Below are 112,599 nucleotides of genomic sequence, written 5' to 3'. Positions count from 1 at the left end.
TTGAATGCCACGGCCAGTCGCTTCGACCCTACCTGCGATACCCCCAGCGTTCAGCGGTTTACCCGTCACACAGGCGCGCGCGTTGATATCTGTCGTGTTCATTCGGGCATACTGGTCGGCCATCCACGCCATTTCGCGTTCGCCTGTCCCCATGTCGGGCGCGGGGACGTTCTGAGACGGGTTGATCAGATCGCGTTTAGCCAATTCATAGGCGAAACGGCGGGTGATCTGCTCTAGCTCGTGTTCTTCATATTGGCGCGGATCGATACACAACCCGCCTTTAGACCCCCCAAATGGCGCTTCGACCAGAGCGCATTTGTAGGTCATCAGAGCCGCGAGCGCCTCGACCTCGTCTTGGTTCACCGCGAGGGCATAGCGAATACCACCTTTGACGGGCTCCATATGTTCTGAATGAACCGAGCGGTATCCGGTGAATGTGTGAATCTGCCCTCTCAGCCGAACTCCGAACCTGACTGTGTAGGTGGCGTTACATACCCTGATCTTTTCTTCCAGTCCGGGCGGCAGGTCCATCAGAGACGCAGCTCTGTTGAACATCAGATCAACACTCTCACGAAAGCTGGGTTCTATAATGCCGGTCATACAATCCTCCGTACTGGCAAATGACAAACGTCATGACGTTTTGTCGCACTGCTTGTAATTTACCGCAATCAGTAACTGCACTTATTTTAAGCAATTTGCGAAAGGCCAATTGGCGTGTTCGAAGTGAGTCGACCATCGATCACCTGCGCGCGATTGTCCCGAGGCGGGAAACAAAGACAGCAAAAACGCCACGAATAAAGTTGAAAACCGTTAAAAACGAGCAGCATAGTGACGATCACGCCTAATTCTCGCCACGATCCCTGTATAATTAATTAGCGCTGCAAACCGCTGGCATTGGTGCGCCCTGTCGACAGAGGAATTCACTATGCGCAATTATGATTTAAAAGAATTGTTTAACTTTTTGTGCCGAGAAAACAGGTGCGTCCGACGTTTGCGGCAATTTGCATCTGAAACAGAAGGCACGATGACGATCCTTGCGCTCTTCTTGGTAATGATTGTCTTCACCGTTGCCGGATTTGCCGTCGATATCATGCGTTACGATCGGGAAAGGGTGCGACTGCAATATGCCCTTGATCGCGCCGTTTTGGCAGCAGCGGACCTGGATCAGGAGCTTTGCCCCCGTGTTGTCGTCAACGATTACATTACCAAGGAAGGCTTCAACTCTGATATTATCAGTAATATCGAAGTCGAACCCGAGACATGTAAGACAAATGCGGATGGCTCTGTTGAACAGATCGCCGAGCTTGAAGGCAAGCGCAAGGTTGTAGCCAGTGCTGACATGAGCATCGAGACCCACTTTATGAAGTGGAGTGGTGTCGATCATATCGATTCAACCGCGACCAGCGTTGCCGAAGAATCGATTGGTAACGTTGAAATCTCGTTGGTTTTGGATGTGTCAGGCTCAATGCGCGGAACAAAGCTGACCAACCTTCAGAAGGCCGCGAACGACTTTATTGATGAAATGGTTCTTAAGTCAGAAGAAGGTAGATTGTCAATTTCGATCGTACCCTATTCCGAACAGGTCTCGGTGCCTGACTATCTTATGGATGCATTGAATACGATCGGTGCCAACGAAGTTGCAAATTGCATCGACTTCCAAGCCTCGGACTTCACGACAACCAATTTCAACTATTACGATATCGTCGATGATGGCGGGAATATCATTAGGAAAGGGGATTACATTCCTCAGACCTTACACTTCAAGGACAGCGGCACAAACGACAGAAGATTCAGTGATACTTTGGTATCCAGTAACATCTGCCGGCTTGAATCCGCGACCGACCAACGGGAAATGACCGTTATCCAGAATGACCCGGATATTTTGAAGGACCAGATTGATAATCTGGTCGCAAGTGGCTGGACTTCGATCGATCTTGGATTGAAGTGGGGCTTGACCTTGCTTGATGACAGTATTCAGCCATTGATTGCCCAGATTGCAGACAGCTCTGAAATCCCAGACTCGTTCGCCATTCGGCCCGCACCGAACACCACGACAGACACCCTTAAGGTTCTCGTGCTGATGACGGATGGGGAAAACACCTATCAGCACAAGGTAAACTCACCTTATAACGAGGGTGGCTCCAATATTTATTGGAACGAAAGTGCACAGACTTATTCCATCTATGATGATCAAAATGGGCGTTGGGCTTGGCCAAATGTAAATACCACCATATGGGATAATAGTACCGGCGGATACTGGACACGTGACAAGTTCCAGGATCATGCGCACGGAAATGGTACCTACAAACGATATCGTTGCCGGGATTACTACAATGGCACCTGTTACGATATCGACAGATCGAATGATCGCGATTTCAACGAAAGCGGTTCGTCGCCAGCAGAACTAGAATGGCCTGATGTCTGGGCACATACGGAGAAAAACGCGATCCGGAATATGTTCCGCCATGCCTACGGCTGGACCCGTGGCAATGAATTCGCGGCTGCGTCGACCACCGAAATCGGCCCTTCAACCAAAAATCCACGGGTTGTCGATCTTTGCGTAGAAGCTGAGAAAGAAAAGGTCATAATTTTCTCGATCGCTTTCGAAGCCCCCTACGGCGTCAAGCAGATGCTGAAAGACTGCGCGATCAAACCTGCCCGCTACTACGAAGCAACTGGCACCCAGATCGAGCGCGTCTTCGATTCAATCAGCACATCGATTCAAAACCTGAGGCTGACCCAATGATCATGTCGTTTCGGAAACGGGCGCAAAGGTTCTGGCGCAATGAGGATGGTGCATCCTCGAGCATCGAATTCATGTTCTGGTTCCCTTTCTTTTTCTATGTTGGCTATTCTGGCATGGACCTAGGATTGATCTCATTCCGGCACGCCGACCTTGAGCGGTCATTGGACATGACGATCAGGGAAGTTCGACTGAATCGGCTACCGCCTGGGGAAGACGAGTGGGATCACGCCCTTCTGAAGAAAATGGTATGCGAGAACGCGATCATTTCCGACTGTTCTGAAAATCTCGCACTCGAAATGAAATCCATCGACCCGCGCGTTGGTAACGAATTGGATCCGAGACCTTATTGCGTCGATACACCGGCGACGGTCAGAAAGCCTGAAGATGTAGCGTTTGAATTGGGAACCTCGAATGAAATGATGATTATTCGGGCTTGCCTCGAAGTCTCTCCTACCTTTGGCTTTTCCATGATGAACGACCTGGTAAGGCAAGACAATGACGGGCAATGGGAGGTACATGCCACTTCTGTGTTTGTTCATGAACCATTTGGAGGCTCATCAAGTACTCCCGCTGGAGGTGGCACTTCTGAACCGGAGGACGTAGCAGATGCCGGCGGCTAATTTCTCAATCAAAGGCGCAATTGCAAGAGCCGTTCGTCGCTTCCGGCACCGGGAAGACGGCATCATGTCGGTTGAAGCCATGCTAATACTGCCGTTGCTTTATTGGTCGATGCTCGCATCATATACCTACTATGATGCCTATCGCCAAAGCTCTCGCAACATCAAAGGTGCCTATGCGGTCGCCGACGTGGTTTCACGCGAAGACGGCAATGTGACTGAAGCCTATGTAAACACGATGTATGATCTTTTGGAGACCTTGGTCGATACACGCGCACCAGTGACGTTGCGGATGACCTATCTTACATTTGATGCCGAGAACGACATCCATAATGTACTGTGGTCCTGCGTTCGTGGCACAGGCCTGCCGAAATGGTCAAACGCAGACATTGACGACATTAAGCCTCGGCTACCCGCGATGCCTGACAATGGATCGATGATCGTGGTCGAAACCCGGAACACATATCGGCCGCCATTCTATATCGCATTCGAATTCGCCGAATTTGACATGAACAACCTTGTGTTCACTCATCCGCGCGTATTCGACAATATCGTCAATACTGATCCATCCTGCGTCGTCTAGCTACGACCTTTCGGCAAGCAGTCCGGTCAGTATCTCGGACATGAACTTGGTTTCGGCGGCGGCCGTCATTCCGCCGATACCAATGCGGCGCCCGACACGCCACCAAAGGCCTGGAAACCAGTCAAACGATCCTGCCGTGCGGGTTTTGATAATAAATCCATTCGATGGTTTGAACGCAAATACACCTCGGTCGACGGTTTCGACTTCTTCCACTTTGCAAATCACCTGCCCCGAGCTGGTGCGTAAATCGGTAGAGGTCAGTTCGATCCTGTCCTGAGTCGAATGCCACATGTGATGCGACAGCCAGAAAGCCCCAATTCCCACAACAAACAGGAATATCTGCCAACCAAGATCCGGAGGCGATGCTATCGCGACATAAATCACCAGCGCTCCGACCGTGGCCAACATCCCTACTCCGGTCCATCGGCGCGCGGATGAGGCCTGAATAGAGGCCAGAACTTCGTCTTGCATGTCACTCTCCCCGTTACTCGTCTGCTCTAGCTGGTTTGATATGCAAAGAACAACACCCATGTCGCTGGTCTGAGCGTGATCGCACAGACCGCGTGTTCCTGCGCAAATTGATTACGCCGGGACTGGCCATAAATTGCGGCTAAGCAATCAGGAGGCTAAAATGTCCCTCAGACCGATCCTTGAGACGCGCACTTCGGTTCCAACAATGGAAGGCGCAGGTGTCAAACTTCATCGCGCATTCGGGTTTCAAGACCCGTCGGAACTGGACCCTTATCTGTTGTTTGATGACTTTCGGAACGACAACCCGCAAGATTTTGTGGCCGGTTTTCCATGGCATCCACATCGCGGCATCGAAACGATCACCTATGTCCTGTCCGGTTCAGTTGAACACAGTGACTCGCTGGGTAATAGCGGCACTTTGGGTGCAGGAGACGTTCAATGGATGACGGCCGGGTCTGGTATTCTGCATCAGGAAATGCCCAAAGGCTCGGACAGCGGCCAGATGCATGGTTTTCAACTATGGGGCAATCTTCCATCGGATCAAAAGATGACTGCCCCGCGCTATCAGGACGTCCAAAGTACCGATATTCCCGAGATTATCGAAGACGATGGTACGGCGGTCCGGGTAATAGTCGGCACATTCTGGGGCCGTACGGGTCCTGTCGACGGGATCGCTGCAGATCCGCAATATCTGGATATCAGTATACCGGCGGGCGTGAAAAAGACCTTTCCAATAGATACCTATCGTCGTGCCTTCGCCTATATCTTTGAAGGGAGCGCTGCCTTCGCGGATGCCTCCCGCCCCTCCGGAGTGCTTTTGGAAAAGGAAATCGCCGGGCAAGAGGTCAATATCCGCGACATGTCTGGAGACCGGACATTGGTTCGGTTTGGAACAGGGGATGAAATCACCGTTCAGGCCGGGCCCGATGGTGTGCGATTTCTTCTGATCTCTGGGGCTCCGATTAATGAACCTGTCGCATGGCATGGACCGATCGTCATGAACACGCAGGCCGAATTGCAGCAGGCCTTTCGTGAATTGCGCAACGGCACATTCATCCGCCCGGCACATTGAGGGCCGGTCAGGCGGTGACGGCCTTGCGCACCATATCCCAATAGACCTGTTCAACCTCATCCAACGACAATCGCCCGCCGCTGCGGTACCAGGTGATCACGCCGTTGAGCATGGCGATCACCGCCAAAGTGGCGATTTTGGTATCGGTAACCGAGAATTGGTCCGATTGCTGTCCTATGCGCAAGATACTCTCCAGCGAGTCTTCGTAGCGGCGGCGCAGCGCTTCAATTTCGGTGAAATTTTCGGGCGTCAGATTGCGCAGTTCCATATAGGCGATAAATACTTCATCCGGGCGCTGAAGGTGAAAACGGATGTGGAACCCGACAAACTGGTGCAGCGCATCTTGTGGGTCGTCAAACTGCTCAAGCTCTTCATATGCAGCCAACAAATCCTGCATATGATCGCGCATAAGACGGAACAACAGGCTTTGTTTATCAGGGGTATAATTATACAGGGCTCCGGCCTGCACCCCCACCTCTCCCGCGATCTGTCGCATCGATACAGCGGCATAGCCGTGGCGGGCAAACAACCCCAACGCTGCCTCGCGAATGCGAGGGCCGGTGATGTCTGAATGAGAGCCTTGTGTACGTGCCATGACCTTATCCTATATGAACGGTTGTTCAGATAGAACCCCGCTTGAACCAGCGCGGTAAAAGGTGCATCACATGAAAAACTCTGCAACCCAAAGGTCTGCGATGAAGCTTTTGCCGTCGATATTTCTTGTGCTCGCCACTGCGAGTTGCGCGAATATCCCCGAGTTGGAAGGCAGCGAAACCGCCGCATTGCGCAAGGCCCCCTATCCCAAACTCATTGCATTGGATACGGCCCTCGGTGCCCCCACCGATCCCGTCAGCGAAGCGGAAGAGGTTGAAGAGGATCTGTCGACGCGCGGCGAAGCCTTGGCGAAAAAAGCCGAGGCGTTGCAAAATGCCGAGATTAACTAGGATTTTGGCTGCGCCTAAGCCTCCGAAAGATTAGACGGATTGCACCCTTGCCCTTAACCCGCTAAGGCAGCCCGCAAAGGACACTTCGCCATCGCGGGCGGCATTGCGAGCAGAAAGGACCCAAGGGAATGACACAGGCGCTGAGGCTTGGAATTGCCGGTCTGGGAACTGTCGGAGTGGGAGTGGTCAAAATCGTACGCCGGCATGCCGATCTTTTGCAAACGCGCACCGGGCGCCCCGTTCAGATCACCGCAGTTTCGGCGCGCGATACCAAAAAGGATCGCGGCGTAAACCTATCCGACTACGCGTGGGAGACCGATCCGGTTTCCTTGGCAAAACGTGACGACGTCGATGTTTTTGTTGAACTGATGGGCGGTGAGAACGGTCCCGCAAAAGCCTCTGTCGAGGCGGCATTGGCCAGTGGAAAAGATGTTGTCACTGCCAACAAGGCGCTGCTGGCCATCCATGGACAGGACTTGGCGGAAAAGGCCGAAGCTGCAGGCCGCGTCATTCGGTTCGAGGCAGCCGTCGCGGGTGGTATCCCGGTGATCAAGTCTCTGACCGAAGGGCTGGCTGGTAATGAGATCACACGCGTCATGGGTGTGATGAACGGCACCTGCAACTACATCCTGACCCGGATGCAATCGCAGGAGTTGGGCTACAACGCTCTTTTCGAGGAATGCGCGCAGCTTGGGTATCTAGAAGCCGATCCCAATCTGGACGTTGGTGGCATCGATGCGGCGCATAAATTGGCGCTGCTGTCATCGATTGCCTTCGGCACCAAGCCGAATTTCGTCGGGATTGAGATTGAAGGCATTCAACAGATCAGCCTGGATGACATCCATCAGGCTCACGACATGGGATACCGGATCAAGCTGTTGGGTGTGGCTCAGCGCACTGCCCGGGGACTAGAGCAGCGTATGCAACCCTGTCTGGTGCCGAGTGACTCTCCGTTGGGTCAGCTGGAAGGTGGAACCAACATGGTCGTGCTGGATGGCGATGCGGTTGAGCAGATTGTTCTGCGTGGCCCGGGTGCGGGCGAAGGGCCCACCGCAAGCGCTGTGATGGGCGATGTCTGCGATCTTGCACGCGGATTGCACATCCCGACATTTGGCCGCCCTGCCGCATCGCTGCAAGAGGCAAAGCCTGCCGTTACTGGCCTGCCTGCGCCCTACTATCTGCGGCTGGGCCTGCAGGATAAACCAGGCGCGCTGGCCAAGGTTGCCTCTATTCTGGGCGATGCTGGCGTCTCGATTGACCGGATGCGCCAGTATGGGCATGCCGAAAGCACCGCGCCCGTGTTGATCGTCACCCATAAGACGACACGCGCAACCCTTGACGTCGCGCTTGAAGGCTTGCGCGAAACGGATGTTATCGCGGGTGAGCCTGTCGCCTTGCGCATTGAAGAGGTTTGAGCTTGCGACCTGCATGAAACGCAAGCTATGCCGGTAATTACGGCTTTATTGACCTGAGGATACGAACATATGAGTGCTGCCAAGATCGATTTTAACGACCGCCTTCTGTCTCTGGGCCTTGCGCGGGTGGCGGAACAGGCCGCGCTTGCATCCGCCTCGTTGGTCGGACGTGGAGACGAAAAAGCCGCCGATCAGGCCGCGGTAAACGCGATGCGTGAGCAATTGAACCTTCTGGACATCGAGGGTGTCGTCGTCATTGGTGAGGGCGAGCGCGATGAAGCACCGATGCTGTATATCGGCGAAGAGGTTGGTACTGGCAATGGGCCGGGCGTGGACATTGCGCTGGACCCGCTGGAAGGCACCACGCTGACAGCCAAGGATATGCCAAACGCCTTGACGGTGATCGCCATGGGACCGCGCGGCTCGATGCTGCACGCGCCTGATGTGTATATGGACAAACTGGCCGTTGGTCCCGGCTATCCTGAAGGCGTTGTCAATCTGGACATGAGCCCGCGTGAGCGTGTTGAGGCTCTGGCCAAAGCCAAAGGGTGTGAGCCTGCAGATATCACCGTGTGCATCTTGGAGCGCCCTCGTCACGAAGCAATGATTGCTGAAGTGCGCGATACCGGTGCCTCTATCCGCCTGATCACCGATGGTGACGTCGCTGGCGTCATGCACTGCGCCGAAAGCGAAGTGACCGGGATCGACATGTATATGGGCCAAGGCGGCGCGCCCGAAGGTGTTCTGGCTGCTGCTGCGCTGAAATGCATGGGGGGTCAGATTTTTGGCCGCCTGTTGTTCCGCAACGATGACGAACGCGGCCGCGCCGCCAAGGCAGGCATCACCGATCTGGACCGCGTGTATGCCCGCGACGAGATGGTGACCGCAGATGTCATCTTCGCTGCCACTGGCGTGACCGGGGGCTCTCTGCTGCCACGCATCAAGCGGGAACCGGGCTGGGTTGAGACAACGACGCTGCTGATGCGGTCAAAGACCGGTTCTGTTCGGCGCATGTCTTATCGTACGCCTATGTGGCCACATACCGGCGCTTAGCGGCTTGCGCCGCTGCCTTCGGCGAGAGTATCAAAAGGATGAAGAGGCCGGGTCCGAAGGGGTCCGGCCTTGGCGCATGAGGTGAGATGTGGCGTTTCTGGGTGTAGAGCAATCGTTGACCGGTCGGCGTTGGGTTGGACCTGGGATAGAGGTCGAGCGGTCGGCTGAGATGATGGCGCAGCAAACCGAATTGCCACGTGCCGTTTGTCAGGTGCTGGCGCGACGCGGTGTTCCGGTGATGGAGGCCTCGGGCTTTCTGGAGCCAAAGCTGAAAGAACTGCTGCCTGATCCGCGTTCGATAAAGGACATGGAGCTTGCCGCTTCGCGGTTTCTTGAAGCGGTGCGCAATCGTCAAAAAATCGCAGTGTTTGCCGATTATGATGTGGATGGGGGCAGTTCGGCTGCACTACTGCTGGTGTGGCTGCGCCAGATGGGAATAGCCGCAACGCTCTATGTGCCCGACCGGATTGATGAGGGCTATGGACCAAATGTGCCGGCGATGCAGGAATTGGCAGTTAGCCATGATCTGATCATTTGCGTGGATTGCGGAACACTTAGCCATGAACCTATCGCGGCGGCAAAGGGTGCTGATGTAATTGTTCTGGATCATCATTTGGGTGGAGAAACCCTGCCGGATTGCGTCGCAGTGGTGAACCCGAACCGGCAGGATGAAAGCGGTGATCTGGGCTATTTCTGCGCGGCTGCGGTGGTGTTTCTGATGCTGGTCGAGGCGGGCCGCCAACTCCGCGAGGCCGGCGTCAAAGGGCCGGATCTGATGGCCATGCTGGATCTTGTGGCGCTGGCTACGGTGGCCGATGTCGCGCCACTGATTGAGGCCAACCGGGCCTTGGTGCGGCAAGGGCTGAAGGTGATGGCCCAGCGGCAACGGCCAGGGCTGGTGGCGTTGTCGGACGTGGCCCGCATGGATACTGCGCCCAACAGCTATCACCTAGGGTTTTTGCTAGGGCCGCGTGTGAATGCAGGTGGGCGCATCGGTCAGGCCGATTTGGGCGCGCGATTGCTGAGCACCGACTCGGTGACCGAGGCCAAAGCCCTATCCGAGCGACTGAATGCCCTGAACTCGGAGCGGCGTGAGATCGAGAACGCAGTGCGCGCTGCAGCACTGGCGCAGGCGGAAGAACGCGGGCTTGATGCGCCGTTGGTGTGGGCTGCTGGTGAGGGATGGCATCCCGGTGTCGTAGGCATCGTTGCATCGCGGCTGAAAGAGGCCGCAAACCGGCCCGCGATCGTGATCGGGTTTGATGGAGATGAGGGCAAAGGGTCGGGCCGTTCCGTCTCGGGCGTTGACCTGGGCGCGTCGATCCAGCGTCTGGCAGCCGAAGGGTTGCTGGTCAAAGGTGGTGGACACAAGATGGCGGCAGGTCTGACGGTGATGCGGGATCAGTTAGAGCCCGCCATGGCGCGCCTGTCGGAACTGCTGGCCAAGCAGGGTGCGGGGCAAGCAGGCCCTGCCGATCTGAAACTGGACGGGGCACTGATGCCTGGCGCCGCAACAGTCGACCTGATCGAGCAGATCGAAAAGGCAGGCCCGTTCGGAGCCGGTGCCCCTGCCCCACGCTATGCTCTGCCCGATCTGCAGGTGCGATTTGCCAAGCGTGTGGGCGAAACACATCTGAAACTGTCACTATCGGATGGCATGTCCGGCGGACTGGATGCCATCGCCTTTGGTGCGTTCGATGGTCCGCTGGGGGATCGCCTGTCAAATCATGGCGGTGCCCGCTTCCATTTCGCAGGTCGGCTTGAGGTCAATTCCTGGGGCGGTCGGCAGAGCGTGCAACTGCGACTGGAGGATGCGGCAGAAGCCGTCTGACACCTTTTTCAACACGCCCTGCAACCAGTCAAAAAAGTTTCGTAGCCTTGCGTTTTTCGTCTTGCGGGGGGGGAAGGTAAACCGTAAAAGGCCCTCCACAAGCCAACGTGGCCCGTTCGTCTATCGGTTAGGACGCCAGGTTTTCAACCTGGAAAGAGGGGTTCGATTCCCCTACGGGCTACCATTTCGTTTGTTTGGTCTAAATGGCCCGTTCGTCTATCGGTTAGGACGCCAGGTTTTCAACCTGGAAAGAGGGGTTCGATTCCCCTACGGGCTACCATTTCCATACACTTTCAATGCTTTAGGAAGCCGGATCCGGACAACCCACGCGCACTATCGCTATTCGCGCAGACCGACATCGTCCAATGTCGTCAGCCCAGTCTGCGCCATAGCAATGCTCAATTCGTCGCTGAGAACATCCCAAAGTTGTTCTAGACCCGGCTCTCCGGCAGCGGCGATGGCATATTGCAGTATTCGTCCCACAAAGACAAAATCCGCTCCGACTGTCAGAGCCTTGAGGATATCTTCGCCGGATCTGATGCCGCTATCATAAAAAATCGGGAAGTCCGGCCCAAGCGCATCACGGATTTCTGGCAGCTTTTCGATGGGTGCAGGTGCAGAGTCCAGCTGCCTTGCGCCATGGCTGGAGACCTGAATTGCATCCACCCCTGCCGACACAAGTGTTCGGGCATCCTCGACATCCAATACGCCTTTTATCACCAGTTTTCCCGGCCAGGCATCGCGTAACCGGCTCAGCGTATCCCAATCGGAACGCGCGCGGCTTTCAGTTCGGTCAAAATCGTAACCTTCCGCATCGAAATTCGCCATCACAGGGCGACCCTTGAACAAGGTGGTCAACGACCACCGAGGGTGCAGAGCAAAGTCGAGGAACTGGCGCGGTCCGATACGAAACGGCATCTTGAACCCATGGCGCAATTCGCGTGGACGCCGACCAACCTCGGGCACATCTACGGTCAGAACCAGAACGTCATAACCTGCGAATTTCGCCCGCTCGACCAGTTTGAACGTGCCTGAGCCGTCTCCACTGAAATAAAGCTGAAACCAGGCATTGCCTTCGGCTTCGGCAATGATCTCTTCCATTGAGGTAGACGCAACTGTGGATACGACATGAGGCACACGGTTGTGTGCTGCCAAACGCGCCAGCATCAGATCAGCGCCAGGAGCTGAAAGGTTGCACATCCCCATCGGGGCAATCCCAAAAGGCCGATCTGATTGTTGTTCTAAAATCTGCGCCGACAGCGATCGCTGGCTCACATCCTTCAAGATACGCGGACGCAGAGTAATGGCATCCAAGGCAGCACGGTTTCGTGCCGCCCCGGATTCCTGTCCGGCAGCGCCGTCGATATAGTCAAACACCATCCAAGGCAGCCTGCGACGCGCCAGGCGTCGCGCGTCCTCGGCCGAATGAATGGTGCTGGCGGCCATCAGGCCTGAACGGCCTTCATAAAGCGGTCACGAATGACCACCGGGTCCATTGTAATCGGTGGCATCTTGGCATTGCCGCTTTCGCACTTGCTGACAATGATGGTCATCTGCTTCGCATCTAGGGCCTCTTGCAGGACACGACCTGTTTCTTCGGCCGCGCACTCAATCACACGTTCACATCCCGCGGCCTCGGCCATCTTCGTAAGCGAGGTTTTTTGACCCGCATACGTCGGCTGGTCCCCCGTCGACCCGTAGGAACCGTTGTCCACAATCAACAGGATGTAGTTGTCCGCCACATTATTCGCGATGGTTGGCAAAGTACCCAGATTGGTCAGGATCGAGCCATCACCATCAATCACGATCACCGGTTTGGGTTGAGACAACGCTAATCCCAACCCGATTGAAGAGGCCAATCCCATGGTTCCCAGCATATAAAAATTTGACGGTTGGTCGTCGATGGCGTGCAGTTCCTGACTGGGAATGCCGATGTTGCAGACAACCAGTTGATCACGCAGGATCGGAGCGATTTCCTTGAGAATTTCAGAACGGATCATTGGTCGCCATAGCCTCCCCAGAAGTTGGCATCGGTCAAGATCGCGACCGGCTTATTGCACATGAACGTATATTTCAGGATCGCGTCCAGTTCTTCGACATCGGACTGATGGTGGAAATGATAAGTCGGTATGTTGAGCTGAGCCAAAAGGGCCTTGCTATGGACGGCCATTTCGACTTGACAGGCAATCGGTTCACGCAGCTCTCCGCGATATGAAATCAGTATAGGCAGTGGCATCCGATAATACTGAATCAAAGTCGCCAGCGTGTTGATGGTTACACCGATGGCCGTGTTTTGCATGATGATCGCCGGGCGTTTTCCACCCATCCATGCTCCGGCACACAGGCCCATGCCCTCGTCTTCTTTGTTCGACGGGATATGGAAAATCCCATCTCGCGCATCGATATGTTCGATTACGCCTGCAAGTTGCTTGCATGGAACGGTGGTCACAAACGAGATATCGTTCGCAACCAGGTCGTCTGTTATCTTTTTGTCTATGTCCATATCCGGAGTATCTGTCCTGTTTAGGGCGCATTGCGCGATTTGGCGTGTCAGTTTCTAAAGCTAGGATGTGCGACAGACATGAACCGCACAAGGTGCGTGTCGGATCACGCGCGCAGCGGTGCTGCCAAGGAAAAAGTCGCTGAGGCCCGGTTTGTGCGAGCCGACAACGATACAGTCCACATCATGTTTTTCAGCGAATTCAAGAATGGCGCGATAGGAACGTCCCTTGACCATTTCGGTTGTCACATCACCATGGCTGGCCGTTTTCTCTGCCAACCTCTGCTGGGCTTTATCCCAAGCGCTGCGCACGGCCTCTTCATCGAGATACGCGCTGACAGAACTGTGTGGCGCCTCATAGACATGCAGCGCGGTGATCTGTCCGCCCGGATTGCATAAGGTTTTGGCGGCGGTGAGGGTTGTGCCGGAAACGCCGTGATCCAGCGCCATGGGGACTAGAACTCTGTCGTACATGTGTGCTCTCCTTATTCTTGGGCAGGTGTCTTATACCCAGGGATCGAGGATTATCTTGGGCGCAGCCACCAAACCAGAACGCAGGTCCTGAAAGGCGGTAGCACCGTCAGATAAAGGGCGCAACTCGGGCCAATCCAGCGGGCCGAGGCAACCATCGAAGATCGCGCGTGCAGTATCTCGGAAATCCTGTGCAGTGTAGGTATAGGTGCCGATGAACGTGATTTCCTGCAGCGTCATGCGGCGGATATCCAGACCTCCAGCATCCTCGCCCAGCCCAACATGTGCAATCACCCCCCCAGGCAATGCAACTGCAGAGGCCGTTGCGCGTGTAGCTGCAATTCCGACCGCATCTACAACCAGTGGCACAGTGCCTTGAAACACATCGACGGTCTGCTGGCCGCAACGCTCGGACAGATAAGCCCGACGCTCGGGGTTGGGTTCCTGAACGATCACGTCAGTCAAACCCATTGCGCGCAAGGCAAGAGCCGCCGCAAGTCCGATGGCCCCTCCACCAATGACCAGGGCGCGACGGTCCATTCCCGGGCTCAACGTTTGCAGCGCAAGACGCACAGCATGCCAACTGACCGCCAAAGGTTCCGTCAACGCAGCCTTTTCCAAGGGCACGTCATCCGGCACCGGAACCAAATTGCGATCCGGGATGGCCACAAATTGAGCAAACGCGCCTTCGCGCGGGGGCATCGAGATGATCTGGCGGTTGGGACAGAGGTTTTCCCGACCTGACGCGCAAGCAGAGCAAGAACCACAGTTGACCAGAGGATTTATGGTCACACGCTGGCCATCGCGGGGCCCACCAGTAACAACACCGGCCGCTTCATGTCCCAGGATAAGGGGCGCAGGGCGGCGTGCGTCATGCCCCAGATAGGCATGCATGTCGGATCCGCAGATGCCAGAGGCTTGGATGCGGATCAGATGCTCTCCTGCCTGAGCGACCGGCATGGGCACATCATGGAAACCGAGCGTTTCATTACCTTCGTAAACCAGGGCTTTCATTTCGCCGTAAATCCCCCGTCAACCATCAGGATTTGACCCGTGACATAGGCAGATGCCTCGGAACACAGAAACAGCAGCGGCCCGTCGATGTCTTCAAGCCGACCATTGCGGCCAATGCAGGTTTGCGCCGCATTGCCCGCTGCACGATGCTCGTCGCTGAACACAGCTTGTGTGAGCTCGGTTGGAAAGAACCCCGGCCCAATCGCGTTTGCGGTGATCCCGAAGCCAGACCAAGCCTCTGCCATCGCGCGGGTCAGCTGACCGACCCCACCCTTGCTTGCCCCATAGGCGATGCCACCGGGGAAAGCGCGGAAGGATTGCAGCGAGGCGAAGTTAACAATTCGTCCCCAACCTCGCTGCCTCATTGCCGGTACGATTGCCTGACTCAGAAAAAACGGCGCAGATAGGTTCAGCGCCAGAGTTCTATCCCATTCGGCAACCGTGACCTCATCTGCTGGCTGCCGGGTGTTTATCCCGGCGGCATGTACTAGAATATCCGGGGCGCCGAAGGGCCGCGAAATCTCTGCGACCAATGCCTTTGTCTGACTTTTGTTTGCCACATCCGACTGCACATAGGCAGCGTCCGCACCAATTTCCGCACAGAGGCTCTGCAAAGCTTCTGCCCTGCGTGCCACGGCCACAACCCGCGCCCCCGCCGCCGCAAGCGTAGTGGCCGCCTGTCTTCCCAGCCCTGAACTGGCACCGGTGACGCAAACGGTTCGTCCGGTTAGGTCAAACAATGCGCGTGGGTCAGCCATTCGCGGTCAGGTCAAAGGTTTCATCCGGGAAATACTTCGCCAATCTAACGTCAGCGGCACGCGCATGGCCCTCCATGCCCTCAAGTCGCGCAATTCGGGCGGTGGCTTCAGCGACCGGCTTTGAGCCGTCCCGTGTGGATCGCTGCCAAGTCACGATCTTCATGTATTTATGAACCGACAAGCCGCCAGTGTAGCTTGCCGCTCGTGAAGTCGGAAGCACGTGGTTGGTGCCCGCCGCTTTGTCACCGTAGGAAACCGTAGTTTCCTCGCCCAGAAACAACGAACCGTAGCAAGTCAGCCGATCCAGCCACCAGTCCAGATCATCAGCCTGAACCGTCAAATGCTCGGGCGCATATTCGTCGGAACAGGCTGCCATTTCCTCCCGATCCGCACACAGAATGACCTCGGCATAATCGCGCCAGGCTGCGGCTGCATTCTCACGATTCACCTCTGGCAAGTCGTTGATATAGGCTGGCACCAATCGCATGACCTCTTCCGCCAATGAACGGTTGTCGGTCACCAGCCAGACCGGAGAATTGTAACCGTGTTCGGCCTGACTCACCAAGTCGGTGGCCACAATTTGTGCGTCCGCCGTGGAATCGGCGAGGATCAGGCTGTCGGTCGGTCCGGCGATCATATCGATACCGACGCGACCAAACAGTATCCGTTTGGCTTCGGCAACAAACTGGTTGCCAGGGCCAACAAGAATGTTTGCCTTTGGCAGCCCAAACAGGCCAAAGGTCATTGCCGCAACCCCCTGAACGCCCCCCATCGCCATGATTTTATCTGCACCGCAAATGTGGGCCGCATAGATGATAGCAGGCGCAACCCCTACCCCAGGGTGCGGTGGTGAGCAGGCCGTAATGTGCTTACAACCCGCCACCTTGGCCGTTGTCACGGTCATGATGGCGCTGGCGATATGACTATAACGGCCACCCGGCACATAGCAGCCGGCAGCATCCACCGGGATCGCCTTTTGACCCGTAATAAAACCCGGTGATATTTCGATCTGCACATCATGCACTGTGCTTTTCTGCAGCTCGGCGAACCGGCGCACATTGTTGTGTGAAAAGCGGATATCAGCCTTGAGCTTTTCCGGTACAAGTGCGCAAGCCGCCTCGATCTCTTCCGGGGTCAAAAGTACATTGCCCTCGTAATTGTCGAACTTTGCGGCATATTCCAGTGCTTTGGCGTCACCCCCACTCTCGATATCGTTCAGGATGTCCTGCACGATTTTGTGGGTCTCAGACGCGTCTGATTTTGGGGTCAGATCAGCCTTTTTCAGATATTCGCGAGTCATTACCGGGTAGTCCTATTTATAGATATCGGGAAGCAGCGTGGTCGAGATCGGTGGGAAATATGCAATCAACAGCACCACAATCAACATTGTCAGCACAAACGGCACAGCGCGCGCGGCAATCTTGAGTATGGACTCGCCCGTGATGCCCGAGACAACAAAGAGGTTCAATCCCAACGGAGGTGTGATGAATCCCACACCCAGCGCGGTGATCATCATGATGCAGAACTGAATCTCATTCATTCCGATATTGTCGGCCAGTGGCTTCAGGATTGGTGCCAGGATCACAATATTGGGCGTTGTTTCCATGACGCAGCCTGCGGCGATCAGAATACAGATCATCAGCAGGATCAACAGCATCGGATCATCAGTCAAACCAGTCACCGCCGTCACGAACCCCTGAGGGACTCCCATGATTGCCAGCGCTTCGGCCAGCGGGGCCGAGAACGCGATGATTGGCAGGATTACCCCGTTCACTTTGGCAGAACTGACCAGCATCGCAGGAAAGTCGGATAGCTTCAGAGTTCCCAAAATGAAGCCCATCACGATGGTGACGACAACCGCGGTCGCACCGGCCTCTGTCGGGGTCAGGCGGCCAGAGAAAATTCCGTAGAAGATAATCCCGGGCACGATGAAGGCGTACCAACCGGATTTTAGCGAATGACCAAGGTTACCGAGCCATTCGCTCAGTCCCATATTGCCCCCGGTTTCATAGGTATAGATCCGGTTCATGATAATATTGGTAATCAGGATCGAAACCAAAATCGCTAGGCCGGGGATTAACGCCGCAAGAAATAGGGTCGAGGCTGAAATGCCCAACACGAGGCCGATGATGATGTAGGCGATCGAAGGTGGAATCAGGATGCCGGTACAGGCGCCCGCAGCCACCAGCGCACAGGCATAAGGTCGCGGGTAACCGCTTTCGACGAGGCGTGCGATGGTCATCCGCCCCACCGCAGCAGCGCCCGCCGCATCAGAGCCCGAAATCGCGGCAAACATCCCGCAAACCAGCACCGTGGCCGAACCGAAACCTCCGCGCGTCCAACAGGTCAGCGCCTCGGCGACATCAAGGAATTTCTTACTAAGCCCAGTCCTTACAAGAACATCCCCGGTCAGGATGAAAAGGGGGACAGCTGTTAAGGCAAAGGCGTCTATTCCGGTGAACAGGCTTTCACCAACCGCGCTCAGCGGCAGATCCCCTGACATGACCAACATGACAATCGCGGCGGTGCCGATCGCCGCCCATACCGGTACGGCCAATGCGATCAGGCCAACGAACAGAATGACGGGCAAATAAAAATCCCAGCCGAGCTCGACCGTTTGATTGAGGGAATTCCAAAGCATTCGAGTTCTCCTCAGTCAAACAGTTTGTCACCTTCGAAGACGGGTGTGCCGTCTCGAAGAGATTTGAAGTCGCGCATCAAGGATTGAATGAGGCGCCAAATCATCAGCGCAAACCCGGTGGGGACTGCCATCAGAAACCAAACCTTGGACACCCGCAGCCCATCCGTGACCGAACCAAATTTGGCGGAGACATGGACGGCTTCATAGGACCAGTAGAGTGCGATGACTGCCACACCCAGCATCACCAGATCGCCGAATATATACAGAACCGCCTTTGGACGCTGACCCATGTAGTGCATGAGCACGTCGATACGGATATGAGCACGTTCCTTGACCGCTGCCGCCGCGCCGATCCAGGCGAGATAGATGAAAGAGTAGCGAACGATTTCCTCGCCCCAGATCGAGGAAAAGGCAAATACCTCGCGCCGCAGCACCTCGATCGCCATGGTAACGACAAGCATCACGTAGAACACCAGTAGCAACCAGCGTTCGGCGTCGCGGTTGATCTTTTGCAATAAGGTCATTTCCAGCCCCGATCCCTGGCAGCGCTCAATTTTGCCGGTCCAAAGGGACCGCTGCCATCTGGTTGAATGGGAAAAAGTGGGCGAAAGGCTTTTGCCCCTCGCCCAACTAAATTACGCGTCGTGGACGTAGTATTTACCCTGCGTACCAGCCGCTTCGACCAGTTTCTCGAAATTCTCCATCGAGCCTGCCAGTTCGGTCTTGAAAGGATCCCATTCCGAACGCTGGTAGCCACCGGCATCTTGCCACTCGGCCAATTGATCGTCAGACAGCGAATGGAATTGCACGCCCGCCTTGTTGAGTTCGGCCATTGCAAAGGCCCTTGCCGAGGGAACCTTGGACAGATTCTGATGACTGGTCATTTCAGAACCCCACATGATCCCTTCCTGCACGTCGGCTGGCATGGAATTGAACCACTCAAGGTTACAGGAATAGACCTGACTGTCAGGCACCGCCTGCGTGAAGGTGACATTGCTGAGGATATCTTTGAATCCAAAGACATACAGTGCTCCAACCGATGGGTCGAGCGCATCCGCAACACCCTGTTTGATCGCCGATGGCGTCTCACCCCAGGCAACCGGTGTCGGATTCGCACCGACCATCCGATAATATTGCTGCAACATTTTTGATCCCGGTACGCGGAATTTTACACCGCTCATATCAGACGGTGTCATGATCGCGTTCCCGCCCTGCCGCACAGCGACAACACGCGGATCGATGACAACGTAGAACAGGGCCTTGAACCCAGCAGCTTCGACCTTGGGGTGAACTTCATTGGTCCAAGTGTCCGAATGTACCAGATTTGTGAACCGCTGGTTCGAGCCGCAGAGATACGGCATGTTGATAAGGTCAACGGTTGACGCAAAGGGCGCAAAGTTTGACAGCGAATGCTGGGCCGCCTGAATTGTTCCACCCTGAACTTTCTGGACCAGTGCGCCGCCTGCACCCAATTGGCCACCTGGGGCAAGCTTGACATATACCTTGCCGTTGGTGGCGTTCTGGATGTTCTCTTTCAGATCCAATTGCATAATCGGATAGCTGCGCGAAGCGCCCAAAACATAAGCTGTGGCGACAGTCATTACGTGATCAGCCGCTTTTTCGCGTTCTTTTTCTTCTTTGGCGGTCTGCGCCGCCGCCTCTGATGACCACAATACGCCACCCGCACCAGCCACAAGCGCCGCTGTGAACGAGCCGGTTGAGGCCAGTTTCAGAAAATTCCGGCGCTCAGCAGATTTGAGGCCATCCTTGCCATTCGTCATTGTCTTCCTCCCATGAAATCCGTCAGCTGCCGTTTTTGTTTTTATGGTCAGCCTCTTGCTTGAGAATGGCCACCACGAACAAAATCGAGGCGGCAAACAAAACCAGCATTTCCCCGACATCCCCCAGAAACGCACCACCGCCAAAGGCGCCCAAGGCCACATTGGCAAAGAACACGATAAACACAGCGGCAGCAGCCCAGAGGAACATCACGGAATCCCAGTTCGTTATCTCAAATACATTTGTAAGCGCTTACATTGATAATGCAAGCGCTTACACGAATAGATGGCAAATGGGCATTTTTGTGATAAGACGGGCGTCAGATCAGATGCAGGCACAGTATGGGAAAAACCCGTTCAGCTCCGACACTTAACGACGTCGCAAAGGCGGCGGGCGTATCGACCGCCACAGTCTCGCGATGCCTGAACTCACCGGAAAAAGTAGTCGAATCCACGCGCAAGCGTGTGATGCAAGCAGTCGAATCGCTGGGCTACACACCGAATTTCGCGGCCCGCGTGATGGCAGCGAATCGCAGCTTTACGATCGGTGCGATAATCCCGACAATGGACAACGCGATCTTCGCCCGCGGGCTGCAGGAATTTCAGGACCAGCTTCGCGAAAACGGATATACGCTTTTGGTCTCCAGCTCTGCCTACGATCCCGAAGTCGAGCGAGAACAAATTCGCACTCTCGTCGCGCGCGGTGCAGACGGGTTGCTGCTGATTGGATATGCACGAGATGCAGAGATCTACAATTATCTCGAACAGCACCAGATTCCGTCATTGGTTGCCTGGTCTTACGATCCAATGGTGCAGCGCCCTTCGGTCGGTTTCAGTAACACCGCAGCAATGGGAGAACTGGCCCGAAAGGTGATTTTGGCCGGTCACCGACAGATCGCAATGATTTCGGGGAAAACGAAAGGCAATGACCGAGCTCAAAGTCGGGTTGAGGGTGTCAGACATGCCATGACGGAAAACAGCCTCGACCCTGACACCTTAACTCTGATCGAAACCACATACGAAATTGAAAAGGGTGCCGAGGCCCTTCGTAAACTCATGAACCTGAGCCCAAGGCCGACGGTGGTGATTTGTGGCAACGACGTCCTTGCCGCCGGGGCCCTGCGCGAAGCACGTAATCTTGGCATTCAGGTTCCAGAGCAGCTTTCGATAACTGGATTTGATGACATTGAGTTGGCCGAAATTGTAAGCCCGTCCCTGACGACAGTTCACGTCCCTCATCGCGAAATGGGGCGCAAGGCTGCACAGGTACTTGTAGAAATGGTTGAAGGTAGGTCAGAAGGCCGATCAGTCTGCATAGATACTAGGATGGTCGTTCGTCACTCGTTGGCTGGGCCGCCTGATTTGCTCTAGAGATCGCGCCAAAGCGCGTCCGGAATATTCAAGACCATGGGATGACTGTTGAGCGCCCTGATCTTCAATTGAGTTGCTGTCCAACGCTACCGGGTCACAGGTGCGAAAGACAGCGACATCAATTCATCAGAATCAAATCGATACGGGGCTTCCAAGGTGACAACATCAGCCGGATCGATGTCTTTCGGTGCTTTTCGACCTGCAACCCAAACACGGAGCGACGGAGCAGATACACTCACGCGACGTTCGCCGTGAATTGATCGATCCGGGGCCAGATAGGCCATGTTGCCAGCCAGCCAGTTATGGGCAACGATCGCGATATCAGGCGGGGTCTGATCCAGTATCTGAGGGGTAAGCGCAGCAAACGGAGCCGCACGCTTTGCGTTTCCGGCAAGATTATGATGCAGCATGGCCACGACGATCAGCACAGCTAGCCCGGCCGAGATCTGGCAGAAGCGCCGGGTTCCAGCTCGACCAATCATGGGTAGAAGCCACAGCATAATGGCTGGACCTGCAAATATCAGGATGGGTTGCAGCCAGCGATCCTTAATATTGGTACTGCCACTGATGATCACGATCAACGCCATCAGGACCAAAGCCCAAATCACCGTCCGCAGCATAAAACGCAATAGGTCATCCGCGACACCGGGCGCCCCTTGCCGCCGGTAGATCAACCAGAGAATGCTAATAATCAGGGATAACAGCGCCACAAAACCCAGCGCCGCCATCGACAACTCGGCTGCGCCGCGCAAGGCCGCCGAATAGGTGGGCCCATCGCTAGACATGTCGAGTTTGCGCGCGCTGTCAAAGGCAAGGGCCGAATGGTTCAGAATCCACACCATCGGAGCAGCAATCAGAGCCGCAGCGATACCGGCCGACGACAACAACCTCACCGATAAGAAAGGTTTACGCGTCTGTCGCGCACTGAGCGCCGCCAGAAACATAGCCAGGAGCGCAATAGCGTAATTGTACTTGGACAGCCCACCCGCCGCCATCACCACGCCTAGCAGGACATAGCCTTTGGTCGTGGGATTGCGGATCAAGCCCCAGATCACCGCGAAACTCAGCGCGGAACAGAGATTGGCGAGAACTGTGTGCGTCAGCGCGCGCTGCGCTTCCCAACTGAATTGATAAAGCATCAACAAAGACAGCACCGACACCCCTGCGACTACGGGATTTTGTCGGGTCCGAATAGTCATATAAAGAGTGACGACGGTCGCCAACAGCAACCCGTTCTTCAGCAGCGACAGCCCAAGTATGCTTGGGCTGGTGATCTGGAAAACGGCCCATTGCAACCATGCATACAGTGGTAGTTGGGGGCCGTAACCCCATTGAAGTTCGCGGGCATCCAGCAAAATCTCGGCCTCGTCCAGACCAAGCGCACCACCCGTTGCAAGCCGGACGACAACGTGCAGCAAGAAGTAACCGCAAAATAACCAAAGCCAAAATCTGTCAGTTCCAGCCAACTGCTGAATCCGCCCGGGATTGGTGGATAGCTGGCAAGGATCCGTCTGGGATTGGCTCATGATACGCCCCGATTCCACCGGTGCGTCCCTATCCTGTCGGACTACCGGATTGCTTCCTCGCCGAAGCTAGACCCGATGCAGTCAGACATGTCCAGTTTTTTCACATTCTCGTGTCGAATGCGGCTTAACGACCGCCCATGATGGACAGTCAGGCTGTGCGCTGCGTTTCAGGCTGGTTCAGACCGTCAAGCCAATCAGTCAGGCGACCGAGGTCCGGTTCGAGCGCTTCGGCCATCCCGCCCGCGAACTCCTGAAACCGTTCTATATTCAGTTTGTTGAGCCCTACCAGGACCGGTATCCCACGTCCCAACGCGTCCGCTATGAGAGGGCGAAAGCCGCGCCCGTCGGCCTCATGCTTGCCGAACTTGTTGATAATCAGCAACTGAGGAGCGTTATCCAGAGATTGCGTCACCAATCCGACAGCGCGTTCCAACTCGGCCGGGTCCAGACGACACCCACGCGCATTTTTACCCAGCGATTGCGAGATGCGAATGGTTTCTCCGGTCGGCAACACCTTAAGGTCCATATCGCATTTGTAACCTTCGGCGCATTCGGTGTTGGTTTGCACCACACCCGACAACGCGGTGCCCGCATCTGTCAGCGCCTCGGCAAAAGTGCTGAGCAGGCGATCGGTGGCACCGCGATCGGTGGTTGTGACATAGGCGAGATGCATTTGGAGACCTCAAGACTTCGAATGGTGACAGATCAGATAGCACGAGCCGGGCGGTTCGGCCACTCCTCTGTTTTACGGCATCGGCGAGAGCCCGATCACAGCTTCGTGCAGATGGAAGATAACTGCGTACGCAGCGAAAGCGGCAAGCCAGACCCAAAAGCGTGGCCATGGACGAGGCACGCGCAAGGAGATACGCGCGGTATTTCGAGATAGGCGATGCCAATCCGACCCCATGTAACGGGCTGTGCGGCGGTCGATCAGAACCATTCCCATCGCAGCGAAGCCCGCGAACAATCCGAACAGGATGACATGTGACAGACTGCCATTTGCCAGTAGGTGGGCAACGGCCCAAAGCATCAGCGCCACTAAGATCGGATGGCGCGTAGTGAGCAGGATGCCGGGGGATTCTGGATCAAAGGAACGATGCCCTAATCCTCCAAAAGAAAATGGGTTCTGGATCGAGAGGCCCGCAATGGCCAGCCAACAGACTATCGGCATAACGAGAAGTGGCGCCCAACGGAAGATGGTGAGCGGCGGAATGACCTCGAGATATGGTGCATTGGCAGCGGCGACGATCAGCCAGCCCAATACCACAAGCGAGATCAGTGAGTAGGCAGCGAAGTACCCTGTGCGCCCGAGTGTGCCTATCAGCCAGCCGCGCACCGCTGGCCGCGCCGGGATCATGTGGCTGAGCAGAAAGGTCACGAGTGCTGCGAGGAAATAGCCCCAACCGGTCATTTTTATCTCCGAACATGTCGCACCCGGATTACGTCGTGATCACGTGTGGGTCTTTGTCCGAAATCAAGTGCGGCATGGGGCGGTTGCCCGCCCCAGCCCTGTCTTAGAGGCCCAGCGCCTTGCGGCGTTCTTCGGCAAAGCCCTGCACCATGCGATCGGCGATCAGCGCGAGGATAGCCATCGCCGCCCCAGCCGAGATGCCAAGCCCCACATCAGCCTGCCCCAGTGCCAGATAGATCGACTGACCCAGACCGGTCGTGCCGATCAATGCGGCGATCACCAACATGGCAAAGGCATAAAGGATGGTCTGGTTCAAACCCAGCAGGATGGTCGGTGCAGCATAAGGCGCGCGAACATCGCGCATGATCTGCCACTCAGTCGCGCCGCTGGAGATCGCGGCCTCCATCATTTCCTCGGGCGTGTTGACCAGCCCGTGCCGCGTGTAGCGGATCATCGGGACAATCGCATAAGCACAGATCGCAAGGAAAGCCGAGAACTCTCCTATCTGGAACACCATCAGGACCGGGATCAGGAACACGAAAAGCGGGATCGTCTGCAGCATATCGCAGATCGGGCGCACAACGGTCCAGACCGGAGACCAGACCGCACTGGCCAGCCCGATCAGACCGCCAAGCAAGGCGCAGAAGAACACCGCAGCACCGCTGAGGTAGAGCGACAGCAAGGCGCGTTCCCACAGGCCTGAGACAAGGATGGTGCAGAGCAGACCCACCGACAACGCCGCCAGACGCCAGCCACCTGCGACCCAGCCCAGTGCGGCAGCCCCGGTCAGAACAAAGGGCCATGGCAGGTTGGCGATGCCGGTTTCCAGCATGCCGATCAGGATCAAAACCACCAGCCCTCCGGTCAGGTACCCGCGCCAAGCCATCAGCAGCGCGATTGCGGCCCCAGCGGCGAAGAGACCCAAGCTCATGTTGGGGGTCCACTGGAATCCCCATGTGAAAGGCAGCACCGCCTGATCCAGCCCGATCCGCAGCGGCAGCAGCACATAGAACAGTGAGTTGTTCTTGAGCGCATCCAGCCACGGCCCGTTGGCCTGCGTGAACGCGGTCAGGCCGCTGTCGATGGCCCCGGCCATCGGGTCCAGCACGGTTAGCTCGGACGGGTTCGGCAGCCACGCCCAGAAGGCAGCGGTGAACAGCACCGCAAAGCCCAGCATCGCCCAGACAACGCGGCTGTCATAGCGCTTGCGTTCGGTCGCCAGAGTGCCACTCATCCGGTCGATCACGACAGCGAAGACGACGATGACCAGACCAGCCATCAGGGATTCGCCGAACTGCGCCTTGCGCATGGTCAGCAGAACCTCCCAGCCGATGTCGTTGAAGCCACCGATGACGGCGGCGATGATCACCATCGACAGGGCCGCCATCAGGCATTGGTTCACACCGACCATGATCTGCGTGGTGGCCGCCGGAATCTCGACCTGAAATAGTTGCTGCAGGCGGGTGCCGCCGGACATGATGGCGGCTTCCTTGATCTCGGATTCCACCCGTTCCAGTCCTAGCATCACGTTGCGCGCCATCGGCGGCGCCGCATAGATGGCCGAGGCGATCAGGCCAACCACTGGACCAAAGCCAAACAGCAGCAGCAGCGGCGTCAGATAGGCGAATGTCGGTACCGTCTGCATGATGTCCAGCACCGCCTGCACGAATGACTTCACCCGCGGCACCTCATTGGCGAGGATGCCGATCGCGCCGCCCATAATCAGCGCCACGGGCACGGACACGGCGACGAGGGCGAGCGTGTTCATGCTCTCGGCCCAATAGCCCGAGGCCAGAACGAAGCTGAGGCCGATAAAGCCCAGCGCCGCCATGGGCAAGCCACCCAGATACCAGCCCAGAGCGGTGACGATACCGATGAGGATCGGCCACGGGGTGTTCCCGAGCACATAGTTGGCAGCATTCATCGGATAGGTCATCAGGTCCGAAAACAGCCGCATGGCCGGTTTGATGCCGTTCAGAAACCAATCCAGAAATGCCCCAACCCATTGAGTTGCGGGCAATTCCCACGCGGCGGGCCATTTGACCAGCCACGGGACGACGCCTTCCAGCGCAAGGCAGACCGCGCCGACGATCACTGTAATCAGCGCAGCTTGCGCCCCGGCTGTCAGGCGAACCTGTTGCGCGGGAGTGTCCGTCACCGCGGTCATGTCTCATCCACCTGCAAGGCTGCAGCCAAATCAGACGGATGCACGGTGCCGACAATATTGCCGTCTGCATCGCGCACGGGCACGGGTTCATAAAGCTCCATGCAATGCGCAAGTGCTGCATCCAATGTCATTGATGTGGTCAGGCCCGGATCATCTGGCCCACATTCCCCATCATCGCGCATGACCGAGGCGACCTTGGCGTGCTGACCTTTGGCCACGTCCTTCGAGAATTCGCGCACATAGTCGTCCACCGGGCGCAGCACGATGTCCGTTGGTGTGCCGATCTGTACGATCTTGCCATCGCGCATGATGGCGATGCGGTCGGCCAGCTTCAGAGCCTCTTGGATATCATGAGTGATAAAGACGATCGACTTTTTCAACGTCGCCTGAATACGCAGGAACTCATCCTGCAGCTGACGGCGGATCAATGGGTCGAGCGCCGAGAACGGCTCGTCCAGAAACCAAATGTCCGGATTCACGGCAAGACTGCGCGCGATCCCCACACGCTGGCGTTGGCCGCCTGAAAGCTGCCGGGGGAAACTGTCTTCGCGCCCTTCCAGACCGACCAGAGAGATCACTTCTTGCGCGCGCGCCAAACGTTCTTTTTTACTCACCCCCTGAACCCGCAGCGGGTATGCTACGTTTTCAGCCACAGTCATATGTGGAAACAAGCCGAAATGCTGGAACACCATGCCTAGCTTTTTGCGCCGAAGATCGGTCAGCACCTTCTTGGATGCACCGATAACGTTCTCGCCATCCACGCGGATTTCCCCGCCCGTACCAGGCAACAGTTGCGAGATGCAGCGGATCAGCGTCGATTTGCCCGAACCCGAAAGCCCCATGATGACGAATAGCTCGCCTTCGCGAACTTCGAAATTGGCGTCTTGAACAGCGGGAATAAACCCGTGTTCCCGAAGATCAGTTGCGGCTTTGTCGGCGTCATTCCCTGACCGAGACAGCGCGTCGGTCAGAGCTTTCTCAGCGCCGGGGCCAAAAACCTGCCAGAGATTCTGGCAGGCAATGGCTGGCGTATTGGCGTCAGTCACTAAAGCGGGCTCACTTGGTTGCCGCGTCAACCACAGGACGCCACTTGCCTTCGTTCTCGGCCATCCATGCAGCGACCACCTCTTCGACTGCACCGCCATCTACGTCTATCGCACCCATCATTGGCTGCTGGTCTTCGACCGCCAGTTGATAGTTGGTCAGGATTTCATAGGCTGCAGGCCACTTCTCTTCCATGCCGCTCCAACCGGCCTTGAAGATGCGGGACGGTGAGAAGTCGCAATCGTTCACCGCATTTGGGTTCGGGCCCCAGGACGGATCGTTAAAGCACGCCTCTTCGCCCGCAGGCAGTTCAACAAACTGCACATCATAGGCCGACATCGCCCAGTGCGGCTGCCAGAAGGTGATCAGCAGCGGCGACTTGCGCTCGGTCGAGGCGCGCAATTCCGCGATCAGAGCACCTTCAGAACCTGCAGGAACCGCTTTGAACGGCAGTTCAAGACCGGTCATGCGGTCCGCGCCAGGTGTGCCCCAATCCGCAGGATAGTCGACCAGGCGACCACCAGGCAGTGTTTCGGCAGTGGCGAAGACCTGCGCGCAGTCTTTCAACGCCTCCCACGCAGGCAGGCCCGGGCACAGCTCGGCGACGTGCGCAGGGTAGGCAATACCTTCTTTCGCATCGAGGCCCAGATCGCCAATTTCGACAACAGTGCCTTCGTCAATCTTCTTGGCATACTCGTCTGACACGTTAGAGGACCAGATTTCCAGCGTCGCATCGATGTCGCCATCGGCCAGTGCCTGGAACTGGTTCATCATGCCGGCGGTCACATATTCCACGTTATAACCTGCAGCCTTCAGCATCTCGCCTGCCACATGCGTGGTAACGTGCTGACCAGTCCATTCATTGATTGCCAGCTTGATCGGTTCATCCACAGCGCCCATGTCTGCCGCATGGGCTGAACTGGCGACCAAGATAGCTAACGCGCTTACGCTAAGCTTTTTCATTGTTTTGGCTCCCTGTCTTTTTCATTTGCCTTTTTTGAGCTTTTTACAGCCCATCCAGTATTTCCTCGTTCACGGTGCGATCGAAACATGCACAATTCTGGTCGAAATTGAACAGGCAGTTGTTGTTTTTAGCCAGATCATCCGCCCCCGCCAATACTAACTATCGCTCCGGCCCCTTTCCGTCCGGTGTTACCCATACGCCGCACCCTTCATACCACAAAGTGAAAGAACTTGATTGACTAGTCAATAAAAACATCTCGGTTTTTCGGATTGCGCACTGGTTTTTACTTGCCAAACGAACAGGATGTATCAGCATTTGCGCAACGGAGGGCCTAAGATGCGTCACTTTGATGAAATCTATGAGCTGGCAGCAGACCGCCATAGTGGACCCGAAGCGCTGGAAAACAAGCTAACCAAACCAACCCCCCTAAATGAACTGGCGGAGATGGCTGATGACCGTTGGTTATCGATAATCACGAAAACGATTTTTCAGGCCGGGTTTAACTGGAAAGTGATCGAGGCAAAGTGGGACGGGTTTGAAACAGCCTTTGACGGCTTCGACCTCGGTCGTTGTGCATTCATGGATGATGAAAAGTTCGACGCCCTGCTCCAAGATACTCGCATCGTACGAAACGGCACAAAAATCGCTGCCGTTCGGGACAATGCGGCCTTTCTTCTGGAACTCCGCTCCGAGGGTGGCGTTGGTCAAACTTTGGGCGGTTGGCCGTCACAGGACTACGTCGGATTGCTGCAGATGCTGGCCAATCGCGGATCGCGACTCGGCGGTGCATCAGCCCAATACGCCATGCGATTTGCTGGCCGGGATAGTTTTATTCTGTCACGCGACGTGACGGCTCGTTTGGTTGCCGAGGGCATCATCGACAAACCCGCGACTTCCAAAAAAGCCATGGCTGCGGTGCAAACCGCTTTCAACACTTGGATGGAACAATCCGGGCGTTCGCTTACAGAAATAAGCCGGGTTTTGGCGATGAGCCTTTGAAAACGGCTTGCAGAGCCAAGCTTCCACATTAGGCTTGTTGATATGCTCCGCACCCTGATGATTTCTGCTCTGTTTCTGTTTGCTTCCTGTGGCCGCCCCCTTACCGATCAGGAACGCACCTTCGCTGGCAAAATTCATGGCGAAACGCTGAACCTTGACCGCGTGCGCTTGGTCGAGGGCGCGCCGGTTGCCGCAGTTACTTTTACCCGCAAAGCCCGCCCTCGGGTCGCTTGTCGAGAGCGGATTTTGCCACCCATCAAAGAGGAAACCGTGACAGGCAAACCGGCGGGTGTTGCCCTGTTTAATCACGTGTACTTTACGAAAGATTGGTATCTGGACGACTACATGAGCCAATACCCTGAACAGATGAACCTGATCGCGGCCATGCTGCTGGCGCATGAACTGACCCATGTCTGGCAATGGCAGAATCGCAAGACGACTGGCTATAACCCGCTGCGCGCAGCGGCTGAGCACGGGCGCCAGAATGATCCGTATCTGTTCGATCTGGATACCTCGCCTGATTTTCTTGCCTATGGGTTTGAACAACAAGGCGCGATTGTCGAAGAATATGTCTGCTGCCGCGCACTCGACCCCGAAGCACCCCGAACCAAACGCCTGCACGATATGTTAAGCGTACATTTCGATGTCTCAAAACTCCCTGGAAACCAGCGCGAAAGCGCTGTGTTGCTGCCTTGGTCGGGCGTGAAAGTGCAAGGTATCTGCCGTTGAGCCTTCTAGCCCTCCTGTAGAGTTTTCAGGAATGCCACCAGATCCACAATCGGCTTGCTGGTCAGAATCGGCTGCCCCTCGGGCGTCTTGATTGCGGTGTCATTCCCTTCGAAATAAGGCCCATATACCGGCATCGGGCTTCCATGGCTGACCAACGGATCGCGTCCATCAATCCGGGCGACCACGCGCGCGGTCGGAAAATCTCCATCAACATCCAGCAGCGCTTTCAGGTTCGTTGGCTGGATCAAGAGCACGCCAGCCATCGGGCCATGCCCGGTTGCGTCCAACCCATGACAGGTCGCGCAGTGATGCTGATACAGCTCGGCCCCAGCCTCGGCATCCTGTGCGAAAACGGGCGACGAAATCGCAGTGAGTACCGACAGCGAGACTAAGCCAAGTATTGATCGGACCATCGCTTTTCTCCTTTCTGCCTGACAATTCCAGACTTGCCCGACGGCCACACTGGCGCAATGATCCAGATCAACGAAATGAGCGCAGGGATACAGGGCCATGACACAATACGCAGCAATAATGCTGGCCGCCGGGATCGGCGTTCCCATCCTTGCCGCCCTGAATGCAGCCTTGGGCCGACTGATCGGATCGCCGACCGCTGCGGCCGTGATTCTGTTCGCGATTGCCTTTGTGTCCTCGGCCCTGGCGCTTTTGATCCTCGGAGGAAGTGAGGCCTTTGCCAAAATCGCACAAGCTCCGCGTCACTTACTGTTGGGCGGCGTACTGATCGCGTTTTACGTGCTATCAATTACCCATGTAGCCCCACATTTCGGAGTGGGGAATGCCGTGTTTTTCGTACTGCTGGGCCAGTTGATCAGCACAGCTGCGATCGACCATTTTGGCCTGTTCGGTGCTCAGGTCACACCGCTGACATTGATACGGGCGGGAGGCATTGCGGTAATGGCGATCGGTGTCGCAATCACTCAGCTGGCTTGAGCACACCGCCTTCCAGCCGCAACATCCGGTCCATCCGCGCCGCCAGATCGAGGTTGTGCGTGGCGATCAGCGCCGATAGCCCTTCGTCCCGCACCAGCGCCATGAGGGCTGCAAAGACCTGATCCGAGGTTTCGGGGTCCAGATTACCGGTCGGCTCATCCGCTAGCAGAACACGGGGCTTATTGGCCAATGCCCTGCAAAAAGCCACGCGCTGTTGTTCTCCGCCCGACAATGCGGCTGGCCGGTGTTCCGCGCGGGCCGAAACGCCAACACGATCGAGCAACTGCATCGCTCGTACCTGCGCCGCTTTTTCGGATGTGCCATTCGCAAGTTGCGGCAGAATGATATTTTCCAGTGCCGTGAATTCGGGAAGCAGGTGGTGAAACTGATAGACGAATCCCACATCACGCCGCCGGATCGCTGTGCGTGTGCGATCCCCTTTGCCCATCGCCCCCTGACCAGCGATTTCAACCTCGCCGGTATCGGGCGTATCCAGAAGACCCGCGATGTGCAGCAGGGTCGACTTCCCTGCGCCTGATGGCGCCACCAGCGCGACCGCCTCCCCGGCGCGCAGCTCCAGATCGGCACCTCGCAACACCTGAATCTCACCTGGCGTGCCTGGAAGATATGTCTTGCTCAGACCGCTGAGCCTTAACGTCACATCATTCATAGCGCAGCGCCTCAACCGGGTTCAGCTGCGCCGCGCGGCGGGCCGGGAAATAGGTAACAAGGAAGGACAGGCCCAACGAAAGACCGATGGCTTTCAAGACATCCGATAAGTGCAACTCGGCAGGCAAGGCATAGATACCGCGAATGGAAGGATCCCAGACGCCGCCACCCATGACGTAGTTCACGAACGAGAATATCGGGTCGATATAGATGGCGAAGAGGCAGCCCAGAATGACGCCCATTGCGGTCCCGATGATGCCCGTGAACGCTCCGCAGATGAAGAACACCCTAAGTACTGACCCTTCGCTAAGGCCAATAGTGCGCAAGATACCGATGTCGCGACCCTTGTTCTTCACCAGCATGATCAAACCCGAAACGATATTCATCGCCGCGATCAACACGAGGATCGAAAGGATGATGAACATAACGTTGTCTTCGACTTCCAATGCCCGCAAAAAACCGCCTGAAGCATCCTGCCAAGTCCATATCTGACTACGCTCTCCAGCTGCCTCGATAATCGGGATCAAGATCGGGGTCAGCTCTTCGGGGCGATCGACCATCACCTCGATCTCATCCGCCACTCCTTCACGGTTGAAGAAGCTCTGCGCCTCGGTGAAGGGCATGTAGACTCGGGTACGATCGATGTCAAAACGCCCGGCCGAAAAGACATAGACCACTTCATAAGCATTCACGCGCGGCGACGTACCAAAGGCGGTTTTCACACCATTGGGCGAAGTCAGCTTCACTCGATCTCCAACAGTCGCCCCGATCGCACGCGCCACGCCCGAGCCGATGGCAATGCCCTTCGGGAATCTGGACAGATCGCCATAGGCTTCTTCGCTTTCAGCAATACCCGACAGATCAGCCAGATCGTCAGGACGCATGCCAAAGACCTGCACGCCAGAGCTGCGGTCAGTATTGGTGATCAACACCTGCCCTTTGACCAGCGGGGCGGCGCGCTCAACCCCGGGCACCTGCGCGATCCGCTCGGCCATACCATCGAAATCGGTGATGGTGCGATCCAGCCGCCCCTGCGCATCAACCTCTCCGGCGGAATAAACGGTGACATGGGCGTTGGCCCCCAGAATGGTGCCCACGAATTCGGAGCGAAAACCAGACCTGACCGCCAACGTGGCGATCAATGCGAACACGGCTAGCGTGATCCCGATCAGCGAGATCCAAGTCATCACACTGACGCCGCCATCCGCACGGCGGGCACGCAGATAACGCCAGGCAATCTTCCATTCAAAAAGAGCGAAGGGCGGTGGTGTTTTGGCCATTCCTGCCTCGGGTTCAGATTTTTCGCGACCCTCTCGACATTTGGTCAGATGGTCAAGCCGGTTATCGCGCGGATGTCCGATTGGCGCTTCTGCAGCCGACGCGGGCATGAAAAGAACAGTCTGAAACGAATCATTCGCACTCAGGTCAGCGCTTCACCGTCGAAGCGAGAATCACCTCCACTTCGATACACCAAAGGTTGTGAACCTCTTCACAGACAAAGGCTTATTGTTTCAGGTATGAAGTCAATGTGAGATATCCGTACCTGACTGGGTCACAATCGCAACATTTGGGCGCGAAATATTGTTTCACAAATTGATAAGTGTAGGAAATTTTGTCACCCTTTTTGTGTGGGGGACACATTTTAAGAGTTTAAGGGCGGAGGTACGCTCATGGGTATTCAAGAACATATGAAAGGCACGGGCCCAATATTAGCCCGTTCGGCAGCAACAGAACTGGATTGTGAAAGCGCAGCTTTGTTGCGCGCGGCAATCAGGCCAATTTTCTTAAGTGCCGCTAGCTGGGCCGGTTTGACTGACATTCTACGAGACAAAGGCTATCGCCTTGCTTTCCGGCAAGGGCGGCTGTGCATTTCAGATCGCGCCACAGACGAACGTATCTGTGGATTGCGGTTTCTTGGCTTTGAACTCGCCGAGCTCGTGCGCCGCTTTGGTCGCCCAATCGTGGTTGCTCGAGGGAGTGAAGCGGACGGCGATATCCTGACCGACCGCCCGACATCAGCAAACTGAGCTAAATCTCAGAAAGTACATCGCCTTGTTCAGGCGATACCCTCGTAGATTTCTGCGATCTTGGTGACAGCTGCCTCGGGGCTCAACTCTTCACTTTCACCGGTTCTGCGACAAGTCAGTTCGACAACACCGTTCTTCAGACCGCGCGGCCCGACAGTGATACGCCAAGGCAGACCGATCAGGTCCATAGTGGCAAACTTGCCCCCTGCCCGTTCTTTCCGATCATCGTAAAGCGGCTCAAGCCCCAGCGCTGTCAGCGCGGCATAGAGATTGTCGCAGGCCGCATCAGCCTCTTCATCACCTTGCTTCAAGTTCACGATACCGCAATGGAACGGCGTCACGCCTTCGGGCCAGATGATGCCCTTGTCGTCATGGCTGGCCTCGATTATCGCACCGATCAGTCGGCTGACGCCGATGCCGTGGCTGCCCATGTGAACTGGAACCGGCTTGCCATCGGGGCCTTGTACGGTTGCACCCATAGCTTCGGAATAGTTCGTGCCGAAATAGAATATCTGACCAACTTCGATCCCACGCGCTATGCGGCGGCGCTCTTCAGGGAGTTGGTTGAACAAAGCCTCGTCGTGGGTCTCGTCGGTGCGGGCGTATTTCGAGGTGAACTCATCCATGATCGCCTGACACTGTTCGCGGCTATCATAGTCGATCTCACGATCGCCGAAGGTCAGATCTGTGACTGCGCTGTCATAGAACACCTCGGACTCGCCGGTATCGGCCAGCACGAGGAATTCATGAGTGTAATCGCCTCCGATAGGTCCGGAATCAGCGCGCATCGGTATGGCTTGCAGGCCCATGCGTTCATAGGTGCGCAGATAGCTGACCAGATGGCGGTTGTAGGCGTGCAACGCGTCTTCTTTGGTCAGATCGAAGTTATAGCCGTCCTTCATGTAGAACTCACGCCCCCGCATCACGCCAAATCGCGGGCGGATTTCGTCGCGGAATTTCCACTGAATCTGATAGAGCGTCAGCGGCAGGTCTTTGTAGCTGCTGACATGGCCGCGGAAGATATCAGTTACCAATTCCTCGGCGGTCGGCGTGTACAGCATATCGCGACCGTGGCGGTCCTGCATCCGCAGCATCTCTTGACCGTAGTCATCATAACGTCCGGATTCGCGCCATAGGTCGGCTGATTGCAGAATCGGCATCTGGATCGCGATATGTCCTGCCCGCGCCTGCTCTTCGTGCACGATGTTTTCCAGCTTGCGCAGAACTTTAAAGCCCAACGGCAACCAGGAATAAATCCCGGCAGCAGCCTGTTTGATCATCCCGGCCCTCAACATCAGCCGGTGGCTGACGATCTGAGCCTCCGAGGGGTTTTCCTTGAGAACGGGCAGAAAGTAACGGCTGAGGCGCATAACGTAACCTTACGGGTGAGAATTTCGCTGCAAGGTGATTATGCCAAAGCCCCGCCGGGGGCAATCACGCAATGGCGTTTTTACGACCCCGCCGCTGTCGGTTTTTCGATTGACCGCAACGCCGGGTTTTTCAATGTTGGCGCAAACGTTCAATCGCGAGGCAACAATGCGAACAATCACCGAACCCGCCCGCCAGATCCCTGTTGTTCACCAGACAGATGTTTTGGTTGTGGGCTCTGGCCCAGCAGGATTGTCCGCTGCGCTTGCCGCCGCACGCGCAGGGGCCGAAGTTTCCTTGATGGACAGGTTCGGTTGCATGGGTGGCAACATTACGGCCGTTGGCGTCGAAGGCTTTGCCTGGTACCGCCACGAACAAACCGTCGAGGCCGGGGGCATCGGCCTGGAATTCGAGACCCGCGCCAAGGAAATGGGCGCAGCCGTGCCCGAAAGCCAATCGCTCAGCTATGAACTGGACAGCGAGGGCTTCAAGCTGGTGGCCGACAAGCTGGTCGAAGAGGCCGGCGTTAATCCGATGCTGCATCGACAATTCGTCGCCCCGATCATGGACGGGGATCGCATCACCGGCGTGATCACCGAATCCAAAGCGGGGCGTGAGGCGATCTTGGCCAAGGTTGTCATCGACGCAACGGGGGATGCGGATGTGGCACATCGCGCAGGAGCCCCGACCCACAAGACACCGCGTGAGGACATGATGGCAGCCTCGGTCATGTTTCATCTGGCCGGCGTTGACAAACGGGCCTTCATGGAAGGTATCAAAGCCGACCCGCAGACTTACAAGGACTGGGGCGGCGGCGGCGAATGGAATATCGAGACCTCTGGCAAAGAGGACGACATGTTCTCGCCCTTCGTCAAGAAACCCTTCCAGCAGGCCATTGATGAGGGCTTAATACCAGCGCATCTGAACACGATCGCCGGCACCTGGGGGGCGATGCACGATACCGGAGAACTGACCTATATGAACCTGATCCATATGGATCAGATCGACGGGACCGACCCAGACAGCCTGACAATTGGCGAGATCGAAGGCCGCCGTCAGACGATGCTGGCCATTGATGCCCTCCGCCGTTTCATGCCGGGCTGCGAAAACGCACGTCTGCGCAATTTCGGCATGACCATCGGCATTCGGGATACGCGCAAGATTGATGCAGTCTACAACATGACCGAAACCGATGCCCGCCATCAGGGCCGGTTCGAGGATTCCATTGGTATTTACCCTGAATTCATCGACGGTTACGGCATTCTGATCTTGCCGACCACGGGGCGATATATGCAGATCCCGTATCGCTCGATGCTGCCCAAAGGGATCAAGGGTTTGTTGGTTGCGGGCCGGTCCCATGGCGCGGATCGGGTCGCACACGCCGCGACGCGCAACATGTCCTGCTGCGCGGTGATGGGTCAGGGCGCAGGGATCGCGGCGGCCTTGTCGCTGAAAAGCAATCAGGAACTCGACAGCATGAACCTTGCGCCTGTGCATCAGGAATTGGAACGCCAAGGCGTGAGAACTACCTAATGGAGCATATTCCAACTATTGATATCAGCCCGCTGACCAATCCCGCCGGACCACAGTATCAGTCAACGGTCGCGCAGATCATGGATGCCTGCACCAGTATCGGGTTTCTGTCGATCACCGGGACAGGCATTTCGTCTGAGCACATTGATCAGGTACGCGGCTGTGTCAGAGCGATCTTTGATATCGAAGAGGCCCGAAAATGGGACCAGGCCATCACTCGCGAAAACTATCGCGGGTACATACCGATGGGTTTCTTCACGCCCAATGACGGCTCGGGCACGGCGGATAAGTACGAAGGGTACAAGCTGCATTTCGAAGCAGCCGAAGATGCCCCGATCCGGGCTGAATGCGCACTTTACGGCCCGAATATCTGGCCCCGAGAGGTGCCGCAGGCGCGTACGGTCATACTGGATTATTGGCAACAGCTTGATGGCGTGACCGATCTTTTGCTCGGTGCCCTAGAGGTTGGCTTAGAGATCCCACCCAACACTCTGCGCGACGCCTTCCGCGACCCGATGACCAACATGACCCTGCTGCATTACCCACCGCAGGCATCAGAAGAACGTGGCTATGGCATACATCCACACAAAGACACCGATGCGCTGACAATAATCGCACCCGATCCGGTCGGCGGGCTTGAGGTACAGACCCGCACCGGAGGCTGGATCACACCGGAATGCCCTCCAGGCGGCTTCGTGGTTAATATCGGCGACATGCTGGAACTATGGTCAGGCGGGCGATTGAAATCGACCCCGCATCGCGTAGTCAATCGATCCGGGCATGAACGCTATTCCTTTCCGTATTTCGCCGTTCCGCGCCACGATGTGGTGGTCGCGCCGCTGCTGCCTGCCCTGACCGGCTTTGATCGCCCCGAGGTGCATTGCGGCCACTGGTCAGCAGAAATCTGGCGCACCAACTGGTCTGATGAACTGGCTACAGGAGATACTCCGGAACTGGGTACACTGACAGACTAGGGCGTAAAAATCGCGCACCATGAACCGCTTGCATCGCCGGGCGTCATGGGCCAAGAACACGGCAATGCTGTGCAAACGAGGGATTGCGCTATGGCCTTGCCGGTGAAGGATCAGCTTAGATACTGGGGCATTGCCACTGTCGTTTTCGTGCTGCTTTTGTACCTGTTGGGTGATGTCTTGCTACCCTTCGTGATCGGTGGTGCGATTGCCTATTTCCTTGATCCCGTTGCGGACCGCCTGGAAAAACTGGGTCTATCGCGAATGGCGGCGACCGCGATCATAACCGTGGTTGGAGTGCTGGGCTTTGTATTGATGATCTTGATGGTCGTTCCGGCCCTGATCACTCAGCTACTGGATCTGATCGATACATTACCTAGCCTTTTCAAGCAACTGCGCGCATTTATTGAACAACAATTCCCCGCTCTTCTGGACCGGGAATCGAACACGCACCAGATGTTGGTGTCTTTCGGCGAAACGCTGAAATCCAAAACTGGAGATGTTTTGCAGACGGTTCTGGCCTCGCTGGGATCGGCCATAAACGTTGTCGTATTGCTGGTCATCGTGCCGGTTGTTGCAGTCTATCTGCTGATGGACTGGGACCGCATGATTGCCCGGATCGGAGAGCTGCTGCCCCGCGATCACGCCCCTACGATCAAGCGGCTGGCGGGTGAGATTGATGCCGTTCTGGCCTCATTCGTGCGCGGAATGGGCACTGTCTGTCTGATCCTTGGTACATATTACGCAGTTGCGCTGATGCTGGTTGGTTTGCAATTCGGCCTGATCGTTGGCTTCATCGCCGGGCTGGTCACGTTCATTCCTTATCTCGGCGCCTTGATCGGAGGCTCTCTGGCCATTGGTCTCGCTCTGTTTCAGTTTTGGGGGGACTGGGCGCATATCGGTTTGGTCGCGGGCATATTTGCCATCGGACAGGTGACCGAGGGCAACTTCCTGACCCCTAAGTTGGTAGGCAGCTCAGTCGGTTTGCACCCCGTCTGGCTGCTGCTGGCGTTGTCAGTCTTCGGCGCACTATTTGGCTTCGTCGGAATGCTGGTCGCAGTTCCAGTTGCTGCAGCCTTGGGTGTTTTGGCCCGGTTCGCGACCGAGCAATATCTGAACAGCCGTCTTTATACCGGGCTTGAAGGGCTCGAACAGGACGACGAATAAATGGCCACTCAGCTAAGCTTTGATCTGCCGTCCAAGACCGCCTTGGGCCGCGAAGACTTCTTTGTCTCGCCCGCCAATGCGTTAGCCGTCGCGATGATCTCAGCGACCTCATGGCCAGGAAACAAGCTGGTGCTAAGCGGCCCGGCAGGATCAGGGAAAACCCACTTGGCCCATGTTTGGGCGGCGGAAACAGGTGGCCGCATCGTGCAGGCCACTGATTTGCGCTACGAAGAGGTTCCCAACCTCGCGCGTACCTCGGTCGCAATCGAGGATGTTCCCCTAGTTGCAGGTGATCCTGAACAGCAAAAAACGCTATTTCACCTGCATAATCTGGTGCTGGCCGAGGGGAACGCCTTGCTTATGACCGGACGTGCCGCGCCAAAGCTATGGCACCTGCCGTTGGCCGATCTGCAAAGTCGTGTGGAAGGGGCGCACCATGTGGCCTTGGAAGCGCCGGATGACGCTCTGTTAGGTGCAGTTCTCGCAAAGCTATTCACTGACCGTCAGCTAAGCCCCGGCCCGGATGTCATCGCGTATCTGGTCAAACACATGGATCGCAGTTTTGAAGCTGCAGCGAAAGTGGTTGACGAATTGGATCGCATTGCACTCGATGAAAAGCGCGATATCACCCGTGCGCTGGCGGTGCGTCTATTGAACACAGAACTCGAACAATCTGATGCCCACGATTGACCCAACACAGGTGATCCCGCATCCTGCGCCCAAAACATCTGGGGACACAATGACACAGACTGCCGAGACCGATTTCCCCGATCACGGGCTGTTTGGAAAGCCCATTTTCGAAGATCCGGGGGCTCGGGCGCTGTCTCGGGTTGGCGTTGTCGATATCGGATCCAACTCGGTCCGCATGGTGATCTTCGATGGTGCAGCGCGCTCTCCGGCTTATTTCTACAACGAAAAGGTCATGTGCGAATTGGGGGCAGGCCTATCCGAAACCGGGCGTCTTAACCCGTTGGGACGTGTACGCGCGCTGGCTGCATTGCATCGCTTCAAATATCTAGCGGAAGACCTCGGGTTACCCACCCTGCACGCCGTCGCCACTGCAGCGGTGCGTGAAGCAAAAGATGGTCGCGATTTCTGTGAGCAGGTAAAAGCGGAAACAGGATTGATCATCAATGTGGTCAATGGCGAAGAAGAAGCCCGCCTGTCAGCGCAAGGCGTATTGTTGGGATGGCCCGGCGCGTATGGTTTGATCTGTGACATCGGAGGTTCGTCAGTCGAACTGGCAGAAATCGGAGGCGGCAAGGTCGGGCGTCGCATGACCTCGCCTTTGGGTCCGCTCAAACTGCGCGATATCAAAGGCGGTCGTCGGGCGCGTAAGACACATATCAAGAAGACTATGGAAGAGATGCGCGATAAGATGGGCCCCCAGCGGGATCGCCTGTTTCTTGTTGGCGGCAGTTGGCGCGCCTTCGCACGCCTTGACATGCTGCGCCGAGGCTACCCGCTAAACGTGCTGCACGAATACCGTATGACTCAGAGTCAAGTTCGCGAGACCATCAAATTCATCGAACAGAATAACGCGGATGAATTGCGCAGTAAGGCTGGTGTATCTGGTTCGCGTATGGCGCTGATCCCTTATGCAATGGATGTGCTTTCCCGCTTGATTCGCACCTTCAAGCCCAAGGACATCGCGATATCCAGCTATGGCATCCGCGAAGGATTACTGTATGAGCAGATGCCGCAACGCCTGCGCGATCGCGACCCGTTGATCGAGGTAAGCCGTTTTGCCGAAGCAAAAGATGCACGCCTGCCCGGGTTCGGAAAACACCTGTTCGATTTTGTCATGCCCCTTTTTCGCTCGGCGCCAGAGCAGCGGGTGCGACTGATCAAAACCGCCTGTCTGCTGCACGACGTCAGTTGGCGCGCGCACCCCGACTACCGAGCCGAGGCCTGTTTCGAATATGTGACCCGTGCCAACATGAGCGGGATCAAACACTCTGAGAGAGTATTTATCGGCCTCGCTTTGCAGCACCGATATCGGAACAAGCGTGAAGGTAGCCGATTTAACAAACTCTATGAGTTGCTGGATGAGCGCGGCCAGGAACAGGCCGAAATTCTGGGTAAAGCGCTTCGCTTTGGCGCAATGCTTTGGATGCAGCATGACGCGGCTATGGGTAAGTTGCGCTACTATCCGAAGAAGCAAAAGCTTGAACTGCGCTTGCCCAAATCAGCAGGTCCATTGTTCAACGAAGTTGCCGAAGCGCGGTTCAACTCATTGGCTAATGCGGTGAATTCTGAACCCAAGGTTATCCTGAGGGGCTGATCAAATATCGGTCAAGCCATCGGATGGAATGTCATCTTGCGGAACCGATTCTTCGGGTCGTTCCTGTGCCGGCTTTTTACGGATGATAATATCGCCGTTGGGCAACATTTCGGGCGTTTCATAGGCCGTCCAATCCTTAACCTCAGTGGCGAGTTCAGCCAGCGCTGGCCCCATCTCCTGCAGGAATGATTGCAATGCCGGGCCGAACTGCTCGGCGAAACCGCGCAAATCCTCGATCGTGGGCTCCATTTCCTGCCGTAGACCTTCCAGAAAAAGCTCGGCACCTCGCTCCATCAAGGACTTGCTGTCCTCTTCAGCATGGGCGGGTATTGCCACCAGTGCGCAGGTTGCGCAGATCTTCAACACATGTCGCATGGTAGAAATATAAGAGGTGGCCGATGCAGTTGAAAGGCTACAGATCTATATCCAGCGTCACAGGAAAGTGGTCGGATGCTGCCAGCAAAGCATCGCGCAATTCGGGAGTACCCCAGCATGCGGCGTCCCGAAATGGATGCCAGATGCGCCAGACCGGGTCATGATCACGCAGATCATTGCTGATCATGATGTAGTCGAGCAGCGCCTCAAGATACCTTCCCTCCTCCCGACGTTCAAAACGCGCCGTAGCCGGTATTGATCCGGGACGCGGGCGATGCGCTTGCGCGGCGTGAGGATCATAAAGCCCTGCCTGCAATAGAATCTCGACCGAAGATCTCCCGAACAGATGCTCAAACTCATCCAGCCCCGGGCCATCGTTCAGATCACCAAGCAAGATAACTGGCTCTTTGGCGTTAATGTGGTGTTCAACGCGTCGCGCCAACCAAACCGCCTGCGCCAGTTGTTTGCGGCGGTTGGCAATGGACAGACGGATCATTTCGTCCCGTGACCCGGCACCATGGGGGGCTTTGGATTTTAGATGTGCCCCTATCAGGCGGAGAGTCGATCCATTGGCGGTCTCGATGGCCAATTCCATTGGCGGTTTCGAGAACTCGACCTGATCTTCGGTGGCATCGACGTCCAGATCAATGCGGAACACGCCATCGAACCGAGGAGCGGCTGGATCACTCAGTTGTCCGACTGGCTCGTGGCGTGCTTTCAAGGCATCCGGATCGAACAACAGAGCCAGTTCCTGATGCGTATCATTGGCAAACCCCATCACTGCATGGGACGTGCGCAGATTGAATGCTTCGGCAAACCGCTGAAGGGCGCGGACGGTATTTTGCGTTTTGCCTGTATTTGGGGCCTCAACGACCAATACAGCATCGGCATCGACGGCGGTCAGAACCTTGGCCACCGCTTCGATCTGCTGCACTTTGGTTATGTCACGCCGCCCTGACCAACTATCGTCGACGACCAGATTATCGTCGCGATCAAACAGATTGGCGAACCATTCGATATTGTAGGTCGCCAGCCGCACCGATCACACCCGAGCGCCGTTTATTTCATCCCAGGCGCGGTTGATATCGATCATCTTTTTCTCGGCCAGACGCACCGCTTCCTCGGGCACGCCTCGTGCCATCATCGCATCGGGATGAGTCTCTCTCACCAACTGCCGCCAGACTTTGCGTATTTCGGGCAGTGGCGCATTCCTCGCAACGCCTAACACTGTGTACGGATCTTTGGGTGCGTCCGGCACAAATCGCGCACGCAAGGCCATGAATTGAGCGTCAGTCTGGCCAAAAATTCGGCTAACCTCTTCAAGAAATTCATTCTCGTTTGGGTGATAGAACCCATCTGCCATAGCGATGTGAAAGAGCCCTTCCATCAAATCGCAAAGCGTGGTGCTGTCTTCCGCAAACATTCCCGCGATCTTGCGCGCGTAATCTTTGTATCCGGCGACGTCGGTTCGGGCCATGTCAAAGACCTTGGCTGCGCCGTCTTCGTCTTCGGGCGCGATCTGGAACACTTCGCGGAAGGCCGTGACCTCATCGCGTGTCACCTGACCATCGGCCTTGGCCATCTTTGCCCCTAGTGCCACAACGGCAATTGCAAACGCGACCGAACGTTCGGGGGGCGTACGCAGCTTTTCAAATACTGCGGTCAGGCTTTCGCCCTGGGCAAGCGCATTAAGCGCATCAGCTATTCTGGTCCAGATCGACATGGCCGCACCCTAGCGCGCCTTTGCGCGACTGTCAGGTGCGACAGATGACTGCGGGGCAAGTATTTTCTGCATCAGAACAAGATCCAAGCGCTGCCCCCATTTAAACCCCACTTCGGGCATATGCCCCACCTGTTTGAAACCGATTGCCGAATGGAAAGCGACGGCTGCTGGGTTGGCCGAGGAAATACCCGCAACCAGAACATGCACATTGTTTGTTTTGGCGATGGCCTCCAAGGCCTGCATTAATGCGCGCCCCGTGCCCTGCCCTCTGGCCTCAGGCGCCAACTGGATCGAATGCTCGCGGCACTGCGCATAACCGGGGCCCGACCGGAATAAGTTATAAGTTGCAAATCCCTCGACCAACCCATCGCGTTCGGCAACTAGAAAAACCGGCCCACGGGTTTCTATCTCTGCGGTCACTTTTTCCACGCTGCGTTCATCGGTGGTGAAAGTGACCAGCGTGTCACGAATGATCGCGTTTGTGATCTCGGTAATCGCGGGTGCGTCGTCGACCGTTGCTTGTCGGATGATCATTCCAGCACGCGCAGCCCATGTGGAGTTTCAATTTCTGCGCGCAATGCTGCCGGACCACTATCAAAAATGACATAATCCAACGCCCCCAAGCCTTTGGCCAGATCGAGAGCATCCGGGTGGCACACGATCAAGCGTTGCAGCTGGCAGCCGCTGTCCTGCAACATTTGTGCAGGATGCAGATCGCCCAGCCACTGGATGAGGGCGGGAAAGAGATTATCAAACGGCAGACGCCCGTTCGGTGGAACCGCCATGCGCCAGCGCAGCGCGCCTCGGTTTAGATCGATGGGCTGACCAACACCGTCAGGAAAAACGGTCAGCGAAGCCTCGATATCGGGAACCTGGCAAATCCAGTTTGTCAGGCGGGGCGATCCGGAGAACCGGTCCAGATCGAACCAGCGCGTCCTATGCGGGTTGGGCGCATCGGGATCGATCGCAATCGCCTCCAGATACAAGCCATCTCGCAGGCCCAACAGGCGGTTATACGTCCCGAATTTCTCGTGCTTGCCGCCATCCTGCAATCGAACACCCAACGCCTGTTCGATATGGTCAGAAGCCTCTTCCAGCGTTTCACCTGCAACAGCCAAATGGTCCAACAACATTAAGACGCTCTCCCAAAAAACATGCGACCAGACAAGAAGTGTCTGGCCGCATGTTTTCCTCAAAGGTTCCGGATCACAAGATTTTTCGTACGAAAAATCTTGGCTCACCTCAGCCTTTGGCTTCACCGATCAAACGCAAGATATCTTGTGCCGCGTCAGGGATGTTCGTTCCCGGACCAAAGATCGCCTTTACACCGTGATCGTAGAGGAACTGGTAATCCTGTTGCGGGATGACGCCACCACAGATGACGATGATGTCTTCGGCCCCGGCCTTTTTCAGTTCTTCAACCAACTGGGGTGCCAACGTCTTATGCCCAGCAGCCTGCGAAGAGATCCCGATCACATGCACATCATTGTCCACCGCGTCCTGCGCGGCTTCTGCGGGGGTCTGAAACAGAGGGCCGACGTCCACGTCAAACCCGATATCAGCAAAGGCGGTGGCAATCACTTTGGCGCCCCGGTCGTGGCCGTCCTGCCCCATCTTGACCACCAGCAGACGCGGGCGACGGCCCTCGGCCTCGGCGAATTCTTCTATCGATTTCTGGATCGCGGCAAAGCCTTCGTCACCTTCATAAGCCGCGCCATAAACACCGGCCAGGGTTTTCACTTCGGCGCGGTGGCGACCGAATTCCTTTTCCATTGCCATGCTGATCTCTCCTACGGATGCACGGGCGCGGGCGGCCTCGACGGCGGCGGCCAGCATGTTACCACCCTCACGGGCAGTGGTGGTCAGCGCGTCCAACGCCTGCTGACATGCTGCTTCGTCACGTGTGGCGCGAATGCGTTCCAACCGCGCCACCTGCGCCTCGCGTACGGCGACATTGTCGACGTCCAAAATGTCGATCGGGTCTTCCTGTTCCTTGCGGTATTTGTTGACGCCAACGATGACCTCTTCGCCCCGGTCGATCATGGCCTGACGACGGGCCGCGCTTTCTTCGATCCGCAGCTTGGGCATGCCAGAAGCAACCGCCTTGGTCATGCCGCCCATCTCCTCGACCTCTTCCATTAAGGCCCAAGCCTTTTCAACCAGTTCATTGGTCAGGCTTTCGACGTAGTAAGAACCCGCCAGCGGATCGACCACATCAGTCACGCCGGTCTCTTCCTGCAGAACCAGCTGGGTGTTTCGCGCAATGCGAGCCGAGAAATCGGTGGGTAACGCAATCGCCTCGTCCAGTGCGTTGGTGTGCAGCGATTGGGTGCCGCCCAGAACCGCGCTCATCGCTTCATAAGCGGTGCGGACCACGTTGTTGTAGGGGTCCTGTTCCTGCAGTGATACGCCGGATGTCTGGCAGTGGGTTCGCAGCATTTTCGACCGTTCGGATTTCGCTCCGAACTCGGTCATTACCCGATGCCAGAGCGTGCGTGCTGCGCGTAGCTTCGCAATCTCCATGAAAAAGTTCATGCCGATAGCAAAGAAGAACGACAGACGGCCCGCAAACTTGTCCACATCCATGCCCGACTGAGTCGCAGCCCGCACATATTCACGGCCATCGGCCAGCGTATAGGCCAGCTCTTGCACCAGGTTCGCCCCGGCCTCTTGCATGTGATAGCCCGAAATCGAGATCGAGTTGAATTTCGGCATCTCGTTCGAGGTGAACTCGATAATGTCCGAGATGATCTTCATCGATGGCTCGGGCGGGTAGATATAAGTGTTGCGCACCATGAACTCTTTCAGAATATCGTTCTGGATGGTGCCCGACAGCACGGCCTTGTCATGCCCCTGCTCTTCTCCCGCAACGATGAAGCTCGCCAGAATAGGGATCACCGCACCGTTCATGGTCATCGAGACCGAAACCTTGTCCAGCGGAATACCGTCGAACAGGATCTTCATATCCTCGACACTGTCGATGGCCACACCGGCCTTGCCGACATCGCCGACAACGCGCGGGTGGTCGCTGTCATAGCCCCGGTGCGTCGCCAGATCGAAAGCCACCGAGACACCCTGCTGACCAGCGGCCAAGTTGCGACGATAGAAGGCGTTCGATTCCTCCGCCGTCGAGAACCCCGCATACTGACGGATGGTCCAGGGACGACCCGCATACATCGTCGCCTTCACCCCACGGGTAAATGGGCCGAAGCCAGGCAGTGACCCCATATGCGGCAGGTCTGCGGTGTCGTCCTGCGTATAGAGCGGTTTGACATCGATGCCTTCAAGAGTTTCCTTGGTCAGATCGTCCAACGGACGCCCGCGCAGTTCTTTTTCGGCCAGCACCTGCCAGTCGTTGGTGTCGGTCATGTCGATTTCCTCTGTTCCAATCGGGGTTCCGCGGGGATGACCCCGCGCGTATCTCTTTCTGTCCGGCAGACAAGCTCGGCCAAGCCGTCTGCGCCGGAGGCAAGCCATTCCAGATCATCCGCATAATCGGACCACAGCTTCATCGCCTGATCTGCGTTTAGGCCGTGAGGGGCAGGATGGGGCGCGGCATTCAGTGAAAGGCCGTCGTTGTCCTCGGGTGCCGCGCGCCCGGTCAAAGCCTCAAGCTGTGCGCGCTGATGGCCCGCAAAATCTTCGAAGGGCAAGACTAGCAGCGGAACGCCGGGAAACGCGCGGCCCATCTCCGTTATCACATTTCGCCAGCTCCGCTTGCTCTGGGTGATACGTTTCCATTTGGCGGGCTCAATCGGCTCACTTCCGCGTTTGAATTTATAGGCTGAAACGGAAGACCAATACATATCCAACGCCCGGATATTCAGAGCCAATTTGCCAACCCCGTCATCAAAGGCCTTCGCGAGCAGCAGACCACGCTCGTGCATGCTGGGATAAAGCGAGGCGAATGCAATATTACGCTCCATAGAACCTACGAAGTTCTCTTGACTTACCAATAGCTGCTTGGCACCCGCACGCCGACACGCATCCAGATCACGGCGTAGCGCGTCACAAACATCTGGCGTCAATTTGTTCAGGCTATTCAAACCGTTGGCACGTGTGCGTTCAGGCCCCCAATAGACCAACCCTTGCTCAGCCAGCGTGTTCTCATTCCTGCTTAGATAGTTTTGAAAGCTGGTGGTTGCGCACCTGTGTGCGCCGCAATGCAGGATGATCTCCATCGCCCTACCCTCCCCACCGAAAGTCTTCAGGAACAACCTGTATTCTCGGCGCTTGGATAGGCGCGGATGAGACGGGATCGAGCCTCAGGTACAATTTTTTGATGTCCGCAGACATTTCGCCAGTCGCATTCGTCCGCGCAGAGGCTATATTCAACAGAACAGGAGGCCATATGACACGCACGCTTGCCCTTGTTTTCTCGGCACTATTCCCGCTGGCCGCCTTGGCCGCGGACGCGAATGCCCCTGCGGATGACGGCTTTGTTCGTCCCGTAGATGACAGCGATCTGAGCGATTTTCTCTGGACCCATCGTCCGATCGTTGTATTTGCCGATACCCCTGCAGACCCAAGGTTCCAGCAACAGATTGACATGCTGTTGGAGGGCGAAGAGGCGATGCGTGATCGCGACGTTATCGTGTTAACCGATACCGATCCGTCAGCACGATCTCCGATACGGTCAAAACTGCGACCACGCGGTTTCCAGATGGTATTTGTCGACAAGGATGGCGTCGTGAAACTGCGCAAACCCAGCCCATGGAGCGTGCGCGAGATAGGCCGCTCGATTGACAAGACGCCCTTGCGTGAACGCGAAATTCGCGAACGACGCGAAGGCGGCTGAACACCTGCAACTTGCCTTAAAGTCCCGACGGAAGCCGCCGAGAACCTTGAAAGGTATGAAACAGGCGCGCGCATGATCATTCGAACTCGATAATCACATCGTCAACGGCAAGGCTGTCGCCGGGACCAGCATTGATTTTGGAGACAACGCCTTTCTTCTCAGCGCGCAGGATGTTCTCCATCTTCATCGCCTCGACGGTGCAAAGCGCCTGCCCCTCCTGTACCTCCTGCCCCACTTCGACATCGATCTTCACGATCAGGCCGGGCATCGGGCAGAGCAGCATCTTGGATGTATCAGGCGGCAGCTTCTCGGGCATCATCCGGGCCAATTCGGCCTGACGTGGGGTGCGAACATGCACCTTGAGATCCGCGCCGCGGTTGCGGATGCGGAAACCGCCCGACACTTTGCCGACCTTCAGAACCAGTGGGCTGCCATCGACATCGAGCACTGCAAGCTGATCGCCCGGTGTCCAATCGGAGGCAACACGGTGCTTCGTGCCATCTGCAAAGGACACGGTGGAGCCATCCTGATCGGCCTCTATCGCAACCTCGAACTCTTGCCCTTGCAGCGAGACGACCCAATCTGTTCCAACCTTGCGTTCATGATTGTCCATCCGCCCCGACACCCGTGTACGACGAATCTCGGCCACGCGGTGCATCGCTGCGCACGATGCAGCGACTCGGCGCAGGTCAGCTTCAGGCAATTCCACACCCTCAAATCCGTCAGGATACTCCTCGGCGATGAAGGCGGTCGTCATATCACCGCTAACGAATTTCGGGTGGTCCATAACCGCTGACAGGAACGGTAGATTGTGACCGATGCCTTCAACCTCAAAACTGTCGAGCGCCACACGCATGGCTTCGATCGCCTGCTCGCGGGTCGGCGCCCAAGTGCACAGCTTGGCGATCATCGGGTCATAATACATACTGATCTCGCCGCCTTCATAGACGCCGGTATCGTTACGTACAGCGCTATCCCCTTTGGGCGCATCGCCTTGCCATTTGTCATTCACCAGCAACGGGCCAGCGGCGATTTCCTGTGGTGGGCGATAACGGGTCAGGCGGCCAATCGAGGGCAAGAAGCCGCGATACGGATCCTCGGCATAAAGACGGTTCTCGATGGCCCAACCCGTCAAGGTCACGTCATCCTGAGTGATGGTCAGCTTTTCACCAGCAGCCACACGGATCATCTGTTCCACCAGATCAACACCGGTAATCAGCTCGGTCACAGGGTGTTCCACCTGAAGGCGGGTGTTCATTTCAAGGAAGTAAAAGTTCTTTTCCCCATCCACGATGAATTCGACCGTTCCAGCACTGGCATAGTCCACGGCCTTGGCCAGCGCGACCGCCTGTTCTCCCATCGCTTTACGGGTTTCAGGATCAAGGAAGGGCGAAGGCGCCTCTTCCACAACCTTCTGGTTCCGGCGTTGGATCGAGCATTCACGCTCGCCCAAATAGATGCCGTGGCCATGGCTGTCGCACAGGACCTGAATTTCGATGTGGCGCGGTTGGGTCACGAATTTCTCAATGAAAATCCGGTCGTCGCCAAAGGAATTTGCAGCCTCGTTCTTGGAAGATTGGAATCCTTCCCGTGCTTCTTCGTCATTCCACGCGATCCGCATGCCCTTACCACCGCCGCCAGCGCTGGCCTTGATCATCACCGGATACCCGATATCATTCGATATCTTCACCGCCTCATCAGCGTCTTCAATCAGCCCCATGTAGCCGGGGACTGTCGAAACCCCGGCCTCCTGTGCGATCTTCTTCGAGGTGATCTTATCACCCATGCTTTCGATCGCACCAACCGGTGGGCCGACAAAGGCGACGCCTTCGGCATCCAGCGCTTCAGCAAACTTGGAATTCTCGGACAGAAAGCCATAGCCGGGGTGGACAGCCTGCGCACCACTTTGACGGATGGCGTCCATTACCTTGTCGATGACAATGTATGACTGATTGGCCGGTGGTGGACCAATATGCACGGCCTCATCCGCCATCGACACGTGCAGGGCGTTCCTGTCAGCATCAGAATAGATGGCGACCGTGCCAATGCCCATCTTGCGGGCAGTCTTGATGACCCGGCAGGCAATCTCGCCCCGGTTTGCGATCAGGATCTTGTTGAACATGGAACGTCCTTTGGATTGAAGTTCTGGAAACGCAAAACGCCGCCGCAGGGTGTTGACCCCACGACGGCGTGATGCGTGATGACGGACAGGGCGTTGGCTGCCCCGATAAATTCAGCGTTAGTTACAGGTGTTTTGGGTTTTGCAGTACAGCACGTTCCCCGCAGCCCCGACCGCTGCGCCAAACAGCGGGTCGGCATTGAGGACCGCGGCCCCAACCGCACCTGCGCCGCCACCGAGGATCGCCTGCTCGCCTGTTGTGTCACCACAGGCCGCAAGGCCGGCGCATGTCGCCAACGCAAGGAAGATTCGTGATTTTTGCATGTTTTCTGCCCTTTTTGGTTTCTCAAAGTCTTTGAGGGCAGATGCCGATTTCCGGCATTGTTATGCAATAACAGAGGTTGCAAACCACAGAATTGCGCAGTTTCTCGCCGTTTTTGGCCTGTGTTCGGCAAAAAGAAAACCGCGGACAGAACTCTGTGGGGAACACAAGCCTGCCCGCGGAAGGAAGGGGTACGGAATAGTAGGTGCTTGTGCGACGCAGGCAAAGTAGAGCCGCACGGCCTCTTCACTGTGCACAGCACAATTTGCAGCGCAAACCCGTCTTCGTTTCCGTTTGAGATTCCGGCTAAAACTTGCCCACCGGCAGCGCGTCCGCGCAACTTTGCGCCGACACCATATCGCCCTGCACCCCCGAATTCCCTGCTCATGCCAGTCACGTTCATGTGACGATACTCGGCCGGATGATGGCCAACACGGCGGTATACCTCACGCGTTGCTTTCGGCAGTCCACTAAGAAAATCTACAGGGGCCAGGCGCTTATCCTGAGCTTTCACCGAGCTGTGAAAGCACGAGCCATTCTTGACACGGTTACTTGAAAAACTGCGCAGAATTCCTCGCAGATTGGTGATTTTCCTCGGGCTCTTATGCGTGAAACGGTGCCGGTGCACACTCGCATACAAGGAAATATCCCCATGATAATAAAGGGCAAAACTGCTAGCCTGCTTGCTGCCAGCACGCTTTCCGTGACCGGAATGCAGGCCTTGGCGCAAGATGCACAAACTCAGGCTGAACTCGATGCGCTTCGCGCAAGAGTAGAGGCTTTGGAATCGTCCAAGCCCGGAGCCGGGACCGGTGATCTGAGGATCGGAAACACCACGCTGGACGTCTATGGCTATGTCAAAGCCGATTTCTTCTACGACTTCGAATATGATCAGGGCGACACAGCGTTTGTGAATGTCATAGGTGAGCCCTCGGCCGAAACCGATGGCACATTTGGTGCCACCGTTCGGCAATCGCGAATCGGACTGCGTACCAACACACCAAGCGGCATTGGCGACATCCAGGGTCAGATCGAAGTGGATGCTTTCGGCTCGGGCGGTACAGCAGAATTCCGCATTCGTCACGCGAATATCCGGATTGGTGAACAATGGCTCATCGGTCAGTACTGGACCAATTTCCAGCCTCTGGACACTTACCCCACCACAGTTGAGTTCAATGGACCGGTCGGCATCCCTTTTGCCCGTGTTCCTCAGGTTCGATACACTAACGGCTTCGGATCGAATACCACCTTTGCTGTTTCTGTAGAGGAAAACGTCGGAGGTTCGAACTCGGATGATCCGGTGCTGACTGGTGCGGTCGAGTATAACGACGGCAAATACCTGGCGCGCGCCTCGGTTTTGTACGGCAAAGCCCAATCCGGCGATGTCGAAGTGGATCAGACCGGCTTTACCCTTTCTGGTTCGATCCGTCCCTGGCAAGGTGGCCTGTTCCAAGTCAACTACGTCAACGGTGAAGCGATCGGTCCCTACCTGATCGGTTTGGGTGACGCGATTGTCGGCGGTCAGGCGAACGATGTCGACGGGTATACCATCGAGTTTCGTCAAGATTTGACCCCCAAATGGAACGTGGGCATCTCCTACGGTAAGGAAGATTACGACCTGCCCACCTCGACAGGAAGTTTGTCCTTCACCGAGCTTGAGACCATCCACGTCAATGCGTTCTACAAAGCAACTGACAATCTGACATTGAGCGCCGAATACATCTATGGCGAGCGGAACGATACGATTTCGGGTGACACTTTCGATGGCAACCGTATTCAGTTGGCCGCACAGCTGAACTTCTGACTTGCCCCAAGTGCCCTGCCTGTTCGCGGGCAGGGCTCCACCAATTTGGGTTGGTCGAACTTGATATGCAGCTGCGGTGGGCAAATTCAGCGCACCCCGTCGAAGATTTCTGGAAACGATTGACGAGCAACCTCCGGGTCGATCACCAACAGCGCGTCATAGCTGGCGGGGTCAAACGGATCTTCAGCGGCGATCACTTCCCGCTCGAACAGCCAACTCAGTCGGCCTGCATCCAGGTTACCACGCTCGAACGGTTGATCACCAAACTGCGCCCATAGCGCTTCCATGAATGCGGCATCTGCACGCCTATCTACAGGCTTACGGTCCCGATAACGTTCGCGCCTGGTCAAGGGAGTCACTCCCTTGGGATTGGCGCGCCGGATCGTGAACTGAAAGTCAGTTCCGGCCAAGCGGCCGGGGAAGCCACGGTGTTTCAACATTTCGACACCTCGCTGGTTAAGGCATTGAAATTACATGGGTGCAGACGACCCTGCCGGGATGAAAACACGATATGAACCTCCGAGTTGTATATGGGCACCCTGTGACCGAGATCGCGTACTCTCATGGTCAGAGTCCTTCCCAGATACATTGGGATTGCTCCAGCCGATAGGCCTCAAAAAACTGGGTCGCGTCTGGCTCGGACGTGCCGAACTCCAGCGGTCGATCCGAGAAAGAGATCACGACACGCGCAGGATCCAGATCGTGCTGCGCCACGTAAGGGACCGCCAGCGTCTGGCACAGATGCTCCATGTCGATCACTGCGACATCATAGGTGATGCGGCCCACGGTCGCCCCGATATTGGGAGCAATAAACCTGAAACGAACCCAGAGTTCCCCGGGATTGGTATCAAGCAGTACATTGCTGAGCTCTACTGGCTGACCCGATGGCACGGGCAATAGATTACTTGCCTGAACCGAACTAGTCATAGACATCGCCAATGCCAGCGCGCTCCCCAGGAAGCGTCCAGCGCGAGCCAGCCCCTCCGAACTTGCTTGCGCGGCAAACGCGCTTTTATGTCCAATCAAGTCGATCATGAAGCAAATCGGTTTGTTCCATCTAACTCTTAGAGCGGGATATTATCGTGCTTTTTCCATGGGTTCTTCAGCTGCTTTCCGCGCAGACTGGCAAAAGCACGCGATACGCGACGGCGGGTTGAGTGTGGCATGATCACTTCATCGATAAAGCCACGCTCGGCAGCGACAAAGGGGTTGGCAAACCGGTCTTCGTAATCCTGCGTGTGCTGCGCGATCTTATCCGCATCTCCAAGATCAGCGCGATGGATGATCTCGGTTGCGCCCTTTGCGCCCATCACTGCGATCTCGGCCGTGGGCCATGCATAGTTGAAATCCCCGCGCAGATGCTTCGATGCCATCACGTCATAAGCACCGCCATAGGCTTTGCGCGTGATCACCGTGACCTTTGGCACTGTTGCCTCTCCATAAGCAAACAGCAGTTTCGCGCCATGCTTGATCACGCCGCCATATTCCTGTGACGTCCCCGGAAGAAAACCCGGCACGTCGACGAGCGTAAGGATCGGAATTTCAAAGCAATCGCAAAACCGTACAAAACGCGCAGCTTTGCGCGAGCTGTCGATATCAAGACACCCGGCAAGAACCATCGGTTGGTTTGCCACAACGCCTACGGTTTGTCCTTCAAGGCGGATAAAACCGGTGATGATGTTCTTGGCGTAATCTTCCTGAATTTCGTAGAAGTCGCCCTCGTCCGCGACTTTGGTGATGAGCTCCTTCATGTCGTAGGGCGTGTTAGGATTATCTGGGATCAGAGTGTCCAGCGACGTCTCGATCCGACCCGGCTCATCAAAGAAGGGACGAACCGGAGGCTTTTCGCGATTGTTGAGCGGCAGGAAATCGACCAACCGGCGGACCTCGGCCAGTGCCTCAACATCATTTTCGAACGCCCCGTCCGCAACCGAGGATTTTTTGGTATGGGTCGAGGCCCCACCCAGTTCCTCGGCGGTAACGACCTCATTTGTGACAGTCTTTACGACATCCGGACCAGTCACAAACATGTATGAGGTGTCTTTGACCATGAATATAAAGTCGGTCATCGCAGGGCTATAGACCGCACCACCAGCGCATGGGCCCATGATCACACTGATCTGAGGCACCACGCCCGAGGCCATGATGTTGCGTTGGAAAACTTCGGCATACCCCGCCAGCGAGGCAACGCCTTCCTGAATGCGCGCGCCACCCGAGTCATTGATCCCGATCACCGGCGCTCCATTCTGAACCGCCATATCCATGATCTTGCAAATCTTCTGCGCATGGGTTTCGGACAGCGAGCCGCCAAACACGGTAAAGTCCTGACTGAAAACATAGACCATCCGGCCGTTGATCGTGCCCCAACCAGTGACCACGCCATCACCGGCTGGCTTTTGCTTTTCCATTCCGAAATCGGTGCAACGATGGCTGACAAACATGTCAAACTCTTCGAAGCTGCCTTCATCCACCAGCAGTTCGATCCGCTCGCGCGCTGTCAATTTGCCTCGGGCATGCTGTGCGTCAATGCGCCGTTGTCCACCCCCTAAGCGTGCATCGTTGCGGCGGCCCTCGAGTTCGGAAAGGATGTCTTTCATGACGGTAGTCTCCCATGAGATTTTGCGGGACCATAACGATACGAATACCGAGACCAAAGAAGTTTTCGGCAAATTTGCAAACATAAGAAAATCAAGCAGGTGGTAATTGCAAATTTGTAAAGTTATGTGACATCACAAACCCGCTCTTGGCATTCCCCCAAACTAAGTTCTAAGTGTGAACCATGCAGTTCAGTTCAACATCCATCAGCCGGACACCCCCGACCCTTACAACGCTAATATTGCTGTCGGGCCTGTCAGCGCTAAGCATGAACTTGTTCCTACCCAGTCTCCCCTTCATGGCCGTCTACTTTGAGGCAGATTACAAGCTGATGCAGCTATCGATTGCGTTGTATCTCTTGGTCAACGCGGTTCTACAGATCATAATCGGCCCCATCGCCGACAAGGCGGGGCGTCGGCCTGTCCTTCTATGGGGACTCGCATTGTTCCTGCTGGCGACTCTGGGCTGCATCTACGCACCAACGATCGAGGTCTTTCTGGCATTCCGCATGAGTCAGGCCGTGATCGTCGTTGGCATCGTTCTTAGCCGTGCAGCGGTGCGAGATATGTACACTCAGGACAAAGCCGCATCGATGCTTGGGTATGTCACAATGGGCATGGCCGTCGTCCCAATGATCGGACCTGCAGTTGGCGGTCTGCTTGAAGAGGCGTTCGGCTGGAAAGCGAATTTCTGGCTGCCCTTTGCGTTGGGCGCACTGGCCCTGTTGCTTACCTACCGTGATTTCGGCGAAACCGCCGCTGCCAGCGGCAAAACCTTGGTACAACAATTCCGCGAATATCCCGAGCTTTTGGCCTCCCCCCGATTCTGGGGCTACTCGCTCTCTTCTGCGTTTTCGTCTGGGGCGTTCTTCGCATATCTCGGTGGAGCACCTTTCATCGGAACCGAAGTGTTCGGCATGACAGCAGCAGAAGTTGGCATATATTTTGGCGCGCCCGCACTTGGCTACTTCTTCGGAAACTTCATCAGTGGTCGTTATTCTGTACGCTTTGGCGTGAACCGAATGGTCCTCTGGGGATGCTGGCTGAATGCTATCGGCGTAGCCATTTCCGCTTCCCTATTTTTAGCGGGCATTGGCACCGCGCTCAGTTTCTTTGGCCTGATGACCTTTGTTGGGCTTGGCAACGGCATGTCGATACCCAATGCGACAGCCGGGTCATTGTCTGTCCGACCTCATCTGGCAGCCACCGCATCAGGCCTCAGCGGAGCGATCATGCTCGGCGGCGGCGCTGCCCTCAGCGCGTGGGCGGGCGCATTGCTGACACGCGAGACAGGTGCAATGCCATTGCTCTGGCTGATGCTGGCAACCTCCATTCTGGCGATTTGCGCTATCAGCAGCGTAATCTGGCGCGAGAGGCAACTGGGGCTTTAGAGGGCTTGCGCCAATAGGTTTGCAAAGTTAACTTGAGCAATCAGTTAAGTTGCAAAGAACTAACATGGCTACTCAAAAACTCTATGCAGGCGCAAAACTGCGTGAGATGCGGACCAGGTTATCTCTGACCCAAAAGGAGTTTGCAACAAAACTAGGCGTTTCTCTGCCCTATTTAAACCAGATGGAGAACAACAACCGTCCGATTTCAACGACAGTTGTATTGGCGCTGGCGCAAGAGTTCGGCATGGACGTGACCGAGCTTAGCACGGGCGATAGTGAGCGCCTGGTCTCGGACATGCGCGAGGCGCTTGCCGATCCGGTTTTTGCTGACACCATGCCCCCATTGGCTGACCTGCGGCTGACTGCATCGAATGCCCCTGCGCTGGCCCGCGCATTTATTGAATTGCATCGAAGCTATCGCCAAACTCATGAACGTCTGGCTTCTTTGGACGAAGCATTAGGTCGGGAAGACGCCCGCATTCAAGCCAGCCCTTGGGAAGAAGTGCGTGATTTCTTTCACTATTGCGACAATTACATTGACGCCGTTGACCGGGCAGCCGAACGGTTCGCCAGTCGCGCTGATGAATTCGGTGGCATTCGTCAGGCAGCGATCAACAGCCTGACTGAACGAGGAATCCACGTCACCTTCACCGATACCGAGACCCTACGTAGCTACAACGCGGATGATAAGACACTGCGCCTTTCTTCACGCGCTGCTCCGCAGACACAAGTCTTCCAGCTTTTGCTGCAGGTCGCGCTGATCAGTCAGGACAAACTGCTTGAGGCGACGCTCGACTTCGCGCGCTTCCAAAGTGAAGAGGCCCGTGCGATTGCCAAGATAGGCCTCGCAAACTACTTCGCTGGGGCGTCCCTGATGCCATATGGTCTGTTCTTAAGTGCTGCGCAGGACTATCGTCACGATCTGGAATTGCTCAGCAATCGGTTCGGGGCATCCATCGAACAGGTCGCGCACCGTCTTTCCACTTTGCAGCGACCGGGGGCCAAAGGCATCCCATTCTTCTTTGTCCGGGTCGATCAGGCAGGAACGATCACAAAACGCCATTCGGCCACTCGGCTTCAGTTCGCACGATTCGGCGGGGCCTGCCCCTTGTGGAACGTTCACCGTGCCTTTGAAACTCCGGGCCACTTTCTGCAGCAGCTGGCAGAAACACCAGACGGTGTACGATATATCTCACTGGCGCGCGATGTATCGAAATCCGGAGGTTCCTTCGGCGCGCCTGTTCGTCGCTATGCCATCGCATTGGGGTGCGAAGTGCGCCACGCCGAAGCATTGGTTTACGCCGACAATCTCGATATTAACAATGCCGGTGCCTACGAACCGATCGGCATCTCCTGTCGCATATGCGAACGCCAGACCTGTCATCAGCGTTCAGTACCGCCACTCGAACGCCGCCTGACCATCAACTCCGATATCCGCAGTATCCTTCCATACGAAGTCACCTGATCTTCATCTGGCCTGAAATACTCAGGAGGAGTCGCGGCCTGCCGCGACGGGGGCAGAGCCCCCGCCTGTTCGTCAGCTTTTTGACAGGATCGCCCAGATTTGATCCTTGAGCACAGCTCGTTTCTTGCGCAACTCAACCTCGGCCAACTCTTCCATTGGCTCAACATTGGTTTCAGCTCGATGCACTACGCGATTGACCTCATGATATTCATCCGCAAGCCTCGCAAAATGGGCGTCCGTTTGCTTGAGCTGGCTTATGGTGTCGATCTTATCGGGAAACTCTTCAGCCAGTTCATGCGGGGTGTGCGACATCCTGTTAACTCCTCAATGTTGCGTTACATCGGAGAGATAAACATAGTTATCTCTCACCGCTTTGACGCCAATCAAATTCCTCGATAATTCTCTGCGAGCTACCTCTACTAATAGAACCGGATCAACGCTGCGCCGTGGCCCATCTCGGGCTGATCCAAGGCGCGTCATTTGCTTTGGCCAATGGCTCCTTGTCCAGCAGGTGATCCGACATTTTTTCCCCTACCATAATCGAAGGCGCATTCAGGTTTCCGTTGGTAATCTGAGGGAAAATCGAACTATCCGCGACGCGCAGCCCGTCCACCCCAATCACACGACCATGCGGGTCAACAACTGCAGTCTTGTCATCCGCGCGCCCCATTCGGCAGGTTCCACAGGGATGATAGGCGCTTTCCGCGTGCTCCGCGATGAACGCGTCAAGCTGCTCATCCGTCTGTACGTCTTTACCCGGCTGGATCTCCTTGCCGGCAAACGGCTTGAAAGCATCCTGCCCGAAGATTTCGCGCGTCAGGCGTATGCATGACCGAAAATCCTCCCAGTCCTTATCATGGCTCATGTAGTTGAAACGGATCACTGGGGCATCCTCAACCCGTGCCGAGCGCAGTGTGACAGCCCCCCGAGACGGCGAACGCATTGGTCCCACATGCGCTTGGAAACCGTGCCCCTCAGCCGCTGCCTGACCGTCATAACGCACCGCGATAGGGAGGAAATGGTACTGAATGTCGGGATATTCGACACCAGGTTTCGAGCGAATGAACGCCGCACTCTCGAACTGGTTCGACGCGCCCAGGCCGGTTTTTGTGAACAGCCACTGCGCCCCGATCAAGCCTTTGCTGATCAGGTTCCAATGTTTGTAGAGCGTGATCGGCTGCAGCGAGGCTTGCTGGATGTATAGCTCAAGATGGTCCTGCAAATTGGCGCCGACACCAGGTCGATCCGCGACCACTTCGATTCCATGTTCAGTCAAATGCGCCGCAGAACCGATCCCCGACAGCATCAGCAACTTGGGAGAATTGATAGATGACGCGGCCAATATGACCTCACGCCTTGCCCCAATAATTTCTTTCTTGCCGCCACGGATCAATTCGACGCCAGTGGCGCGGCCGTCATTGGTCACCACGCGTGCGGCGAGACCCCGAACAATGTCACAATTTTCACGTTTCAAAGCGGGCTTCAGATAGGCATTTGCCGCCGACCAACGCCGTCCTTTCCAGACGGTCTGCTCCATCGGCCCAAAGCCTTCTTGTTTTTCACCGTTGTAATCTCCGGTGACCTCATATCCCGCCTGCTGCCCCGCATCGACAAAGGCTTTGAACAGTGGGTTTTCACGGGGTCCGCGCGACACATGCAATGGCCCGTCAGTCCCGCGCCATGCGTGATCGCCACCATGGCCACCATCATGCCAGGTTTCCATGCGTTTGTAGTACGGCAGCACATCCGCATAGGACCAACCATCCGCACCCATATCCGCCCAGGTGTCGAAATCCCGTGCGTGGCCTCGCACATAGACCATTCCATTGATCGACGAAGACCCGCCAATCACCTTGCCGCGTGGGCAAACAAGGCGGCGATTGTTCAAATAAGGCTCGGGCTCGGATTTATAGCCCCAGTCATAGCGCGACATGTTCATCGGATAGCTGAGAGCGGCTGGCATCTGGATGAATGGGCCCGCATCGGTGCCGCCATGTTCGATCACCAGAACCGAGGCACCGGCCTCACTTAGTCGATACGCCATCGCACAACCGGCGGACCCAGCGCCAACGATGACAAAATCTGCTTCCATATTCGTGTCTCCATTTCCACGCAGGGTAAGATTTTTCGGCGAAAAATCTTAATCGCCTCTGGCGGAAGTATTTTGAAAAAGTGAACGTTATTCGCCCCGCGGGAAGCGTTGGCTTTCTTCAACGTCGTTTAGATCCATGTGATTGCGCATGTAGCGTTCGGAAGCTTTCTGCAGCGGCTGGTAATCCCACGGGTAATAACCGCCTTGCCGCAGCGCTTCATAAACTACCCACCGACGGGCCTGACTGGCCCTTACATCGGAATCAAATCGCTCAAGGTCCCAACGCGCCTCGGATTTGGCGCGTAAGGACTGCAGGGTGCCCGCGTGCTCGGGTTGGCTCGCCAAGTTTTTCAGCTCGTGAGGGTCCTCTTCAAGATCAAAAAGCTGGTCCGGGTCCAATGCACAGCGATTGTACTTCCACTTTCCACACCGAAGCGAAACCAAAGGCGCGTAGGAGGCCTCGGCCGCATATTCCATCGCGACAGGAGCTGTTCGTTCATTGCCCTTCGCCAAAGGCACAAGGTCTTCGCCATCTGTCCATGGAGCAATTTCTGCCATGTCAACTCCGGCAAGCGCCCCAAGTGTTGGCGTGACATCGATCGTTGATACCGGTGTATCGATCCGGCCAGTGGGAAGATCGGGCGACGAAATCATAAAGGGCACTCGCGAGGACCCCTCGAAGAAAGTCATTTTGAACCACAATCCACGCTCGCCCAACATGTCGCCATGGTCCGAGACAAAGAGGATGATGGCCTCTTGCCGCGTGGATTCCAGCACTTCCAATATCTCGCCGATCTTGTCGTCCAGATAAGAGATGTTGGCGAAATAAGCGCGGCGGGATTTGCGGATATCATCGGCCTTTATGTCGAAACTGCGCCAGTCATTTGCATCAAAAATACGCTTGGAATGCGGGTCCTGATTGTCATAGCCCAAATCCGAGATCTGTGGCTCAAGATGTTCACAATCCTCATACAGATCCCAATATTTACGACGCGCCACGTACGGATCGTGTGGGTGCGTGAAGCTGACGGTTACACACCAAGGGCGCTCATCTTTGCCACGCGCCAGATCATACAATTTGGCCTTGGCGTTATAGGCAACCTCGTCGTCATATTCCATCTGGTTGGATATTTCGGCAACGCCTGCCCCGGTGACTGATCCCATATTGTGATACCACCAGTCGATACGCTCACCGGGTTTACGATAATCCGGCGTCCAGCCAAAATCGGCTGGGTAAATGTCGGTGGTTAGGCGATCCTCGAACCCGTGCAACTGGTCGGGACCAACAAAGTGCATCTTACCTGATAGACAAGTGTAATACCCAGCGCGGCGAAGATGGTGCGCATAGGTCGGAATATCGCTGCGGAATTCAGCCGCATTATCATAGACGCCTGTCCGCGAGGGTAACTGGCCAGACATAAAGCTGGCCCGCCCCGGCGCGCACAGTGGCGACGCTGTGTATGTATTCGCGAAACGCGTTGATTTTGCCGCCAGTTTTTTCAGGTTTGGCGCATGCAACCATTCCGCGGGACCGTCGGGAAAGAGGGTCCCGTTGAGCTGATCCACCATTAGGATCAGAATATTCGGTTTTGTCATTTTTCGGCCTCTAGGAAAACTTTCATAACCCGCAGCGCATGGTTCACGGCCAACTGCGGCTCTTGCGGCGCGTTCAAAGCAGCGTGGATGTATAACCCATCGATCAGAGCGATCATATCTTCGGCGGCTTCGGTCGGATCGCGCAGTAGCGGGCGTAGCGCATGGATGAGATTCGAGCGGATCCGGGCCTGATAGATTTGCCAAAGTCTAAGCGCATCATCGTTGGTTTGCGCCAGAACATAAAAGGTCATCCATGCTGCAATCACGTCCGGCGTGAAACAGGATGGTGCAAAACAGGCGCGGATGATGGCCTGCGCGCGTTCTTCAGGCTTGGCGGAACCAAGCTGGGTGCGCGCTTCTGCTCCGAAATCCGAAAGGATACGGCGCATAGCAGCAAGGAATATCTGCTCTTTCCCACCGAAATAGTGATGGGCCAATGCGCTGGACATTCCCGCACGCTTGGCGATTTGGCTGACGGTCACATCGAGGGATTTTTGTACGCCAAGTTCGGCAATCGTCGCCTTTACGATCGCATCCCGCCGGATCGGCTCCATTCCGAGTTTTGGCATCTTCGCCTCTCTACCCTGCTTGAGTGTAAGAGAAGCTAAGCGCTTTATATTGACTCGTCAATCAATAACGACTCTGGGCGGGTGTTTCTGAACCCTGGAGCGGGGTCGGCGGAGTAGCTTTGCCCTTACTAAGTATCGCCTCGCGCCACGTGATGAAACTGACGGCTGCCAGGATCAGAGAGCCTCCGACAACAACCCATATGTCGACACTCTCATGGAAAACCAATGTGCCAAGCAACGTCGCCCATATCAACTGCAGGAATGTCACGGGCTGAGTCACGGCTACCGGAGCAGCTTGCAACGCGAGCGTCATGAAATAGTGCCCAGCCGTGGCAAAGCTGGCAACGACAAGCAGAATGCCCAAATCACGCATGGAAGGTGGCTGCCATACGGCGACAGCAAAAGGGATCAAGACAATCGTGACCCAGATAGAAAGATGCGCAACTACTGCCGATGGGCGAATATCACGCACCATAACTTTAGCCAGCAGATACGAACCTCCAAGTGCCAAGGCCGTACCCAACATCGCCAGATGTCCCGGCGATACCTCGCGAAATCCGGGTCTCAGTACGATGACAACCCCAACAATCGCAACACCGATTGCTGCGATTCGACGAACAGCGAGCCGCTCTCCCAGGAAAAGCGCGGCACCCAGAGTTACATAGATCGGCGTCATGTAATTCATTGCCGTTACTTCGGCCAGCGGAATGCGTGTCATGGCATAGAACCAGAGCATAACCGCTATCGCGTGAATCACGCCCCGCAAGCCAAATAGGGTCAGATTGCGCGTGTTAAGCGGCGTTCCAATCAGCGCACGCGACGCGGGAACAAGAAAAACCAACCCAAAAACATACCGCAAAAATGCGGCCTGAATTGGATCCATACTGGTTCCGAGCACTTTCACCAGAGCATTCATGCCCACAAAGGACAGACCTGCCGAAAGCATCCAGAACATGCCGACAAGCGGGCGCTGCTGATCGTTTGGTGAAGTCATACCGACGGTTGAACACCGTTTTCTATTCGGGAACAACCCTTCACATGATAACAAGTTTCATCGCAATACCCAGCATCACGATGCCGATCAGTACGTCGAGTATTTGCCATGCACGCGGGCGCGCAAAGATCGGTGAAAGAACGCGCGCACCATATCCCAGTGAGAAGAAGAACACGAAGCTGGAGGATACTGCACCAATAGCAAACCCCATTCGGTCATCGTATTGGGCAGAAATCGATCCGATCAATACCACAGTATCCAGATACACATGAGGGTTAAGCCATGTGAAGGCCAAGACGGTCAGCATAGCCGCGCGCAAACTGGTACGCTGCCCTGCATCGGTGTCCAACATTGCGCCCCCTCGCCAGGCGGACTGGAAACTGCGCAAAGCATACCATGTCAGAAAGATCGCGCCTCCATAGCGCATTACCGTTTCAAACCACGGCGCGGCCTGCGCCAGTGTGCCAAATCCAGCCACCCCAGCCGCAATCAGAATTGCATCCGAAACCGCGCAGGTCATGCAGAGAGGAAAGACATGCTCGCGTCGTAGCCCTTGACGCAGAACAAAAGCGTTCTGAGCGCCAATCGCCAAGATAAGGCTGAAGCTAAGGGCAAATCCTGCGAGCATTGATGGGAACATGCGACCTCCTGTTGTTGGGCGTTGACTATAGCCATCCCGAGGCCCTATCAAATTAATGTTTGTAATCTGAATTAAGAAAATCTAATGCTCCTGGACCCGCATCATCTTTCAGCGCTGTCTGCAATATTGCGCCATGGAAGCTTTGATGCGGCAGCAGCTGAATTGTCTGTGACCCCCTCCGCAATCTCTCAACGCATCAAGGCTTTGGAAGATCGTGTTGGAGCCGCTCTGATACATCGCGGTTCCCCGTGCACCGGAACACCTGCTGGCTTGCGGATTGCGCGTCATGCCGAAGATATTGGCCTGCTTGAAGCAAAGCTCGCACGAGAGCTGACCTTAGATGAGCGCGAAGGCCCTACCCGCGTGCGGATTGCACTTCCTGCCGACATTCTGGCGACATGGTTTATCGACGCGATGGCGCAGGCTGGCGATTTATTGTTCGATCTGGTGATTGACGATCAGGATCACTCGGCCGAATGGCTGAGGCGCGGCGAGGTCAGCGCGGCGATTACCGTCGGTGGACAAGCCGTCACTGGATGCGATTCATTTGCGCTGGGCGCGTTGCGCTATCTGCCAACCGCCAGCCCCGCGTTCATGGACCACTGGTTTAGCGATGGCGTATCGGCAAACTCGTTGTCGCTGGCACCTTGTCTGACTTTCAATAGCAAAGACAATTTGCAGAAAATCTGGATCAGTAAACAGATAGGACGTCGGCTTGCGCCACCGACGCAATTTATGCCTTCCACAAACGGCTTTGTTGAGGCAGCGATTGCAGGCTTGGGCTGGGGGATGAACCCTGAAAGCCTTGCGCGCCCTGCAATTGTAAAAGGTCAACTCTGCGAGGTTATTCCTGGCGCGCCATTGGATGTGGAACTGACCTGGCAGATCGGGCGGGTGCTTGCCCCTGCCCTTGCACCGTTGACCAAGGCAGTTCGTCGTGTTGCAGCCCAGGCGCTCATCACAACAGACTGACCTTATGCCTGCGTATCCGCCTTCTGTTGCGGCTGCGCAATTCGGTAACAGGAAAACGCTGCCCAAATACTGACAAGCACGATGAACACAATAGCTGATGCAACCTCGTGCATATGGGCAACTGCGGCCAACGCAGCCGATAATGCAACGGCCGTTAACCGACACATAGACTTGATGGCTGCAGCGCCCTGAATACGTTGTTCTTTGGGGGCAATGTCCAGAAAATAGAGCTTCCGCGCGCTTGATATTCCGGTTGTTGCGACCGAGACGACAAACAATGCAATCGCGTGCAGATGAACTTCGTGGTCAATGTGGGCATAGTGGAAGGCCAGCAGAACGATCCCGGTTGCTGCGACCATCAGGTTGCCCGAGACCATCACCGCGCGGTGAGACTTCATGTTCACCAACTGCCACAACGGCGCCGAAACCAGATACCCGGATGCGGACGAAATGATCATGGCCGTCAGCCCCTTTGCAGAAGTATGGTGTGCCTCTGCAGCGATAAGCGCAAAGAACGGGACCGACAGCGATACAACAACCAAAGGCAGCCGCATCGCCATATAACGACGGAACCAAGGGTATTCGAACATTTCAACGATGCCGGAAATAATACTCCGCAGCGATTGACGGCCGGAAATCTTGATGTTTCCATCTTCAGGTTTTTCGGGGGCACTCTCTGCCATTCCAAGAATGCACAGCGCAGAAAACAGGAAGAACGAAACCGATGCTGCGATTACAGCAGAATGTCGCGAAAATGGCGGATATTCTTTTGTGATCTCGTGGATCAATAACACCAATCCGATCGCGCAAAGACCACCGGCACCCAATTGGAGATATCGGATAATCATGCGAGATTTCGATTTCAGATGATCACCGAACAGATCGGACAACATCAAGGATTGGCTCTCTTCAATCAGTCCGATCAGGAAAAACGCCGCAACAAAGGCGATAGCGGTCAGTGTAACGCTGCCGGTTGCCGCGATGGCCAACGCCATCAAAAGGCAGCCGCCCAATCCTATTTCGGTCAGGGCGATACCGCGTTTCTTGCGAACCTGCGCCGCGATAGGACGCGCCAGAACGAGGTCAGAGATCATACTGCCCGACATGCGAATAGAAACCAATGCCGCCGCAAGGAACATCGGCAGCTCTAACGAGATCGCAAGAAAGGGCAAAACAACAGAGGGGCTGCCCAGAGTCCACGCAACCTGTGACAGGATGCTCTGGCCAGCTATGACCGGCACATTTCTTCGGGCAGGATCGGTCGTGTTCGTCGCCATTTCTTGGTCTGCGTAGTGCGCCTATGGTTACTTATTCAGATTTTTCAGCCTCATTGATCTGATCATAAATGCAAGGACCTCAGGGACCAAAGTTTCTGTTAGGCGTAGCCCTGCAACAGAAAAACCCGGCCAAAGGCCGGGTTCTAATTAACCAACGATTGCCCGACGCGTCAGAGCTGGGCCATGACCTCGTCTGTCGCCTCAAAATTGGTCGTAACCCGCTGGACGTCGTCATCGTCTTCCAATGCATCCACCAATTTCATCAGTTTCTGCATATCTTCCAGACCCAATTCGGTCGTGGTTGTGGGTTTCCAGACCAGCTTGGTGGATTCGGATTCGCCTAGCGCGGTCTCTAGCGCATTGGATACATCGTTCAGATCTGTATCAGCGCACCAGATGATGTGACCATCTTCCGAGCTTTCGACATCCTCGGCCCCGGCCTCGATCGCGGCTTCAAAGATCGTATCCGCATCGCCAGCATCCGCCTGATAGACAACTTCACCCTTGCGGTCGAACATGAACCCAACCGAGCCGGTTTCACCCAGATTGCCCCCATTCTTCGAAAACGTCGAACGCACGGTCGATGCGGTGCGGTTGCGATTGTCCGTCATCGTCTCGACGATCACGGCCACACCATTTGGGCCATAGCCCTCGTACCGGATTTCTTCGTATTCATCCCCTTCGCCCGCAACAGATTTCTTGATGGCCCGGTCGATCACGTCCTTGGGAACCGAGTTCGACTTGGCCTCTTTTACCGCCAAACGCAGACGCGGGTTCTTGTCGGGATCGGGGTCGCCCATCTTGGCGGCAACGGTGATCTCTTTCGACAGTTTGGAAAACAGTTTGGACCGCGCGGCGTCCTGACGTCCCTTGCGGTGCTGGATATTGGCCCATTTGGAATGGCCTGCCATGGTGCGTCCTCGTCATTCGTGATTGCGTGTTCGGCGCTCATATAGACGTTTGCGGGGGGCAGGATCAAGAGAGCGGCTTGCCCTGCCTTCGCCCTTGGCTATGGTGGCGATATGACGACAGATCAGATTATTCTCTTTTCTCTTTTCATTGCCGTATTTGGAATGCTGCTTTGGGGGCGGTTTCGATATGACCTCGTCGCCTTCACTGCCCTTATGATTGCAGTGACGCTGGGCGTTGTCCCGGTCGAGAACGCCTTCGCCGGGTTTGGCCATCCAGCAACAATTATCGTAGCACTGGTTCTTGTGGTCTCTGCGGGTCTGGTTCGGTCGGGCGCGGTGTTCCTGATTACACGGACACTGGTTGATGCCTCGCGCAGTCTGGGCGCGCATATCGCGCTGATGGGCGGGATCGGCGCTGTTCTGTCCGCTTTTATGAACAACGTTGCCGCGCTGGCGTTGCTAATGCCAGTCGACATCCAAACCGCTCGCAAGGCGGGGCGTTCGGTGGGTCTTAGCCTGATGCCGCTAAGCTTTGCCACCATTCTTGGAGGCATGGCCACGCTCATCGGCACGCCGCCCAATATCATTATCGCCTCAATCCGCGCCGAAACTCTGGGCGAGCCATTTCGGATGTTCGACTTTGCCCCGGTTGGCGGGATCGCAGCCATCGCCGGTCTGGCCTTTGTGGCCTTGGTGGGTTGGCGATTGATCCCCAATCGTGGCGTCCAGGAAGAAGCATCGGAAGTTCTGGCCGAGTACATCGCCGAACTGACTGTCCCGCCTGAGTCACCCCATATCGGCAAGCGCGTTAGCGAGCTTTATGAGCCGGCAGAGAAATCCGACGTCGCCATCATCGGCCTGATCCGGGATGGCAAGCGGCGCTATGGCAGGTCCACCCACACCACTTTGCGGGAAGGTGACGCGCTTGTGCTTGAAGCCCGACCCGAAGCGTTGGACGAATTCCGCGCTGCGCTTAATCTCGATTTTTCAGACACAAGGCGGCAAGAGGTGTTGACTGCCGAGGGCGACGGGCTTGAGGTGATCGAGGTCGTTGCCCCCGAAAGCGCCCGCATCACTGGACGCACCGCGCAGGCGCTGGGGTTGGCCTGGCGACAGAGCACGGTGCTGATGGGGATTTCTCGTCAGGGCCGTCGCATCACGGAACAAGTCCGGAAGACCGAGGTTGAGGCGGGTGACATCCTGCTTCTGCTCTGCCCGCGTGACCGGGGCGCGGACGTGACCGAGTGGCTCGGCTGTTTGCCCTTGGCAGCACGCGGCTTGAACGTCACTGCCAACGACAAAGCGTGGCTCGCCATCGGCCTGTTCGCAACAGCCGTTCTGGCCGCTAGCATCGGGCTGATCTATCTTCCCATCGCTTTGGGTCTGGTCGTTGTGGCCTATGTGCTTACCAAGATCATGCCGATTGCGGATATCTACAATCACATTGAGTGGCCGGTGGTGGTATTGCTGGGTTCGATGATCCCGCTGGGAAGCGCATTGGAAACATCCGGCGGCACTGAACTGATAGCGAACGCACTGATCCAGTTGACAAACGGTCTGCCTGCATGGGCGATCCTGACTGTGCTGATGGTGGTCACCATGACCCTGTCGGACGTACTCAACAACACGGCCACCGCAATTGTTGCAGCCCCCGTCGGGATACAGATGGCGCGCACGCTTGAGGTCTCGCCCGATCCATTCCTGATGACAGTGGCCGTGGCAGCCTCGGCAGCATTCCTCACACCAATTGGTCATAAAAACAACACGCTGGTGCTGGGTCCCGGAGGCTATCATTTCGGGGACTATTGGCGCATGGGCCTACCGCTAGAGATATTGATCATCGCCGTATCAATCCCCTCGATCCTTGTGTTCTGGCCGCTTTGACGGGTAAAGGCACCGCATGAAACGCTTTCTGATCTTGCAACTGCGCCCGGAAACCGATGCTTCGGATGCCGAGTATGCCTCGATTCTGGACAAAACCGGCCTTGAACTTTCGCAAACCCACCGCATCCGGCTGGATTGCGAAGACTTGCCCGCAGGGCTGGACGTTACCGACTACGCCGGTGTGATCGTTGGCGGAGGCCCGGGTTGCGTCAGCGACGATCCGGCAAAAAAATCTACATTGGATGCCAAGATCGAAGGCGCGATCATGGGATTGATGCCGCAGATTACAGCACAGGATCACCCGTTTATGGGATGCTGCTATGGCCTGGGAATTCTCGCGGCGCATCTGGGAGGTGATGTCAGCAAACGGCAATTTGGCGAACCGGTTGGACCATCGGATTGCCAATTGACCGAAGATGGCGCACAGGATCCTCTGACCGCTGGCCTAGTTCCGCAGTTTGAAGCCTTTGTCGGCCATAAAGAGGCCGTGCAATCCCTGCCTGAAGGCTGCGTGCATCTGGTCGCCTCGGACCCCTGCCCGATCCAGATGATCCGCTGGGGACAAAATGTCTATGCCACTCAGTTCCACCCCGAAGCAGATGCCAAGGACTTTGAACAACGGATTAACATCTACAAAGATCACGGGTATTTCCCGCCGGAAGATGCACAACGCCTGATCGAAATCTGCCACGCGGCGGACGTTACACAACCTGGGGAAATCCTGCGACGGTTCGCCGAACGCTACGGGTGACCCAACGGCGTTATTGCCTGATTAACACCCCCTCGCATAGGCTGGCCCGAATGACTTTGGGAGGAGTTGTTCTTGGACCTGCTCATAAATGTTGGCCTGCCGCTTTCGCTGGCCATTATCATGCTGTCGCTCGGGATCGGGCTTGAGGCCGCTGATTTTCGCCGAGTTCTTACCCGCGGATACCCATTCGCCATCGGTGCGATCAGTCAGGTTGTGTTGATACCACTGGCTGCCTTCACAACCGTCACGATGTTCGGGCTACCCGCTGAGATTGCCGTTGGCGTGATGCTTCTAAGCTTTTGTCCCGGCGGCGTAACCAGCAACATCCTTGCAAAGTTTGCCAAAGGCGACGTTGCGCTATCAGTCAGCCTGACGGCTGTGATCAGCTTGTTGTCAATTGTGACAGTTCCTATTCTGGCCGCTTGGTCCATCGATTACTTCATGGGTGAGACCGCTCCGGAAGTATCGATTGGCGCCCTTGCTACCGCATTGTTTCTGATCACAACGTTGCCTGTCGCGATAGGCGTTAGTATTCGCCACTTTGCTAAAGAGTTCGCAGTTAGGATCGATAACCCTTTGTCCACGCTTGCCTCGATCCTGTTCGTGCTGATCGTTCTGGCAGCGCTGGCCGGAAATTGGCAGTTCTTCATTGAGAACCTCAGCTCGATCGGGGCCGCGTTGATCGCGCTGAACATCGCACTGCTACTAATTGGGCTTGGACTGGCGCGGATCGCCAAGCTGACATGGGAAGAGGCGAAAACCATTTCGGTCGAAACAGGCATACAGAATTCGGCGATGGGAATTACGTTGGCGGCACTGATCACAGGCACCACAACGGGCTTCAGTCCGCTTGCCGTTCCGGCCGCGGTTTATGGTATTACGATGTATGTGGTCGTGACCCCCTTTATCCTTTGGTTCCGCAACCGCTGAAAGGAGATCAGATGGCTGATAATACAGCAGACGCGATTGTCGTCGGCGGCGGACTTGCCGGTCTGGCTGCCGCAGCAGAGCTGGGGGATCGCGGTAAGCGTGTGATCATTGTGGATCAGGAGCCGGAACACTTCCTTGGCGGGCAGGCGTTTTGGAGCCTTGGCGGTCTGTTCATGGTCGATACCCCTGAACAGCGTCGCATGGGTATTCTCGACAGCTACGATCTGGCTCTGCGCGACTGGATGGGCAGCGCTCAGTTCGACCGCGATGAGGACAATTGGCCCCGCAAGTGGGCGGATGCCTATGTCGAGTTTGCAGCAGGTGAAATGCGTCCTTGGTTATATGACATGGGGTTGCGCTGGTTTCCGGTCGTGGGATGGGCCGAACGCGGTGGGTCATACGCCAATGGTCATGGCAACTCGGTCCCGCGCTTTCATATCACCTGGGGTACGGGCCCGGGAGTGTTGGAGCATTTTATTCGACGTGTGCAGGATCATGTCAGCACCGGTCTAATCCAGTTGAAGTTCCGCCACCAAGTCAGCCATATCATTATGCAAAATGGCACAGCAAAGGGCGTATCCGGAGAGGTCCTAGCCGATGATAGCGTCCAGAGGGGTGGCAAGACCAATCGGGACGAAGTGGGCGAGTTCGAAGTCTACGCGTCGTCAGTCATCGTCACCTCCGGCGGGATCGGTGGGAACTTCGAAATGGTGCGAAAAAACTGGCCCACAAACCGATTGGGTGAGCCACCCAAAGACATGATCGCTGGTGTGCCCTTTCATGTCGATGGCCGGATGATCCCGATCAGCGAGAAAGCAGGCGGCCATGTGATCAACGGTGATCGAATGTGGCACTATACGGAAGGCGTACGCAATTGGGATCCGATCTGGCCCGCGCACGGTATTCGCATCCTGCCCGGTCCAAGCTCGATGTGGTTTGACGCGTGCGGCAATCGTCTGCAACCCCCTTGTCTGCCGGGCTTCGATACGCTGGGCACGCTGCGCGAAATCTTGAAGACGGGTTATGAGTACAGTTGGTTCGTTCTGACCCAGAAAGTGATCAAGAAGGAATTTGCCCTCTCCGGGTCCGAGCAGAACCCGGACTTCACTTCGGGTAGCTGGAAAGAGGTTATTCAACAGCGCATTTTATCCGGCTCAAAGGCAACTGGCCCGGTCGAGGCTTTCAAGGAAAAGGGTGAGGATTTCGTTGTTGCCAACACGCTGACGGAATTGGTCAGAGGCATGAACCAATTGGGCGGCGGACTGATTGACGAAGCGTATTTGCGCACGCAAATCGAGGCGAGGGATTCTCAGATCGACAACCCATTCTCGAAAGACGCTCAGATGATGGCGATCCATGCCGCGCGCAATTACCGGGGCGATAGGTTGATCCGCACCGCCAAGCCACACAAATTCCTCGATCCGTCAAATGGCCCTTTGATTGCAGTTAAATTGCATGTTCTGACCCGCAAAACGCTTGGTGGGTTGCAGACCAATCTCGACAGTCAGATGATTGGCGCAGACGGCCAAGTCGTCCCCGGCCTGTTTGCAGCCGGAGAGGTCGCGGGCTTTGGCGGTGGCGGTTACCACGGATACAACGCGCTGGAGGGCACGTTTCTGGGCGGTTGCATCTTCTCGGGCCGCAATGCGGGACGGTCCCGCGCCGTGGCCTGATTACTGGTTGCGCACAAACTTCAGAACAGGTTCGCCTGCGGCGTCGAGCATAACCAGACTGTCACCGGCAACCGCATAAGTGGTTACACTTTGCAAAGCGGCAAGAAATTGATCTTCAATCTCTTCCATTTCTGGTGGGCACGCCATCAAAGTGGCAGCCATATTCTCAGGAAATTCTATGCTGTTGCCGATGATTTCGGCTTGTCCGGTAAACCGATTACAACCGCCTGTACCGCCGAACGCTCCGCCTTGAGCAAATGAAAGCTGTGGCGGGCGCTTTGCGTCCAACACCTCTCCATCTATTCCGATGGCCACCCATTCAGTCCCTTCCAATGTCGCGGCGCTCTGATCGTGCGCCTGCACCAGTATCAGGTCTGCGGAATTGCCTTCTCCGTTGGTCAACACCGGGTGAATCGTATCGGTCGTAAACAGCAGCTCCTCTCCACGATAGATTGCACCCCGGACCGCATAGGTCATTCCTTCGCGGATCAGCGCATCATCAAACGACAACTCAAATTCTGATGGCACGCCGTTCAGAGCGTAGGGCTGCGCTGCCAGTGTCACTGCAGCCGCGTCCGCCCGCGAGATATCCTGCAGTTCGACATACAGTGTTGCATCCGGTGGCAGAGCGATCCGTTCACGATATGTCGCTGTGCCTGTCACCGATCCGGCGTGGCTCTGGCTGCCCAGCAAAGCCAATACAACTGCTCCGGCCACAATGGCCTGTCCGAGTTTTGGAAAAGGCATGATCCTATCCTCTCTCATTCGTCTTTGAGAAAAAGATTGTGGCTGGATTGCCATTTACAAGGGCAACACATTCAAGTCGGCGAAACTGTGCCAGTCTCAGAGTGGCCAGATGAACGGGATCAAGAGTGAGGCCAACAAACCAACCGTCAGGTTTAACGGCACACCAACCTTTAGAAAATCGGTGAACCTGTACCCGCCCGGCCCGTACACCATCATGTTGGTCTGATAACCGATGGGCGTCGCAAACGAAGCCGACGCCGCCACCATCACCGCAACGACCAATGGGCGTGGATCGATGCCAACTGCCTGCGCCAACGAGATTGCAATTGGTGTTACCACCACTGCAACTGCATTGTTTGAAACCAATTCGGTCAATACCGAGGTTAGCAAATACACAGCCCAAATGATAAGGAAGGGCGGCAACATGCCCAGCGCGGGTGCGATCGCCTCGACAATCAGCGTCACAGCGCCAGATTTATCGAGCGCCGCGCCGATTGCGAGCATTGAGAAGATCAGCGCCAGCAATCTGCCTTCGACAAAGGAAAACGCCTCATCCGCATCGATACAGCGGGACAGCAGGACCACCGCAACAGCCAGTATAGACAAAAGCAGAATTGGAGCGACGCCCAGCGCTGCTAACGCAACGATTCCCACCAATGCTCCAATGGCAATGGGTGCATGACTGCGACGGAAGGCACGTGCCGAGGGCTGTGTCACATCAACCATGTCCATATCTGCTGCCAGCCTTTGAATATCACCGGGTGAGCCTTCAAGCAGCAGTGTATCCCCCACGCGTACAGTCAGAGCATCCAACTGGCGCCCGATATTCTGGTTTCGGCGATGCACAGCCAAAACGTAGACGCCGTACCGACGACGCAAACGCATCGCACCCAATGTTCGCCCAACCATACGGCAACCTGGCGTAATCAGAACTTCGACCGTCTTGGTTTCAACTGCCGAGACCTGATCAACCCTCTTTAATTCCTTATTGCTTTGCAGGCTCAACAACTCAGTCATCTCGGTGCGGAGAACCACTCTGTCACCCACTTTCAGCGTGACACCTTTTAGGTTCCGGCGTAACGACTCATCACCCCGAACCACGTCGATCAACCGCACACCTTGGCGTTTGAACAGTTGAACCCCCGTAACTTCGCGGTCGATCAAGTTGCTTTCGGGTGGGATGACCGCCTCAGTAAAGAACTTCATCTTGGATCGGTCACTCAGCATTTCGGCCATGCTGTCGCGCTCTGGCAACAAACGCGGCGCTATGAAGCGCAGATAAACCATGCCGTAGATAACCAGAGCTATGCCCAGTGGGGTGACCTCAAATATCGTGAAGGCCGTCATGCCCTGCGCACGCGCGACGCCATCAACCAGAAGGTTGGTTGAGGTGCCGATCAGGGTCAACGTTCCCCCAAGAATTGCCGCATAGCTAAGCGGAATCAACAGTTTGGACGCCGAAACGTTCAGTGTGCGAGCGATTTGAATAAAGACCGGGATCATCACGACGACAACAGGTGTGTTCGACACCACTGCAGACGCGATGACGACAAACCCCATCAACAAACCGATGGCTATACGTGGATTAACCTGCGCCTGCTTTTGCGCCACGGACGTGAACGCATCAAGCGCCCCTGTTCGCACCAAAGCCCCCATGATGATGAACATGGCACCGATGGTCCATGGCGCAGGGTTAGACAGTACCGCAAGCGCGCTCTGATAGGGCAGTATACCCGTTGCAAGCATCAGGGCCACGCCGCCAATGGCGACAACTTCGGTCGGATAGACCTCGCGCAGGAACATGATGAACATCCCTGCAACAATCATCAGCGCCAGAATTGCGCTACCCGTTTCTGTCAGTTGAAGGAATTGCATTCTTGGTATTCTGTCCGAAACCTGATCTGGCACACGCGCCTATCAGCCAGTTTCACGCATTGCATGCCACAGGGCAAGCCTGACATGTGACTTAGGGGCCTGCCTGCTGCAAACGCCCACCAACGCGCACCATCTGCACAGATATTGCGCTTCCGTCGCGATCATCGGTTTCGACATACACACCGCTCAGCGTTGCCTCGCCATTGGCGGGTGTGAACCGGGCTTTGGGCATCCCGGTGATGAAACGACGCATAGGTTCTTGTTTGTCCATACCAATGACCGAGTCATAATCCCCGCACATTCCGGCATCGGTCAGGTATCCTGTCCCGCCAGTCAAAATCTGCGCATCCGCCGTCGGCACATGGGTGTGCGTACCCACCACAAGGCTGGCGCGCTTGTCGCAATAGTGGCCCATCGCCATCTTTTCAGACGTCGCCTCGCAATGCATATCGACGATAATCGCCTGCGCCTGCCCACCGCGTGGGTGCGATTTCAGAATTGGTTCGATAGCTGAGAACGGATCATCGAAGGGGCGCTTCATAAATACTTGCCCCAGTACCTGCACCACCAGCACCTTGCGTCCACCCGGCGCCGTGAACAGCCGATGACCTCGCCCCGGCGCCCCTTTGGCATAGTTCACCGGGCGCACAATGCGCGGCTCCTTCTCGATGAACTGCAACATGTCTTTCTGATCGAACGCATGGTCGCCCAAAGTGATGCAATCGGCACCGGCGTCCAAAAGCAGCTTGGCGTGATCACCACTGAGCCCCATGCCATTGGATGCATTCTCGCCGTTAACCACGACGAAATCCAACCGCCACTCCTCACGCAAACGCGGCAGGTGCTGTTGAACGGCGGCGCGACCCGAGCGCCCCATGACGTCGCCAAGAAATAATAACCTCATGTCACCCGTCCTAAGTGTGGTGCAACACAAGCACAAGTGATTAAACTGTCACCATAAACCTCAAATAATATTGGTTAGGAGAAACTTATGACCCGCTATCTTATTATTGTTACCCTGCTCGCCCCCCTCGCCGCGTGCGATCAGCCAGCCGAGCAATCAACCGAACTGGCAAACCCAGCGGCGACTTTTTGCATCGAACGGGGCGGCACGTACAATATTCAGGATGGCGACGGCGGCCAAACCGGGATCTGCACCCTGCCAGACGGAACCAAACAGGATGCCTGGGACTATTTCCGTGCTGAGCACACGGGCTAGGCCGAAAACGTCAACACGCGGCTTTCTGTGATAACCATATCCAGAGGTTGGTCCGTCGGCTCAAGCGGCAGCTCTTCTGCCTCTTGTGCATCGAAGGCAAACCCGATCGCCAATGTCGGGCGCTTACCGCGCAACCCCTCTAGCGTGCGATCATAGAATCCACCACCATATCCCAGACGACCACCCTGAGCATCAAACGCAACCAGCGGCACAATCAGGATTTCAGGATCAAAATAATCGTCGATCTCGGGTACCTTCGCACCAAATGGTCCGTCTTTCAGCGCGCCTTCCGGAGTCCAACGCGAAAATCGCAGCGGCTTTCCGGCGGCCTGAATGACGGGTACGCCGACGGCCCCGTAAGCGGCTGCTTCGGCCATTGCCGGCAACGGGTCGATCTCGGTTCGGATGGGCATGTAGCCTGAGATGGGAACACCTCGGTGCCCGGCCAAAACCTCGGACAAACGTCCTGCAGCACCCGGTAGGCGCGTGTCAAACGCCGCCTTTCGACGCGCAAAGGCCGCCTTTCGGGCAGCGGCTTTGATTTCAGTCAGATCGGTTGTGTCGGTCACAGTAGCACCATGCTGGCAAGCCCCAGAAATATGAAGAACCCCATCACGTCCGTCGTCGTTGTCACAAAGGTTCCCGATGCCAGCGCAGGGTCGATCCCCAGACGATCCAGCACCACCGGTACTACCGTACCTGCAAAGCCCGCGATGATCATGTTCACGACCAGCGCCGATCCAATCACGACACCCAGCAACGGAGAATCAAACCACATCATCCCAACGGTTCCCAACACGATGGCAAAGCATAATCCGTTGAGCATCCCAACCAGTAATTCGCGGCGGATCACGCGCCACACATTCGAACTCGTCAGGTCACGTGTCGCCAGCGCGCGTACAGCCACTGTCAGTGATTGAGTTCCAGCGTTGCCTCCCATTGAGGCAACAATCGGCATCAGGATTGCGAGTGCAACAAGCTGATCGATTGCCGCCTCAAACTGCGAAATGACCAGCGAACCACAAATCGCGGTGATCAGATTGACACCGAGCCATGGCAAGCGCCGTTTACTGGTTGCCGCTACGCTATCGGACAAAGAACTTTCATCCGAGACACCCGCAAGACGCATCATGTCTTCTTCATATTCTTCATCCAACACCACCATCGCGTCATCAATGGTAATGACGCCAACCAACCGGCCATCCGTATCCACAACCGGGGCCGAGATCAGATGGTATTGGTTGAACGCATAGGCCACATCCTCTTCGTCCTGATCGACAGGGATGGTGTGGAATTCTTCCTCGGCGAGGTCATGCAAGGGCACCTCTCGCCGGGTCGCCATCAGCTTTCCCAGTGTAACCTGCGCAACGGGCTTCAGCCGCGGGTCAACAAGGACGACATGATAGAACTGTTCTGGCAGATCATCATTGGCCCGCATGAAATCAATGGCCTGCCCCACCGTCCAGTGCTCGGGCGCCATGACGACTTCACGCTGCATAAGACGACCGGCGGAATTTTCAGGGTAGGACAACGCCTGCTCAGCGGCGACTCGTTCAGAGTCTTCAAGCGCATCAAGGATCGTCTCTTGTTGCGGCTCTTCGAGATCCTCGAGCAGATCAACGACATCGTCGCTTTCCATGTCCCGAACAGCTTCGGCCAAGACATCCGGTTTCAGAACATCGATCACTTCTTCCCGGACAGATTCATCCAGTTCTGAAAGAATATCCCCGTCAAATTCCTTATCGTACAAACGGATCAGGCCCGCCCGGTCAAAGGGGCTGATCTGTTCCAGAAGGTCGGCAATATCAGCCGCATGTAGCGGCTCCATAAGATCAATCAGCTTGGTGCGATCTTCGACCTCCACCGCATAGAGGATGGCTTCGACGGTTCGCGGATCGAGCGCATAGGCGTCCTCGTCCTGGGGCTGATCGGGTCTGGCTTCGTCACTGCCTGTCGTCATGCGCTGCCCCTTTTTTCCTGCCGATTGACCCTAGATAGAAGAAGCAGCTACCGGAAAACAATGACAATGGTCCAATTTACCCACATCTTTTGCATCCCTATGCTGGATAGCGGCCCCAAACAGGCGGAGAACACAGCAGATGGCGCAAAAGACGCTTTTGAAGGGACGCGTGCTCAGCTTCAACGGATCACCGTTCGAAGGCGAACCCACAGACGCGACCGAACTACACGAAGCCGTATTGATAGAAGATGGTCGCATCGCAGCATTGGGATCCGCGTCCGATCTTTCTGTCGCGCACCCCGAGGCCAAAGTTAAGGATTATGGCGACAAGCTTATTTCGGCGGGCTTTGTGGATCCGCATGTTCACTATCCGCAAACCGCGATGATTGCGAGTTGGGGCAAGCGGCTGATCGACTGGCTCAACAGCTACACGTTCCCGGAAGAGATGAAGTTCAGCGATCCTGACTATGCCGCTGAAATTGCAAATAGATACCTCGATTTAACGGCAGCACACGGCACTACGACAATGTGCAGCTTTTGCACTATTCATCCTGAGAGTGTTGATGCGTTTTTCTCGGCAGCCAAGGCGCGAAGTCAACGGGTTGTCGCCGGCAAAACCTGCATGGATCGAAATGCACCCGAGGGGCTGCGTGACACCGCACAGACCGGGTATGACCAGTCCAAGTCACTGCTTGAAAAGTGGCACGGGGTGGATCGCATATCCTACGCCATTACACCGCGTTTCTCGCCGACATCGACACCAGATCAGTTAGAGGCCATCGGCGCACTTTGGGCGGAGCATCCCGAATGCCTGATGCAAACCCATCTCAGCGAACAAACCGACGAAATTGAATGGGTGCGCTCTCTGTTCCCTGAGGCGCGCGACTATTTGGATACATATGAACAGTTTGGATTGTTGGGTGGAAACGGTCTCTACGGTCACGTGATCCATCTGGAGGATCGCGAACGTGACCGCTTGCGCGAGGTAGATGCAGCGCTGATCCACTGCCCCACGTCCAATACGTTTATCGGTTCTGGTCTGTTCGACATGAACGGCCTGATCCGCGAGGGGCACCGGGTTGGTCTTGCCACCGATACAGGCGGTGGTTCCAGCTTTTCGATGCTGCGCACAATGGCCGCAGCGTACGAAATTGGTCAACTGCGGGGTCGTCCGCTACATCCTTCGCAATTGCTTTGGCTTGGAACGGTTGGATCAGCTCAAACTTTGCGGATGGATGATCGTATCGGCAATATTGCGGTGGGTATGGAGGCGGATCTGGTGGTATTGGACCTTGCCTCGACTCCAGCCATCGCCCAACGCGAAGCACATGCTGATGATCTTTGGGAAGCGGTGTTCCCGACCATAATGATGGGGGATGATCGGGCTGTTGCCGAGGTCTGGATCGCCGGGCGAGCTGTTTCTAATTAATAGGAATGGGCCTGTGGCCCATGCCTCCGGCGGGGATATTTTCAGTCAGATGAAGAGCGCATCCGCTATTCTGCCAACGCGCTTGCCAGACGATTCTGGGTTTCTATGGTCTTCGGCAGGTCAATGGTGGAGATCTGACCGTCGCGCACAACCTGGCGCCCCTCGACAAACAGGTGTTTGACACGCGTTGGTCCGGCCAGAAGGAGCGCAGCTGGGTCCCAACTGCCTGCACTTTCGATGCCGCGTACGTCCCAAATGGCTATGTCAGCGCGTTTGCCAGGCATGAGCCTGCCGCAATCGGGTCGGTTCAGCACATCCGCCCCACCTCTGGTGGCAATCTCGAGCGCTTCGCGGGCTGACATGGCGTCAGCGCCATTTGCAACCCGTTGCAGAAGCATGGACTGGCGCGCCTCGGCGATCAGATTGCCGCTGTCATTGCTGGCTGAACCGTCCACTCCCAGCCCGACATGCACGCCTTGGTCGCGCATTTTGCGGACTGGCGCGATACCTGAGCCAAGACGGCAATTTGAGCATGGGCAGTGCGCAACGCCGGTTCGGCTACGCGCAAATAGGTCGATCTCGGAGCCATCCAGCTTGACACAATGGGCGTGCCAAACATCCGATCCGGTCCAGCCCAATTCCTCGGCGTATTGGCCGGGGCGGCAACCGAACTGCTCTTCAGAATAGGCGATATCCTCATCGTTTTCCGCCAGATGAGTATGTAGCATTACACCTTTATCGCGCGCGAGAAGCGCGGCATCGCGCATCAGGTCGCGACTAACCGAGAACGGAGAACACGGCGCAAGGCCAACGCGGCACATCGAACCCTCAGATGGATCGTGATAGGCATCAACCACGCGGATCATGTCCTCCAGAATGGCTTGCTCGGCTTCGACCAGAGCATCAGGAGGCAATCCACCATCACTTTCGCCGATACTCATTGCCCCGCGCGTCGGTTGAAAACGCAAACCCAATTCCGACGCGGCATGGATCGTATCTTCAAGTCGCGCACCATTGGGATAAAGGTAGAGGTGATCAGAACTGAGCGTGCAGCCAGACAGCGCCAACTCTGCCAGACCGACCTGAGCGGAGATAAACATCTCTTCAGGTCCAAAGCGGGACCAGATGGGATAAAGTGTTCGCAACCATCCAAATAGCAACGCATCCTGCCCACCGGGCACCGCGCGTGTAAGGGTTTGGTAGAGATGATGATGGGTGTTCACAAGACCAGGGGTAACAACACATCCGGCGGCATCATGTATTTCACCCCGGCTGGTCAAACCATGGCCAATCTGGGCAATCTTTCCGTCCCGAACCAACAGATCAGCGCCCACAAGCTCTTGCCGGTCATCGTCCATCGTCACGATAATGTCAGCATTCCGGATCAATATTTCTGTCATTTTTGCACTCCCGCATCCTGCCCGTCTCATGCGTGGAGTATTGGGCTGGTGGAAAACGGGCATAAGAACCAGCCGCTATCAGTTTAAATCCGCATGGGGGGTGCGGCAACCTGTTTAATATTGCTTCAGGATTTCCAGCGCCGCCGCATGAATCTCAGCATTGGCTGCTGCGAGGGCACGCCCGCCATTATGGGCAGGATTACCCTGCCAATCTGTCACAATACCACCTGCGGCTTCGATCACCGCGATTGGGGCTTGGATATCGTAGGCATTCAACCCAGCCTCGACCACCAGATCTGTTTGCCCTGCAGCAAGTAGCGCATAGGCGTAACAATCCATCCCATAACGCGTCAGCTTCGTTTTCTGAGAAACCGCCTTGAAGGCAGCGGCCTCGGCCTCGGTGCCGACCTCAGGAAAGGTGGTGAAGATGATCGCTTGATCCAAAGATCGCGTATTCCGCGTCTCGAGTTCCGCACGCCCCATTGGGCCTTTGACAAAGGCGTGCTCTGTATCTCCGATAAAGCGTTCACCGATATAGGGCTGATCGATTACGCCAAGCTTAGGTCCAGTCTCATCGCTTAGGGCGATCAGAACACCCCATGTGGGCGTACCACTTATGAATCCGCGCGTGCCGTCGATTGGGTCCAGCACCCAAATCCGTCCGCTCACCCCCTCGGAATGGCCAAACTCTTCCCCTAAAACGCCATCCTTGGGCCGGTGAATGGCCAGCACCGCACGCATCGCCTTCTCTGCTTCGCGGTCAGCTGCAGTCACAGGATCAAACCCGGCATCGAGCTTGTTGTCCGTCTTCAAGTTAGATTGGCGGAAAAACGGAAGAATGGCCGCCCGCGCCGCGTCGGCCATTTCTTCGGCAATCTCTAGATCACTTCGTAGGGTGTTTTGCATGGCTTACCCGTGCGACGGGCACCCCGCGAAGTCAAGCGATTGTATTAGGCGACGTCGCTCAGCACGCGCGCCAGTTCAAACAAGCGGCGACGCTGATTTTCCGGTATCGCATAGTACGAGCGAACGAGATCAAGCGCTTCTTTATCACCCATCAGATCTGCAGGAACTGATTTTTTGTCAGCCTCTGCTTTCTGAGCTTCTTCAAGGCCTTCAAAGAAAAAGCTGACCGGAACATCCAATGCCTCGGCAATGTCCCACAAACGCGACGCGCTTACACGGTTGGCACCCGTTTCATATTTTTGAATCTGTTGAAACTTGATACCAACTTGCTGCGCCAACTGCTGCTGGGTCATGCCAATCAGCCAGCGGCGATGCCGGACGCGTTTGCCCACATGGACATCGACGTGATGGGTCATTGGTAGTCTCCTTTACACAAACACCTGTCCGGGAAACCGCAACAGCAGCCGTGACCGCCAAGTTAGCGGGTCGCTGCTTAAGAACTTCCTAACTTAGGATCGTGCCCCCCGAACAGCACCATAGAACAATAATATTGCCGCAATCGATTCTTTTTTCAAGACGGTTGAATCTAAGAATATGGACTGTTGATTGTGGTTGAGTACCGGGATCATCACATCTGTGTATGTTCGGATACAACAAATCAGACCAGACACCTGTTTGAGAAGGGTGTTTGATTGGAATTGACAAAACGCGCGCGCTCTCCGCCTATGTGCCCTAAAATACCGGAGAACACTGATGCTGGCATTTCGTATCAAAACCAAGGGAGCAATGGCGCAAATTTGCCAAATGCCCGAGCCGACACCAGCAGCAAATCAGGTGCGGGTATCCATTCGGGCCTGCGGGCTGAACTTTGCCGATCTTTTGATGCAGAAAGGCTCCTATCAGGATACACCCGGCACACCGTTTACTCTGGGTATGGAAATTGCAGGGGTCGTTGCCGAAGTCGGAAATATTGTTACGCATCTAAAACCAGGTGACCGCGTCGCTGTTTTCTCTGGTCAGGGCGGCCTGGCCGAATCTGGTGTCTTCGATGCTGACCGCGTTATTGTCATCCCAGACACAATGAGTTTCGAAGACGCTGCCGCCATTCAGATCGCCTATGGCACCAGCCATATCGCGTTGGAGCACCGGGCACGCCTACAGGCCGGCGAAACGCTGCTGGTGACCGGAGCTGCTGGCGGCGTTGGGCTGACCGCCATCGAAATCGGGAAACTGATGGGGGCGACCGTCATCGCGCAAGCGCGCGGCGCGGACAAATTGGTGGTGGCGCAGCAGGCCGGTGCGGACCATTTGATCGATGCGGATGAGGATCTGCGTAACCGCGTTCGCGCCCTTGGCGGAGCCGACGTGGTCTATGACGCCATCGGTGGTGACGTTTTCAAGGCTGCGTTCCGCGCCACGAATCCCGAGGGCCGCCTATTGCCCATCGGCTTTGCGGGGGGTGAAGTTCCTCAGATTCCGGCCAACCATCTTTTGGTTAAAAATCTCAGTGTGATTGGCGTCTATATCGGTGGTTACCTGAAATTTCAGCCTGAAATAGTACACAATAGTTTCAGCACACTGTTTCGCTGGCACTCAGAAGGACGGATTAAACCTCATATCAGCCACATCCTGCCCTTGCAGGACGCAGCCAAGGGATTGGAATTGCTGCGTGATCGTAAATCCACCGGTAAGGTCGTCATCCAGATCAACTCGCCACTTTGAGGGGGCGCGCACTGGGGTGTGAAAAGTTTTGCCGCAGGAGATTTGCGAGCTCAGCCACATATTCCTCGCGCACTCGTTCAGCACCATAAAGGTTTATGAACTGCACCGGCAGGTCCGGAAGGACCCCAGCATGGTCGATCAGTTCCTGATGGTTGGGCTGTGTCCCCTCCAACAGTACACCCACCGCCAGATCAGCACTGACTGTTGCTTCGACCGTACGGTCTGAGTCGCTGTCGATGCTCATGTCCCATTCGATCCCAGCGTCATCCAGCGCCGCGGTCGCAACCGGACGGAAGATGCAATTGCGGCAAAACCCCAGCCGCAGAGGCTGTTGTCGCCAGGCGGACCCGTTCAGAGCTCCGACCCAGCGCAGTGGCATATGATACAAGGTTTCAGCCCTCTCGCCCGCTCCCGATTCCGTGGTCACGATCAAATCAAAACCTCCGCGCGCAAATTCTTCCTTCAGGTGACGCGTATTCGAAGTAACCAAGTTCACGTTCACGCGCGGGAAGCTGGCATTGAAGCGCTTTAGGACACGGGGGATGAACGGATGAACGACATCATGCGGCACCCCCAACACGACCTCTCCTTCAAAGGCCTGATCAGTGAGCCGCCCGATCACCTCATCATTCAACGCAATCATCCGGCGCGCATAGGCAAGCAGTTGCTCGCCGGACGCGGTCAGCGCAATGGTTCGACCGGATCGATCCAGCAGCTCCAGCCCGAGTAGCTCTTCTAACCGCTTGAGCTGCATGGAAACAGCCGATTGCGTGAGATGAAGAAATCCAGCTGCGCGGGTAACGCCGCCGTGATCCGCGACGGCAACGAATGAACGAAGCGTAGTGATGTCCAGATTTCGCATCTTCAAGATTCCTTATGGGTAACGTCAAAAACATTCATTTTTAAAATATGTCAGAATGCTCCATATAGATCAAGGAAATTGATTGAAGCACGGTGTTTCATCAGTCAAACATGAAAGGGCAATACCCATGACCCATCTAGCCATTTCGACTCTGCGCCGCATCAAAGGTAAATCGATTGGAGACCGCCTGCTCAACATGTTGAGCCTTTCGCGGCAACGGCAAAAACTGGCTCAGCTTGATGATCGCGCTTTGGAAGATATCGGAATCACCCGCTCCGAGGCAGAAGCCGAGGCTTCTCGCCCGATGTGGGATGCGCCTGACTGCTGGTACAAACACTTGTATTAATTGGACAATAGAAGAAATCTGGCGGCATTAGGGACTGCGCCGTCAGGTTTTTTGCACCAGTCGCGAAATTTGCCGACAGTTTTGCTGAGTTTTAGAGTGAAAACCCTTGAAACGAGGGCCGTACTCTCCGATATTTAGTGGGAAACCGGCCTGCAATCGCAGGCTGAGCACAGAATATTGAAGGGAGACCCTTAAATGGCACAATTCGACACGATCCGGACGGCGTCCGGGGCGCGCGCTGCCGAGATTGATGAGGGCCTGCGCGCCCATATGAACAAAGTCTACGGCACAATGTCCGTGGGTATGCTGATCACGTTTGCTGTTGCCTGGGCCGTTGGCTCAAGCCCGCAACTTCTGTCGATCTTCCGTGACCCAGTCACGCTTAGCCCGAATATCCTGGGCTGGATCGTAATGTTCGCACCTCTTGCAATGGTGTTTGGCTTTGGTGCCGCCATCAACCGCCTTTCGGCGTCTGGTGCGCAGCTGTTCTTCTATGCATTTGCAGCCGTCATGGGCCTGTCGCTGAGCTGGATTTTTGTAGCCTTCACCGGCATCTCGATCGCGCAGGTATTCCTAGTGACTTCGATCGCATTCGCGGGCCTGTCGCTTTACGGATACGTCACTAAGAAAGACCTGTCCGGCATGGGTACTTTCCTGATGATGGGCGTGATCGGTCTGATCGTCGCGATGGTCATCAACATCTTCCTGCAGTCGCCTGCGATCATGTTCGCTGTGTCGATCCTGGGTGTTCTGATCTTTGCGGGCCTGACCGCGTATGACACTCAGAAGATCAAAACGACCTATCTGCAGATGGCCCATGCGGGTGACCAGGAATGGCTAGGCAAGGCGGCCATCATGGGCGCACTGAACTTGTATCTGGACTTCATCAACATGTTCATGTTCCTGCTGCAGCTGCTTGGTAATCGCGAATAACGCGAACCTCATACTCACAGCCAAAGGGCGGGTCCGAAAAGACCCGCCCTTTTTGTTTGGATAATCGGAGGACCATTGATGTCCATCACCGCCATCTGCCCGTCACAGGCGCATCGCTTGCTGCCATTACTTCAACAGGTGCATGACCTGCACGTTCAGAAACAGCCACAGCGATACGCGCCTTTGCCAGATGACAAGGAAGTTGTTTGCTATCTTTCAGAATGGCTCAGCCACGACGCAGTGGTTGCATTGGGCTATGAGGAGAATCAAATACTGTTGGGATATGCGATTTTTGAGCTTGAGAGGCGTGCTGCGACACCTTTTCGCCGGGCGGAAACACGTGCGATGCTGCACCACATCAGCGTCGATGCCAAGCACCGTCGGAAAGGAATCGGATTAGCCTTGATAGACGAGGTTCGCGCACATGTGCTTGCTGATGGCGGAGATGTTTTGGCCACGACCTATGCAACCTTCAATACGCCTTCAGCTGAATTGATGGCGCGCGCCGGGCTAAACCCCGTGATCAGTTTCGCTGAATGGCGCGTTGAATGACGGCGAAAAAAGAAAACCCCCACTAAATTGGCGGGGGTACAAAATGGTTTGGTAATTTGGCAATCAGCTACAGTTCAGCGGCACCGCAAAACCAGAGCTGCGCTTGGACGAGCCTTTGCGGTAAACATCTCCAGCGGGCAAGCAACCGGTAAAGCGCTCGGTCCGAGCTCCGAAGTTTGCACCGATGGAATTGTCCACGCGAGTGTCCCCTTCTTCAGTTCGCAACACACCAAACAATGTCCCGTTCACACTGACCGTGCTCAGCAGCAGATTAGTGCTCTGGCCTGACAGTTGAACGGCGCTGGTATCAGTGCGCCCACCATTCTCGATAGCTACTTTCGCCATCTTGGAAAGCTCGGTCTGATCAGACGAGACCTGAACTGTTGGCAACTTGGCGAGCTCTGCCGGGATATTGGTCGCAGGTTGAACAAATGCCGCGGCTCCTTTCACATCGGATACCGTACGCGGTTCACCATCTATCCCGGTGAAACCAACACCTTCGCGGTTAAACGGATCTTCGCAGGCTGACAGGGTCAGAACTGCAAGGGCGGGTAACAAGATTTTTTTCATGGCGGTCAACATTTTGGAAAGAGTTGCTGAAGCGTAGCGGCATGGAGTGCGTAAAAGCAAGCCGCCCGCACCCAGAACACCCGAGGGGCTGATGCGCCCCTGCAACGCCCATGTTTCGCACCGACGCGCTGTGGGACGCCTCAAACCAACAAAAAAAGGACCCTGCATCGGCAGAGTCCTTTTTCAAAAATTCAGGTCAGAGGGCAGATTACTTGATCTTGCCTTCTTTGTACTCGACATGTTTCCGAGCAACCGGATCGTATTTACGAATGGTCATTTTCTCGGTCATGGTGCGCGCATTCTTTTTGGTCACGTAGAAGTGGCCCGTGCCCGCGGTCGAGTTCAGACGGATCTTGATTGTCGTCGGCTTCGCCATGGTTATCTCCTGCGTCCGAAAAGGCAGGGGCCTTTCGGTTGAATCCTTATGAGCGTGCGCTTTTAACCGCTCATGCGCCCAAGTCAACCAGATTCGCCGTGTTCCTGGAACAATTCCCTACTCCACCTCAACGGTGTGTCGCTTGGTGTGTTCACGGAACTGTGATAGGGTCGCTGTGACCAAAGAGCCCCTGTTGCGATCATGGGCAAATTCTGACCGGGACTATCGTCCGGCACCCTACACCACTCACATCAATAGTATCGCCCGGGTTACCCGGGTGTTCCTGAATTGCAGGCGTCTCAGCAAGCAATCTGGCCATGGAACCGGCCAGTCGGATGGTTCCAATTAGACTTAAACAGTGGGAGGTTTTCATGCCTGTATTCATCACTTACGCATCCTACTCATCCGAGGCCGTTCAGGCGATGGTTGCCAATCCTCAGGATCGTACCGGCCCGGTCAGTGCGCTGCTTGAGAAAGCGGGCGGAAAACTGATCTCATTCTACGTCACCACCGGTAGCAACGATGTTGTTGTCATCAGCGAGGTCCCCGACGGCACTGATGCGGTCGCAATCGGGATGGCCGTCGCCAGCACGGGTGCAGTATCGAAAATCGAAACCGTGCGCGCATGGTCTGCCAAAGAGTTCGTTTCGGTCGCTGCAAAAGCAGCAACGCTAACCGGGGTGTATACGCCGCCGACGGGCTGAGGAATTATGCGCGGAGGGCCTGTAAGCCGGATCCTGTTCCGGGGTTGCCCCCTTCGATGACCATTCCTCTAGGCCGTGCATTGCTGCGCGGCTCGAGCTGCCAACCCGGTCCCTCTCGGCCAAAGCGAGCCTAGCGGCGGTATCGGTTTGCACCGACCGGCCCGCGCGGGGACCCTATTCGGCATTGCTCCCGGTGGGGCTTGCCGTGCCGCCACTGTTGCCAGCGGCGCGGTGGGCTCTTACCCCACCGTTTCACCCTTACCTCGGGCCAAGGCCCGCGGCGGTCTGATTTCTGTGGCGCTTTCCGTCGGGTTTCCCCGCCCGGGCGTTACCCGGCACCGTTGCCTTGTGGAGTCCGGACTTTCCTCTCGGGCATATGCCCCAGCGGCCATCCGGCCCTCCGCGCGAGGTGTTGCGTATGCTTTGGGAGAGGCTACGTCAAGAGCGGTTGGAGGATGAAGGGGCCAGCCCCTTCTTGGCCTTCGGTCAATTCAACCCCGGGATATTTTTGGCCCGATGAAGTGCGGATCAGGTCGGATGTGGAGGAAGGGCCAGCGCTTTGAAATCGTCAGGGTGCAATGGGCCTTTGGCCCAGGGACGGTGGCGCAGGCGAATGGTTTTGAGCAGGATGTCATCATCGACATCAGCTGTATATCCCCGAACTTGCGCCAGCTCCCGGAACGTCGTTTCGGAAGGCGCTTCGGTGCCAGTTGGAGCGGCAAGGCTTTGAAGTTCCAGTCTTTGCCAATCAAAACGGGGGCCTGGGTCGGTCTTGCGCCCGGGTGCCATGTCGGAATGTCCAATGATACCGTCCGGGGGGATCGACCAGCGCCGCATGAGTTTGGACAGAAGCTGTTCCAGCGCGTTCATCTGAGGCTCGGAGAACGGGTGATCGCCCTGATTGTCCAACTCGACGCCAATGGAACTGGAATTGATATCCGTCTGCCCGTGCCACTCCCCGGCCCCGGCATGCCAGGCACGGTCTTCCTCGCGCACAAGCTGCCAGAGCACGCCATTGCGGCCGATCAGATAGTGAGCGGAAACTTCAGGACCGGGATCGCAAAGGCGCTCGAGCGCAGCTGATGCGCTTTCCATTGCGGTATAGTGCAGAACGATCAGCGCAGGCTTCAACCCATCGCGCCGGGGGCCGAAATTGGGCGATGGATGCCAGATCGGCGAAAGCTCAGTTGTTGACGGCACTGCGGAACGCACTGGGGTCCCAGCCGCAGGCATAGCCGTCGCCATCCGGGTCCAGACCTTTACGGTCGCGCTGGGGACCGCCATTGGATAGAAATTCGATCTGGGCCTGATCCGGCGAAGCGAATTGCGCACAGTTCCGTTCGGCTTTGGCCTTTAAATTGAACCCTGCACGGCTGTAGAGCTGGGTTCCGACGGGGTTTGACGTGTTCAACGCGTATTGCACGATGTTGGGCTGTCCATCTGTACCGCGCTGTGGAACCGCGGTTGGCGCGACAACTTCATATGTCTGTCGGTTCTGTTCGATCTGCGCCGCATCTGCATCGATACTACGCCTATTTGAAACGGCTTCAAAATCCTGTTCGTCAGAAATGCCTGTGTTGTTTGTCACTGGGGCAATTAAGCCTTGCTGGTCAGACGTACTGGCCAGCGCCACAGCCGTCTGGTTTGCAATATCAGCCGCACTGCCGTCATTCAGAGGAGCACCTTGCGCCGAAAGCGGCTGCTCTGAAATCGCTTCGGGTGGCAGCAACGGGTTACCAGCCAGCCCCTGCCCGGTTAGTTCAGCCTCGCGTTGGGCCTGGTACTCCGGCGTATTGAACCCAGTGCCCGATACAGGGGCGACCGTATCACAGGCTGCTACCAGCCCGAGGGTCGAAATCAGAAGCAATTTACGCATTCGGCTGCTCCGCCTTCTTGTCGTTCTGCCGGTCAGAGAATTACCACCATTTGCCCGGCTTGGCCACAAACCCGGCGGCATTCTCAAGCGCGTAGGCGGTGTTGAGCAGATCGCCCTCTTCCCATGGGCGGCCGATCAGTTGCAGACCCAGCGGCAGTCCCTGAGCGTCCAGTCCTGCAGGAACCGAGATACCGGGCAAGCCAGCTAGGTTCACGGTCACGGTGAACACGTCGTTCAGATACATTTGAACCGGATCAGCTTCGGTCATCTCACCCAGGCCGAACGAAGCCGAAGGTGTGGCCGGGGTCAGGATTGCGTCAACGCCAGTCGCGAAGACATCTTCGAAGTCTTTCTTGATCAGTGTCCGCACTTTGCGGGCGCGGTTGTAGTAGGCGTCATAGAAACCCGCCGACAACACATATGTGCCGATCATTACCCGGCGCTGGACCTCGGGGCCGAAGCCTTCCGCGCGGGTCTTTTCATACATTTCGGTGATTCCGTCACCTTGTGCCAGCTGCGCGCGGCGACCATAGCGGACACCGTCATAGCGGGCAAGGTTCGAAGACGCCTCAGCAGGAGCAATCACATAATATGCAGGTAGTGCGTATTTGGTGTGCGGCAGCGAAATATCGACGATCTCAGCCCCTGCGTCTTTCAGCATAGCAGCGCCATCAACCCAGAGCTTTTCGATCTCAGCGGGCATACCGTCCATGCGGTATTCTTTGGGAATACCGATTTTCTTACCCTTGATATCGCCGGTCAGCATTGCCTCAAAATTCGGCACAGCCAATTCGGCGCTGGTGGAATCCTTGGGGTCATGGCCACACATGGTTTCCAGCATGATCGCTGCGTCACGTACGTTCTTGGTCATCGGGCCGGCCTGATCCAGCGACGAGGCGAAGGCAACGATGCCCCAGCGTGAGCAGCGGCCATAGGTCGGTTTGATGCCGGTAATGCCAACAAATGCGGCAGGCTGCCGGATCGAACCGCCGGTATCAGTGCCGGTCGCAGCCAGACACAGATCAGCAGAAACAGCCGAGGCCGAACCACCAGACGAGCCGCCTGGTGTTAGCTGAGCCTCGTCGTTGCCACGCCGCCACGGGCTGACGGCGTTACCATAAACGGAGGTTTCGTTGGACGAGCCCATGGCGAATTCGTCCATGTTCAGCTTGCCCAGCATCACGGCACCTGCGTCAGCCAATTGCTGAGACACAGTGGATTCGTATTCGGGCTTAAAGCCATCGAGTATCTTGGATGCGGCCTGCGAAGGAACACCTTTGGTGCAGAACAGATCTTTTATACCGATCGGCAAGCCGCACATCGAAGGGGCGTCGCCCGCCTTGATCCGATCATCTGCGGCCTTTGCACGCTCAATCGCAATCTCGGGCGTCTTGTGGACGAACGCGTTCAGCGCATCGGCTTCATCAATGGCTGTCAGGCAGGCATCCGTCAGTTCAACCGAAGTTACATCGCCGGCACGCAACGCGTCGCGGGCTTCGGCCAGCCCCAGTTTGTTCAGTTCGCTCATGACCTACTCCACAACTTTGGGAACAGCGAAGAACCCTTCGCGCGCATCGGGGGCATTGGACAGAACTTTGTCCTGCTGGTTTCCGTCAGTGACTTCGTCCTGACGACGCTTCAGACGCATCGGCGTGACCGAGACCATCGGCTCGACACCTTCGACATCCACTTCGTTCAGTTGCTCGATGAAACCAAGGATGGTGTTAAACTCGGATGCCAGCGCAGGCAGCGCGTCATCCTCAACCTTGATCCGGGCGAGTTTGGCCACCTTGGCGGCGGTGCTTTGGTCTATCGACATCGGAAAACCTCATATGCGTTAAGGGGCGTTTACCCGTCTGTCGCATCACTCGCAAGACCGGTCACCGGATGACGCCGTCGTGCGTACACTATTCGCCAGCAGCCATGCGTTTTTGAATGGCCCATATGCAAATCAGTGAACTGATTAGTTCACTTTTGACATTGAAAACTGAACCGAACTGTTCATTTCAATGGTGTGACACAATACGAAACCGGAGACAGCATATGAAAACCTTTGTCCCTGCATTCATCTTGGCCGCCGTGGTTCTGACATCCCCCGCCCTGGCATTGGGGTTAGACATGAACAATCTGACCCGAAACCTCAGCTTCCCTCAGCCAGTATCCGAGCCTGTGACCAAAGACCAAACCCAGACAGGCAAGTAGGCCTGCCCCATGTGCCGGATCGGTTTCCCCCTCCTGATCCGGCACTTTTTCCAAATCACCGCTGTACCCTGACCGACAAGTCGTTAGCATGACCAAAGACCATCTGCCGAAACACCCACAGGTGACGATCAGGCGAGCTAACGGAGCAGAACATGAGCGCACGCAAGCAAGCAGTACTGAACGCAATTGACGCCGCCAATGCGGAAGATCCCAATATGGAAAACGGGCAGCCCGCAGAACTGCTGTATGGCCAGCGCATGAGTGCCGAGCTTGATCGCCTTTTCCCAAATGCATCTGATGCACTACAGATTGCCGCGCGCGGGCAGCATGTCGAACGCTGGAAGCTGAAGCGCACCGAATATCCGGAAGGGCGTGCCGGTTATCTGGCATGGCGCAAGGCACAAGGTGTTTACCACGCGGACGTGGTCCGAGGCTTTATGGAACAAGCCGAATACGGTGCGGATCAAATCGAAGCAGTCGAACAGATGCTGCGCAAACAAGGCATCAAGCGCCATGCCGACGTGCAGGCGCTTGAGGATGTGATCTGTTTCGTTTTCCTGAAATGGTATTTTGAACCCTTCGCAGCGAAGCATTCAGCCGAGAAAATTCAGCGCATCGTAGAAAAAACCGCCATCAAGATGTCCGCCGAAGGCCGCGCCAGAGTTTTGGCGGAATTTGATCTGCCCGAGGCTTTGGCGGCAGCATTCCGTGACTGACCTCAAGTGATTCCAAGGTACTGGTAGCCCGCCAATGTGTTTTGGTTTGGCCTCAAGTACCCGGCGCAGTCGTAACAGGCACCTTCCGAACGGCACGCAGATATACCTCGATCATCCAGCCAAGCATGGTGGCGTTCAGGATGTGCCACATGAAATGCGTTCCGATGGGAAAGTGACCGCAGGTTGGCTCATCCAAGGCTCGAAAAATGATCGAGGCGATCAGAATGCCAGCCCCGATCGCCAAGCCGCGCGCTGTATCGGGTGCTCGCGACCTCAACAGTAAAGCATAAATCAGGATCAATAGCGGCACCGGTGCATAGGCTGCTGAAGCGCCCAAACCCGGCACCAGCTGAAACACGGGAATCGTCAACGCCGCATAGGGAATGAACAGCGCGGTCAGACCCAGCGCATAAACGGGCCGCATCCCCCAGACATCCCGGTTCACCGCAAAGATATAAACCAAAATATAAAGCAAGATCGGCGTTGTATCAGCTATCGCGGCCCAAACCTGTGCATGCGTATGAAACAGGTAGCTGCCGACACCAATCATTGTCAGTATCACAACCAAAGCCATCGCCAGCGGTGCACCCTGCCCTCGCACCCTGCGCCACATGACGAATGCCGCAACAAGAAACGCCACATTGGTCACGGCGTTTATCGGCTCGGCCCAATACGATGGCGAGAGCCGCTCGCAATAACCGTCAATATACTGCGTCCAGTCCATGGATTTTTACATAGCCGATGCTAGGCTGACGCCAAGCAGAATTTGGGAGGGTTCACTATGGATATTATTTGGCTGGGACATGGCAGCTTTCGCATCGAAACATCGGGGCAGGTCCTGCTCGTCGATCCCTGGCTGACGGGGAACCCGTCATTGCCCGAAGATCAGCATGATGCGGCGGTGGCGGGTGCAACCCATATCCTACTAACCCATACCCATTTCGATCATGTCGTTGATGTATTGCCACTGGCCAAACATCTGAATGTTCCCGTCGTGGGACAGTACGATCTGATGGGCTATTGGGCCGAGGCGGAAGGGATCGAAACAGTTGGTTTCAATAAAGGCGGCACAGTTGACCTCAGCGGTATCAAGGTATCGATGGTCCCAGCCTCGCACAGTTCGACCTTTTCAACCCCCGACGGATTGCGTACCGGTGGGACCGAAGTCGGGTATATGATCTCAACCGAGGGCCGAATGGTGTACGTCTCTGGCGACACCGATATCATGGCGGATATGGATTGGATGGGGGAATACTACAAACCCGATATCGGCATCCTATCCGCTGGCGGTCACTTTACCATGGACATGAAAGGTGCGGCCTACGCGGCCAAACGGTACTTTGACTTCAAAACGATTATTCCGTGCCACTACCAAACCTTTCCGATTCTCGAACAATCAGCTCAGGCCCTGATTGACGGCCTGCCGGGCGTCGATGTGATCGAACCCGAAGTGATGAAAGCGATTTCTCTCTGATGCCCGCCACAGATTTCAGCGCCCAAGAATTTGCCGACCGTATCGCGAAGACCCGCGCAGCTATGGAACGGCAGGGGATCGAAACCCTGCTGATAACCGACCCATCGAACATGGCGTGGCTTACCGGTTACGACGGGTGGAGTTTTTATGTACCCCAGATGGTCATCCTTCCAGCGGAGGGTTCTCCACTATGGTGGGGGCGCACGCAGGACAAGGCCGGTGCAGCGCAGACCACATGGATGGATGGATCTGATCTTCTGGACTGGCCTGAGGAGCACGTTCAACACCCCGACCACCATCCCGTCGATTCCCTCGCCAAACTTTTGCGGGACCGCGGATGGACTTCGGCACTGGGTGTCGAAATGGACAACTACTACTACTCGGCCGCCAGTCATCGCATACTGCAGAACGCATTCGGAGACGCTGCGATTTTGGATGCCACTGGCCTGGTAAACTGGCAGCGCGCGGTCAAAAGCGACGCTGAGGTCGAAATGATGCAAAAAGCGGGGCGGCTTACTGCCCATATGCATCGGGTGTTGCGCGATGCGTTCCGCGAAGGGCTGCCAAAAAACCAACTGGTTGCCGAAGTTCAGGCAGCAGGGATCGTCGGATTGCCGGGACTGGCCGGGGACTATCCCGCAATCGTTCCAATCGCCCCTTCAGGTACCGAGGCGTCTGCTTCGCACATCACCTGGAACGACAGACCCTTAACACAGGATGAGGCAACTTACTTTGAAATCTCAGGGTGCTATCGCCGTTATCATTGCCCGGCCAGTCGCAGCCTGTTTCTGGGTGATCCTCCGGAAGATATTCGCCGCGCCGAGGCTGCTGTGCTCAGGGCCATCGATGATGCCTTGAGCGCGGCGCGTCCGGGCACAACTTGCGAAGAGGTCGCGAACTGTGTCTACGAGAGTTTCGCCCGCGCCGGATATGTCAAAGCCAACCGCACCGGCTATCCGATCGGATTAAGTTACCCTCCCGATTGGGGTGAACGCACCATGAGCCTGCGGCCGGGTGACACGACCGAACTTCAGGAAAATATGACCTTCCATTTGATGCCCGGGCTCTGGACTTCGGATTGGGGGCTGGCGATCACCGAGAGCTTTTTGGTTACTGCCAATGGTGGCCAGCCTTTGGCGGACATCCCTCGGGAACTTGTGGTGAAATCCAAATGAATCAGCCTATTCGCCCATCGCCGGAGTTGATCGCGGTGGTGCGACGCTGGAATGACGCTGTCCGAGCCAAAGATGGAGCGGCGCTTTATAACATGCTGTCGACGTCTGAGTACCTGCGGTATCAAGGCTCAGCGGATGGGGAGATTTGGTCAGGCTCGCTATTCCGAAAGGGTTTCCCTGATCATGTGGCCGAAATTCCCGACTACAGTTGGGAAGAACACAGCCTAGAGGCATTTGAATGCGGTGCAGTTGGTTGGGCCCATTGCGTTGCAACGCTTCGCTTTGCCACGAACCAAAAAGCAATGTTGCACAGGTTCACCTTCATCCTGCATCTCGAAGACGGTGTGTGGAAGATGGTGCACTGCCACGTGTCCAATCCGATCCCTAACATGGAAAAAATCGGTATCGAACACAAAGCCCTAGACGCGCTGATAGCAGCCGCACGCGACGGGTTTCGTCAGAATCAGCGCGAGGGCATGGCTTCGGTTATGTTCACTGACATCGTCAATTCATCGGCTATTGCCGACAAGCTGGGCGACCGGATCTGGATCGATGCGGTCCAAAAACACTTTGAATTGGCTCGTGACGTCATCGAGGCTCAGAGCGGAACGCTGGTAAAGTCGCTGGGGGATGGAACCATGTCCAGCTTCTCGTCGGCGCGGGCGGCACTGATGGCCGCAGTCGACCTGCAGCGGCGCAACGCCAGTGAATTGGGTGAACCAACGCTGCAGATTCGCGTCGGCATACATACGGGAGATGTGATCCAGACCGATGACGATTTCTTTGGTACGGTGGTGAACAAGGCCGCCCGGATCGCGGCCTCAGCCGCACCGGGTGAGGTCCGTTTGTCCGACGCAACCCAGCTTTTAGCGGACGGGCAAGATGGGTTGACCTTTGGCACACCAAGATCAGTTTCACTGAAAGGTTTGCCCGGCAATCACACGATCTATAGCCTGAGTTGGTAGCGCGCTAACGCCGCCCCGCGAAAAAATCCTTGAGCAATCGCTCGGCCTCTTCGGCACCGATCCCATCATAGATTTCAGGGGTATGATGCGCCTGCGGATGCGAAAATACCCGCGCGCCGTGGGCGACGCCACCCGATTTCGGATCGGATGCGCCGTAATACACACGCCGAATACGCGCCGCAGCCAGTGCTGCCGCACACATGGCACAGGGTTCCAGCGTCACATATACATCGTGATCCGGCAGCCGCTCCGATCCGGCGTGTGCGCAGGCGGCGCGCAGCACCAGTATTTCGGCATGGGCTGTGGGATCGTTCAACTCGCGTGTCCGATTACCTTCAGCGGCAACCACCTGACCGTCCGGTCCGATAATTACAGCACCCACGGGCACCTCCCCCCGGTCTGCCGCCGCCTGCGCCTGTTCCAGCGCCAGTTTCATGTGAGATCGGAACTCCATGCCTCTGACTGCCCCAGAAACCCGGCTTTCGCAAGCCGCCGGGATAGGCTATGGGCGGGGGATGACCAATACCCCTCCTCCCGGCGATCGGATCGCCAAAGTGCTTGCCCGCGCCGGTGTCGCCTCGCGTCGCGAGGCTGAACGCATGATCGAAGCCGGTCGTGTAACCGTGAATGGCAAACCCATCACTAGCCCAGCGCTGAACGTGACGGCCAAGGACAGGATCACTGTCGATGGCAAACCCGTGTCCGAGCCCGAGCCATCTCGCCTATGGCTCTATCACAAGCCTCCAGGCCTTGTGACGACTGCGCGTGATGAAAAGGGACGCAAGACGATCTTCGACGATCTGCCAGAGGATATGCCGAGGGTCATGAGTGTCGGACGGCTCGACCTGAATTCGGAAGGGTTGCTGCTGCTCACCAATGATGGCGGCATCAAGCGCAAGCTTGAACTGCCCGCCACCGGATGGCTGCGCAAATACCGGGTGCGGGTTAACGGACGCCCCAAGGACGAAGATTTTGCACCGCTTCGCAAGGGATTGGTCATAGACGGGGAACGGTTTCAGCCCATGACCGTCACATTGGACCGCCAACAGGGTGCGAACGCCTGGCTAACCATCGGTCTGCGCGAGGGCAAGAACCGCGAGATTCGCCGTGCAATCGAAGATATCGGCTATGCGGTAAACCGGCTTTTGCGGGTTTCTTATGGCCCGTTTCAGCTTGGTGACTTGAAATCCGGTGAAGTTGAAGAGATTCGTCGGCGTGTTATGCGTGACCAACTGGGGATGGACGCTGAAGAAAGCGGCAAGCCAACCGTCAAACGCCCTGCCCGGCCTCAGCGCAAAAGGCCGACAATCGGCAAGAAACCTCGCAAGTGACGCGGCTTAAGTAACCTTCCCCCTAGCGCCAAGCCCTCGCATCGCCTAAATTTTCTGTGATAGCGACAGTTTGGGGGCACCATGTCCGGAACCGGAGTACAAAAATTGGCGTATGCAGCGCTGCTGGTGCTGTTGTTCGGCGTCTGTACCGGCGTGCTTGGGGGCTTGTAAGGGCATGGCCAAAAGGTTCGGTGGGAAATTCAGCCCTCAGGGTGCGTCGTCAGACCAAGATCAACCCTCTCGTGGACAGTTTGACGGAGCTCGGGTCGAACCGGCGGGTGCACGCGCGAACCTCCTATTTGTGCCCGCAATTCCGTTGGCATTCCTGTCACTGAACGACGGCGCTATCGGAATGACAATTGGTTTGATCGCTGCAGGTCTGCTGACGGCCGCCGCATTCTTGCTGCGCGAAGGGCTGCGAGCGGAATCTGCATACAATGCCAAACGTACCGCCCGCCGCCCGGCCTTCCCCCGCAAAATCTTCTCAAGCGTCCTGACTGGGCTGGGCACGGCATTGGCCGCGTATCGAACAGAGTTTCTAGATGCAGAAACCGCAGCTCAGGCCAGCCTGTTGGCACCGGTTCTGTTTGGGGTTGTTGCCACTGCATTACATTCGGTGTCCTTTGGCATCGACCCCTTGAAAGACAAGGGTATGGAAGGCATCGACACCTTCCAACAAGATCGCGTGGCGCGCGTTGTTGAGGATGCGGAATCTCACCTGACCCAAATGACAGACGCGATCAAACGCGCCGGAGACCGTCGGATCGAAGCGCGTGTCGAGCGGTTTCAAAATACCGCCCGCGATTTGTTCCGAACGGTCGAAGAAGACCCACGTGATCTGGCGGGCGCGCGGAAATATCTGACGGTTTACTTGCAGGGCGCACGCGATGCGACGGTGAGGTTCTCGGACGTCTATGCGCGTACCCGCGATGCGCAGGCGCTGGCAGATTATTCGGCCCTGCTGGACGATCTCGAACAGAATTTCGCGGCGCGGACGCGAAAGATGCTATTGGATGACCGCAGCGATCTGACGGTTGAAATTGATGTGCTGCGTGACCGGTTGCAGCGCGAAGGCGTCCGGTTGGATTGACCGGCTTTTATGTAAGCGAGGATTACCCCATGTCCGATGAGATCAAGAACAAGGCAGTCGAGGCTGAAACGCTGGTACAAGAAATCACCGCCGTCGCCCTCCCTGAGCCGCAGGCTGAGATTGTGCCGCTTGAAGACGCCGACGAACCGGTTGGCGCCGAAATCCGCAAGCGGATGGGTGAGATCGACATGGGCGACACAAACTCGATCGTGTCATTTGGATCATCCGCACAGGCGGAATTGCAGGAGATCAGTCAGGCGATGCTGGCCGATGTCCGCAATAAGGATGTGGGCCCGGCGGGCGACAGCCTTCGCAATATCGTAACGACGATCAGAGGTTTCTCTGTCAGCGAATTAGACGTTCGCCGCGAGCGTAGCTGGTGGGAAAAACTGCTAGGCCGCGCAGCGCCCTTTGCCAAGTTCACGGCGCAATATGAGGACGTTCAAAGCCAGATCGACCGGATCACAGACGACCTCTTGGGCCATGAGCACACCTTGCTGAAAGATATCAAGTCTCTGGATCTGCTGTATGAAAAGACGCTGGAGTTCTACGACGAACTCGCGCTTTACATCGCGGCGGGTGAGGAGAAGCTGACCGAACTGGACAGCCATGACATTCCCGAAAAAGAGGCCGAGGTTCAGGCCGCACCCGAAGACCAGCAGGTGATGAAGGCGCAGGAACTGCGCGACTTGCGCGCCGCGCGCGACGATCTGGAACGCCGGGTCCATGACTTGAAGCTGACCCGTCAGGTGACGATGCAGTCGCTGCCCTCGATCCGCTTGGTGCAGGAGAACGATAAGTCGCTGGTGACCAAGATCAACTCAACCCTCGTCAACACCGTGCCGCTTTGGGAAACCCAGCTGGCACAAGCGGTAACCATCCAGCGCAGTGCCGAAGCTGCAGCCGCCGTACGTGATGCCAATGATCTGACCAATGAGCTGCTGACCTCGAACGCGGCCAACTTGCGCGAGTCTAACAAGATGATCCGCGAAGAGATGGAGCGTGGTGTATTCGACATCGAAGCCGTCAAGCAGGCCAACGCTGACCTGATCGGTACGATCAACGAAAGCCTCGCCATAGCGGACGAAGGCAAAGCCAAGCGAGCCGCCGCCGAGGAAGAACTGAAGAAGATGGAGGCCGAGTTGCGCGACACGCTCGCCTCGGCCAAAGCGCGACAGGACGGGATCGGTGACAATGCCGGAACGGCTGTCCCCGGATAATGGAAACAGCGGGCGTGCGGCCATTACATCGCGCTAGGACTGCAACATTGGTAGTTTCGCTGCTGGCATTAGCTGGCTGCGAAGAGGCCTTGACGACGTCCATCGCTCCGGAACCCAACCCGGAGCAACCTCAGGGCTTGAGCAATGCCTATCAGCCCCCTTCGCCCGACAGCCTCGACCTCGCGCGGTATTATGAAAGCGTTCAGAACAACCTGCTGACGCGCGGGTTGTTGCGCACCGATGGTGGTGGGCCGGATACGCCCTACGACGCCGATGACCTCGCACGGAATTTCGAAACCATTGCGTTTTATAATGAGTATCCGGGGCAGGCTGTCTCGAGCGGTAGCAGAAGAACCAGCCGACAGTTAAGTCGCTGGTCGTCACCCGTACGCATCAAACCCGAATTCGGGCCCTCAGTCGCGCCAAACGTTCGCCAGCAAGAGACTGCCCGAATTGACGCCTATGCCAACCGTTTGTCGCGGCTGACTCGACATCCGGTCTCGACCACCACCCGGAATGCGAACTTTCACGTATTCGTGGCGGGTGAAGATGATACCGCCTATGTACAAGCCCGGTTGCGACAACTGATCCCCGGCATAGGACAGGCGCAGCTTGATCTCTTCGACAAACTGCCGCGGTCTTTCTATTGTTTTGTGTTCGCGTCGGCATCGAACAGCGCGCCTCAGACTTATACCCGGGCTGTTGCCCTGATACGGGCAGAACATCCCGATCTGGTGCGCCTGAGCTGCGTACATGAAGAGATTGCGCAAGGATTGGGGCTTCCGAATGATAGCCCATCGGCCCGACCGTCGATCTTCAATGATGACGACGAGTTCGCCCTGCTCACCAGCCATGACGAAAAACTACTGACGATTCTTTACGACCCGCGCTTGAAAGCGGGCATGACCGCTGACGAGGCACGTCCGGTGGTCCGTATCATTGCACGCGAATTGATGGGGCAGTCGCTCTGACCCCGAAGACAGGAGAAATCCAATGGGAATTTTTGATTTTCTGACCGGCGAATTCATCGACGTCATCCACTGGGTTGATGACACCCGCGACACGATGGTTTGGCGGTTCGAGCGTGAGGGCCACGAGATTAAATACGGTGCCAAGCTGACAGTGCGCGAAGGTCAGGCGGCTGTGTTTGTGCATGAGGGGCAGCTGGCGGATGTGTTCACGCCCGGACTCTACATGCTTGAGACAAACAACATGCCGATCATGACGACGCTGCAGCATTGGGATCATGGTTTCCAGTCTCCGTTCAAGTCTGAAATTTACTTCGTTAACACGACCCGGTTCAATGACCTGAAATGGGGCACCAAGAACCCGATCATGCTGCGCGATCCCGAGTTTGGGCCAACACGCATCCGGGCCTTTGGCACCTATACGGTCCGGGTCAAGGACCCAGCGAAATTCCTAGTAGAGATCGTAGGCACAGATGGTGAGTTCACCATGGACGAGATCAGCTTTCAGATCAGAAACATCATCGTGCAGGAATTCAGCCGCGTCATCGCAGGCTCAGGTATTCCGGTGCTGGATATGGCGGCGAACACCGCAGATTTGGGCAAATTGATCGCAGCCGAGGTATCGCCAGTGCTGGATGGGTATGGCCTAAGCATGCCTGAGTTCTATATCGAGAACATCTCGCTCCCACCTGCGGTCGAGGCGGCTCTGGACAAGCGCACCTCGATGGGTTTGGCGGGCGATCTGGGCAAGTTCACTCAGTATTCCGCTGCCGAGGCCATGACAGCGGCTGCCAATAACCCCGGTCAGGGCGGTGGCATGGGTGCCGGTCTTGGCATGGGGATGGGCATGGCGATGGCGCAGCAAATGTCGAACATGGCAGCGGGTCAGCCGAGTGGTCCCTGGGGTGGTTCCGCACCCGCTGCACCGCAAGCGTCAGCGCATGCGGCACCGCCGCCCCCGCCACCCGTCGAGCATGTGTGGCATATCGCGGTGGATGGCCAGACTAGCGGACCATTTTCCAAAGCCAAGATCGGTCGTATGGCAACCGACGGTGAGATCACGCGCGATACGCATGTCTGGACGGCTGGTCAGGACGGTTGGAAAAAGGCGGGGGACGTACAAGAATTGGCGCAGCTGTTCACCATCTTGCCACCGCCACCACCGGGGGCGTGACCCGATATTAGGCTATCCATGACCAGGATTCTGTAATGGCAAAAGTCGAACACCGTTTTCCTTGCGAACAATGCGGGGCGGATTATCGGTTCAATCCCGGTGACGGAACGCTCACCTGCGATCACTGCGGTCATTCCGAGGCCATTGGCGCGGGCCCGTGGGGAGGGGCCAGTTTACGTGAACTCGATTTCGACACGGCCATCGCGGATCGCCTCCCCGATAGTGAAATTGAAGAAACTCGTGTTCTTACCTGCCCCAACTGCGCAGCACAGGTCGAATTTGACCCAAACACACACGCCGCAGAGTGCCCATTTTGTGCGACACCCGTCGTCACTGATACCGGTGTAAGCCGCCATATCAAGCCACGCGGTGTGTTGCCCTTTGCAGTGGACGAACGCTCGGCGCACCAAGCCATAGGGGATTGGCTGGGGCGACTGTGGTTTGCGCCGAATGGGCTGAAGGAATACGCCCGAAAAGGCCGCAAGATGCAGGGTATCTACGTGCCCTACTGGACATTCGATGCCGATACCAAGTCGAGTTATCGGGGTGAACGTGGTGTCGTCTATTACGAAAACCGAACCGTGATGCGGGATGGAAAGCGCGTTCAGCAGCAGGTTCCCAAGGTGCGCTGGTCGCCAAAGTCCGGACGCGTGGCACGGTTTTTTGACGATGTTCTGGTGTTAGCATCACAATCCCTGCCCAAATCCTATACGGATGCGCTGGAACCCTGGGATCTGCCTGCACTTGAGCCCTATCAGCCCGAATATCTGGCTGGATTTCGTGCCGAAGCCTATACGGTCGAATTGCAGGAAGGATATCAGGAGGCGCGCGGTCACATGGCGCGCGTGATCGAGCGTGATGTACGGTTTGATATCGGTGGCGATCGTCAGCGCATCCACGCTGTCGATACGGAAGTCCGAGATGTCACGTTCAAACATATCCTACTGCCGGTCTGGATGGCAGCCTATAAATACCGGGGCGAGACCTATCGCTTTGTAGTGAATGGCAGAACCGGGCGCGTTCAGGGTGAGCGCCCCTGGTCGGCGATCAAGATTACCATCGCGGTGGTACTGGGCCTGCTGGTTGCCGCAAGTGTCGGTTATCTGGTTGCAACCGGACAACAATAAAGAGAACACTCGTGTCAGATAGCGCGTTGGATGGGGGAAACTGACTTGCACCTTGACGCTCTGAACGCTCTTTTAACTCAGCGCCATTCGTGCCGTGCCTTTTGCTCAGACCCTGTTCCCCGTGAACAGATTGAACAGATCGTCACCAGCGCAACGCATGTTCCAAGCTGGTGCAACGCGCAACCCTGGCAGCTTACGATCACCAGCGGTCCTGAAACTGACCATTTTCGCGAAGCGCTGCAGCGCGAGACACAACAGGCCAGCCCAAACCCCGACTTGCCCTTTCCAACCAGGTATTCCGGTGTCTATCAGGATCGTCGGCGCGCATGCGGCTGGGCGTTATACAAAGCGGTCGGCGTCGAAAAGGGTGATCGCACCGCTTCGGCGCAGCAAATGATGGAAAACTACACGCTGTTCGGAGCTCCACACTGCGCCATCCTATCCAGCCCCACCGAGCTGGGCCCATACGGTGCCATGGATTGCGGAGGGTTTGTGACAGCATTCGCATTGGCGGCACAAGCCCTGGGTGTGGCCAGCATCCCTCAGGCCGCGGTTGCGGCTTATGGTCCGTTTCTTCACCGGTATTTCGATATTCCAGATGACCGGATTGTTTTATGTGCGATCTCATTCGGATATCCAGATAAAGACCATCCAGCCAACTCTTTCAGAACAGGACGTGCCACTCTGGATGATATCGTTGATTGGCGTGAATAAACACCAAGAGTAGGAATTGCAGATGCGCGCGCTGCTTCAAAGAATTTCCAGTGCCTCTGTCACAGTCGAGGGAACGGTGATTGGACAATCCGGTCCGGGGTTGATGATTTTGGTCTGTGCGATGCAAGGGGATGATGAGGCTCAGGCCGAACAACTGGCTAACAAGGTCGCAAAGCTTCGCATCTTCAAAGACGATGCAGGAAAAATGAACCGTTCGATCTTGGATATCTGCGGCTCAGCACTGGTAGTCAGCCAATTCACTTTGGCCGCTGACACGTCACGCGGTAACCGCCCGGGATTTTCCGGTGCGGCCCCGGCAGCAAAGGGCGAACGACTTTATGAAGCGTTTGTTCGCAACCTGTCCTCACTGGGCATACCAGTCGAAACGGGATCATTCGGGGCTGACATGGCTGTAGAATTGGTCAATGACGGGCCCGTGACAATTTGGATGGAAAGCTGATGCAGGCCTCTCAACAGATTCAGGATATTTGGAGCGCCGGTGTGGCGGCTGTCGATGGTTACACCGCGACGTTGGAAGCGATCCAATCGATGGAACGGCCAGACCAGATATTGGCCGTTGGCAAGGCGGCGGGTGCGATGGCCCGCGCTGCAGCGAACCAGTTCGGAGCGGTCCCCACGTTGGTCGTTACCAAAGATGGCCATAGCGATGGGCTACCAGCGCACGTTGATGTCATCGAATCCTCTCATCCCGTACCCGATGATCGTAGTCTGGCCGGGGGACGGGCATTGCGCGAAACCGTAGAGAGCATGGAACATGATAGCAGTCTGATGCTTCTGGTATCTGGCGGCGCGTCCTCTCTGGCCGAGGATTTGATGCCCGGGTTCTCGCTGGACGATCTTGAAGCCCTGAACCAAAGATTGCTTGGCGATGGGTTGGATATCAGATCGATGAATGCTGAGCGGCGCAAACTATCGCGTATTAAGGGCGGAGGACTGCTGTCCAGTTTTCCGGGGAACAAAGTGACTGTTTTGGCGATCTCGGATGTCCCCGGAGACGACCTGGGCGTGATTGGATCCGGCATCGGAGCGTTGCCAGAAGCGCCGCGTTTTGCCGCCCAGACCTCAATCATCGCTTCAAATGCGCATGCGCGTAACGCGGCTGCCCAAGCTGCAGAGCAAGCTGGCTTTGACGTCCTCGCCAACTCGGAGGCTTTGCACGATGACTACCTATCAGTTGCGACCGCAATAGGAGAACGACTGCGCCACATGCCCAAAGGCGTGATGGTTTTTGGAGGAGAGCCAACCGTCGTTCTTCCGGACCAACCCGGGCGCGGCGGACGAAATCAGGCCCTAGCGCTGGCTTTGGCACACGAAATTGAAGGGCAACGGGACATTACTGTGATCGTTGGTGGAACAGATGGCACGGATGGGCCAACGGACGCAGCCGGTGCTATCGTTACCGGCGAAACATGGGCAGACGAAGCGCAAGAATTCCTCAACAACGCGGATAGCGGCAGCTTCTTGGCCAAAGCAGGTGCGTTGCTGGTTACGGGGCCTACAGGGACCAATGTGATGGACTTGGTGATTGCAATACGGAAATGATCTGACATCTTGGCCCGGTTGCTATCGGTCAGGAGTTCAGAGATATGGCACCGCCCTCCAACGCACTTCGCGAGATCGAAGAAATCCCTGATATGGGTATCACCATGCCAGATGGCTGCCGCCTTTCAGCCCGGATCTGGCGCCCGATCGATGCGGGCGAAGACCCGGTTCCCGCTATTGTGGAACATCTGCCATATCGCAAACGCGACGGGACCACTGCACGTGACGCCTTAACCCATCCTTGGTTTGCCAAACGTGGATATGCCTGCGTACGCGTGGATATGCGCGGCAACGGTGACAGCGAAGGGTTGATGGAGGATGAATACACTCAGCAGGAATTGGACGATGCCGTCGCAGTAATCCAATGGCTGGCCGATCAACCCTGGTGTAGCGGCACGGTCGGGATGATGGGTATCAGTTGGGGCGGGTTCAACTCATTGCAGGTTGCCGCGATGCAGCCTGAGCCTTTGAAGGCAATCATTACGCTTTGTTCGACCGCGGACCGGTATGCCGATGACATACATTACAAAGGCGGATGCCTGCTGAATGAAAATCTGGGCTGGGGCGCGACAATGTGGTCCTACTCCTCTCGCGCTCCAGACCCAGATCTGCGGTCAAACTGGCGTGAACTGTGGTTGGATCGGTTAGTGAATGAGCCTTTCCTGCCCTCCGTCTGGCTGCGCCACCAAACACGTGATGCCTATTGGCGCCATGGTTCCGTCTGCGAGAATTTTGATTCAATTCAAGCGGCCACTCTGGCGGTTGGAGGCTGGGGTGACGCTTACAAGAACACTGTGCCATTGCTGGTCGAACAGTTGAACGCGCCGGTCAAAGGTGTTGTTGGCCCATGGGTGCACAAATATCCTCATTTCGCAGTTCCTGAACCTCGCATCGGTTTTTTGCAGGAGGCCCTAAGGTGGTGGGACCATTGGCTAAAGGGAAAGGATACAGGTGTCGAAGATGATCCAGACTACCGCGCTTATGTGATGAACGGTGTGCGTCCGGCGCGCTGGTACAAAGAGCGCGCAGGGCGTTGGATTGCCGAGGATGAAGGCGCGACATCGCATCTGCCAACCATGACGATGCAACTGACCGATGCCGGCCTTGGGCACGAAGGGTCACTGAACACCTCAATCCGATCGCCACATACCTGCGGTCTTGAAAGCGGCGAGTTTTGTGCGATTTGGCTAGGTCCGGATATGCCGGGGGACCAGAGGGGGGACGACGCGCTTTCAGCCTGTTTCGACAGCGACCCATTGGCAGCCGACATCGAGATTGTGGGCGCACCCAAAATCCGGCTCCGACTGAGGGCTGACAAACCTCAGGCGCAGATTGCTGTTCGGCTGAATCATATACACCCGGACGGTGCTTCGACGCGGATCACATATGGGGTGCTAAATCTGACGCACCGCGACAGTCATGCAGATCCCACCCCCCTAATACCCGATCAGACCTACGATATAGAACTGGACCTGGATCACATCGCTTATCGAATACCGAAAGGGCACCGCTTACGCGTGGCGATCTCGAGCGCCTATTGGCCGTTAATCTGGCCTTCGCCGGAAACTGTCGAGCTTCAACTGACTGAAGGCGACATAATCATTCCAACGCGTCCGCCAGGTCAATCAAACGAATACAACTTCGCCCCTCCTGATGCAGAATCTGCAAATCCCGTCAGTGTTCTTCGAGAAACGCAAAATTCCCGGCGTGTAGAATTGGATATGACCACCGGCGAAACCCACCTGATCATCGAGGATGACTTTGGCAAACTCCGTGACGAAACGCATGGGCTGATCACCGGAAGCACAGCAACAGAAAAGTGGTCGATTCACCCCGACAACCCCCTATCGGCGCGGGGCTATTGTCGTTGGACACAAGAACAGCAGCGCGGTGAATCGTTCCTATTCACCGAAAGCGTTTGCGAGATGTGGTCCGATGATAAGAACTTTTTTGTTCGAGCGGAGATAAGCGCCTTCGAAAATAACGAATTGGTGTACTCAAAAACGCTCGAAGACACGGTGCCACGCAATGAAATGTAAGTTTTGAAGCTTCAGACGAAAGATTTTCACTTGCCCACCACCCTGCATTGCCCCTACTTTGACTCACGCGTCAATAAAAAGTCCGACAATGGACCGAACATCCAATCAACTGGGAGATCTCTGGATGAACGAACAACTCACTCACATGTCAAAGCAGGTCACGGCTGGAAAGCTGACCCGCCGTGAATTCATGGGTAAAGCAGCGGCACTGGGTGTCTCGGCCGCAATCGCAAGCAATATGTTTGCCGATGCCGCACGTGCGGCTGGCCCAAAAAAGGGCGGCGATCTGAAATTCGGTTTGCAGGGCGGTGAATCGACCAACTCACTTGATCCGGCAACCTACGCAAGCTCAGTCCCGTTCCAGAACGGCAAGCAGTTCGGTGACCAATTGGTCGAAGTGGCCCCCGACGGGACCATCGAACCGCGCCTGGCGGAAAGCGTCGAAGGAAGTGCAGACGCCAAAGTATGGACGTTCAAGCTGCGTCAAGGGGTCGAGTTCCACAACGGCAAGACCATGACCAGCGATGACGTGCTGAAAACTATGCAGCGCCACTCGAACGAAGATTCCAAATCAGGTGCATTGGGCATCATGAAAGGCATCGAGTCGATGAAGGCCGATGGAGACAATTTCCAGGTCACTTTGACCGAGCCAAACGCCGACCTGCCGTATCTGATGGCCGACTATCACCTGATTATTCAGCCCGATGGGGGCATGGATAACCCGGCGGCAGGAATCGGCACAGGTCCGTATAAACTGGAAGTGGACGAACCCGGCGTCCGTCACCTGTTCACCAAGAACGAAAACCATTGGAACAGCGATTTCGGTAATTTTGACAGCGTCGAAGTTGTTGTGATCAACGATGCAACTGCGCGGACCGCTGCACTGCAGTCCGGACAGGTCCACGCCGTCAACCGCGTTGAACCCAAAGTTGCCGACCTGTTGGGCCGTGCACCAAACCTGACCGTGCATTCAACCGCCGGTCGCGGTCACTATGTCTTCATCATGCATTGCGACACGGCTCCGTTCGACAACAACGAATTGCGCACCGCGTTGAAATACGCAATCAACCGTGCGGAATTGGTAGACAAAGTCCTGCGTGGCTATGGCTCGATCGGGAATGACATGCCGATCAACGCAGCCTACCCATTGTTTGATGAAACCATCGAACAGCGCGAATTCAGCATTGAGAAAGCTGCAGAGCACTACAAAAAGTCCGGCCATGATGGTTCACCGATCATATTGCGTGTAGCCGACGGTGCCTTCCCGGGTGCTGTGGACGCCGCTGCACTGTTCCAGCAGACAGCCGCACAGGCTGGAATTCCGCTTGAAATCAAGCGTGAACCCAACGATGGATACTGGTCCGAGGTTTGGAACGTTCAGCCGTTCTGTGCCTCGTACTGGGGTGGCCGTCCGGTTCAGGACCAGATGTATTCGACCGCATACCTGTCGACCGCAGACTGGAACGACACTCGGTTTAAGGTTCAGGCGTTCGACGACATGCTGTTCGCGGCAAAGGCGGAGCTGGACGTTGAAAAACGCAAAAGCATCTACAGCCAGATGGGCCGAATGGTCCGCGACGAAGGCGGCCTGATCTGTCCGATGTTCAACGACTTTGTCGAGGGCATCAGCAACCAGCTGGACGGATGGGAATCTGACCCGACGCAAGAGATGATGAACGGCAACATATCCCGCAAAATGTGGTTCGTCTAAAACGGGCTACGGATAATGCATCCTATCATCAAATTGGTTTCCCAGCGCCTGGCGCTGGGACTCCTGTTGCTGCTCGGCGCTTCGGCCTTGATTTTTGGCCTGACCGAAGCCCTTCCCGGAGACGCCGCGCAAGCCGTCCTGGGGCAGTCCGCAACCCCAGAGGCCCTTGCTAACCTGCGCGAAGAGATGGGTTTGAACCGCCCTGCCCTGACCCGCTATTTCGAATGGCTGGGAGGCATTTTTCAGGGCGATCTTGGCCAATCCTTGACAAACAAGCTGGATATTTCTGAGAGCATTGGAAAACGCCTTGGAAATACACTGTTTCTGGCATGCGTCGCTGCCATCGTTTCCGTTCCACTTGCAATCTTTCTTGGACTTCTGGCCGTGCGTTATCGCAACCGCTGGCCGGATAAACTGATCTCTGCCATCACGCTCACAACGGTTTCGATACCGGAATTTCTGATCGGCTACGTGGTGATCTACTACATCTCAGTGAAACTGGGCTGGTTCTCCTCGCTAGCGATGGTCAACGATTCAATGTCGTTTGGGCAAAAGCTAAATGCCATTGCTTTGCCAGCCTTCGTACTGACGCTGGTGGTTCTGGCGCAGATGATGCGCATGACACGCGCTGCCATTCTTAATCTTATGCAATCCGCCTATATTGAAACGGCTGAACTAAAGGGTTTGAGCACCTTTCAGGTTATCGCCCGGCATGCCTTTCCCAACGCGATTTCACCTATCGTGAACGTAGTCATGCTGAACCTGGCCTATCTGGTCGTAGGTGTCGTCGTGGTCGAGGTTGTCTTCGTCTATCCCGGTATGGGGCAGTACCTCGTAGATGCCGTGACAAAGCGTGACGTGCCTGTTGTTCTGGCCTGCGGTGTGGTGTTTGCAGCCGTTTACATCGGGCTGAACATGGTCGCGGATATCGTGTCGATCCTTGCCAACCCAAGACTGAGGCATCCGAAATGATAAAGAACATTCCTCTTTCGGCACTGATTGGCCTTATGTTCACCGGCGCCTATTTCTTTGTCGCGATCGCCGCGCCCTTGATCGCGCCTTATGGAATGGCAGAAGTGGTCGGCGACGTTTGGGAGCCGAGTAGCTCCGAGCATCTGCTGGGCACGGACAATATCGGCCGCGATCTGCTAACCCGCATGATCTATGGCGGGCGCACAACAATCTTCATTGCCGCAGCTGCAACACTTCTCAGCTTTCTGACGGGAACGTCATTGGGCCTACTTGCTGCAGTTTTGGGCGGATGGGCCGATCAGGCGCTTAGCCGGACGGTCGATCTGATCATGTCGATCCCTACGCTGATCCTGGCGCTGGTTATTCTGGCAATCGTTCCGGTAACCGTTCCGATCCTGATCCTTGTGATGGGCTTGTTGGATGCGACACGACCATATCGTCTGTCGCGATCTGTTGCCGTGGATATCAACGTGATGGACTACGTCGAAGCCGCCAAACTGCGCGGTGAAGGACGCCGTTGGATCATTTTCCGTGAAATCCTGCCGAACGCTCTATCGCCTCTGGTGGCCGAGTTCGGTCTGCGGTTCATCTTTATGGTCCTGTTCATCTCGACACTTTCGTTCCTGGGCCTTGGCGTCCAACCGCCCTTGGCGGATTGGGGCGGCATCGTGAAAGAGAATAAGGACGGCATCGTCTACGGTATTGGCGCCGCGCTCTACCCTGCAGTGGCCATCGCCACGCTAGCGATCTCGGTCAACCTTGTTGCTGACTGGGTTCTGAACCGTACCACATCGCTGAAAGGAGGCCGAGGATGAGTGATACCCTTCTCAAGGTCCGCGACCTCAAGATCGGCGCGACCGTCTATCCGCCGGGCGAAAAGCCCCATGACATCGAAATCGTGCACGGGGTCAGCTTTGACCTCGCGCCCGGTAAGGTGCTGGGGTTGATCGGTGAATCCGGCGCTGGCAAATCGACCATCGGTCTGGCCTCGATGGCCTATGGCCGGGGCGGCGTTAAGATCACCGGTGGCGAGGTTTGGGTCAACGGCCGTGACATCATGAAGTCAGCGCTGGGTGATATCCGCAACCTGCGCGGCGGCGAGGTGTCTTATGTCTCGCAATCAGCAGCCGCTTCGTTCAACCCCGCCAAAAAGATCATGGATCAGGTGGTCGAAGCTGCAGTCGAACATAAGAAATTCTCTCGTAAAGAGGCCGAGGCCCGCGCGCGCGAATTGTTCGCCAAGCTAGGCCTGCCCGATCCGGACAATATCGGTGATCGATACCCACACCAAGTTTCGGGCGGTCAGTTGCAACGCTGCATGACAGCGCTGGCGTTGTGCCCCGAACCGGATCTAGTTGTGTTTGACGAACCTACCACGGCCTTGGACGTGACCACTCAGATCGACGTCCTGATGGCCATCAAGGAGGCCATCGCCGATACAGGTGTCGCTGCGTTGTACATCACGCATGACCTTGCAGTTGTCGCACAAGTCAGCGACGACATCATGGTTCTGCGGATGGGCAATACGGTCGAGTATGGAAACACCGATCAGATCATCAACAATCCGCAAGAAGAGTATACTCAGGCGCTGGTTTCGGTTCGCTCGATTGAACACGAAGAAAAGCAGCCCACTGCGGACCCGGTGCTGAGCGTCGATGGTATTACCGCGCGCTACAAAGGCTTGAACTTCGACGTTCTTCACAACGTCAATGTTGAGCTTCATCCGGGGCAGACATTGGCTGTGGTGGGTGAATCCGGCTCAGGCAAGTCGACGCTGGCCCGTGTGATCACCGGGTTGCTGCCGCCGCGTGATGGCGAGATCACCTTTGCCGGTCGGAAACTTAGCCCCGACTTGAAGGGCCGTTCACTTGAAGATCTGCGCGAGTTGCAGATGATCTATCAGATGGCGGATGTCGCGATGAACCCGCGGCAAACAGTCGGTACGATCATCGGGCGACCGTTGGAGTTTTACTTCAACATGCGCGGTGCTGAGAAACGCAAGCGTATCGTAGAACTACTGGATGAGATCGAGCTGGGCGAGAAGTTCATCGATCGCTACCCAGCCGAACTGTCTGGTGGTCAGAAACAGCGGGTCTGCATCGCGCGTTCATTGGCGGCCAAGCCCAAAATGATCATCTGTGATGAGGTCACCTCGGCGCTCGATCCGCTTGTGGCAGATGGCATCCTTAAATTGCTGCTGGACTTGCAGAAGATCGAGGATGTGGCCTATCTTTTCATCACCCACGATCTGGCGACGGTGCGCGCCATCAGTGACAGTATTGCGGTGATGTATCAGGGCCGCGTGGTCCGCTATGGACCCAAGTCGCAGGTGCTGAGCCCACCCTTCGATGACTATACCGATTTGCTGCTCAGCTCGGTGCCCGAAATGCATCTGGGTTGGCTGGAAGAGGTTGTCGCCCATCGCAAAATGGAAAGTGCGGGCAACTAATCCCGGACTTATCCCGAACATTGCATGATGTTTGGAAATCCCGGCGTTTGACTGAAAACAAACGTCGGGATTTTACAATTTAGGGCGCAAATGGGCAGCCCCGTGCAAGCGAATCCCCTAGGGTCGCGACAACCAATACTTCGAAAAGAATAGGGCCGGACAATGGACCGCAAACTACTTTTGATCATTCTCGACGGTGTGCCGTGGCGCAACTTTCGCAGACTGTTTGGCAATCTTGAAGGATGGGTCGACAGCGGCGATGCGCGGGTTTGGAAACTGC

Annotated in this window: 115 protein-coding genes, 2 tRNA genes and 1 other RNA gene (2 of these 118 running past the window's edge); 56 read left to right on the top strand and 62 right to left on the bottom strand. The window is 56.2% G+C overall.

Annotation, left to right across the window (positions count from 1 at the left end; genetic code table 11):
* Positions 1–600 carry the beginning of a Glu/Leu/Phe/Val family dehydrogenase gene (locus ACR0JR_RS07970; protein WP_480455705.1) on the bottom strand. 831 nt of this gene lie to the left of the window's left edge, so the window shows 600 of its 1,431 coding nt (coding positions 1–600); its start codon is at positions 598–600; the stop codon falls past the left edge of the window.
* A gap of 325 nt (positions 601–925) precedes the next feature.
* On the opposite strand from ACR0JR_RS07970, the gene ACR0JR_RS07965 reads away from it, so the two are divergent.
* From ACR0JR_RS07965 to ACR0JR_RS07955, 3 genes are all read left to right on the top strand, one after another.
* The gene (locus ACR0JR_RS07965; RefSeq protein ID WP_170779786.1) at positions 926–2,746 is read left to right on the top strand and encodes a VWA domain-containing protein; all 1,821 of its coding nucleotides are present in this window, start codon (positions 926–928) and stop codon (positions 2,744–2,746) included.
* 167 nt (positions 2,747–2,913) lie between these two features.
* Positions 2,914–3,366 (top strand): TadE/TadG family type IV pilus assembly protein, encoded by a 453-nt coding sequence (locus tag ACR0JR_RS07960; protein WP_480455704.1) that lies wholly within the window; start codon positions 2,914–2,916, stop codon positions 3,364–3,366.
* Positions 3,353–3,946: a TadE/TadG family type IV pilus assembly protein gene (locus tag ACR0JR_RS07955; RefSeq protein ID WP_480455703.1), complete on the top strand. Its 594-nt coding sequence runs from the start codon at positions 3,353–3,355 to the stop codon at positions 3,944–3,946. The genes ACR0JR_RS07960 and ACR0JR_RS07955 overlap by 14 nt, the downstream gene beginning before the upstream one ends.
* Here the strand turns inward: ACR0JR_RS07955 and ACR0JR_RS07950 are convergent, their stop codons facing one another.
* Positions 3,947–4,417, bottom strand: a complete 471-nt coding sequence (locus ACR0JR_RS07950) for a hypothetical protein (protein WP_260022691.1) — start codon at positions 4,415–4,417, stop codon at positions 3,947–3,949.
* 160 nt (positions 4,418–4,577) lie between these two features.
* Here ACR0JR_RS07950 and ACR0JR_RS07945 point away from each other — a divergent pair, with 160 nt between their 5' ends.
* Complete coding sequence (locus ACR0JR_RS07945; RefSeq protein ID WP_260022692.1) at positions 4,578–5,489, top strand: pirin family protein; 912 nt, start codon at positions 4,578–4,580, stop codon at positions 5,487–5,489.
* Positions 5,490–5,496: 7 nt separating this feature from the next.
* On the opposite strand, the gene ACR0JR_RS07940 is transcribed toward ACR0JR_RS07945, so the two are convergent.
* Positions 5,497–6,084: a TetR/AcrR family transcriptional regulator gene (locus ACR0JR_RS07940; RefSeq protein ID WP_480455702.1), complete on the bottom strand. Its 588-nt coding sequence runs from the start codon at positions 6,082–6,084 to the stop codon at positions 5,497–5,499.
* A gap of 70 nt (positions 6,085–6,154) precedes the next feature.
* Here ACR0JR_RS07940 and ACR0JR_RS07935 point away from each other — a divergent pair, with 70 nt between their 5' ends.
* The 6 genes from ACR0JR_RS07935 (at position 6,155) to ACR0JR_RS07910 (ending at position 11,012) form a co-directional block, all read left to right on the top strand.
* The gene (locus ACR0JR_RS07935; RefSeq protein WP_480455701.1) at positions 6,155–6,433 is read left to right on the top strand and encodes a hypothetical protein; all 279 of its coding nucleotides are present in this window, start codon (positions 6,155–6,157) and stop codon (positions 6,431–6,433) included.
* 128 nt (positions 6,434–6,561) lie between these two features.
* Positions 6,562–7,848: a homoserine dehydrogenase gene (locus ACR0JR_RS07930; RefSeq protein ID WP_480455700.1), complete on the top strand. Its 1,287-nt coding sequence runs from the start codon at positions 6,562–6,564 to the stop codon at positions 7,846–7,848.
* Positions 7,849–7,917: 69 nt separating this feature from the next.
* Positions 7,918–8,901 carry a class II fructose-bisphosphatase gene (gene glpX, locus ACR0JR_RS07925; RefSeq protein WP_170779773.1) on the top strand — a complete coding sequence of 328 codons (984 nt, stop codon included), beginning with the start codon at positions 7,918–7,920 and terminating at the stop codon, positions 8,899–8,901.
* 88 nt (positions 8,902–8,989) lie between these two features.
* On the top strand, positions 8,990–10,732 hold the full coding sequence (recJ, locus tag ACR0JR_RS07920; protein ID WP_480455698.1) for a single-stranded-DNA-specific exonuclease RecJ: 1,743 nt from the start codon (positions 8,990–8,992) through the stop codon (positions 10,730–10,732).
* Between the two features lie 109 nt (positions 10,733–10,841).
* Positions 10,842–10,916, top strand: a tRNA-Glu gene (locus tag ACR0JR_RS07915).
* Positions 10,917–10,937: 21 nt separating this feature from the next.
* Positions 10,938–11,012 (top strand) — tRNA-Glu (locus ACR0JR_RS07910).
* 59 nt (positions 11,013–11,071) lie between these two features.
* Here ACR0JR_RS07910 and ACR0JR_RS07905 read toward each other — a convergent pair.
* The 11 genes from ACR0JR_RS07905 to ACR0JR_RS07855 all read right to left on the bottom strand — a co-directional run bounded on the left by ACR0JR_RS07905 (position 11,072) and on the right by ACR0JR_RS07855 (position 20,105).
* Positions 11,072–12,178: an alpha-hydroxy acid oxidase gene (locus ACR0JR_RS07905; protein WP_480455697.1), complete on the bottom strand. Its 1,107-nt coding sequence runs from the start codon at positions 12,176–12,178 to the stop codon at positions 11,072–11,074.
* Positions 12,178–12,732: a sulfopyruvate decarboxylase subunit beta gene (gene comE, locus ACR0JR_RS07900; RefSeq protein WP_010441978.1), complete on the bottom strand. Its 555-nt coding sequence runs from the start codon at positions 12,730–12,732 to the stop codon at positions 12,178–12,180. Before comE ends, ACR0JR_RS07905 begins: the two co-directional genes overlap by 1 nt.
* The gene (locus tag ACR0JR_RS07895) at positions 12,729–13,235 is read right to left on the bottom strand and encodes a sulfopyruvate decarboxylase subunit alpha (RefSeq protein WP_480455695.1); all 507 of its coding nucleotides are present in this window, start codon (positions 13,233–13,235) and stop codon (positions 12,729–12,731) included. The genes comE and ACR0JR_RS07895 overlap by 4 nt, the downstream gene beginning before the upstream one ends.
* Before the next feature lie 60 nt (positions 13,236–13,295).
* Positions 13,296–13,706, bottom strand: coding sequence for a universal stress protein (locus ACR0JR_RS07890; RefSeq protein ID WP_260022698.1), 411 nt, complete (start codon positions 13,704–13,706; stop codon positions 13,296–13,298).
* A 30-nt stretch (positions 13,707–13,736) separates the two neighbouring features.
* Complete coding sequence (locus tag ACR0JR_RS07885; RefSeq protein WP_480455694.1) at positions 13,737–14,717, bottom strand: alcohol dehydrogenase catalytic domain-containing protein; 981 nt, start codon at positions 14,715–14,717, stop codon at positions 13,737–13,739.
* Positions 14,714–15,475: an SDR family NAD(P)-dependent oxidoreductase gene (locus ACR0JR_RS07880; protein ID WP_480455693.1), complete on the bottom strand. Its 762-nt coding sequence runs from the start codon at positions 15,473–15,475 to the stop codon at positions 14,714–14,716. The genes ACR0JR_RS07885 and ACR0JR_RS07880 overlap by 4 nt, the downstream gene beginning before the upstream one ends.
* Complete coding sequence (gene hisD, locus ACR0JR_RS07875; protein WP_170779759.1) at positions 15,468–16,775, bottom strand: histidinol dehydrogenase; 1,308 nt, start codon at positions 16,773–16,775, stop codon at positions 15,468–15,470. Before hisD ends, ACR0JR_RS07880 begins: the two co-directional genes overlap by 8 nt.
* A 12-nt stretch (positions 16,776–16,787) precedes the next feature.
* Positions 16,788–18,116, bottom strand: coding sequence for a TRAP transporter large permease (locus tag ACR0JR_RS07870; RefSeq protein WP_170472449.1), 1,329 nt, complete (start codon positions 18,114–18,116; stop codon positions 16,788–16,790).
* Between the two features lie 11 nt (positions 18,117–18,127).
* Positions 18,128–18,640 (bottom strand): TRAP transporter small permease, encoded by a 513-nt coding sequence (locus ACR0JR_RS07865; protein WP_480455691.1) that lies wholly within the window; start codon positions 18,638–18,640, stop codon positions 18,128–18,130.
* A 111-nt stretch (positions 18,641–18,751) separates the two neighbouring features.
* Positions 18,752–19,897: a TRAP transporter substrate-binding protein gene (locus ACR0JR_RS07860; RefSeq protein ID WP_170540842.1), complete on the bottom strand. Its 1,146-nt coding sequence runs from the start codon at positions 19,895–19,897 to the stop codon at positions 18,752–18,754.
* Between the two features lie 22 nt (positions 19,898–19,919).
* Positions 19,920–20,105 (bottom strand): hypothetical protein, encoded by a 186-nt coding sequence (locus tag ACR0JR_RS07855; protein WP_010441969.1) that lies wholly within the window; start codon positions 20,103–20,105, stop codon positions 19,920–19,922.
* A 131-nt stretch (positions 20,106–20,236) separates the two neighbouring features.
* Here ACR0JR_RS07855 and ACR0JR_RS07850 point away from each other — a divergent pair, with 131 nt between their 5' ends.
* Entirely contained in the window at positions 20,237–21,265 is a 1,029-nt protein-coding gene (locus ACR0JR_RS07850) for a LacI family DNA-binding transcriptional regulator (RefSeq protein ID WP_480455690.1), read from the top strand.
* A gap of 86 nt (positions 21,266–21,351) precedes the next feature.
* Here ACR0JR_RS07850 and ACR0JR_RS07845 read toward each other — a convergent pair whose 3' ends face one another.
* The 6 genes from ACR0JR_RS07845 to ACR0JR_RS07820 all read right to left on the bottom strand — a co-directional run bounded on the left by ACR0JR_RS07845 (position 21,352) and on the right by ACR0JR_RS07820 (position 28,376).
* The gene (locus ACR0JR_RS07845; RefSeq protein WP_480455689.1) at positions 21,352–22,791 is read right to left on the bottom strand and encodes an ArnT family glycosyltransferase; all 1,440 of its coding nucleotides are present in this window, start codon (positions 22,789–22,791) and stop codon (positions 21,352–21,354) included.
* A gap of 148 nt (positions 22,792–22,939) precedes the next feature.
* Positions 22,940–23,464, bottom strand: a complete 525-nt coding sequence (locus tag ACR0JR_RS07840; RefSeq protein WP_480455688.1) for a DUF2478 domain-containing protein — start codon at positions 23,462–23,464, stop codon at positions 22,940–22,942.
* Positions 23,465–23,536: 72 nt separating this feature from the next.
* Positions 23,537–24,202: an NnrU family protein gene (locus tag ACR0JR_RS07835; RefSeq protein WP_480455687.1), complete on the bottom strand. Its 666-nt coding sequence runs from the start codon at positions 24,200–24,202 to the stop codon at positions 23,537–23,539.
* A 103-nt stretch (positions 24,203–24,305) separates the two neighbouring features.
* Complete coding sequence (locus ACR0JR_RS07830) at positions 24,306–26,369, bottom strand: ABC transporter permease (protein ID WP_480455686.1); 2,064 nt, start codon at positions 26,367–26,369, stop codon at positions 24,306–24,308.
* Positions 26,366–27,415 (bottom strand): quaternary amine ABC transporter ATP-binding protein, encoded by a 1,050-nt coding sequence (locus tag ACR0JR_RS07825; RefSeq protein WP_480455685.1) that lies wholly within the window; start codon positions 27,413–27,415, stop codon positions 26,366–26,368. The genes ACR0JR_RS07830 and ACR0JR_RS07825 overlap by 4 nt, the downstream gene beginning before the upstream one ends.
* Positions 27,416–27,425: 10 nt before the next feature.
* A complete protein-coding gene (locus ACR0JR_RS07820; RefSeq protein WP_170472466.1) occupies positions 27,426–28,376 on the bottom strand; it encodes an ABC transporter substrate-binding protein in 951 nt (316 codons plus the stop codon).
* A gap of 337 nt (positions 28,377–28,713) precedes the next feature.
* On the opposite strand from ACR0JR_RS07820, the gene ACR0JR_RS07815 reads away from it, so the two are divergent.
* Together ACR0JR_RS07815 and ACR0JR_RS07810 are read left to right on the top strand one after the other, a co-directional pair.
* Complete coding sequence (locus tag ACR0JR_RS07815; RefSeq protein WP_170779738.1) at positions 28,714–29,376, top strand: DNA-3-methyladenine glycosylase I; 663 nt, start codon at positions 28,714–28,716, stop codon at positions 29,374–29,376.
* Between the two features lie 42 nt (positions 29,377–29,418).
* On the top strand, positions 29,419–30,105 hold the full coding sequence (locus ACR0JR_RS07810) for a hypothetical protein (protein WP_480455684.1): 687 nt from the start codon (positions 29,419–29,421) through the stop codon (positions 30,103–30,105).
* A 5-nt stretch (positions 30,106–30,110) separates the two neighbouring features.
* Here ACR0JR_RS07810 and ACR0JR_RS07805 read toward each other — a convergent pair whose 3' ends face one another.
* Positions 30,111–30,518 (bottom strand): cytochrome c, encoded by a 408-nt coding sequence (locus ACR0JR_RS07805; protein ID WP_170779734.1) that lies wholly within the window; start codon positions 30,516–30,518, stop codon positions 30,111–30,113.
* 97 nt (positions 30,519–30,615) lie between these two features.
* Here ACR0JR_RS07805 and ACR0JR_RS07800 point away from each other — a divergent pair, with 97 nt between their 5' ends.
* Complete coding sequence (locus ACR0JR_RS07800) at positions 30,616–31,053, top strand: DMT family transporter (protein ID WP_480455683.1); 438 nt, start codon at positions 30,616–30,618, stop codon at positions 31,051–31,053.
* Here ACR0JR_RS07800 and ACR0JR_RS07795 read toward each other — a convergent pair.
* Entirely contained in the window at positions 31,037–31,723 is a 687-nt protein-coding gene (locus ACR0JR_RS07795) for an ABC transporter ATP-binding protein (RefSeq protein ID WP_170540864.1), read from the bottom strand. The genes ACR0JR_RS07800 and ACR0JR_RS07795 overlap by 17 nt on opposite strands.
* Positions 31,716–33,002 (bottom strand): lipoprotein-releasing ABC transporter permease subunit, encoded by a 1,287-nt coding sequence (locus ACR0JR_RS07790; protein WP_480455682.1) that lies wholly within the window; start codon positions 33,000–33,002, stop codon positions 31,716–31,718. Before ACR0JR_RS07790 ends, ACR0JR_RS07795 begins: the two co-directional genes overlap by 8 nt.
* A gap of 390 nt (positions 33,003–33,392) precedes the next feature.
* Between ACR0JR_RS07790 and ACR0JR_RS07785 the strand changes: the two genes are divergently transcribed.
* Entirely contained in the window at positions 33,393–33,749 is a 357-nt protein-coding gene (locus ACR0JR_RS07785; RefSeq protein WP_170540871.1) for a hypothetical protein, read from the top strand.
* Positions 33,750–33,778: 29 nt separating this feature from the next.
* Here the strand turns inward: ACR0JR_RS07785 and proS are convergent, their stop codons facing one another.
* On the bottom strand, positions 33,779–35,119 hold the full coding sequence (gene proS / locus ACR0JR_RS07780; RefSeq protein ID WP_480455681.1) for a proline--tRNA ligase: 1,341 nt from the start codon (positions 35,117–35,119) through the stop codon (positions 33,779–33,781).
* Between the two features lie 133 nt (positions 35,120–35,252).
* Here proS and ACR0JR_RS07775 point away from each other — a divergent pair, with 133 nt between their 5' ends.
* From ACR0JR_RS07775 to ACR0JR_RS07755, 5 genes are all read left to right on the top strand, one after another.
* On the top strand, positions 35,253–36,650 hold the full coding sequence (locus ACR0JR_RS07775; protein ID WP_480455680.1) for an FAD-dependent oxidoreductase: 1,398 nt from the start codon (positions 35,253–35,255) through the stop codon (positions 36,648–36,650).
* Positions 36,650–37,624: an isopenicillin N synthase family dioxygenase gene (locus ACR0JR_RS07770; protein WP_480455679.1), complete on the top strand. Its 975-nt coding sequence runs from the start codon at positions 36,650–36,652 to the stop codon at positions 37,622–37,624. Before ACR0JR_RS07775 ends, ACR0JR_RS07770 begins: the two co-directional genes overlap by 1 nt.
* 90 nt (positions 37,625–37,714) lie before the next feature.
* Positions 37,715–38,788: an AI-2E family transporter gene (locus tag ACR0JR_RS07765; RefSeq protein WP_170473373.1), complete on the top strand. Its 1,074-nt coding sequence runs from the start codon at positions 37,715–37,717 to the stop codon at positions 38,786–38,788.
* A complete protein-coding gene (locus tag ACR0JR_RS07760; RefSeq protein WP_480455677.1) occupies positions 38,789–39,478 on the top strand; it encodes a P-loop NTPase family protein in 690 nt (229 codons plus the stop codon). It begins immediately after the preceding gene.
* Positions 39,479–39,527: 49 nt separating this feature from the next.
* Entirely contained in the window at positions 39,528–41,072 is a 1,545-nt protein-coding gene (locus tag ACR0JR_RS07755) for a Ppx/GppA family phosphatase (RefSeq protein WP_480455812.1), read from the top strand.
* On the opposite strand, the gene ACR0JR_RS07750 is transcribed toward ACR0JR_RS07755, so the two are convergent.
* The 7 genes from ACR0JR_RS07750 to ACR0JR_RS07720 form a co-directional block, all read right to left on the bottom strand.
* Positions 41,073–41,447, bottom strand: a complete 375-nt coding sequence (locus tag ACR0JR_RS07750; RefSeq protein WP_480455676.1) for a hypothetical protein — start codon at positions 41,445–41,447, stop codon at positions 41,073–41,075.
* Positions 41,448–41,484: 37 nt separating this feature from the next.
* On the bottom strand, positions 41,485–42,486 hold the full coding sequence (locus tag ACR0JR_RS07745; RefSeq protein WP_480455675.1) for an endonuclease/exonuclease/phosphatase family protein: 1,002 nt from the start codon (positions 42,484–42,486) through the stop codon (positions 41,485–41,487).
* Between the two features lie 3 nt (positions 42,487–42,489).
* The gene (locus tag ACR0JR_RS07740) at positions 42,490–43,170 is read right to left on the bottom strand and encodes a molecular chaperone DjiA (RefSeq protein ID WP_170472498.1); all 681 of its coding nucleotides are present in this window, start codon (positions 43,168–43,170) and stop codon (positions 42,490–42,492) included.
* A gap of 9 nt (positions 43,171–43,179) precedes the next feature.
* A complete protein-coding gene (locus ACR0JR_RS07735; RefSeq protein ID WP_480455674.1) occupies positions 43,180–43,704 on the bottom strand; it encodes an N-acetyltransferase family protein in 525 nt (174 codons plus the stop codon).
* Positions 43,701–44,303 carry a VOC family protein gene (locus ACR0JR_RS07730; protein WP_170779706.1) on the bottom strand — a complete coding sequence of 201 codons (603 nt, stop codon included), beginning with the start codon at positions 44,301–44,303 and terminating at the stop codon, positions 43,701–43,703. Before ACR0JR_RS07730 ends, ACR0JR_RS07735 begins: the two co-directional genes overlap by 4 nt.
* Positions 44,304–44,412: 109 nt before the next feature.
* Positions 44,413–46,539, bottom strand: a complete 2,127-nt coding sequence (gene scpA / locus ACR0JR_RS07725; protein ID WP_480455673.1) for a methylmalonyl-CoA mutase — start codon at positions 46,537–46,539, stop codon at positions 44,413–44,415.
* A complete protein-coding gene (locus ACR0JR_RS07720; RefSeq protein WP_480455671.1) occupies positions 46,536–47,351 on the bottom strand; it encodes a hypothetical protein in 816 nt (271 codons plus the stop codon). Before ACR0JR_RS07720 ends, scpA begins: the two co-directional genes overlap by 4 nt.
* A gap of 170 nt (positions 47,352–47,521) precedes the next feature.
* Here ACR0JR_RS07720 and ACR0JR_RS07715 point away from each other — a divergent pair, with 170 nt between their 5' ends.
* Complete coding sequence (locus tag ACR0JR_RS07715) at positions 47,522–47,968, top strand: DUF4174 domain-containing protein (RefSeq protein ID WP_480455670.1); 447 nt, start codon at positions 47,522–47,524, stop codon at positions 47,966–47,968.
* Positions 47,969–48,044: 76 nt separating this feature from the next.
* On the opposite strand, the gene ACR0JR_RS07710 is transcribed toward ACR0JR_RS07715, so the two are convergent.
* Together ACR0JR_RS07710 and ACR0JR_RS07705 are read right to left on the bottom strand one after the other, a co-directional pair.
* On the bottom strand, positions 48,045–50,090 hold the full coding sequence (locus tag ACR0JR_RS07710; protein WP_480455668.1) for an ATP-binding protein: 2,046 nt from the start codon (positions 50,088–50,090) through the stop codon (positions 48,045–48,047).
* A gap of 117 nt (positions 50,091–50,207) precedes the next feature.
* Positions 50,208–50,411 carry a hypothetical protein gene (locus tag ACR0JR_RS07705; protein WP_170540911.1) on the bottom strand — a complete coding sequence of 68 codons (204 nt, stop codon included), beginning with the start codon at positions 50,409–50,411 and terminating at the stop codon, positions 50,208–50,210.
* Between the two features lie 650 nt (positions 50,412–51,061).
* Between ACR0JR_RS07705 and ACR0JR_RS07700 the strand changes: the two genes are divergently transcribed.
* Complete coding sequence (locus ACR0JR_RS07700; protein ID WP_010441937.1) at positions 51,062–52,213, top strand: DcaP family trimeric outer membrane transporter; 1,152 nt, start codon at positions 51,062–51,064, stop codon at positions 52,211–52,213.
* Positions 52,214–52,299: 86 nt separating this feature from the next.
* Here the strand turns inward: ACR0JR_RS07700 and ACR0JR_RS07695 are convergent, their stop codons facing one another.
* From ACR0JR_RS07695 to ACR0JR_RS07685, 3 genes are all read right to left on the bottom strand, one after another.
* Positions 52,300–52,653, bottom strand: a complete 354-nt coding sequence (locus tag ACR0JR_RS07695; protein ID WP_480455667.1) for a hypothetical protein — start codon at positions 52,651–52,653, stop codon at positions 52,300–52,302.
* A gap of 127 nt (positions 52,654–52,780) precedes the next feature.
* Positions 52,781–53,248, bottom strand: a complete 468-nt coding sequence (locus ACR0JR_RS07690) for a DUF6497 family protein (RefSeq protein ID WP_010441935.1) — start codon at positions 53,246–53,248, stop codon at positions 52,781–52,783.
* Between the two features lie 29 nt (positions 53,249–53,277).
* The gene (locus tag ACR0JR_RS07685) at positions 53,278–54,810 is read right to left on the bottom strand and encodes an acyl-CoA carboxylase subunit beta (protein WP_010441934.1); all 1,533 of its coding nucleotides are present in this window, start codon (positions 54,808–54,810) and stop codon (positions 53,278–53,280) included.
* 182 nt (positions 54,811–54,992) lie between these two features.
* On the opposite strand from ACR0JR_RS07685, the gene ACR0JR_RS07680 reads away from it, so the two are divergent.
* The gene (locus ACR0JR_RS07680) at positions 54,993–56,198 is read left to right on the top strand and encodes a multidrug effflux MFS transporter (protein WP_480455666.1); all 1,206 of its coding nucleotides are present in this window, start codon (positions 54,993–54,995) and stop codon (positions 56,196–56,198) included.
* A gap of 64 nt (positions 56,199–56,262) precedes the next feature.
* Complete coding sequence (locus tag ACR0JR_RS07675) at positions 56,263–57,663, top strand: helix-turn-helix transcriptional regulator (protein WP_170540926.1); 1,401 nt, start codon at positions 56,263–56,265, stop codon at positions 57,661–57,663.
* A gap of 72 nt (positions 57,664–57,735) precedes the next feature.
* Here the strand turns inward: ACR0JR_RS07675 and ACR0JR_RS07670 are convergent, their stop codons facing one another.
* The 6 genes from ACR0JR_RS07670 to ACR0JR_RS07645 all read right to left on the bottom strand — a co-directional run bounded on the left by ACR0JR_RS07670 (position 57,736) and on the right by ACR0JR_RS07645 (position 63,554).
* Positions 57,736–57,975, bottom strand: a complete 240-nt coding sequence (locus ACR0JR_RS07670; protein ID WP_010441930.1) for an HP1242/YdcH family protein — start codon at positions 57,973–57,975, stop codon at positions 57,736–57,738.
* A gap of 121 nt (positions 57,976–58,096) precedes the next feature.
* On the bottom strand, positions 58,097–59,755 hold the full coding sequence (betA, locus tag ACR0JR_RS07665) for a choline dehydrogenase (RefSeq protein WP_480455665.1): 1,659 nt from the start codon (positions 59,753–59,755) through the stop codon (positions 58,097–58,099).
* Positions 59,756–59,842: 87 nt separating this feature from the next.
* Positions 59,843–61,351 (bottom strand): choline-sulfatase, encoded by a 1,509-nt coding sequence (gene betC / locus ACR0JR_RS07660; protein ID WP_480455664.1) that lies wholly within the window; start codon positions 61,349–61,351, stop codon positions 59,843–59,845.
* Positions 61,348–61,920 (bottom strand): choline-binding transcriptional repressor BetI, encoded by a 573-nt coding sequence (gene betI / locus ACR0JR_RS07655; protein WP_480455662.1) that lies wholly within the window; start codon positions 61,918–61,920, stop codon positions 61,348–61,350. Before betI ends, betC begins: the two co-directional genes overlap by 4 nt.
* 61 nt (positions 61,921–61,981) lie before the next feature.
* Positions 61,982–62,914: a DMT family transporter gene (locus ACR0JR_RS07650; RefSeq protein ID WP_480455661.1), complete on the bottom strand. Its 933-nt coding sequence runs from the start codon at positions 62,912–62,914 to the stop codon at positions 61,982–61,984.
* A gap of 40 nt (positions 62,915–62,954) precedes the next feature.
* Positions 62,955–63,554: a LysE/ArgO family amino acid transporter gene (locus ACR0JR_RS07645; RefSeq protein WP_480455660.1), complete on the bottom strand. Its 600-nt coding sequence runs from the start codon at positions 63,552–63,554 to the stop codon at positions 62,955–62,957.
* An 84-nt stretch (positions 63,555–63,638) separates the two neighbouring features.
* Here ACR0JR_RS07645 and ACR0JR_RS07640 point away from each other — a divergent pair, with 84 nt between their 5' ends.
* Positions 63,639–64,526 carry a LysR family transcriptional regulator ArgP gene (locus ACR0JR_RS07640; RefSeq protein WP_480455659.1) on the top strand — a complete coding sequence of 296 codons (888 nt, stop codon included), beginning with the start codon at positions 63,639–63,641 and terminating at the stop codon, positions 64,524–64,526.
* Between the two features lie 2 nt (positions 64,527–64,528).
* On the opposite strand, the gene ACR0JR_RS07635 is transcribed toward ACR0JR_RS07640, so the two are convergent.
* Positions 64,529–65,803, bottom strand: coding sequence for a permease (locus tag ACR0JR_RS07635; protein WP_170472532.1), 1,275 nt, complete (start codon positions 65,801–65,803; stop codon positions 64,529–64,531).
* 170 nt (positions 65,804–65,973) lie between these two features.
* Positions 65,974–66,714: a YebC/PmpR family DNA-binding transcriptional regulator gene (locus ACR0JR_RS07630; RefSeq protein WP_010441922.1), complete on the bottom strand. Its 741-nt coding sequence runs from the start codon at positions 66,712–66,714 to the stop codon at positions 65,974–65,976.
* Positions 66,715–66,825: 111 nt separating this feature from the next.
* Here ACR0JR_RS07630 and ACR0JR_RS07625 point away from each other — a divergent pair, with 111 nt between their 5' ends.
* The 4 genes from ACR0JR_RS07625 to ACR0JR_RS07610 all read left to right on the top strand — a co-directional run bounded on the left by ACR0JR_RS07625 (position 66,826) and on the right by ACR0JR_RS07610 (position 71,952).
* Complete coding sequence (locus tag ACR0JR_RS07625; RefSeq protein WP_480455658.1) at positions 66,826–68,598, top strand: SLC13 family permease; 1,773 nt, start codon at positions 66,826–66,828, stop codon at positions 68,596–68,598.
* 16 nt (positions 68,599–68,614) lie between these two features.
* Positions 68,615–69,349 (top strand): glutamine amidotransferase, encoded by a 735-nt coding sequence (locus ACR0JR_RS07620; RefSeq protein WP_480455657.1) that lies wholly within the window; start codon positions 68,615–68,617, stop codon positions 69,347–69,349.
* 72 nt (positions 69,350–69,421) lie between these two features.
* A complete protein-coding gene (locus ACR0JR_RS07615; protein ID WP_010441919.1) occupies positions 69,422–70,279 on the top strand; it encodes a bile acid:sodium symporter family protein in 858 nt (285 codons plus the stop codon).
* An 11-nt stretch (positions 70,280–70,290) separates the two neighbouring features.
* Entirely contained in the window at positions 70,291–71,952 is a 1,662-nt protein-coding gene (locus ACR0JR_RS07610; protein ID WP_480455656.1) for an FAD-binding dehydrogenase, read from the top strand.
* Here ACR0JR_RS07610 and ACR0JR_RS07605 read toward each other — a convergent pair whose 3' ends face one another.
* The 3 genes from ACR0JR_RS07605 to ACR0JR_RS07595 all read right to left on the bottom strand — a co-directional run bounded on the left by ACR0JR_RS07605 (position 71,953) and on the right by ACR0JR_RS07595 (position 75,478).
* Entirely contained in the window at positions 71,953–72,699 is a 747-nt protein-coding gene (locus ACR0JR_RS07605; RefSeq protein WP_480455655.1) for a YbaY family lipoprotein, read from the bottom strand.
* Between the two features lie 96 nt (positions 72,700–72,795).
* Positions 72,796–74,574 carry an SLC13 family permease gene (locus ACR0JR_RS07600; RefSeq protein ID WP_480455654.1) on the bottom strand — a complete coding sequence of 593 codons (1,779 nt, stop codon included), beginning with the start codon at positions 74,572–74,574 and terminating at the stop codon, positions 72,796–72,798.
* A gap of 91 nt (positions 74,575–74,665) precedes the next feature.
* The gene (locus ACR0JR_RS07595) at positions 74,666–75,478 is read right to left on the bottom strand and encodes a TIGR00282 family metallophosphoesterase (protein WP_170772941.1); all 813 of its coding nucleotides are present in this window, start codon (positions 75,476–75,478) and stop codon (positions 74,666–74,668) included.
* 87 nt (positions 75,479–75,565) lie between these two features.
* Between ACR0JR_RS07595 and ACR0JR_RS07590 the strand changes: the two genes are divergently transcribed.
* The gene (locus tag ACR0JR_RS07590) at positions 75,566–75,793 is read left to right on the top strand and encodes a putative hemolysin (RefSeq protein WP_170472553.1); all 228 of its coding nucleotides are present in this window, start codon (positions 75,566–75,568) and stop codon (positions 75,791–75,793) included.
* Here the strand turns inward: ACR0JR_RS07590 and ACR0JR_RS07585 are convergent.
* Together ACR0JR_RS07585 and mgtE are read right to left on the bottom strand one after the other, a co-directional pair.
* Positions 75,790–76,362, bottom strand: a complete 573-nt coding sequence (locus ACR0JR_RS07585) for a 5-formyltetrahydrofolate cyclo-ligase (protein ID WP_480455653.1) — start codon at positions 76,360–76,362, stop codon at positions 75,790–75,792. The genes ACR0JR_RS07590 and ACR0JR_RS07585 overlap by 4 nt on opposite strands.
* A complete protein-coding gene (gene mgtE / locus ACR0JR_RS07580; RefSeq protein ID WP_170772937.1) occupies positions 76,359–77,753 on the bottom strand; it encodes a magnesium transporter in 1,395 nt (464 codons plus the stop codon). The genes ACR0JR_RS07585 and mgtE overlap by 4 nt, the downstream gene beginning before the upstream one ends.
* A gap of 139 nt (positions 77,754–77,892) precedes the next feature.
* On the opposite strand from mgtE, the gene guaD reads away from it, so the two are divergent.
* On the top strand, positions 77,893–79,182 hold the full coding sequence (guaD, locus tag ACR0JR_RS07575; RefSeq protein ID WP_480455652.1) for a guanine deaminase: 1,290 nt from the start codon (positions 77,893–77,895) through the stop codon (positions 79,180–79,182).
* A 65-nt stretch (positions 79,183–79,247) separates the two neighbouring features.
* Here guaD and ACR0JR_RS07570 read toward each other — a convergent pair whose 3' ends face one another.
* The 3 genes from ACR0JR_RS07570 to ACR0JR_RS07560 form a co-directional block, all read right to left on the bottom strand.
* Positions 79,248–80,582 carry an 8-oxoguanine deaminase gene (locus ACR0JR_RS07570; RefSeq protein ID WP_480455651.1) on the bottom strand — a complete coding sequence of 445 codons (1,335 nt, stop codon included), beginning with the start codon at positions 80,580–80,582 and terminating at the stop codon, positions 79,248–79,250.
* Between the two features lie 114 nt (positions 80,583–80,696).
* Entirely contained in the window at positions 80,697–81,488 is a 792-nt protein-coding gene (hisN, locus tag ACR0JR_RS07565; protein ID WP_480455650.1) for a histidinol-phosphatase, read from the bottom strand.
* A gap of 44 nt (positions 81,489–81,532) precedes the next feature.
* A complete protein-coding gene (locus tag ACR0JR_RS07560) occupies positions 81,533–81,904 on the bottom strand; it encodes a helix-turn-helix domain-containing protein (RefSeq protein WP_010441908.1) in 372 nt (123 codons plus the stop codon).
* 337 nt (positions 81,905–82,241) lie between these two features.
* Here ACR0JR_RS07560 and ACR0JR_RS07555 point away from each other — a divergent pair, with 337 nt between their 5' ends.
* Positions 82,242–83,210, top strand: a complete 969-nt coding sequence (locus tag ACR0JR_RS07555; RefSeq protein WP_480455649.1) for an NADPH:quinone oxidoreductase family protein — start codon at positions 82,242–82,244, stop codon at positions 83,208–83,210.
* On the opposite strand, the gene ACR0JR_RS07550 is transcribed toward ACR0JR_RS07555, so the two are convergent.
* Positions 83,194–84,072 (bottom strand): LysR family transcriptional regulator, encoded by an 879-nt coding sequence (locus ACR0JR_RS07550; RefSeq protein WP_480455648.1) that lies wholly within the window; start codon positions 84,070–84,072, stop codon positions 83,194–83,196. The genes ACR0JR_RS07555 and ACR0JR_RS07550 overlap by 17 nt on opposite strands.
* A 127-nt stretch (positions 84,073–84,199) precedes the next feature.
* On the opposite strand from ACR0JR_RS07550, the gene ACR0JR_RS07545 reads away from it, so the two are divergent.
* The 3 genes from ACR0JR_RS07545 (at position 84,200) to ACR0JR_RS07535 (ending at position 85,903) form a co-directional block, all read left to right on the top strand.
* A complete protein-coding gene (locus ACR0JR_RS07545; protein ID WP_170472574.1) occupies positions 84,200–84,418 on the top strand; it encodes a DUF1127 domain-containing protein in 219 nt (72 codons plus the stop codon).
* Between the two features lie 195 nt (positions 84,419–84,613).
* The gene (locus tag ACR0JR_RS07540) at positions 84,614–85,351 is read left to right on the top strand and encodes a Bax inhibitor-1/YccA family protein (RefSeq protein ID WP_010441904.1); all 738 of its coding nucleotides are present in this window, start codon (positions 84,614–84,616) and stop codon (positions 85,349–85,351) included.
* A 78-nt stretch (positions 85,352–85,429) separates the two neighbouring features.
* Complete coding sequence (locus ACR0JR_RS07535; protein ID WP_480455647.1) at positions 85,430–85,903, top strand: GNAT family N-acetyltransferase; 474 nt, start codon at positions 85,430–85,432, stop codon at positions 85,901–85,903.
* Positions 85,904–85,966: 63 nt separating this feature from the next.
* Here ACR0JR_RS07535 and ACR0JR_RS07530 read toward each other — a convergent pair whose 3' ends face one another.
* Positions 85,967–86,473: a lipoprotein gene (locus tag ACR0JR_RS07530; protein ID WP_158005272.1), complete on the bottom strand. Its 507-nt coding sequence runs from the start codon at positions 86,471–86,473 to the stop codon at positions 85,967–85,969.
* A gap of 208 nt (positions 86,474–86,681) precedes the next feature.
* Positions 86,682–86,849 (bottom strand): 50S ribosomal protein L33, encoded by a 168-nt coding sequence (rpmG, locus tag ACR0JR_RS07525; protein WP_010441901.1) that lies wholly within the window; start codon positions 86,847–86,849, stop codon positions 86,682–86,684.
* Positions 86,850–87,220: 371 nt separating this feature from the next.
* Between rpmG and ACR0JR_RS07520 the strand changes: the two genes are divergently transcribed.
* Positions 87,221–87,553: a GYD domain-containing protein gene (locus ACR0JR_RS07520; protein ID WP_319544944.1), complete on the top strand. Its 333-nt coding sequence runs from the start codon at positions 87,221–87,223 to the stop codon at positions 87,551–87,553.
* Between the two features lie 6 nt (positions 87,554–87,559).
* Here the strand turns inward: ACR0JR_RS07520 and rnpB are convergent.
* From rnpB to gatC, 5 genes are all read right to left on the bottom strand, one after another.
* Positions 87,560–87,957: RNase P RNA component class A (rnpB, locus tag ACR0JR_RS07515), an RNA gene on the bottom strand.
* Between the two features lie 124 nt (positions 87,958–88,081).
* Entirely contained in the window at positions 88,082–88,798 is a 717-nt protein-coding gene (locus ACR0JR_RS07510; protein ID WP_480455646.1) for an N-acetylmuramoyl-L-alanine amidase, read from the bottom strand.
* Entirely contained in the window at positions 88,737–89,429 is a 693-nt protein-coding gene (locus tag ACR0JR_RS07505; RefSeq protein ID WP_319544946.1) for a hypothetical protein, read from the bottom strand. The genes ACR0JR_RS07510 and ACR0JR_RS07505 overlap by 62 nt, the downstream gene beginning before the upstream one ends.
* 40 nt (positions 89,430–89,469) lie before the next feature.
* Positions 89,470–90,957, bottom strand: a complete 1,488-nt coding sequence (gene gatA, locus ACR0JR_RS07500; RefSeq protein WP_480455645.1) for an Asp-tRNA(Asn)/Glu-tRNA(Gln) amidotransferase subunit GatA — start codon at positions 90,955–90,957, stop codon at positions 89,470–89,472.
* 3 nt (positions 90,958–90,960) lie between these two features.
* Positions 90,961–91,248, bottom strand: a complete 288-nt coding sequence (gene gatC / locus ACR0JR_RS07495) for an Asp-tRNA(Asn)/Glu-tRNA(Gln) amidotransferase subunit GatC (RefSeq protein WP_170472591.1) — start codon at positions 91,246–91,248, stop codon at positions 90,961–90,963.
* A gap of 224 nt (positions 91,249–91,472) precedes the next feature.
* On the opposite strand from gatC, the gene ACR0JR_RS07490 reads away from it, so the two are divergent.
* Both ACR0JR_RS07490 and ACR0JR_RS07485 read left to right on the top strand, forming a co-directional pair.
* A complete protein-coding gene (locus ACR0JR_RS07490; RefSeq protein ID WP_480455644.1) occupies positions 91,473–91,631 on the top strand; it encodes a hypothetical protein in 159 nt (52 codons plus the stop codon).
* A gap of 152 nt (positions 91,632–91,783) precedes the next feature.
* Positions 91,784–92,347, top strand: coding sequence for a DUF4202 domain-containing protein (locus tag ACR0JR_RS07485; protein ID WP_480455643.1), 564 nt, complete (start codon positions 91,784–91,786; stop codon positions 92,345–92,347).
* Between the two features lie 52 nt (positions 92,348–92,399).
* On the opposite strand, the gene ACR0JR_RS07480 is transcribed toward ACR0JR_RS07485, so the two are convergent.
* Entirely contained in the window at positions 92,400–93,071 is a 672-nt protein-coding gene (locus ACR0JR_RS07480) for a ceramidase domain-containing protein (RefSeq protein WP_480455642.1), read from the bottom strand.
* A gap of 57 nt (positions 93,072–93,128) precedes the next feature.
* On the opposite strand from ACR0JR_RS07480, the gene ACR0JR_RS07475 reads away from it, so the two are divergent.
* Genes ACR0JR_RS07475 through ACR0JR_RS07465 form a run of 3 tightly spaced genes read left to right on the top strand, consistent with a single transcriptional unit; the run spans position 93,129 to position 95,961 of the window.
* Positions 93,129–93,821: a metal-dependent hydrolase gene (locus ACR0JR_RS07475; RefSeq protein ID WP_480455641.1), complete on the top strand. Its 693-nt coding sequence runs from the start codon at positions 93,129–93,131 to the stop codon at positions 93,819–93,821.
* Positions 93,821–94,996, top strand: coding sequence for a M24 family metallopeptidase (locus ACR0JR_RS07470; protein WP_480455640.1), 1,176 nt, complete (start codon positions 93,821–93,823; stop codon positions 94,994–94,996). The genes ACR0JR_RS07475 and ACR0JR_RS07470 overlap by 1 nt, the downstream gene beginning before the upstream one ends.
* Positions 94,993–95,961: an adenylate/guanylate cyclase domain-containing protein gene (locus ACR0JR_RS07465; RefSeq protein ID WP_480455639.1), complete on the top strand. Its 969-nt coding sequence runs from the start codon at positions 94,993–94,995 to the stop codon at positions 95,959–95,961. Before ACR0JR_RS07470 ends, ACR0JR_RS07465 begins: the two co-directional genes overlap by 4 nt.
* Positions 95,962–95,965: 4 nt before the next feature.
* Here the strand turns inward: ACR0JR_RS07465 and ACR0JR_RS07460 are convergent, their stop codons facing one another.
* Positions 95,966–96,415, bottom strand: coding sequence for a nucleoside deaminase (locus ACR0JR_RS07460; protein WP_170540998.1), 450 nt, complete (start codon positions 96,413–96,415; stop codon positions 95,966–95,968).
* Between ACR0JR_RS07460 and ACR0JR_RS07455 the strand changes: the two genes are divergently transcribed.
* From ACR0JR_RS07455 to ACR0JR_RS07385, 15 genes are all read left to right on the top strand, one after another.
* Positions 96,414–97,292, top strand: coding sequence for a pseudouridine synthase (locus ACR0JR_RS07455; RefSeq protein ID WP_480455637.1), 879 nt, complete (start codon positions 96,414–96,416; stop codon positions 97,290–97,292). The genes ACR0JR_RS07460 and ACR0JR_RS07455 overlap by 2 nt on opposite strands.
* Before the next feature lie 175 nt (positions 97,293–97,467).
* Positions 97,468–98,382: a 5-bromo-4-chloroindolyl phosphate hydrolysis family protein gene (locus ACR0JR_RS07450; RefSeq protein ID WP_480455636.1), complete on the top strand. Its 915-nt coding sequence runs from the start codon at positions 97,468–97,470 to the stop codon at positions 98,380–98,382.
* 29 nt (positions 98,383–98,411) lie between these two features.
* Positions 98,412–99,602, top strand: a complete 1,191-nt coding sequence (locus ACR0JR_RS07445) for a toxic anion resistance protein (RefSeq protein ID WP_170779634.1) — start codon at positions 98,412–98,414, stop codon at positions 99,600–99,602.
* The gene (locus ACR0JR_RS07440; protein ID WP_480455635.1) at positions 99,602–100,573 is read left to right on the top strand and encodes a DUF2927 domain-containing protein; all 972 of its coding nucleotides are present in this window, start codon (positions 99,602–99,604) and stop codon (positions 100,571–100,573) included. Before ACR0JR_RS07445 ends, ACR0JR_RS07440 begins: the two co-directional genes overlap by 1 nt.
* A 22-nt stretch (positions 100,574–100,595) precedes the next feature.
* The gene (locus ACR0JR_RS07435) at positions 100,596–101,744 is read left to right on the top strand and encodes an SPFH domain-containing protein (protein WP_170779632.1); all 1,149 of its coding nucleotides are present in this window, start codon (positions 100,596–100,598) and stop codon (positions 101,742–101,744) included.
* A 35-nt stretch (positions 101,745–101,779) separates the two neighbouring features.
* Positions 101,780–102,871 carry a TFIIB-type zinc finger domain-containing protein gene (locus ACR0JR_RS07430; protein ID WP_480455634.1) on the top strand — a complete coding sequence of 364 codons (1,092 nt, stop codon included), beginning with the start codon at positions 101,780–101,782 and terminating at the stop codon, positions 102,869–102,871.
* A 30-nt stretch (positions 102,872–102,901) separates the two neighbouring features.
* A complete protein-coding gene (locus tag ACR0JR_RS07425; RefSeq protein WP_170779626.1) occupies positions 102,902–103,585 on the top strand; it encodes a nitroreductase in 684 nt (227 codons plus the stop codon).
* Between the two features lie 22 nt (positions 103,586–103,607).
* Positions 103,608–104,045: a D-aminoacyl-tRNA deacylase gene (gene dtd, locus ACR0JR_RS07420; protein WP_480455633.1), complete on the top strand. Its 438-nt coding sequence runs from the start codon at positions 103,608–103,610 to the stop codon at positions 104,043–104,045.
* Positions 104,045–105,148 (top strand): DUF4147 domain-containing protein, encoded by a 1,104-nt coding sequence (locus ACR0JR_RS07415; protein ID WP_480455632.1) that lies wholly within the window; start codon positions 104,045–104,047, stop codon positions 105,146–105,148. Before dtd ends, ACR0JR_RS07415 begins: the two co-directional genes overlap by 1 nt.
* A gap of 44 nt (positions 105,149–105,192) precedes the next feature.
* Positions 105,193–107,187, top strand: a complete 1,995-nt coding sequence (locus ACR0JR_RS07410; protein ID WP_480455630.1) for a CocE/NonD family hydrolase — start codon at positions 105,193–105,195, stop codon at positions 107,185–107,187.
* 124 nt (positions 107,188–107,311) lie between these two features.
* Positions 107,312–108,898 carry an ABC transporter substrate-binding protein gene (locus ACR0JR_RS07405; RefSeq protein WP_170779618.1) on the top strand — a complete coding sequence of 529 codons (1,587 nt, stop codon included), beginning with the start codon at positions 107,312–107,314 and terminating at the stop codon, positions 108,896–108,898.
* A 15-nt stretch (positions 108,899–108,913) separates the two neighbouring features.
* Complete coding sequence (locus ACR0JR_RS07400; RefSeq protein ID WP_010441877.1) at positions 108,914–109,870, top strand: ABC transporter permease; 957 nt, start codon at positions 108,914–108,916, stop codon at positions 109,868–109,870.
* The gene (locus ACR0JR_RS07395) at positions 109,870–110,685 is read left to right on the top strand and encodes an ABC transporter permease (protein ID WP_029621990.1); all 816 of its coding nucleotides are present in this window, start codon (positions 109,870–109,872) and stop codon (positions 110,683–110,685) included. The genes ACR0JR_RS07400 and ACR0JR_RS07395 overlap by 1 nt, the downstream gene beginning before the upstream one ends.
* Entirely contained in the window at positions 110,682–112,319 is a 1,638-nt protein-coding gene (locus ACR0JR_RS07390; protein ID WP_170541031.1) for an ABC transporter ATP-binding protein, read from the top strand. Before ACR0JR_RS07395 ends, ACR0JR_RS07390 begins: the two co-directional genes overlap by 4 nt.
* 162 nt (positions 112,320–112,481) lie before the next feature.
* A protein-coding gene (locus tag ACR0JR_RS07385; RefSeq protein ID WP_480455629.1) for an alkaline phosphatase family protein crosses the window boundary here: on the top strand, positions 112,482–112,599 show its 5' portion. It continues 719 nt past the right edge of the window; 118 of the gene's 837 nt are visible here — the first part of the coding sequence; the start codon lies at positions 112,482–112,484; its stop codon lies beyond the right edge, outside the window.

The organism is Ruegeria sp. AA3, from assembly GCF_056542905.1.
Note: the sequence above shows the minus strand (reverse complement) of the source record. Positions and strands in the feature narration are given on the sequence as shown.

Coding starts and splice junctions, on each gene's coding strand:
- ACR0JR_RS07965 (WP_170779786.1), top strand. CDS start 926: ATGCGCAATTATGATTTAAAAGAATTGTTTAACTTTTTGTGCCGAGAA.
- ACR0JR_RS07960 (WP_480455704.1), top strand. CDS start 2,914: ATGACGATCAGGGAAGTTCGACTGAATCGGCTACCGCCTGGGGAAGAC.
- ACR0JR_RS07955 (WP_480455703.1), top strand. CDS start 3,353: ATGCCGGCGGCTAATTTCTCAATCAAAGGCGCAATTGCAAGAGCCGTT.
- ACR0JR_RS07950 (WP_260022691.1), bottom strand. CDS start 4,417: ATGCAAGACGAAGTTCTGGCCTCTATTCAGGCCTCATCCGCGCGCCGA.
- ACR0JR_RS07945 (WP_260022692.1), top strand. CDS start 4,578: ATGTCCCTCAGACCGATCCTTGAGACGCGCACTTCGGTTCCAACAATG.
- ACR0JR_RS07940 (WP_480455702.1), bottom strand. CDS start 6,084: ATGGCACGTACACAAGGCTCTCATTCAGACATCACCGGCCCTCGCATT.
- ACR0JR_RS07935 (WP_480455701.1), top strand. CDS start 6,155: ATGAAAAACTCTGCAACCCAAAGGTCTGCGATGAAGCTTTTGCCGTCG.
- ACR0JR_RS07930 (WP_480455700.1), top strand. CDS start 6,562: ATGACACAGGCGCTGAGGCTTGGAATTGCCGGTCTGGGAACTGTCGGA.
- glpX (WP_170779773.1), top strand. CDS start 7,918: ATGAGTGCTGCCAAGATCGATTTTAACGACCGCCTTCTGTCTCTGGGC.
- ACR0JR_RS07905 (WP_480455697.1), bottom strand. CDS start 12,178: ATGGCCGCCAGCACCATTCATTCGGCCGAGGACGCGCGACGCCTGGCG.
- comE (WP_010441978.1), bottom strand. CDS start 12,732: ATGATCCGTTCTGAAATTCTCAAGGAAATCGCTCCGATCCTGCGTGAT.
- ACR0JR_RS07895 (WP_480455695.1), bottom strand. CDS start 13,235: ATGGACATAGACAAAAAGATAACAGACGACCTGGTTGCGAACGATATC.
- ACR0JR_RS07890 (WP_260022698.1), bottom strand. CDS start 13,706: ATGTACGACAGAGTTCTAGTCCCCATGGCGCTGGATCACGGCGTTTCC.
- ACR0JR_RS07885 (WP_480455694.1), bottom strand. CDS start 14,717: ATGAAAGCCCTGGTTTACGAAGGTAATGAAACGCTCGGTTTCCATGAT.
- ACR0JR_RS07880 (WP_480455693.1), bottom strand. CDS start 15,475: ATGGCTGACCCACGCGCATTGTTTGACCTAACCGGACGAACCGTTTGC.
- hisD (WP_170779759.1), bottom strand. CDS start 16,775: ATGACTCGCGAATATCTGAAAAAGGCTGATCTGACCCCAAAATCAGAC.
- ACR0JR_RS07870 (WP_170472449.1), bottom strand. CDS start 18,116: ATGCTTTGGAATTCCCTCAATCAAACGGTCGAGCTCGGCTGGGATTTT.
- ACR0JR_RS07865 (WP_480455691.1), bottom strand. CDS start 18,640: ATGACCTTATTGCAAAAGATCAACCGCGACGCCGAACGCTGGTTGCTA.
- ACR0JR_RS07860 (WP_170540842.1), bottom strand. CDS start 19,897: ATGACGAATGGCAAGGATGGCCTCAAATCTGCTGAGCGCCGGAATTTT.
- ACR0JR_RS07855 (WP_010441969.1), bottom strand. CDS start 20,105: ATGTTCCTCTGGGCTGCTGCCGCTGTGTTTATCGTGTTCTTTGCCAAT.
- ACR0JR_RS07850 (WP_480455690.1), top strand. CDS start 20,237: ATGGGAAAAACCCGTTCAGCTCCGACACTTAACGACGTCGCAAAGGCG.
- ACR0JR_RS07845 (WP_480455689.1), bottom strand. CDS start 22,791: ATGAGCCAATCCCAGACGGATCCTTGCCAGCTATCCACCAATCCCGGG.
- ACR0JR_RS07840 (WP_480455688.1), bottom strand. CDS start 23,464: ATGCATCTCGCCTATGTCACAACCACCGATCGCGGTGCCACCGATCGC.
- ACR0JR_RS07835 (WP_480455687.1), bottom strand. CDS start 24,202: ATGACCGGTTGGGGCTATTTCCTCGCAGCACTCGTGACCTTTCTGCTC.
- ACR0JR_RS07830 (WP_480455686.1), bottom strand. CDS start 26,369: ATGACCGCGGTGACGGACACTCCCGCGCAACAGGTTCGCCTGACAGCC.
- ACR0JR_RS07820 (WP_170472466.1), bottom strand. CDS start 28,376: ATGAAAAAGCTTAGCGTAAGCGCGTTAGCTATCTTGGTCGCCAGTTCA.
- ACR0JR_RS07815 (WP_170779738.1), top strand. CDS start 28,714: ATGCGTCACTTTGATGAAATCTATGAGCTGGCAGCAGACCGCCATAGT.
- ACR0JR_RS07810 (WP_480455684.1), top strand. CDS start 29,419: ATGCTCCGCACCCTGATGATTTCTGCTCTGTTTCTGTTTGCTTCCTGT.
- ACR0JR_RS07805 (WP_170779734.1), bottom strand. CDS start 30,518: ATGGTCCGATCAATACTTGGCTTAGTCTCGCTGTCGGTACTCACTGCG.
- ACR0JR_RS07800 (WP_480455683.1), top strand. CDS start 30,616: ATGACACAATACGCAGCAATAATGCTGGCCGCCGGGATCGGCGTTCCC.
- ACR0JR_RS07795 (WP_170540864.1), bottom strand. CDS start 31,723: ATGAATGATGTGACGTTAAGGCTCAGCGGTCTGAGCAAGACATATCTT.
- ACR0JR_RS07790 (WP_480455682.1), bottom strand. CDS start 33,002: ATGGCCAAAACACCACCGCCCTTCGCTCTTTTTGAATGGAAGATTGCC.
- ACR0JR_RS07785 (WP_170540871.1), top strand. CDS start 33,393: ATGGGTATTCAAGAACATATGAAAGGCACGGGCCCAATATTAGCCCGT.
- proS (WP_480455681.1), bottom strand. CDS start 35,119: ATGCGCCTCAGCCGTTACTTTCTGCCCGTTCTCAAGGAAAACCCCTCG.
- ACR0JR_RS07775 (WP_480455680.1), top strand. CDS start 35,253: ATGTTGGCGCAAACGTTCAATCGCGAGGCAACAATGCGAACAATCACC.
- ACR0JR_RS07770 (WP_480455679.1), top strand. CDS start 36,650: ATGGAGCATATTCCAACTATTGATATCAGCCCGCTGACCAATCCCGCC.
- ACR0JR_RS07765 (WP_170473373.1), top strand. CDS start 37,715: ATGGCCTTGCCGGTGAAGGATCAGCTTAGATACTGGGGCATTGCCACT.
- ACR0JR_RS07760 (WP_480455677.1), top strand. CDS start 38,789: ATGGCCACTCAGCTAAGCTTTGATCTGCCGTCCAAGACCGCCTTGGGC.
- ACR0JR_RS07755 (WP_480455812.1), top strand. CDS start 39,528: ATGACACAGACTGCCGAGACCGATTTCCCCGATCACGGGCTGTTTGGA.
- ACR0JR_RS07750 (WP_480455676.1), bottom strand. CDS start 41,447: ATGCGACATGTGTTGAAGATCTGCGCAACCTGCGCACTGGTGGCAATA.
- ACR0JR_RS07740 (WP_170472498.1), bottom strand. CDS start 43,170: ATGTCGATCTGGACCAGAATAGCTGATGCGCTTAATGCGCTTGCCCAG.
- ACR0JR_RS07735 (WP_480455674.1), bottom strand. CDS start 43,704: ATGATCATCCGACAAGCAACGGTCGACGACGCACCCGCGATTACCGAG.
- ACR0JR_RS07730 (WP_170779706.1), bottom strand. CDS start 44,303: ATGTTGTTGGACCATTTGGCTGTTGCAGGTGAAACGCTGGAAGAGGCT.
- scpA (WP_480455673.1), bottom strand. CDS start 46,539: ATGACCGACACCAACGACTGGCAGGTGCTGGCCGAAAAAGAACTGCGC.
- ACR0JR_RS07720 (WP_480455671.1), bottom strand. CDS start 47,351: ATGGAGATCATCCTGCATTGCGGCGCACACAGGTGCGCAACCACCAGC.
- ACR0JR_RS07715 (WP_480455670.1), top strand. CDS start 47,522: ATGACACGCACGCTTGCCCTTGTTTTCTCGGCACTATTCCCGCTGGCC.
- ACR0JR_RS07710 (WP_480455668.1), bottom strand. CDS start 50,090: ATGTTCAACAAGATCCTGATCGCAAACCGGGGCGAGATTGCCTGCCGG.
- ACR0JR_RS07705 (WP_170540911.1), bottom strand. CDS start 50,411: ATGCAAAAATCACGAATCTTCCTTGCGTTGGCGACATGCGCCGGCCTT.
- ACR0JR_RS07700 (WP_010441937.1), top strand. CDS start 51,062: ATGATAATAAAGGGCAAAACTGCTAGCCTGCTTGCTGCCAGCACGCTT.
- ACR0JR_RS07695 (WP_480455667.1), bottom strand. CDS start 52,653: ATGTTGAAACACCGTGGCTTCCCCGGCCGCTTGGCCGGAACTGACTTT.
- ACR0JR_RS07690 (WP_010441935.1), bottom strand. CDS start 53,248: ATGATCGACTTGATTGGACATAAAAGCGCGTTTGCCGCGCAAGCAAGT.
- ACR0JR_RS07685 (WP_010441934.1), bottom strand. CDS start 54,810: ATGAAAGACATCCTTTCCGAACTCGAGGGCCGCCGCAACGATGCACGC.
- ACR0JR_RS07680 (WP_480455666.1), top strand. CDS start 54,993: ATGCAGTTCAGTTCAACATCCATCAGCCGGACACCCCCGACCCTTACA.
- ACR0JR_RS07675 (WP_170540926.1), top strand. CDS start 56,263: ATGGCTACTCAAAAACTCTATGCAGGCGCAAAACTGCGTGAGATGCGG.
- ACR0JR_RS07670 (WP_010441930.1), bottom strand. CDS start 57,975: ATGTCGCACACCCCGCATGAACTGGCTGAAGAGTTTCCCGATAAGATC.
- betA (WP_480455665.1), bottom strand. CDS start 59,755: ATGGAAGCAGATTTTGTCATCGTTGGCGCTGGGTCCGCCGGTTGTGCG.
- betC (WP_480455664.1), bottom strand. CDS start 61,351: ATGACAAAACCGAATATTCTGATCCTAATGGTGGATCAGCTCAACGGG.
- betI (WP_480455662.1), bottom strand. CDS start 61,920: ATGCCAAAACTCGGAATGGAGCCGATCCGGCGGGATGCGATCGTAAAG.
- ACR0JR_RS07650 (WP_480455661.1), bottom strand. CDS start 62,914: ATGACTTCACCAAACGATCAGCAGCGCCCGCTTGTCGGCATGTTCTGG.
- ACR0JR_RS07645 (WP_480455660.1), bottom strand. CDS start 63,554: ATGTTCCCATCAATGCTCGCAGGATTTGCCCTTAGCTTCAGCCTTATC.
- ACR0JR_RS07640 (WP_480455659.1), top strand. CDS start 63,639: ATGCTCCTGGACCCGCATCATCTTTCAGCGCTGTCTGCAATATTGCGC.
- ACR0JR_RS07635 (WP_170472532.1), bottom strand. CDS start 65,803: ATGGCGACGAACACGACCGATCCTGCCCGAAGAAATGTGCCGGTCATA.
- ACR0JR_RS07630 (WP_010441922.1), bottom strand. CDS start 66,714: ATGGCAGGCCATTCCAAATGGGCCAATATCCAGCACCGCAAGGGACGT.
- ACR0JR_RS07625 (WP_480455658.1), top strand. CDS start 66,826: ATGACGACAGATCAGATTATTCTCTTTTCTCTTTTCATTGCCGTATTT.
- ACR0JR_RS07620 (WP_480455657.1), top strand. CDS start 68,615: ATGAAACGCTTTCTGATCTTGCAACTGCGCCCGGAAACCGATGCTTCG.
- ACR0JR_RS07610 (WP_480455656.1), top strand. CDS start 70,291: ATGGCTGATAATACAGCAGACGCGATTGTCGTCGGCGGCGGACTTGCC.
- ACR0JR_RS07605 (WP_480455655.1), bottom strand. CDS start 72,699: ATGCCTTTTCCAAAACTCGGACAGGCCATTGTGGCCGGAGCAGTTGTA.
- ACR0JR_RS07600 (WP_480455654.1), bottom strand. CDS start 74,574: ATGCAATTCCTTCAACTGACAGAAACGGGTAGCGCAATTCTGGCGCTG.
- ACR0JR_RS07595 (WP_170772941.1), bottom strand. CDS start 75,478: ATGAGGTTATTATTTCTTGGCGACGTCATGGGGCGCTCGGGTCGCGCC.
- ACR0JR_RS07590 (WP_170472553.1), top strand. CDS start 75,566: ATGACCCGCTATCTTATTATTGTTACCCTGCTCGCCCCCCTCGCCGCG.
- mgtE (WP_170772937.1), bottom strand. CDS start 77,753: ATGACGACAGGCAGTGACGAAGCCAGACCCGATCAGCCCCAGGACGAG.
- guaD (WP_480455652.1), top strand. CDS start 77,893: ATGGCGCAAAAGACGCTTTTGAAGGGACGCGTGCTCAGCTTCAACGGA.
- ACR0JR_RS07570 (WP_480455651.1), bottom strand. CDS start 80,582: ATGACAGAAATATTGATCCGGAATGCTGACATTATCGTGACGATGGAC.
- hisN (WP_480455650.1), bottom strand. CDS start 81,488: ATGCAAAACACCCTACGAAGTGATCTAGAGATTGCCGAAGAAATGGCC.
- ACR0JR_RS07560 (WP_010441908.1), bottom strand. CDS start 81,904: ATGACCCATCACGTCGATGTCCATGTGGGCAAACGCGTCCGGCATCGC.
- ACR0JR_RS07555 (WP_480455649.1), top strand. CDS start 82,242: ATGCTGGCATTTCGTATCAAAACCAAGGGAGCAATGGCGCAAATTTGC.
- ACR0JR_RS07550 (WP_480455648.1), bottom strand. CDS start 84,072: ATGCGAAATCTGGACATCACTACGCTTCGTTCATTCGTTGCCGTCGCG.
- ACR0JR_RS07545 (WP_170472574.1), top strand. CDS start 84,200: ATGACCCATCTAGCCATTTCGACTCTGCGCCGCATCAAAGGTAAATCG.
- ACR0JR_RS07540 (WP_010441904.1), top strand. CDS start 84,614: ATGGCACAATTCGACACGATCCGGACGGCGTCCGGGGCGCGCGCTGCC.
- ACR0JR_RS07535 (WP_480455647.1), top strand. CDS start 85,430: ATGTCCATCACCGCCATCTGCCCGTCACAGGCGCATCGCTTGCTGCCA.
- ACR0JR_RS07530 (WP_158005272.1), bottom strand. CDS start 86,473: ATGAAAAAAATCTTGTTACCCGCCCTTGCAGTTCTGACCCTGTCAGCC.
- rpmG (WP_010441901.1), bottom strand. CDS start 86,849: ATGGCGAAGCCGACGACAATCAAGATCCGTCTGAACTCGACCGCGGGC.
- ACR0JR_RS07520 (WP_319544944.1), top strand. CDS start 87,221: ATGCCTGTATTCATCACTTACGCATCCTACTCATCCGAGGCCGTTCAG.
- ACR0JR_RS07510 (WP_480455646.1), bottom strand. CDS start 88,798: ATGGCGACGGCTATGCCTGCGGCTGGGACCCCAGTGCGTTCCGCAGTG.
- ACR0JR_RS07505 (WP_319544946.1), bottom strand. CDS start 89,429: ATGCGTAAATTGCTTCTGATTTCGACCCTCGGGCTGGTAGCAGCCTGT.
- gatA (WP_480455645.1), bottom strand. CDS start 90,957: ATGAGCGAACTGAACAAACTGGGGCTGGCCGAAGCCCGCGACGCGTTG.
- gatC (WP_170472591.1), bottom strand. CDS start 91,248: ATGTCGATAGACCAAAGCACCGCCGCCAAGGTGGCCAAACTCGCCCGG.
- ACR0JR_RS07490 (WP_480455644.1), top strand. CDS start 91,473: ATGAAAACCTTTGTCCCTGCATTCATCTTGGCCGCCGTGGTTCTGACA.
- ACR0JR_RS07485 (WP_480455643.1), top strand. CDS start 91,784: ATGAGCGCACGCAAGCAAGCAGTACTGAACGCAATTGACGCCGCCAAT.
- ACR0JR_RS07480 (WP_480455642.1), bottom strand. CDS start 93,071: ATGGACTGGACGCAGTATATTGACGGTTATTGCGAGCGGCTCTCGCCA.
- ACR0JR_RS07475 (WP_480455641.1), top strand. CDS start 93,129: ATGGATATTATTTGGCTGGGACATGGCAGCTTTCGCATCGAAACATCG.
- ACR0JR_RS07470 (WP_480455640.1), top strand. CDS start 93,821: ATGCCCGCCACAGATTTCAGCGCCCAAGAATTTGCCGACCGTATCGCG.
- ACR0JR_RS07465 (WP_480455639.1), top strand. CDS start 94,993: ATGAATCAGCCTATTCGCCCATCGCCGGAGTTGATCGCGGTGGTGCGA.
- ACR0JR_RS07455 (WP_480455637.1), top strand. CDS start 96,414: ATGCCTCTGACTGCCCCAGAAACCCGGCTTTCGCAAGCCGCCGGGATA.
- ACR0JR_RS07460 (WP_170540998.1), bottom strand. CDS start 96,415: ATGGAGTTCCGATCTCACATGAAACTGGCGCTGGAACAGGCGCAGGCG.
- ACR0JR_RS07450 (WP_480455636.1), top strand. CDS start 97,468: ATGGCCAAAAGGTTCGGTGGGAAATTCAGCCCTCAGGGTGCGTCGTCA.
- ACR0JR_RS07445 (WP_170779634.1), top strand. CDS start 98,412: ATGTCCGATGAGATCAAGAACAAGGCAGTCGAGGCTGAAACGCTGGTA.
- ACR0JR_RS07440 (WP_480455635.1), top strand. CDS start 99,602: ATGGAAACAGCGGGCGTGCGGCCATTACATCGCGCTAGGACTGCAACA.
- ACR0JR_RS07435 (WP_170779632.1), top strand. CDS start 100,596: ATGGGAATTTTTGATTTTCTGACCGGCGAATTCATCGACGTCATCCAC.
- ACR0JR_RS07430 (WP_480455634.1), top strand. CDS start 101,780: ATGGCAAAAGTCGAACACCGTTTTCCTTGCGAACAATGCGGGGCGGAT.
- ACR0JR_RS07425 (WP_170779626.1), top strand. CDS start 102,902: ATGGGGGAAACTGACTTGCACCTTGACGCTCTGAACGCTCTTTTAACT.
- dtd (WP_480455633.1), top strand. CDS start 103,608: ATGCGCGCGCTGCTTCAAAGAATTTCCAGTGCCTCTGTCACAGTCGAG.
- ACR0JR_RS07415 (WP_480455632.1), top strand. CDS start 104,045: ATGCAGGCCTCTCAACAGATTCAGGATATTTGGAGCGCCGGTGTGGCG.
- ACR0JR_RS07410 (WP_480455630.1), top strand. CDS start 105,193: ATGGCACCGCCCTCCAACGCACTTCGCGAGATCGAAGAAATCCCTGAT.
- ACR0JR_RS07405 (WP_170779618.1), top strand. CDS start 107,312: ATGAACGAACAACTCACTCACATGTCAAAGCAGGTCACGGCTGGAAAG.
- ACR0JR_RS07400 (WP_010441877.1), top strand. CDS start 108,914: ATGCATCCTATCATCAAATTGGTTTCCCAGCGCCTGGCGCTGGGACTC.
- ACR0JR_RS07390 (WP_170541031.1), top strand. CDS start 110,682: ATGAGTGATACCCTTCTCAAGGTCCGCGACCTCAAGATCGGCGCGACC.